At 40.2% G+C, this 115,343-nt stretch carries 109 protein-coding genes (1 of these 109 running past the window's edge); 86 read left to right on the top strand and 23 right to left on the bottom strand.

All coding sequences use genetic code 11. The annotated features are described in order from the left end of the window. The 41 genes from R2S08_RS03235 to R2S08_RS03035 form a co-directional block, all read left to right on the top strand. Positions 1 to 395 carry the 3' portion of a DUF5458 family protein gene (locus R2S08_RS03235; RefSeq protein ID WP_133779352.1) on the top strand. Its footprint begins 997 nt before the window's first position, so only the last 395 of its 1,392 coding nucleotides appear in the window; the start codon falls outside the window, past its left edge; it ends in the stop codon at positions 393 to 395. 141 nt (positions 396 to 536) lie between these two features. Continuing rightward, positions 537 to 1,106: an NAD(P)H-dependent oxidoreductase gene (locus R2S08_RS03230; RefSeq protein ID WP_166644001.1), complete on the top strand. Its 570-nt coding sequence runs from the start codon at positions 537 to 539 to the stop codon at positions 1,104 to 1,106. 142 nt (positions 1,107 to 1,248) lie between these two features. Next, positions 1,249 to 1,644, top strand: a complete 396-nt coding sequence (gene tssD, locus R2S08_RS03225) for a type VI secretion system tube protein TssD (RefSeq protein ID WP_108554926.1) — start codon at positions 1,249 to 1,251, stop codon at positions 1,642 to 1,644. A gap of 42 nt (positions 1,645 to 1,686) precedes the next feature. Continuing rightward, positions 1,687 to 2,082: a type VI secretion system tube protein TssD gene (gene tssD / locus R2S08_RS03220; protein WP_108554921.1), complete on the top strand. Its 396-nt coding sequence runs from the start codon at positions 1,687 to 1,689 to the stop codon at positions 2,080 to 2,082. 84 nt (positions 2,083 to 2,166) lie between these two features. Further along, positions 2,167 to 3,972, top strand: coding sequence for a type VI secretion system Vgr family protein (locus R2S08_RS03215; protein WP_316833844.1), 1,806 nt, complete (start codon positions 2,167 to 2,169; stop codon positions 3,970 to 3,972). 3 nt (positions 3,973 to 3,975) lie between these two features. Then, complete coding sequence (locus R2S08_RS03210; protein WP_316833843.1) at positions 3,976 to 4,866, top strand: hypothetical protein; 891 nt, start codon at positions 3,976 to 3,978, stop codon at positions 4,864 to 4,866. Between the two features lies 1 nt (position 4,867). Continuing rightward, positions 4,868 to 6,229 (top strand): PAAR-like protein, encoded by a 1,362-nt coding sequence (locus tag R2S08_RS03205; protein ID WP_316833842.1) that lies wholly within the window; start codon positions 4,868 to 4,870, stop codon positions 6,227 to 6,229. After that, entirely contained in the window at positions 6,219 to 6,839 is a 621-nt protein-coding gene (locus R2S08_RS03200) for a hypothetical protein (protein ID WP_316833841.1), read from the top strand. The genes R2S08_RS03205 and R2S08_RS03200 overlap by 11 nt, the downstream gene beginning before the upstream one ends. A gap of 7 nt (positions 6,840 to 6,846) precedes the next feature. After that, positions 6,847 to 7,356 carry a hypothetical protein gene (locus tag R2S08_RS03195; RefSeq protein WP_133779358.1) on the top strand — a complete coding sequence of 170 codons (510 nt, stop codon included), beginning with the start codon at positions 6,847 to 6,849 and terminating at the stop codon, positions 7,354 to 7,356. Between the two features lie 14 nt (positions 7,357 to 7,370). Beyond that, positions 7,371 to 7,949, top strand: coding sequence for a hypothetical protein (locus tag R2S08_RS03190; RefSeq protein ID WP_316833840.1), 579 nt, complete (start codon positions 7,371 to 7,373; stop codon positions 7,947 to 7,949). Positions 7,950 to 7,951: 2 nt separating this feature from the next. Continuing rightward, a complete protein-coding gene (locus tag R2S08_RS03185; protein ID WP_316833839.1) occupies positions 7,952 to 8,680 on the top strand; it encodes a hypothetical protein in 729 nt (242 codons plus the stop codon). A gap of 172 nt (positions 8,681 to 8,852) precedes the next feature. Then, the gene (gene tssD / locus R2S08_RS03180; protein ID WP_133779361.1) at positions 8,853 to 9,248 is read left to right on the top strand and encodes a type VI secretion system tube protein TssD; all 396 of its coding nucleotides are present in this window, start codon (positions 8,853 to 8,855) and stop codon (positions 9,246 to 9,248) included. 55 nt (positions 9,249 to 9,303) lie between these two features. Continuing rightward, positions 9,304 to 9,699: a type VI secretion system tube protein TssD gene (gene tssD / locus R2S08_RS03175; protein WP_133779362.1), complete on the top strand. Its 396-nt coding sequence runs from the start codon at positions 9,304 to 9,306 to the stop codon at positions 9,697 to 9,699. 71 nt (positions 9,700 to 9,770) lie between these two features. Beyond that, the gene (locus R2S08_RS03170; protein ID WP_316833838.1) at positions 9,771 to 10,427 is read left to right on the top strand and encodes a hypothetical protein; all 657 of its coding nucleotides are present in this window, start codon (positions 9,771 to 9,773) and stop codon (positions 10,425 to 10,427) included. A 49-nt stretch (positions 10,428 to 10,476) separates the two neighbouring features. Then, the gene (locus R2S08_RS03165; RefSeq protein WP_316833837.1) at positions 10,477 to 10,842 is read left to right on the top strand and encodes a hypothetical protein; all 366 of its coding nucleotides are present in this window, start codon (positions 10,477 to 10,479) and stop codon (positions 10,840 to 10,842) included. 24 nt (positions 10,843 to 10,866) lie between these two features. Next, positions 10,867 to 12,699: a type VI secretion system Vgr family protein gene (locus R2S08_RS03160; protein ID WP_316833836.1), complete on the top strand. Its 1,833-nt coding sequence runs from the start codon at positions 10,867 to 10,869 to the stop codon at positions 12,697 to 12,699. A gap of 11 nt (positions 12,700 to 12,710) precedes the next feature. After that, entirely contained in the window at positions 12,711 to 14,201 is a 1,491-nt protein-coding gene (locus tag R2S08_RS03155) for a DUF2235 domain-containing protein (RefSeq protein WP_316833835.1), read from the top strand. Positions 14,202 to 14,271: 70 nt separating this feature from the next. Next, positions 14,272 to 15,216, top strand: a complete 945-nt coding sequence (locus R2S08_RS03150) for a DUF2931 family protein (RefSeq protein WP_316833834.1) — start codon at positions 14,272 to 14,274, stop codon at positions 15,214 to 15,216. A 2-nt stretch (positions 15,217 to 15,218) separates the two neighbouring features. Further along, positions 15,219 to 16,199 carry a hypothetical protein gene (locus tag R2S08_RS03145; protein WP_316833833.1) on the top strand — a complete coding sequence of 327 codons (981 nt, stop codon included), beginning with the start codon at positions 15,219 to 15,221 and terminating at the stop codon, positions 16,197 to 16,199. A gap of 21 nt (positions 16,200 to 16,220) precedes the next feature. Then, positions 16,221 to 16,697 carry a DUF4280 domain-containing protein gene (locus R2S08_RS03140; RefSeq protein WP_316833832.1) on the top strand — a complete coding sequence of 159 codons (477 nt, stop codon included), beginning with the start codon at positions 16,221 to 16,223 and terminating at the stop codon, positions 16,695 to 16,697. 1 nt (position 16,698) lies between these two features. Further along, the gene (locus R2S08_RS03135; RefSeq protein ID WP_316833831.1) at positions 16,699 to 19,455 is read left to right on the top strand and encodes an OmpA family protein; all 2,757 of its coding nucleotides are present in this window, start codon (positions 16,699 to 16,701) and stop codon (positions 19,453 to 19,455) included. Positions 19,456 to 19,497: 42 nt separating this feature from the next. Beyond that, on the top strand, positions 19,498 to 20,169 hold the full coding sequence (locus R2S08_RS03130) for a hypothetical protein (RefSeq protein ID WP_316833830.1): 672 nt from the start codon (positions 19,498 to 19,500) through the stop codon (positions 20,167 to 20,169). Next, on the top strand, positions 20,169 to 20,795 hold the full coding sequence (locus R2S08_RS03125; RefSeq protein ID WP_316833829.1) for a hypothetical protein: 627 nt from the start codon (positions 20,169 to 20,171) through the stop codon (positions 20,793 to 20,795). The genes R2S08_RS03130 and R2S08_RS03125 overlap by 1 nt, the downstream gene beginning before the upstream one ends. A 3-nt stretch (positions 20,796 to 20,798) precedes the next feature. Continuing rightward, positions 20,799 to 21,572, top strand: coding sequence for a hypothetical protein (locus R2S08_RS03120; RefSeq protein WP_316833828.1), 774 nt, complete (start codon positions 20,799 to 20,801; stop codon positions 21,570 to 21,572). A gap of 57 nt (positions 21,573 to 21,629) precedes the next feature. Next, positions 21,630 to 22,337, top strand: coding sequence for an outer membrane beta-barrel protein (locus R2S08_RS03115; protein WP_133779374.1), 708 nt, complete (start codon positions 21,630 to 21,632; stop codon positions 22,335 to 22,337). Beyond that, positions 22,337 to 23,191, top strand: a complete 855-nt coding sequence (rfbD, locus tag R2S08_RS03110) for a dTDP-4-dehydrorhamnose reductase (protein WP_316833827.1) — start codon at positions 22,337 to 22,339, stop codon at positions 23,189 to 23,191. Before R2S08_RS03115 ends, rfbD begins: the two co-directional genes overlap by 1 nt. Positions 23,192 to 23,293: 102 nt before the next feature. Further along, a complete protein-coding gene (gene gmd / locus R2S08_RS03105; protein ID WP_316833826.1) occupies positions 23,294 to 24,430 on the top strand; it encodes a GDP-mannose 4,6-dehydratase in 1,137 nt (378 codons plus the stop codon). 35 nt (positions 24,431 to 24,465) lie between these two features. Continuing rightward, positions 24,466 to 26,988: an SLBB domain-containing protein gene (locus tag R2S08_RS03100; protein ID WP_316833825.1), complete on the top strand. Its 2,523-nt coding sequence runs from the start codon at positions 24,466 to 24,468 to the stop codon at positions 26,986 to 26,988. A 9-nt stretch (positions 26,989 to 26,997) separates the two neighbouring features. Then, a complete protein-coding gene (locus R2S08_RS03095; protein WP_316833824.1) occupies positions 26,998 to 28,083 on the top strand; it encodes a lipopolysaccharide biosynthesis protein in 1,086 nt (361 codons plus the stop codon). A gap of 24 nt (positions 28,084 to 28,107) precedes the next feature. Next, complete coding sequence (locus tag R2S08_RS03090; RefSeq protein WP_316833823.1) at positions 28,108 to 29,616, top strand: lipid II flippase MurJ; 1,509 nt, start codon at positions 28,108 to 28,110, stop codon at positions 29,614 to 29,616. Beyond that, entirely contained in the window at positions 29,616 to 30,731 is a 1,116-nt protein-coding gene (locus R2S08_RS03085) for a glycosyltransferase (protein ID WP_316833822.1), read from the top strand. Before R2S08_RS03090 ends, R2S08_RS03085 begins: the two co-directional genes overlap by 1 nt. Positions 30,732 to 30,749: 18 nt before the next feature. Continuing rightward, positions 30,750 to 31,634, top strand: a complete 885-nt coding sequence (locus R2S08_RS03080; protein ID WP_316833821.1) for a glycosyltransferase family 2 protein — start codon at positions 30,750 to 30,752, stop codon at positions 31,632 to 31,634. Beyond that, on the top strand, positions 31,631 to 32,752 hold the full coding sequence (gene wecB, locus R2S08_RS03075; RefSeq protein ID WP_316833820.1) for a non-hydrolyzing UDP-N-acetylglucosamine 2-epimerase: 1,122 nt from the start codon (positions 31,631 to 31,633) through the stop codon (positions 32,750 to 32,752). The genes R2S08_RS03080 and wecB overlap by 4 nt, the downstream gene beginning before the upstream one ends. Before the next feature lie 402 nt (positions 32,753 to 33,154). After that, positions 33,155 to 33,805 carry a DapH/DapD/GlmU-related protein gene (locus R2S08_RS03070; RefSeq protein WP_316833819.1) on the top strand — a complete coding sequence of 217 codons (651 nt, stop codon included), beginning with the start codon at positions 33,155 to 33,157 and terminating at the stop codon, positions 33,803 to 33,805. 6 nt (positions 33,806 to 33,811) lie between these two features. Continuing rightward, on the top strand, positions 33,812 to 34,033 hold the full coding sequence (locus tag R2S08_RS03065) for a hypothetical protein (protein ID WP_316833818.1): 222 nt from the start codon (positions 33,812 to 33,814) through the stop codon (positions 34,031 to 34,033). Then, on the top strand, positions 34,023 to 35,132 hold the full coding sequence (locus R2S08_RS03060) for a hypothetical protein (protein WP_316833817.1): 1,110 nt from the start codon (positions 34,023 to 34,025) through the stop codon (positions 35,130 to 35,132). Before R2S08_RS03065 ends, R2S08_RS03060 begins: the two co-directional genes overlap by 11 nt. Then, positions 35,125 to 36,267, top strand: a complete 1,143-nt coding sequence (locus tag R2S08_RS03055) for a hypothetical protein (protein WP_316833816.1) — start codon at positions 35,125 to 35,127, stop codon at positions 36,265 to 36,267. Before R2S08_RS03060 ends, R2S08_RS03055 begins: the two co-directional genes overlap by 8 nt. Before the next feature lie 17 nt (positions 36,268 to 36,284). After that, positions 36,285 to 37,235 carry a glycosyltransferase family 2 protein gene (locus R2S08_RS03050; protein ID WP_316833815.1) on the top strand — a complete coding sequence of 317 codons (951 nt, stop codon included), beginning with the start codon at positions 36,285 to 36,287 and terminating at the stop codon, positions 37,233 to 37,235. 29 nt (positions 37,236 to 37,264) lie between these two features. After that, complete coding sequence (locus R2S08_RS03045; RefSeq protein ID WP_316833814.1) at positions 37,265 to 38,410, top strand: glycosyltransferase; 1,146 nt, start codon at positions 37,265 to 37,267, stop codon at positions 38,408 to 38,410. Positions 38,411 to 38,597: 187 nt separating this feature from the next. Next, positions 38,598 to 39,770: an MraY family glycosyltransferase gene (locus R2S08_RS03040; protein ID WP_316833813.1), complete on the top strand. Its 1,173-nt coding sequence runs from the start codon at positions 38,598 to 38,600 to the stop codon at positions 39,768 to 39,770. Between the two features lie 24 nt (positions 39,771 to 39,794). Next, positions 39,795 to 41,390, top strand: coding sequence for a hypothetical protein (locus R2S08_RS03035; RefSeq protein WP_316833812.1), 1,596 nt, complete (start codon positions 39,795 to 39,797; stop codon positions 41,388 to 41,390). A gap of 60 nt (positions 41,391 to 41,450) precedes the next feature. Here R2S08_RS03035 and R2S08_RS03030 read toward each other — a convergent pair whose 3' ends face one another. Together R2S08_RS03030 and R2S08_RS03025 are read right to left on the bottom strand one after the other, a co-directional pair. Next, positions 41,451 to 42,530, bottom strand: a complete 1,080-nt coding sequence (locus tag R2S08_RS03030) for an acyltransferase (protein WP_316833811.1) — start codon at positions 42,528 to 42,530, stop codon at positions 41,451 to 41,453. Positions 42,531 to 42,540: 10 nt separating this feature from the next. Beyond that, on the bottom strand, positions 42,541 to 43,551 hold the full coding sequence (locus R2S08_RS03025) for an acyltransferase (protein WP_316833810.1): 1,011 nt from the start codon (positions 43,549 to 43,551) through the stop codon (positions 42,541 to 42,543). A gap of 247 nt (positions 43,552 to 43,798) precedes the next feature. Between R2S08_RS03025 and R2S08_RS03020 the strand changes: the two genes are divergently transcribed. From R2S08_RS03020 to R2S08_RS02940, 17 genes are all read left to right on the top strand, one after another. After that, positions 43,799 to 44,581, top strand: a complete 783-nt coding sequence (locus R2S08_RS03020; protein WP_316833809.1) for a polysaccharide biosynthesis/export family protein — start codon at positions 43,799 to 43,801, stop codon at positions 44,579 to 44,581. Between the two features lie 18 nt (positions 44,582 to 44,599). After that, complete coding sequence (locus R2S08_RS03015; protein ID WP_316833808.1) at positions 44,600 to 46,957, top strand: polysaccharide biosynthesis tyrosine autokinase; 2,358 nt, start codon at positions 44,600 to 44,602, stop codon at positions 46,955 to 46,957. After that, positions 46,954 to 48,267, top strand: coding sequence for a polysaccharide biosynthesis protein (locus tag R2S08_RS03010; protein WP_316833807.1), 1,314 nt, complete (start codon positions 46,954 to 46,956; stop codon positions 48,265 to 48,267). The genes R2S08_RS03015 and R2S08_RS03010 overlap by 4 nt, the downstream gene beginning before the upstream one ends. Further along, on the top strand, positions 48,248 to 48,808 hold the full coding sequence (locus R2S08_RS03005) for an acyltransferase (RefSeq protein WP_133779395.1): 561 nt from the start codon (positions 48,248 to 48,250) through the stop codon (positions 48,806 to 48,808). Before R2S08_RS03010 ends, R2S08_RS03005 begins: the two co-directional genes overlap by 20 nt. After that, positions 48,809 to 49,402, top strand: a complete 594-nt coding sequence (locus R2S08_RS03000) for an acyltransferase (RefSeq protein ID WP_208300847.1) — start codon at positions 48,809 to 48,811, stop codon at positions 49,400 to 49,402. It begins immediately after the preceding gene. Next, positions 49,399 to 50,538 (top strand): glycosyltransferase family 4 protein, encoded by a 1,140-nt coding sequence (locus R2S08_RS02995; protein ID WP_166644003.1) that lies wholly within the window; start codon positions 49,399 to 49,401, stop codon positions 50,536 to 50,538. Before R2S08_RS03000 ends, R2S08_RS02995 begins: the two co-directional genes overlap by 4 nt. Beyond that, positions 50,531 to 51,124, top strand: a complete 594-nt coding sequence (locus R2S08_RS02990; RefSeq protein ID WP_133779397.1) for an acyltransferase — start codon at positions 50,531 to 50,533, stop codon at positions 51,122 to 51,124. Before R2S08_RS02995 ends, R2S08_RS02990 begins: the two co-directional genes overlap by 8 nt. A 5-nt stretch (positions 51,125 to 51,129) precedes the next feature. Continuing rightward, complete coding sequence (locus R2S08_RS02985; protein WP_133779398.1) at positions 51,130 to 52,365, top strand: glycosyltransferase family 4 protein; 1,236 nt, start codon at positions 51,130 to 51,132, stop codon at positions 52,363 to 52,365. Next, a complete protein-coding gene (locus tag R2S08_RS02980; protein ID WP_316833806.1) occupies positions 52,355 to 53,665 on the top strand; it encodes a hypothetical protein in 1,311 nt (436 codons plus the stop codon). The genes R2S08_RS02985 and R2S08_RS02980 overlap by 11 nt, the downstream gene beginning before the upstream one ends. Next, entirely contained in the window at positions 53,662 to 54,621 is a 960-nt protein-coding gene (locus R2S08_RS02975; protein ID WP_316833805.1) for a GDP-mannose 4,6-dehydratase, read from the top strand. The genes R2S08_RS02980 and R2S08_RS02975 overlap by 4 nt, the downstream gene beginning before the upstream one ends. Next, positions 54,608 to 55,612 (top strand): glycosyltransferase family 1 protein, encoded by a 1,005-nt coding sequence (locus R2S08_RS02970; protein ID WP_316833804.1) that lies wholly within the window; start codon positions 54,608 to 54,610, stop codon positions 55,610 to 55,612. Before R2S08_RS02975 ends, R2S08_RS02970 begins: the two co-directional genes overlap by 14 nt. Before the next feature lie 12 nt (positions 55,613 to 55,624). Beyond that, positions 55,625 to 56,803: a glycosyltransferase gene (locus R2S08_RS02965; RefSeq protein WP_316833803.1), complete on the top strand. Its 1,179-nt coding sequence runs from the start codon at positions 55,625 to 55,627 to the stop codon at positions 56,801 to 56,803. Continuing rightward, positions 56,790 to 57,356, top strand: coding sequence for a WcaF family extracellular polysaccharide biosynthesis acetyltransferase (locus tag R2S08_RS02960; protein ID WP_133779403.1), 567 nt, complete (start codon positions 56,790 to 56,792; stop codon positions 57,354 to 57,356). Before R2S08_RS02965 ends, R2S08_RS02960 begins: the two co-directional genes overlap by 14 nt. Then, positions 57,353 to 58,561 (top strand): WcaI family glycosyltransferase, encoded by a 1,209-nt coding sequence (locus R2S08_RS02955; protein WP_316833802.1) that lies wholly within the window; start codon positions 57,353 to 57,355, stop codon positions 58,559 to 58,561. Before R2S08_RS02960 ends, R2S08_RS02955 begins: the two co-directional genes overlap by 4 nt. 102 nt (positions 58,562 to 58,663) lie before the next feature. Then, complete coding sequence (locus R2S08_RS02950; protein WP_316833801.1) at positions 58,664 to 60,052, top strand: exopolysaccharide biosynthesis polyprenyl glycosylphosphotransferase; 1,389 nt, start codon at positions 58,664 to 58,666, stop codon at positions 60,050 to 60,052. Between the two features lie 111 nt (positions 60,053 to 60,163). Then, positions 60,164 to 61,096, top strand: coding sequence for a hypothetical protein (locus R2S08_RS02945; protein WP_316833800.1), 933 nt, complete (start codon positions 60,164 to 60,166; stop codon positions 61,094 to 61,096). Positions 61,097 to 61,447: 351 nt separating this feature from the next. Next, complete coding sequence (locus tag R2S08_RS02940) at positions 61,448 to 62,026, top strand: RNA polymerase sigma-70 factor (RefSeq protein WP_316833799.1); 579 nt, start codon at positions 61,448 to 61,450, stop codon at positions 62,024 to 62,026. Here R2S08_RS02940 and R2S08_RS02935 read toward each other — a convergent pair whose 3' ends face one another. From R2S08_RS02935 to R2S08_RS02925, 3 genes are read right to left on the bottom strand one after another with little or no spacing between them, the layout of a single operon-like run. After that, positions 62,027 to 65,347, bottom strand: a complete 3,321-nt coding sequence (locus tag R2S08_RS02935) for a DUF5107 domain-containing protein (RefSeq protein WP_316833798.1) — start codon at positions 65,345 to 65,347, stop codon at positions 62,027 to 62,029. A 51-nt stretch (positions 65,348 to 65,398) separates the two neighbouring features. Beyond that, positions 65,399 to 66,748 (bottom strand): sugar porter family MFS transporter, encoded by a 1,350-nt coding sequence (locus R2S08_RS02930; RefSeq protein ID WP_316833797.1) that lies wholly within the window; start codon positions 66,746 to 66,748, stop codon positions 65,399 to 65,401. Continuing rightward, a complete protein-coding gene (locus R2S08_RS02925; protein WP_316833796.1) occupies positions 66,745 to 67,758 on the bottom strand; it encodes an aldose epimerase family protein in 1,014 nt (337 codons plus the stop codon). Before R2S08_RS02925 ends, R2S08_RS02930 begins: the two co-directional genes overlap by 4 nt. Positions 67,759 to 67,873: 115 nt before the next feature. On the opposite strand from R2S08_RS02925, the gene R2S08_RS02920 reads away from it, so the two are divergent. Then, positions 67,874 to 68,785, top strand: coding sequence for an AraC family transcriptional regulator (locus tag R2S08_RS02920; protein WP_316833795.1), 912 nt, complete (start codon positions 67,874 to 67,876; stop codon positions 68,783 to 68,785). On the opposite strand, the gene R2S08_RS02915 is transcribed toward R2S08_RS02920, so the two are convergent. Then, entirely contained in the window at positions 68,765 to 69,961 is a 1,197-nt protein-coding gene (locus R2S08_RS02915; RefSeq protein ID WP_316833794.1) for an ATP-binding protein, read from the bottom strand. The two genes, R2S08_RS02920 and R2S08_RS02915, sit on opposite strands and share 21 nt — an antisense overlap. A gap of 103 nt (positions 69,962 to 70,064) precedes the next feature. On the opposite strand from R2S08_RS02915, the gene R2S08_RS02910 reads away from it, so the two are divergent. After that, positions 70,065 to 70,904, top strand: coding sequence for a hypothetical protein (locus tag R2S08_RS02910; protein ID WP_316833793.1), 840 nt, complete (start codon positions 70,065 to 70,067; stop codon positions 70,902 to 70,904). 5 nt (positions 70,905 to 70,909) lie between these two features. Here the strand turns inward: R2S08_RS02910 and R2S08_RS02905 are convergent, their stop codons facing one another. Genes R2S08_RS02905 through R2S08_RS02895 form a run of 3 tightly spaced genes read right to left on the bottom strand, consistent with a single transcriptional unit; the run spans position 70,910 to position 71,908 of the window. Next, entirely contained in the window at positions 70,910 to 71,113 is a 204-nt protein-coding gene (locus R2S08_RS02905; RefSeq protein WP_316833792.1) for a hypothetical protein, read from the bottom strand. Further along, the gene (locus tag R2S08_RS02900; protein WP_316833791.1) at positions 71,110 to 71,733 is read right to left on the bottom strand and encodes a hypothetical protein; all 624 of its coding nucleotides are present in this window, start codon (positions 71,731 to 71,733) and stop codon (positions 71,110 to 71,112) included. The genes R2S08_RS02905 and R2S08_RS02900 overlap by 4 nt, the downstream gene beginning before the upstream one ends. 7 nt (positions 71,734 to 71,740) lie before the next feature. Further along, entirely contained in the window at positions 71,741 to 71,908 is a 168-nt protein-coding gene (locus tag R2S08_RS02895) for a hypothetical protein (RefSeq protein ID WP_316833790.1), read from the bottom strand. Between the two features lie 477 nt (positions 71,909 to 72,385). Here R2S08_RS02895 and R2S08_RS02890 point away from each other — a divergent pair, with 477 nt between their 5' ends. After that, positions 72,386 to 73,915, top strand: a complete 1,530-nt coding sequence (locus tag R2S08_RS02890) for an alpha/beta hydrolase-fold protein (protein ID WP_316833789.1) — start codon at positions 72,386 to 72,388, stop codon at positions 73,913 to 73,915. A 45-nt stretch (positions 73,916 to 73,960) separates the two neighbouring features. Here the strand turns inward: R2S08_RS02890 and R2S08_RS02885 are convergent, their stop codons facing one another. The 13 genes from R2S08_RS02885 to R2S08_RS02825 form a co-directional block, all read right to left on the bottom strand. After that, complete coding sequence (locus R2S08_RS02885) at positions 73,961 to 75,595, bottom strand: discoidin domain-containing protein (protein ID WP_316833788.1); 1,635 nt, start codon at positions 75,593 to 75,595, stop codon at positions 73,961 to 73,963. A gap of 10 nt (positions 75,596 to 75,605) precedes the next feature. Further along, positions 75,606 to 76,586 (bottom strand): discoidin domain-containing protein, encoded by a 981-nt coding sequence (locus tag R2S08_RS02880; protein WP_316833787.1) that lies wholly within the window; start codon positions 76,584 to 76,586, stop codon positions 75,606 to 75,608. A 19-nt stretch (positions 76,587 to 76,605) separates the two neighbouring features. Next, positions 76,606 to 78,447 carry a RagB/SusD family nutrient uptake outer membrane protein gene (locus R2S08_RS02875; protein ID WP_316833786.1) on the bottom strand — a complete coding sequence of 614 codons (1,842 nt, stop codon included), beginning with the start codon at positions 78,445 to 78,447 and terminating at the stop codon, positions 76,606 to 76,608. Positions 78,448 to 78,456: 9 nt separating this feature from the next. Beyond that, entirely contained in the window at positions 78,457 to 81,852 is a 3,396-nt protein-coding gene (locus R2S08_RS02870; protein WP_316833785.1) for a TonB-dependent receptor, read from the bottom strand. 64 nt (positions 81,853 to 81,916) lie between these two features. Further along, positions 81,917 to 82,903: a FecR family protein gene (locus tag R2S08_RS02865; protein WP_316833784.1), complete on the bottom strand. Its 987-nt coding sequence runs from the start codon at positions 82,901 to 82,903 to the stop codon at positions 81,917 to 81,919. 103 nt (positions 82,904 to 83,006) lie between these two features. Further along, complete coding sequence (locus tag R2S08_RS02860) at positions 83,007 to 83,558, bottom strand: RNA polymerase sigma-70 factor (RefSeq protein WP_316833783.1); 552 nt, start codon at positions 83,556 to 83,558, stop codon at positions 83,007 to 83,009. Positions 83,559 to 84,050: 492 nt separating this feature from the next. Further along, the gene (locus tag R2S08_RS02855) at positions 84,051 to 84,944 is read right to left on the bottom strand and encodes a zeta toxin family protein (RefSeq protein ID WP_316833782.1); all 894 of its coding nucleotides are present in this window, start codon (positions 84,942 to 84,944) and stop codon (positions 84,051 to 84,053) included. Then, complete coding sequence (locus R2S08_RS02850; protein WP_316833781.1) at positions 84,944 to 85,288, bottom strand: hypothetical protein; 345 nt, start codon at positions 85,286 to 85,288, stop codon at positions 84,944 to 84,946. Before R2S08_RS02850 ends, R2S08_RS02855 begins: the two co-directional genes overlap by 1 nt. Before the next feature lie 97 nt (positions 85,289 to 85,385). Further along, on the bottom strand, positions 85,386 to 85,928 hold the full coding sequence (locus tag R2S08_RS02845; protein WP_316833780.1) for a hypothetical protein: 543 nt from the start codon (positions 85,926 to 85,928) through the stop codon (positions 85,386 to 85,388). A 263-nt stretch (positions 85,929 to 86,191) separates the two neighbouring features. Continuing rightward, complete coding sequence (locus tag R2S08_RS02840) at positions 86,192 to 86,437, bottom strand: hypothetical protein (RefSeq protein ID WP_316833779.1); 246 nt, start codon at positions 86,435 to 86,437, stop codon at positions 86,192 to 86,194. A 130-nt stretch (positions 86,438 to 86,567) separates the two neighbouring features. Further along, entirely contained in the window at positions 86,568 to 86,756 is a 189-nt protein-coding gene (locus R2S08_RS02835; RefSeq protein ID WP_316833778.1) for a hypothetical protein, read from the bottom strand. Between the two features lie 340 nt (positions 86,757 to 87,096). Further along, positions 87,097 to 87,282 carry a hypothetical protein gene (locus R2S08_RS02830; protein WP_316833777.1) on the bottom strand — a complete coding sequence of 62 codons (186 nt, stop codon included), beginning with the start codon at positions 87,280 to 87,282 and terminating at the stop codon, positions 87,097 to 87,099. Positions 87,283 to 87,415: 133 nt separating this feature from the next. After that, positions 87,416 to 88,417: a hypothetical protein gene (locus R2S08_RS02825; protein WP_316833776.1), complete on the bottom strand. Its 1,002-nt coding sequence runs from the start codon at positions 88,415 to 88,417 to the stop codon at positions 87,416 to 87,418. 217 nt (positions 88,418 to 88,634) lie between these two features. Here R2S08_RS02825 and R2S08_RS02820 point away from each other — a divergent pair, with 217 nt between their 5' ends. The 20 genes from R2S08_RS02820 (at position 88,635) to R2S08_RS02725 (ending at position 110,537) form a co-directional block, all read left to right on the top strand. Further along, positions 88,635 to 89,786, top strand: a complete 1,152-nt coding sequence (locus R2S08_RS02820) for a FecR family protein (protein WP_316833775.1) — start codon at positions 88,635 to 88,637, stop codon at positions 89,784 to 89,786. Between the two features lie 292 nt (positions 89,787 to 90,078). Next, complete coding sequence (locus tag R2S08_RS02815) at positions 90,079 to 93,375, top strand: SusC/RagA family TonB-linked outer membrane protein (RefSeq protein ID WP_316833774.1); 3,297 nt, start codon at positions 90,079 to 90,081, stop codon at positions 93,373 to 93,375. 26 nt (positions 93,376 to 93,401) lie between these two features. Further along, positions 93,402 to 94,862: a RagB/SusD family nutrient uptake outer membrane protein gene (locus R2S08_RS02810; RefSeq protein WP_316833773.1), complete on the top strand. Its 1,461-nt coding sequence runs from the start codon at positions 93,402 to 93,404 to the stop codon at positions 94,860 to 94,862. A gap of 459 nt (positions 94,863 to 95,321) precedes the next feature. After that, a complete protein-coding gene (ltrA, locus tag R2S08_RS02805) occupies positions 95,322 to 96,650 on the top strand; it encodes a group II intron reverse transcriptase/maturase (protein WP_316833772.1) in 1,329 nt (442 codons plus the stop codon). 165 nt (positions 96,651 to 96,815) lie between these two features. Next, entirely contained in the window at positions 96,816 to 99,566 is a 2,751-nt protein-coding gene (locus R2S08_RS02800; protein ID WP_316833771.1) for an alpha/beta hydrolase family protein, read from the top strand. 33 nt (positions 99,567 to 99,599) lie between these two features. Next, positions 99,600 to 100,874: a DUF255 domain-containing protein gene (locus R2S08_RS02795; RefSeq protein ID WP_316833770.1), complete on the top strand. Its 1,275-nt coding sequence runs from the start codon at positions 99,600 to 99,602 to the stop codon at positions 100,872 to 100,874. A 6-nt stretch (positions 100,875 to 100,880) separates the two neighbouring features. After that, on the top strand, positions 100,881 to 101,747 hold the full coding sequence (locus R2S08_RS02790; protein WP_316833769.1) for an alpha/beta hydrolase: 867 nt from the start codon (positions 100,881 to 100,883) through the stop codon (positions 101,745 to 101,747). Positions 101,748 to 101,806: 59 nt separating this feature from the next. Next, entirely contained in the window at positions 101,807 to 102,481 is a 675-nt protein-coding gene (locus R2S08_RS02785) for a hypothetical protein (RefSeq protein WP_316833768.1), read from the top strand. A 62-nt stretch (positions 102,482 to 102,543) separates the two neighbouring features. Further along, entirely contained in the window at positions 102,544 to 102,960 is a 417-nt protein-coding gene (locus R2S08_RS02780; protein WP_316833767.1) for a hypothetical protein, read from the top strand. A gap of 331 nt (positions 102,961 to 103,291) precedes the next feature. Then, a complete protein-coding gene (locus R2S08_RS02775) occupies positions 103,292 to 104,356 on the top strand; it encodes a YhcG family protein (RefSeq protein WP_316833766.1) in 1,065 nt (354 codons plus the stop codon). Positions 104,357 to 104,596: 240 nt separating this feature from the next. Then, the gene (locus R2S08_RS02770) at positions 104,597 to 105,004 is read left to right on the top strand and encodes a hypothetical protein (RefSeq protein WP_316833765.1); all 408 of its coding nucleotides are present in this window, start codon (positions 104,597 to 104,599) and stop codon (positions 105,002 to 105,004) included. Between the two features lie 15 nt (positions 105,005 to 105,019). Next, positions 105,020 to 105,409, top strand: coding sequence for a helix-turn-helix domain-containing protein (locus tag R2S08_RS02765; protein ID WP_316833764.1), 390 nt, complete (start codon positions 105,020 to 105,022; stop codon positions 105,407 to 105,409). 195 nt (positions 105,410 to 105,604) lie between these two features. Beyond that, positions 105,605 to 105,907, top strand: coding sequence for a hypothetical protein (locus R2S08_RS02760; RefSeq protein WP_316833763.1), 303 nt, complete (start codon positions 105,605 to 105,607; stop codon positions 105,905 to 105,907). A gap of 48 nt (positions 105,908 to 105,955) precedes the next feature. Continuing rightward, a complete protein-coding gene (locus R2S08_RS02755) occupies positions 105,956 to 106,525 on the top strand; it encodes a hypothetical protein (RefSeq protein ID WP_316833762.1) in 570 nt (189 codons plus the stop codon). Positions 106,526 to 106,828: 303 nt separating this feature from the next. Beyond that, positions 106,829 to 107,158, top strand: a complete 330-nt coding sequence (locus R2S08_RS02750; RefSeq protein ID WP_316833761.1) for a hypothetical protein — start codon at positions 106,829 to 106,831, stop codon at positions 107,156 to 107,158. A 61-nt stretch (positions 107,159 to 107,219) separates the two neighbouring features. After that, positions 107,220 to 107,513: a hypothetical protein gene (locus R2S08_RS02745; RefSeq protein WP_316833760.1), complete on the top strand. Its 294-nt coding sequence runs from the start codon at positions 107,220 to 107,222 to the stop codon at positions 107,511 to 107,513. A 60-nt stretch (positions 107,514 to 107,573) separates the two neighbouring features. Next, on the top strand, positions 107,574 to 108,239 hold the full coding sequence (locus tag R2S08_RS02740; protein ID WP_316833759.1) for an Rpn family recombination-promoting nuclease/putative transposase: 666 nt from the start codon (positions 107,574 to 107,576) through the stop codon (positions 108,237 to 108,239). A 427-nt stretch (positions 108,240 to 108,666) separates the two neighbouring features. Beyond that, positions 108,667 to 109,590: an Rpn family recombination-promoting nuclease/putative transposase gene (locus R2S08_RS02735; RefSeq protein WP_316833758.1), complete on the top strand. Its 924-nt coding sequence runs from the start codon at positions 108,667 to 108,669 to the stop codon at positions 109,588 to 109,590. Between the two features lie 113 nt (positions 109,591 to 109,703). Continuing rightward, positions 109,704 to 109,844: a hypothetical protein gene (locus R2S08_RS02730; RefSeq protein ID WP_316833757.1), complete on the top strand. Its 141-nt coding sequence runs from the start codon at positions 109,704 to 109,706 to the stop codon at positions 109,842 to 109,844. A gap of 468 nt (positions 109,845 to 110,312) precedes the next feature. After that, the gene (locus R2S08_RS02725) at positions 110,313 to 110,537 is read left to right on the top strand and encodes a hypothetical protein (protein WP_316833756.1); all 225 of its coding nucleotides are present in this window, start codon (positions 110,313 to 110,315) and stop codon (positions 110,535 to 110,537) included. Between the two features lie 362 nt (positions 110,538 to 110,899). On the opposite strand, the gene R2S08_RS02720 is transcribed toward R2S08_RS02725, so the two are convergent. Further along, positions 110,900 to 111,058 carry a hypothetical protein gene (locus tag R2S08_RS02720; protein WP_316833755.1) on the bottom strand — a complete coding sequence of 53 codons (159 nt, stop codon included), beginning with the start codon at positions 111,056 to 111,058 and terminating at the stop codon, positions 110,900 to 110,902. A gap of 348 nt (positions 111,059 to 111,406) precedes the next feature. Between R2S08_RS02720 and R2S08_RS02715 the strand changes: the two genes are divergently transcribed. The 5 genes from R2S08_RS02715 to R2S08_RS02695 all read left to right on the top strand — a co-directional run. Then, positions 111,407 to 112,054, top strand: a complete 648-nt coding sequence (locus tag R2S08_RS02715; RefSeq protein WP_316833754.1) for a DUF6266 family protein — start codon at positions 111,407 to 111,409, stop codon at positions 112,052 to 112,054. Positions 112,055 to 112,119: 65 nt separating this feature from the next. Beyond that, positions 112,120 to 112,746 carry a DUF6266 family protein gene (locus R2S08_RS02710; protein WP_316833753.1) on the top strand — a complete coding sequence of 209 codons (627 nt, stop codon included), beginning with the start codon at positions 112,120 to 112,122 and terminating at the stop codon, positions 112,744 to 112,746. Between the two features lie 179 nt (positions 112,747 to 112,925). Further along, a complete protein-coding gene (locus R2S08_RS02705) occupies positions 112,926 to 113,837 on the top strand; it encodes a tail fiber protein (RefSeq protein WP_316833752.1) in 912 nt (303 codons plus the stop codon). Positions 113,838 to 113,891: 54 nt separating this feature from the next. Beyond that, positions 113,892 to 114,578: a hypothetical protein gene (locus tag R2S08_RS02700; RefSeq protein ID WP_316833751.1), complete on the top strand. Its 687-nt coding sequence runs from the start codon at positions 113,892 to 113,894 to the stop codon at positions 114,576 to 114,578. Positions 114,579 to 114,638: 60 nt separating this feature from the next. Beyond that, the coding region (locus tag R2S08_RS02695; RefSeq protein WP_316833750.1) for a hypothetical protein at positions 114,639 to 115,343 on the top strand (705 nt) is incomplete at its 3' end.

Genomic DNA, 115,343 nt, shown 5'->3' with positions numbered 1-115,343 from the left:
AGTACGGAAAAGTCATGGCTTTTTCTGCTAAAACCTTGTTTAACGGAGATAACATTGGTTTGCAAACTTACTCTGTTGTACGTGTATTCGATTATGTGACCAAGGTTTTATTCGACTTCTTAAACAGAAGAGCCTTTGAAAACTGGACCTCTAAAACTGAACAGGACCTTCGCGGGCAGATCGTTAAATTCCTGGACGGTATACAAGGTCCTGAACGTTTAATTGAAAGATTTAAGATTATGCGTTTTGAGCGGGATGAACAGCAAAAAGATAAAATCCACCTGGATATCCATATTACACCATATTTTCCAGCCAAAAGTTTTGTGGTAAAACTGGACGGTCAGAAAGGGGAGGATGAGGAAACCACCTGGAGTACGGAGTACGCACAGCAATAACATAGGTATATTCTATATAAGATATCCGGCCAGATGGACCCCCAGCTGAGCCGGATATTTTTTTATACCTCTTTTACATTTCCTGACTTAACAATTTCTTTATATTTTAGTCCCGCAGATTTTACGCTGTACCGGGAATACATGAAACAAGTACTGATCATTAACGGCGATCCTGAAAAAACGGCTGCAACAAGCCTGCTGATAGATGCCTACAAAAAAGGCGCCCAGGAAGCTGGTGCGCAGATCAAAGAAATTGCGATCATCGATCTGATCTTTAATTCCAATAAACAATTTACCAACCGTGTTACCGAACTGGAACCGGATCTGAAACGGGCATTGGATATGATCGTTTGGGCCAATCATGTTGTTTTATTTTGCCCGGTATATATGTCTTCCATTCCTGCCAGGATCAAAGGCTTTTTTGACCGGCTGTTTATGCCTGATCAGGTATTTCTTTCCAGAAACCAGAACATCAGCAACAATTTTAGTGGAAGATCTGCACGAATTGTGTCTATTTTGGACGAAGAAACTTTTGAGTACTGGAAACAAGACAAAAAGGTAACTTACTTGTCTATAAAAAGAAACGTTTTTGAAAACTGCCGTTTCCACCCCGTTCACACCAATACCATAGGGCACCTTTACTCGCTGGAGAATGATTACAGTAAAAAATGGCTTCGGAAGCTTGAAACTTTTGGATCAAAATTAATGTAGCTTTAAAAGGGCTTTAGGGCCAATTTGAAAAATATTTATTCTATTGTGCTGATTAATAGGAGATAGTGGCAAACTTTTTGTTTAGAAGTTACTGTTAATACAAATTAATAGTAACAGTTTTCTCACCCTAAAACAAAAAGTTATGGCTTTCAAAGCAAGATTAAACTTTTCGGGCAAGGAGTACGATGTGCTCCACTGTGCCTACTCCCTAAACCGTGATGTGGATGCAAAAGGAAGACCCTCTTCCGGCGTGTATGGCGGAACGATCGACATTGAACTCGAATCGACCGAAGACACCTCCGTTGTTGAAGCAATGGTAAACAACCAGTACAAACCTTTATCAGGTACTTTGCTGATTAAAAAATCAGAGGAAGATGCCAAAATGAAGGAAGTACATTTTGAAGATGGATACATCGTTAAGTATTCAGAAGGAATTAACATCGTTGGAGATAATCCGATGACGCTGAAATTCCAGATCTCTGCCCGCAAGTTAAAAACTGGTAATGCCGAGCATACCAATGACTGGCCAAAGGCTTAATTCAAAATTAAAAGGACGTTTAACATTTAAAAGAACATTATCATGGCATTTAAAACCAGAGTTACTCTTGGATCAAAAGAGTATGACGTATTGCAGTGCAGCTATTCATTAAACAGGGACGTAGACGCGAAGGGACGTCCGTCATCAGGTGTATATGGTGGAACCATTCACCTTGAAGTAGAATCTACTGAAGATACTTCAGTGATCGAATCTATGGTGAACAACCAGTACAAAGCCTTTGCCGGAACCATCGTGTTCAAAAAAGGAGAGGAAGATGCAAAGATGAAGGAATTACATTTTGAAGACGCCTACATCATCCAGTACAATGAAGGTATTGCAGTAAATGACAATACCCCAATGACATTGAGCTTCGTGATTTCTGCACGCAAGCTGAAAATTGGTAATGCTGAGCATACCAATGACTGGCCGAAAGCCTAATTGGCAATAGGCCTATGAAAAACAAGTTTGCCGGAAAGCACTACCTGCTTTCCGGCAATTTTTTAACGACTCAATTCCTGAAATATGGTCAATAAACTAAATATAGACATCAGTATAGAGGAGGTGCCTGTTCTGCATTTCAGCCGTTTTACGCTGGATCAGCGTTTCGGCGAGCACCATACTTTTGAGCTGCGGATCAATCATGATCAGGTGGAAGGGACCAACGGGATTACGCTCGCTAAGTCTAAAGACTTTATAGGCAAGAGCCTTACCGCTCAGTTTGGTCTGATCGAGTGTTCCGGAAATATTTTTACCGGGATCATCACCAAAGTGGAAATTGCACAGACCCATGGATTCCAGGGTGACATTGTCATTACCGGCTACAGTCCGGATATTCTTATAGACCGGGGACCAGACCTGGGTTCTTACCTGGGTAAAGACCTGAAAACAATTATCCAGCAGGCCACAAACGATACCCCGCAAAACGACCTGGACTTTCAAATCAAACCAGCCTATACATCGGCTATTGATTACATTATACAATATAGAGAAAGTGATTTTGATTTCATTAAACGCCTTTCGGCCGAATATCATGAGTGGTTTTACTACGACGGCAGTGTGCTCCATTTTGGAAAACCCGATAAAGAAGAACAGATTGCGCTGATCTATGGAAGAGACCTGCACAGTTTACAATATGGAATGCAGATTGCACCTTTAAATTATAAGAAATTTGCCTATCATTCGCAGGAGGATCAACTGCTGAGTGCCCAGCCTGCACCGGCCAGTTCCAGTCTTTCAGATCTGTCCCATGCGATTTCTGCTTCTAATGAAGTTTTTAGCAAAAGGTTCAATCAGCCCCTGAATGTACGTGTCAATTCGCAGAAGGAGATTGATACTTTTGTGAACGATGAGCATAAAGCTTTGGTGTCGGGATTGGTGAGTATCTCTGGTCACGGAGATAATCCTAAGGTTGGTCTGGGTAAGATCGTAGACATCAGCACCAGTATGAGAAACGGTCTCGATTTTCAGGTACAGGACTTCGGTAAGTTTATCGTAACCGCAGTTTACCATGAAATTGATGGCCTCGGACATTATCAAAATACATTTGAAGGGGTAGCTGCAGACAGTGAAAAACTACCTGTAGGGCATGTGAAGAAACCTGAAGCGGATATGCAGCTTGCAGATGTGTTAGACAATGACGATCCTCAGGGTCAGGGCCGGGTAAAGGTGAAGTTTAAATGGGAATGTCAGACCAATGACCCCACCGAATGGCTGCGGGTCATGAGCCCGAATGCAGGAAGTGGAGATACGGGGGCGAATCGGGGCTTCCATGTGATTCCTGAAAAAGGAGATCAGGTTGTTGTAGCGTTTGAAGAGGGAAATATTGCCAGACCCGTCATTCTGGGGAGTGTATTTCATGGAAAAAGCGGAGACAGCAAGGGCTTTAAGAACAGCAATACCAAAGGAATGACCTCGAGAAGAGGAAGTGCATTGACATTTGATGATCTGAACCATGCGCTAAACCTCGGAACCAATAAGGCGAATTATGTTAAAGTGGAAAACGGGCCGGGTTCAATTACTGCGGAGTCAGCCCAAAAAATCGTTATTAAAACAGGAAAGAGTTCAATAACCCTTAATCAGGATGGAATCATAGAAATTATAGGTGAGACGATAACCATTCAGGGAAAATCAGCTATAAATGCAAATTCCGGAGATAAAACGGGTAATGGAGTGAACATAGGAAAGTTTGGGGTGACCAGTTTGGATCTGGAAGGCAAAGACAAATGCGTATCTACGTCGGATAAGATCACAATTTCTTCAGGAACTACAATAGACACAAAGTCTTCAGGTGTACATACGATTACAGGGAGTAATGTAGATATTAATTAGATAATGAGCAGGTTTAAATTTTTTGAAGAGCCACAGGAGGTGGAACAGGTAAGGGAAACCGACAGAATTCAATTGAGACTTCTGCCTTCCCGGAACCAAAGGTTTTCCATACGTTATCATACTCAGTTCTTTGCTATGGGGCAAAAAGTAACAGATGTGCAAACTGAGATCATTTGGATACTCAAAATTATCGATGTCTTTGAAGATGGATACCTGGTGGATATTGAGGTGGAAGATCATGAGGTTTTTAACGCAAATCCGGCTTTTAAGGAGATGATAGAGTTTTCAAAAGCCTTTAACTATCCAACTCAAAAACTGGTTATTAAGCTAAATAAACAAGGAAGCATTGAAAGGGTACTGAACCAGGAAGAGATCGTTGAGCGGTGGGAAGAGATTAAAGGAGATGTTTTGGAACCGCTAAAAAATACAGCCGGAGATCAGGAACTTTTAAAGAATGGAGATCAACAATTTAGCGACTTATTGCCTTCGTTAAAAGAAACCCTTTTATATTCTGTTTTTTTTAGTCCGGTATTGGGAGAAAAACTGGAAAAAAATGAACATTTGGTAGGAGAGGGCTCATTTTCTTCTCAGCTGTTTCAGGGTATCCATGTTCCTTATCAAATTAGAGAAATACTTCAGTCAAAAGATAGTACGGTTTTTCAGTGCAGACATAAGGCTTATATTGAAAAGACGGTTGGTGCAGATTTGACAAAATTATACAATCAATCTTATAAAGAACTTTGTGGACCAAAATTTTCCTATGAAATAGATTATCAGGCTGATTATAGTTTTGAATGGTCTACAGGACTCTTAACGCATTGCGAGGCCATGTTGAAGGAAAAGGCGAATGATGGTCTATATTTTCAAACAGATTTCACTATAAAAAGGATTTAAGATGTCACAATTATATGTTCCCGATAAAGCCTATTTGGTTTGCTCGGATGGGATGAATCCTCAGCAATTGAAAGTAAGCAGCCAAAGCAGTATAAAAATAGCAAAAGGGCGTTTGGCCGCAACAATTAAAGACCGTACGGGGGCAAATTTTGTTTGTGCCAAAATGGTCATAGCTGGTGCAATAATAGGTGTGATCGTCGCCGCAATCATTGCGGCTGCAATTGTACTTAGCGGTGGGACATTAGCTATAGGTCTAGGTGCAATGCTGGCTGCAGGAGCTGTAGGCGGCGCGGCGGTTGGACTGAATACCGCAATGATGCCTTGTATTTGTGCCATATTAACGATGAGCAAAGACTGGACTCCGGTTCATCCCAGAGTGACGTTTGAAGATAAGAAAGCTCTTATTGATAAATCTATAGTGCCATGTTTCCTGGGAGGAACCGTTCAGATTATGTATTCTAAGGAAGCCGCTGATGCTCTTGCCTCTTTAAACCGAAGCAAAACCGTTGCTGGTGTTGCTGCCATCACTTCAATTGCTTTCATTGCAGGTGGTATTGCTTCGGCTGTTGGAAGTGCATTTTTGGCTGTCAAAGGAACCTTTGTTACTTACGGAGCAGTGTCAGGGTTTGTACATGTGTTGGGCGTAACCAGTGTTGGAGGTGCTTCGTATGGATTGAATGCTGGATACGACTGGTCTAAGAAAAAGATCAAAATAGGTGGTACATCTGTAGATGACTATATTACCGGGGAGGCCTATAAAGGAAGTGACCCCGATCATAAAAAACTGGATGATGTTGTAGATCTTGCAACAAATAAAAAAATTGGTGCTCCTACAGATGCGCTTGGCAGTGCCGAAGATATTGCAAAGAGCCAAACCTCAAATTTAAATACAACAACGCAAACCACACAGACGATAGGTACCAATAGGGTCTTTGTTGCAAATTCAGAGGGCGCTGTTTTACCTCCGGGTACAGTTACTGCAAGTCAGACTACTGTGACATCAAGTAATGCAATTCCTGGAGCAAGCGCTGCACGACCTAACGGAACAACCCTATCCTCAAGTCAAAGTTCTGTTTCTATGAGAAGTACCCCCAATACGCTGGAGATTTCCAGAATGAATACCACTACGGAATTTTCTACCCAGTTTAACAACAGGTCTATACTGAAAGGTTCTTTCAAAGCGTTTACCGGAAAATATGGTTTTGGGATCATGAAGGGAATGGGAACCAATATGCTGCTGGATGCGGTCCGGGCAGGTGGAAACTGGTTGATCGCCGATGATCTTAAGGGCTTACAGGATGCTTTAAATAATGCAGAAACTGCGGCCAGACAATCTATAACTGTAATTGAAGATGAAATATAACATTTGCTTTGCCCTTTCCTTGTTGTTGCCTGTTCTATTTTTGGTGTATACCATTGTGCGTACAAAGGATACAGATAAACAACTGATAAAAATGACGGCTACCATGAATGTCTCCAAGAAGATCAGCAGGGGAGCCAGATCTGATGCAGAGTATATCCAGAAATTTGACCAGTTCAAGGCTACTTTAAGCAGAACTTTTTCCGGGCTGGGGAGCATGTTCAAAGAGGATAAGTTAAAGGATATTTATTTGCCTGCACCTGCCAATACGATACCTGATATCTATTGGGAACACCCTAAGCTTAAGCCCGCTGAAGAAAGGAAAGCATCCTTTTATATATTCAGAGCAGATCAGCCGAAAATCAATGGTGCGGTAACAATGCCGTATGTCTATTTGAAGCTAGATGCTGAAAGTCGCTCTGAAATTGGTTATGCCACGGAGCTTTACCTGTATACTCTGGGAGAAAAAATTGGCGGGTTGACTATTTTTTTTACCCTGATTATTAATCTGGTACTTTTTATAGTTGCCTTGCAAAAATATCAGGAAAACAAACTGTACGTAGGGGTGGGCCTGATTATTGTTTTAATTTATATTTTATTGCTGCTTTTTTAGAGGTTATATGAATACACCAATTGCTAATATTAAAATGAGACTGCCGATTCCGGTGGGTACAACACTAGGCATAGGATTTGCCATGCTGGCTGGCTATATCGTTACTCTCGTTCTGGTTTTTATCTTTCAAAACCAGATAGAAACTTTGACCGGGATCAATCCGGCGCATTCTTCCTTAATATCGTTGATGTTAATCTTACTTGCACCCTGGGTCATTATTGCCTGGTTATTGATAAAAAAGAATACCCAGTATGGATTTTTAAACCTTTATGATCGTTATTTAATCATTACAGATGAACATAATTCTTTGATTAAAAAATACAATGCCGAGGATGTCGCATTTGTGAAATTACAGCATCTGGCCTTTCACTTTACGTTTAAAGATGGGTATCGCTTCAATTGTATTAACCTTGCGATGGATAAAGGATATCCGGAACAATTGGCCAGCTTCAATCCATTTTTAAGAGAATTTATCGTTCAGAATCAGGTTCCTGTTCAGCAAGGTAATATCATGTAAAGTCTATTAAAGCCATGAAGAAAACAATATTTTACTTATTCTCTTTAATAATTCTGCTCGCAGTTTCCTGTCATTCTTCAGCTCCTAAAGAAAACACTGCAGTCGGATCAAGGAATCCGGCTACAGATAAAACGACGAGTGATCAGCTGATCGCTTATATTGATACTGTTGCAAATCGTTTTGCCGATGGCCAGCTTAAGGAAGAGAAACTAAAAGCACTAACAGACAGTTTTGCTGTTTACTTTCCAGTGATGCTGGATCAGCAGGGTAAGACTGTTTCAGATACTGTTGTTTCTGTAAAGTTGCACAACCACAATTATTCGAAGCAAAGTGATCGGATCTATATCTCCTTGCCAATAGCCATAGGAAAGCAACTTACTTTTAAATCTTTAACGAACCATTTTGGGCCTCTTGAGCCTGAGCCCCCCTTATTCAGAACGCATAAGAACCCTCCACCGGTAAGTATAGATCTTAAAAAACATTTAGGTAATAAAAAAGCAGGATTATTTCTTCAGGTAAGTGCAGCGCATTTCCCTGAAGAAGCAGAAAATCAGATCGTATACATTGAAATTGTTAAATCGAAAGGAGAATAGGTATGCCATCTTATAAACTGATCAAGATTAACGAATATGATGCCCATGGTGGGCCCTCCAAGGAGGTTTTAGGACATGACGGGCATATGCAGACCTCTACACGCTCCGGAAGGTATGTGATTGGTGCCATTGAAAAACATGTGAGCCATGGAAAATACCAGTTTTGGTCTGGAATAGCCTGGGGTACAGAAATGCGGGTAACCAATGAAATTATAATGGTGAAACATGGAGGGAAGTGGATCAGGTTAAGTGCGGTTAATGACCAATGGGGACGATATAAAGGATTTGAGAAACAGCTAACTGATCTGATAAAAAGATCTTACAATACGTATTATGGGAAATTAATTGTTCCAGATCGTTGGGTGTTTAATGATTTTGGGCATATTTCTGTGAAGTATTATGCCGATAATAACCACAATTGGAAAATGGATGGAAAGGAAGGATTTCTGGGAGATTTTATTCATACCACACCCGGAGATGAGGCCAATACCTATTTAAGTAATCGTGTTATTCTTTCTGAATCGCATGGCTGTATCCATGTTAAGCCGCTCGATATAGATACGATGATTGGAAATGGCTATATTAAAAAGGGAAATAGCATTGAAGTACACAACTACAATGAAAAAAATGTGGCCGGTAACCTGCTTAGAAATATTGCACGGCCAGGATTTGAAGTGCATTTTTATCCTGGAGTATATAAAATCGCTGTTTACCGGGTAACGGCAAAATAGTGCAGGCTAAAATAAGTAGTTGTACTGTTTTCTATAGTGCTGACGATCAGTATTCATTTTGAATACAGTCTTGAGTTCCGCTTCAGGGCTTTCTTTAGAAATAATATACTATTGGCAAAGTTTTTGCCGTTAGGAGTATAGATAAATAATATTTCACCCAAAAACTAAAGTTATGGCTTTCAAAGCAAGATTAGACTTTTCGGGCAAGGAGTACGATGTACTCCATTGTGCGTATTCCCTGAACCGCGATGTAGACGCAAAAGGAAGACCCTCTTCCGGAGTGTATGGCGGTACGATCGACATCGAGATCGAGTCCACTGAAGACACCTCTGTTGTAGAAGCAATGGTTAACAACCAGTACAAGCCTTTAAGCGGTACCCTGCTCATCAAAAAAACAGAAGAAGATGCCAAAATGAAAGAAGTTCATTTTGAAGACGGATACATTGTTAAGTATTCAGAAGGAATCAATATCACCGGAGAAAACCCGATGACAATGAAATTCCAGATCTCTGCCAGAAAGTTAAAACTTGGCAATGCCGAGCATATAAATGACTGGCCAAAAGCGTAACTTTAGGTACGTAACCAATTAACCAACATTATTTAATTTTTAAAAGAATACTATCATGGCTTTCAAAACCAGATTAACTCTTGGGTCCAAAGAATTTGATGTACTACAGTGCAGCTTTTCATTAAACAGAGATGTAGACGCTAAAGGCCGTCCATCATCTGGCGTATACGGCGGAACAATTCATATTGAAGTAGAATCTACTGAAGATACTTCGGTGATCGAATCAATGGTCAACAATCAGTATAAACCATTGTCAGGTAGTATCGTTTTCAAAAAAGGCGAAGAAGATGCGAAAATGAAAGAATTGTCTTTTGAAGATGGTTACATCATCCAGTACAATGAAGGTATTGCTGTAAACGATAATACGCCGATGACTTTAAGTTTTGTGCTTTCTGCACGCAAATTAAAGCTGGGTAATGCCGAGCATACCAACGATTGGCCAAAAGCATAATTGTAAAGGGAGGGCCCCTGGTCATTTAGGGGCTTCTATCTAAAAATTTCCGTTCTTACTAACATCTACCTATGTTAATTTACAGAAAAGAGACCCCTTATTTTGCCATTACGCTCGATCTTGGCAGAAATGAGCTTAAGATATTGCAACGCTGGAAATACAGCTGGGCAATAGCTCCAGGCTCAGGTAGGTGGACTTATGCAGAAACCAAAAATTTTCACCATAAAGTGGACAGACTGATCTGGTCTGTCTGGGGAAGCCGTTTTGAGCTTAAATTAGCTCAGGGTTCCAAAATACCAGTAAATTATAAAGTTGGGCCAGTTAAAACCTATTTTGATGTACAGTGGGTGCTGGACAACAGTGCACACTGGAAAGTTACCGTCACTAAGATTAAACGAGGTGCCTTTCAACAAAGCTATATCCGATGGAACACCAGGGAAATCAGCCTGGATACGGAAGATACAACGAAAACACTTAAATATATCAATGGCCCTGTCAGGTCTTATCAATACGGTCTGACCCATGAATTTGGGCATACGCTGGGGAACGTTGCCTATACACCATCCGGACATGGTGATGAATATGCCTCTGGAAGCCCTTATCTGGCCGATTTTCCCAGCATTATGAATTCAGGGAATGAACTGAGACAACGGCACCTGGATTTTATAAAACAGACCTTAAACAGTATGATTCCGGGCGTAAAATTTGACATCAGCCATGTTCGCTAGATCTATATATTGCCTGTTGGGCCTTGGCCTTACCCTGTTCATCTCTTGTATGAACCAATCCTCTGACGGACAAAGTAAACCACCTGCAACGACAATAAAAAAGGAAAATCAAATGGACAAAACCGAAAAAATAGATACTGCGGCGTTAAAAAAACTGTCTCCGGAACAAGCCGTAGCTAAATTCGGAAAACCCATCAAAAGCGAGGATTTTAATTTGTCCAGCCCTTTGTCTGAATTCAGAATAGAAATTTACAACCATGTGCCCGAAAAAGACCGGTACTCACCCGAAGTAAAAATCCGGGAGTATACATGGGTTTATAATAAAGAAGAAAATATTACAGTCTGGTATCAGCTTAAACAAGATAAATGGCAGTTCCTGCACTTTAATACCTGGCCAAAAGATGCCGAATTTTAAGTTTTAACAGCAAAGCTTCCTACGATGGAAAAGAAAATAAATCTGGAAATACAAATTGACGGTCAGGAGATCACGCATTTCAATTCGCTGAGGATCAGCCAGGCATTTAACCGTCACCACGAGTTTGAACTGATCATTAACCAGGATGTGATTGAGCAGACCCAATCTTTTAAGATTGATCAATCTAAAGCCTGGGTCGGGAAAAGCTTCATTGTCAGTATCGATCATGGAAATATGGATTTTAAAGGGATTGTCTGCGAGGTCAACTTGTCTCAGAGCCACGGCCTCAGGGGAAATCTGATCATCAAGGGTTACTCTCCAACCATCCTTCTGGAAACAGGACCGCATCTGGAATCTTTTAGTGATATGCAATTGGGGGACATTGTAAAGAAAAAGACCTCGTCTCTGGCCTCTAACGATATGGAATATTCCATCGCACCGGCTTACAGCGAAAACCTTAAATATATTACTCAATTTAAAGAAAGCAATTACAGTTTTATCAACCGGCTAAGCGCAGAATACGGAGAGTTTTTTTATTATGACGGAAAAACCCTGCATTTTGGAAAGCCTAATTCACCGAAGACCGTAACGCTGGTACACGGCCAGAACCTGAACTTTATGAATATGGCGGTTCGGATTCTGCCAATGAACTTTTCCTATTATTCCTACAGATCGCAGGCAAATGGGCGATTGGATGCACAGGCACCCGGTTCGGTAAAGGGTTTGAATGATTATGCACAACATGCCCTGGCCCAGTCTTCCTCTGTGTACGATCATGAGATCAATACCACGATTAAACCCAGAGTGGAAAATAAAAGCCAGCTCGATAAACTTGCCGATAAACATAAAGCCGCAATGGCTTCCAACCTTTCAGACATTACCGGAGAGAGCACCAGTACAGCATTAAATATTGGCTGTATTGCCGATGTACAGGTATCCCGTAAGGATGGCTTGTCCTTTAACAAGGATTCATTGAGCAAATTTCTGATCACAGAGATTTCTCACTATATCGATGGTCTTAGCAGATACAACAATGCTTTTAAAGGCGTTCCTGCCGATACGGAAGCGGTTTCCGTGGAACAAGTGCATACCCCTCAGGCAGAGTCGCAAATAGCCACGGTAATTGATAATGCTGATCCATCTCAAACCGGAAGGGTCAGAGTACAAATGTTGTGGCAAAAAGACAATGCAACTACAGACTGGATCAGGGTTTTAACACCCGACGGCGGAAGTAGCGAACCCTTTGCAAAAAACAGGGGCTATGTTTTTATTCCGGAAATAGGAGACCAGGTTGTGGTCGGCTTCAGGTATAATGACCCCGACCGGCCTTTCGTCATGGGTAGTATCTTTCATGGCAGTACAGGTGCGGGCGGACAGGATGCCAACCATATGAAAAGCATTGCGACCCGAAGCGGGCACCTCATCGAATTTAACGACGGGCCGTCAGGACATGGAATCACCATAACAGATATCAATAAAAACCTGATCCATATTGATACCACAGGCAATAACATTACCATTACGGCCAATGAGAACATGACCTTGAATGCCAAGAACATGCAGATCAATGTGGCTGAAAATCTGGATATCCATGTAGGAAAAGACATCAGCACGCTGGCCGGAAATAATATGAATACCCAGGTGAGTGTCAATAACCAGGTCAGCATTGGTGCAGATTATACCCTGAACGCAGCAAATATCACCGAGATCGCTGCGAATGCTTACCAGAGTGAGGCTACCAATATCACAAAAACGGCGACAGGGGAACTCACGTATAACAGTGCCGAAGGGAGCGTGATCAAACATGCTGCAAAAACCATTCACAACAACAGCGGAGAGAAAAGTAATCTGTTTTAAAGGCTAAACTTATGATCAATAAAGGCAACATTATAAAGATCTCCAGCGGAACCCTGAGAGAAAGTGCAGCCCAGGATTATACGGCTTACGCCAATAATATCCATACCAATGCCGCGAAAAAGATTCTGGAGAATTCCAAAGATGGCATTGTTTACGGAGAACCGGAGAAAATGGCCACCAAAGAAGATGTGGTTAATATTGTTGTCGGTTTATTTTTTGATGGAACAGGAAACAACCGTACCAACATAAACAGGAGAGAAAGCAATTCTCCCATTTATACCGCACATGCCAAACCCTCTTTCTGGCAAGACAATACCAGTTATGAGAATGACCGAACAAATGTAGACCACCTGGAAAAGATGTATAAAAAGGAAAGCCTCTATTTTTCCATTTATATTGAAGGAATTGGTACAACAAATGATGATTACGACAGCTTAAAAGATATGGGCACCGGAGAAGGTTCTACCGGTATCCGGGGTAAGGTTAAAAAATGTTGCGAAGAGCTCGTTAAAACCATCAAGGCCAATACCAAGAAAGATGTGGGCACCTTAACCGTAGATGTTTTTGGCTTTAGCCGGGGAGCCGCTGCGGCCAGAAATTTTGTGCATGAAATCACCCTTCCAAGCGAGGACGATAAACCCGCCAGAGGGCATTTTGGGGAACAGGCAGACAAAAGTAAATTAAAAATAGCCTTTGTACGGATCCGCTTTGCGGGATTATATGATACTGTATCCGCTTATGGCGTTAAACACAGTAATGACCTGGTGGAGCTGGACTTAAATGCCATTAACCGAGCATCCAAGATTGTACATCTGACTGCTGCAGATGAAACCCGTGAAAAATTTGAACTGACTTCTGTAACCACTGGTACTGAACTCTCCCTTCCAGGCGTGCATTCGGACATTGGGGGCAGTTACAGGGATAATGTCAATGAAGAGGTTTCTCTTGCCGAAGAAATGTTATCCCCGATCAACAGGGATAAACTGGTGGCCGCAGAGCGGGACCGGCTTATTGAACAGGGATGGTATACGGGCAGCCAGATGAAGATTCAAAATTCCTATAAACTGACGGGCAACAGGGTATTGAGCAATAAATACAGTTTGATCCCCTTGCACCTGATGTTCGAAATGGGTACTGATCCCTGCCAGTTTGTAGAAGATCTGCTCAGTACTGTTTATAAAATACCTGCAGCACCTTTGAGCAATTCCAAATTGCTTTTAACTGATGTATACACCAGGATAAAGAATTACGCCATCCTAAAAACAGCAGCTCCCTTAGTGTTCAACAGCCGGGGGCAACTGCAGTCTTTAAAAAATATGGTTGATGTTGGAGCCTATCCCGTAGATAAATACAATGCACAAGTGCGGGACCACAATATGCTGATGGAACTTAGAAACAGGTATCTCCACTTTTCTTCCAGCTGGGATGGTGTGGGTAAGGAACCTCATATCAATGATAAGGGAGAAAGAGAAAGAGTGGTTTTTAACCCCAGATCAATTTAAGCCCATGAAACAACTACTTACGTTACTTATTATAGTCAGCTCTTTTACTTTAAGCTCTTGCCAGGAAAAAATGAAAAAATACGATTGGATACCAACAGAATGCGCCCCAGCCAATTACCCCGCACAGATTTATAAGGGTTCTCTTCTCTATGGAGAAAAGGGGAGTATTTATATTCCTGATGGCCGGGCAATCAATTATGGATGGGGAGAAAGCGGATCGGTGAATATTGCAGGGGAGCAGATGAAAGAAGTTCCGCATACACTGGAAATCAGTTGGCTTTCCTTTACAGAAAAGAAAAACTATGGCGGGAAATTTGAACTGGATACCAAAAAAATAGATTCTTTATTTGCTGCGGGTTATCCTGATGATTCTGAAGAAGGAGGAAAGGGGAATTACCACAGTGTTAAAGTGGGAATGGCACCTGGAGGTGATTTGGTTGTCTGGCTCGCCGGATCGAGAAGTAAACAAGTCGAAGTGGGCTTTTTTAAAGCTAAACCCATAGAAAACCTGGATTGGAAGAAGATTTACCCCTCTATGGAGGATGGTATCGGAGCCTATATTGATGTAATTGTTAAAAAACTTCCGGATTCGGTAAAAGAACAAATCGCCGCAGGTAAAATTCCTGTTGGTTACTGGGAAAGTTTAAGAAAAAGGTACAACTGGAAACCGGAAATCCAGACAGATGCCAAAATGTTAAGGATAGACCTGGATTATTTTAACAAGGAAAGAGATTTTGTGTTTGGGCAGGCACTTCAACACCTGAGTGTTAAACCAAATGCAGTGATTGAAGAGCTCAGTGTCTATTGGCTGGATGATCGGAACAGAGAGCTGCGTACTGAACTCAAATTTGATGAACAGGAGGCTTTTGCGGTGTTCTCTAAGATCCCTCAAGGTGAGGAAGCCAGTTTGGTTGTGGTATTGGATAGGACGAAAAAAGATGCGACGGTTCATTTGAAGGTCAAAGACAAAGAAACCCCATTTAAACAAGTTAAAGTGCAGAGTTTTTACAAATAGCCATGGAACAGGTAGAGTTTACAGATCATAATGCATTGAAACTGCTGTTAAAACCACCACATTTTAAACGCAGTTATGGTGTGGTGTATACCTATACTTCAGGAAGTAAAGAAGATACGGTAAAATTTGACCTGGATGTAACCTATGTGAAGACAATTATAGACCGTTCCAGAGTCTTTAAACTGGAAAGGACTTCCCCGGTATATGTCAATGATATCGCACCAGATCTGGTGGCAGATCAGCTGGCTTACGAATGCGGAAAAGTATTTTACCCCCTGCAACTGGAAATTGGTTTTGACGGAAGTTATATGGGGGTATTTAACTATCAGGAGATTCTGTCCAGGTGGAAAGATACCCGGAGCAGTGTTGAAGAATATTTTAAAGGAGAAACCACTGAAAAATATCTGCAGCTCATGGAATTAAGTCTTTCTTCGAAGGAAAAAATGGATCTGATTTTTAGAGATGAACTGTTCTGTGCGGTGTTTTTTTCTCCTGTTTACCGGGCTTATGGTGAGAATTTCCTTCTGGAGACCCATTCAACCTTTCCTATTGGCGGACGCTGCGCCCCGGTTAGATTTAAAGGCACTGCAGAGGTGAACCCATTGTTAAATGCAGCCGGCCATATTGAGATTCAGTACACAGGAGAAGCTGATGACGAACGAACAGCTGGAGATTTGAAGGAAGAACAAAGCTTCCCGATAGAGAGATTGATCAACCAGGACGCATCATCAGTAAAGGGAGATTATACCATAAGATTGGTTCTGGAAAAAGAAACCCGGTCTATACGCTCTCTGGTCGGCAGGTGGAGGCTGGAGCTGGGAGAGGTACAAGAAACGGAACTTAAAATATTTGAATGGCTGGAAGAAGAGGGCCAGCAGCAAATGTTGCAGGAGAATGTCCGTAAAGGCATGGTGTTCCTGGATGGAAACCATGAGCCCAAGGAAAAGAAGATTACAAATCCTTTTAAATTTTTATGGGATTAACCCGGTAAAGGAGCAAAAGATATGGCAGAGAAACATTTAGTTGTAGATGGAGCAATGTGTATGTGCAATTATGGTACAAGTCCGGACACTTTAAAAGTGAAGACGCATAAGCGGGAATATGCCAATGACAAAGATGGCAGCACTAAATATATTGCCAGCAATAAAGACATTGGCCAGACTTTCCAGAAAAACTGCTTTGGATCTTGTTCCATGCAAAGAAACAAACCCTGCAATGCAGTGGTTACGGAATGGAAAGGGTTCTACAAGCACACTACGCTAACCAATGGTGGTAAGATCTTGCTGGAGGACAGCAAAGCAACTTGCCCGATAGGTGGGGCAGACTGCATAAAAATTGTGAAACACGGCCAGATTGCAGAACCGGGGAGCCAGAATTTTAAAAGTGCAGAACCTAAGGTGAGCAAGACCTTAAATCCTGCAGTGGATCCCAGAGAATTAACAGAAGAACCGATAAGTATTGAAGGTATAATCTTTGAATAGTATGCCAAAAGGACCGAAAAGAATAGATTTAGTTGCCGGAGAATATTATTATAAAAAGGCTAGCAATGGAAATGTGATCGTTTTAACTCCGAACGTTGCCCATGCTTTCGAGGTTGTAGAATGGTACCCGGGAACCACCGAGGCACAAAAGAACAGTGTAACCTGGCTGTATGAAGATGCAAAGAGGACCAAGATCCTGATGATTTCCAAAACAGGAGCGCCCTCTCTCCGTGCGTTATCTGTTCCAAAAAAACTATGTGGAAATGTGCCCATGTATTATCTGGAAGCCAGTTTAACGGGCACTATCGATCTGAATGTAAAAACCGGTCTGCTGGTGCGGGGTATCTGTGATCCGCTGATTGTAAAGAGTACCTGGAGTAAATCTTATAAGGGAGAAAATTTAGGTAAAACCCCCATCAATTTCGGCGACGATGTGCATTTAAATGTGCAAACAGAAGGATTAAACGGCCATCGTTTAACGATAAAAGTTTATAAAAGACAAGCACCGCTTAAAGATAAGGATGTTGACGTTTTTAGCAATGTGCTGGTAGAAAATGGGGAGATCAACCTTCAGATCAGAAATACCTATAACTGGTATGCAGATTTAAAATATGGACCTGATGTGCAGGAACTGTATGTTAAAATTACCGACAATCAAAGTGGTGTACTGGTCAAAGACAGTTTTAAACAAGAATACCATGGCCGATATCTGCGGTTAAAAAACAAGGTGAGTACTTCCGCCGTTGCCACCCCGCTGAACCTTACCGTTGCAAAAGTTGGCCCGCCTGCCGAAAATCTGAAACAACCGGACCATTGTAAATTTACCAAAATAGAGATTTCAGATATTGGAAACCCTCCAATCCCTATTTTTGATGAAGGGAAGATCAAATTGAAAGGGTCTATAGATTCAGAGTTCTACCTGGATGAAAAGATCAATTATGAGTTTGATTCCTATAAGGTCCGAAATGAAGATAAAAAGAAGCTCGATAAGATCGCGGAAATTCTGATGAAGATCGCTTTTATACCGGTGGAATTAGGCTCTCATACGGATCGGTTTGGTACACCTGAATACAATATGGCCTTATCTGAAAAAAGAGCGAAGGCGGCTGTAGAATACCTGATCTCAAAGAATGTAGATGCCTCCAGGATCACCGCCAAAGGCTATGGTAAAACCCAGTTGCTCAATGCTGATGAAAAACTCAGTAAACAGGACAGTGTGGTGAACAGGCGAACCACCATCAAACTGAAAATCTTTACTCATAATGCCATGAGTATGGAGTATGAAACCATTGGGCCTGGAAAAAGTAAAGCGAGAGATTTGCCCATCAGGATCTACAGCTTCACCACCGATGGTCTCTGTAATTTTCCATCAAGACCCCACCACAGGTATGTGCCTTATGGGGAATTGGTGCCTAAGAAAGAAGCCCAGGCACTTAAACTGGATGGAAATGAAACCATTCATCCAAAAATCTATTCTCCACTGGATGAAAGAACGCATGCTTATGATTACATCTGGCCGATGGCCCGATCCTATAACAGCTTTTTCTATTATATCAATTCCTGCAGGTATTTCAGCAACCAGGACAAGCATAGTTTGGTGGTTAAAACCTATTCAGACATCAAATGGACATTGTCTTTTTTCCTGAACCTGACCAATGACCTGAGTGTAAAATGGCAAAATCTGCCGCCTGCAGAACATAAAGCCATGCAGAAGAAAGCAGGAAAGGAAGGAGCTGAACGAAGGTGGGAGCAAAAGGATGCTTCTTTTGGCTTCAGCTTAACCAGCGACTGGAACAATAGCGGTGGGAAATATTCAGGCCATGATGAATTCAAGAAAGAACATGAGGGTAAATTCAAGAAGCTGTACAGTCTCTTTTCTTCGCTGAATGCGATTGCAGATGGCGTAACCAATATTACCAAAGGATCTATACGCGAAGTTGGGCTAAAAGGTATACCCATAAAATTTGAAGTGAAGCCACCCAATATGTCTTTAAATGCAACCTGGATGCTGGAACGAGCAAAGAAAGACCATGCACCAATTGCTAAAATAGGTACCGGAATCACCATAGATTTTCAAGCGCATCCGCTCATTGGTCTTACCATCACTATAGATCTTCTTGGAGCTATTGTCGCACTTGGTGCGGCTGCAGTTTCCGGAGGTTCAGCATCGAAACCTGCCCTGGAGTTTTACCAAATGCTGAAGAGCAAACTTAAAACCGGGTTAAAACTTGGGAATGATGATGTCGGCTTCAAAGCCAATATGGATGTGTTCATGGACCTGATCATCAAGAATGAGATACAAACTGATGTTGGCTTTCATTTCAACACTGTTTCAGCCGCTAAAGAAGATACCTTTAAAATTGAAGCTACAAATAAGCTGCAGGTGGCCCTAAAAGCAGGGGTCTTCATTAAAGGAGAATTGTCGATGATGGTGGTGAAGATTAATGGTTATTTTGAAGCTAAGGCTGGTGCAATTGCATCTGTTACTTTTGGACATGGAGTGTACTACGATCAGAAGGGGCTCTATTATAAGCCAAAACTGGGCTTTGATGGTATGGATGCAGACTATGTGATCACGGCTAGTGCAGGTTTAGCTATTAAGAAAGGCATTCCGCAAAATGAAATAGTGAAAGATCAGGAAGGAAAATGGGAAATTGCAAAAGGTAAATTTGATGGGATTGTTCCTAAATTTGATGTCATTGAGAGTTTGGAAGCGGTTACCGGGGTGAGCATAGAAGTTCCCTTAATGAGAAGTTAAAATTAATATAATATATAGATGAAAAGGTCAATTGTATTTATAATGGCAGCAATAATTGGGTATTCAGGTGTGGGTTGCGGAACTTCTAATGGCTCGGGGAAGTCTGCAAATGCAGGGACTGCAACAGATTCAGGAAGTTCAAGCAGTTTTGATCTGTCTGCCCTTACCTTTAAACAGCAGATTCAGGATGTGGTTAAACAAGCTGGGTTAAAAATGGAAGATGGAAACTCCAGCGGATGGACCTTGGCAGGCTATAAAATCTTTGAAAGTACAGATCCTAAAATGCTGCAATTCGATGGGGCAAAACTGGCCGGTAAATCTGGTGATTCTGTAAATAAAGTCTTGATCCACTATGCACTTAAAGACAAGACGGTTAAACTGATAGAAATCAAAGTGTTTTCAGAAGCAGAAATTAAAGCTTTAAGAGACGCTCTGGATAAGAAATTAGGAAAAGCACTTTATCCAAATGATGCATACACAACGGTATTCAGCGATCAGATCCGTTATTTTGAGCGTGCCTGGGCAGATCCGAAAAGTACAACAGGTTATTTCTTTACAGATGCCCTGAATAAACAGGGAAAAGAAGAGGCCGGCCTGGCTATTGTAGATTATTCAGATACGATGATGAGCGAACTGGTTTCTCAGAAAGCCTATACCAGCAGTGTAGAACTGGATGTAGACGCGGTGCTCAAACTGATGAAGACTAAAAAATAATGAAAAGGATATTTGGCATATTAACAATAGGTATGATCTTGAATACGGTACAGGCCCAAACCAAAAAGGACCTGGAAAAGATACCTTACCATACGCCTGTAAAAGAATTTGTAAGTGGCAAAGAGGCTTATGCAGTGACCAGGGAAGACTGGACCTCACTACCTGCCCAGGTTACGGAAGATGTACAGGGTTTTAGTTTTGGTCCGGTATCCTTAACCAATGGGGGCGAATCAGGACCAAAGGATATTCCGGCAACAAGAGCGTCCTTTTTGTTCAGCGATGGCAATCATACGCAAGCTGTAGGGCTGGTACTCCAGGTGGCCAAAGCGGCAGAATCTAAAAAACTCCGGACCTATATCACCGGAAAATATGGAAAAGGAAGTTCCTTCGATGCCCCGAATCCACATGGAGTGGACAGGGATAAAGTGAATGGTTATGCTGCGGTATTATATAAGCTTACAAAAACGAATCAGAGTATGATCGTGGTGGATAATTTCCCCTGGAAGGGGGAGAAACATGTATACACCATTGATGTTTATATTGTGGATAATGATGTTAAAGTAACCGATAAAGGAAATAACGATACGGTTGTAGAAATGATTAAAAAGATCAATAAAAGAAATTAAGCGATGACCCAGCCCTATTATATGCTCGATTTTAGCGCCGGATGCTGCATGTTCCAGATCCGGGTAAATGATATTCCAGTGATGACCCTTGATTTGCCAGGGCAAGCTGCGTCTATCGTTCCCATCAATTTCGGAATTTTGCAAAGTGGTAAACAAACCATAACGGCTACCTTGCTGCCGCATTCCGGTCAAACTACTTTAGATCCGGAAGCCTTGCTGGAATTTGATGTCAAGATGTTTGATGTCCAGAATGACTTTGTTTTTAAAGAGCAGCTGTGCAGTTATACATTTGCCAAAGTAAATCCGGAAAAGAAACTTCCTGTAGAGCGCTATAGAACCGAGTTTATCGCTACAGTGCCTTATCAGCTGAAGGGATGGACAAAAGGGGTGCCCTTGAAGGATGTGGAAGATATGGGAGAAAAACTTAAAGCTGCATATTACCGGGTTGCCAACCTGATCAGTAATAAACATTACGATAGATTCAGGGAAGTGATTCATAACCGGGAACATATTATGACCACCTCTATGTACCTGGATGAAGGCGCTGCACAGGCCAGAATTGAAGGTTTGATCGATGATTTTGAATCGGGCTTTGAAGTAGCTCCTATAGCGGAGAATGCTGTTCTCCAGGTTTATGCAGACGGAAGGGCTGCGGCGCTGAAGAAGCTGAATGGCGAGCCGGCACTTTATCTTGTCAATGAAAAAACCAAGGAAGAACTGATGATTGACCTGATGTTTTATGTTCCTGAAGGTGAAACGGAATTTGAGGTGATTTAAAGGGGGAATTTGTATTTAAATCCATACTTTTATGGGGATAAAGAGCCCATTGCATTTATGAAGAGAATACTACTCGCTGCTTGTATTTTGACATTTTCATTCCCGGTATTTTCCCAGCAGAATGCGGATTATGCCTATAGTATCGGAATAAGGGGATTTAATTATATGCAAATGCCCAAGATCCTGAACCAGTCCAACTCAGACAATTACCTGAAATCTTATTTCAACAGTGTGTTGCTTAAGTTTAACGACAACCTGTTTAGCTACCGGATCAACGGAAGTTACTTAAAAAAAGATGACCAGTTCTTCAACAATTGTGAAAATTGTGAGCTGGTTAAAGGACAGATGAAAGATTATGCCTTTAAACTGGGTTTTGAAAAAAACTTCAGTTATACCGCTATTCAGCCTTATTTCGCCTTAGATTTAGGCTATAGGTCAAATAAATTTACAGGAACTTCAATGACGGTTAATCCGGATAAATTGGCTCAGTATGATGCAATTAGCAGTTCTGTGCCTGCAAATAACGTGACGGCAACTAAAGAAGGCTTTACAATTTCGCCGGTTTTAGGAATAAAATTTAATCCTATCAAAGAGATTTCTATCTTTGCCGAAAGCAATCTGGAATTCTTTTATTCCTATGAGCGACAGGAAACAATCACTCAGGATGCATCAAATACGCGCTCTCTCAGCAAATTTCGTAAAGGTGAGTATTTAATTAATCCGGTATCGGTTGGTATCCAAATACATTTGGTGAACAAAAATTAATGGAAAATATTCTAATCATCGGGAGCGGAGGGCAACTGGGACAATGTCTTCAGGAAGTAGTTCAATCCTCTGCACAGACCTTCAACTTCGTGTTCTTAACAGAGCAGGACCTGGACATTACCAATTTGCAACATACACAACAAGTCTTTGAACAATACAAACCTGTCTACTGTATCAATTGTGCAGCATATACAGCAGTAGATCAGGCAGAGGACGACCAGGCATTGGCTTATGAGATCAACGAGCATGCGGTAAAGCGCATTGCAGAAACCTGCGCCCAGCATCAAACGACTTTAATCCACATCTCCACAGATTTTGTATTTGATGGTAGAGTTGGAATTCCTTTAACCGAAGAAGCACAGGCAGGTCCAATTAATATTTATGGACTCTCTAAGCTTAAAGGCGAGCGGGCTTTAACCGAAGCTTTAGACCGTTATTTTATTCTTCGCACCAGCTGGTTATATTCAGAAAAGGCGAATAACTTTTGCAAAACCATGCTTAAACTGGCGCAAGTGAAAGAACATTTGCAGGTGATTTCAGACCAGGTGGGTACACCTACCTATGCCATGGATCTGGCCAGGGTAATTTTGCATATAATACATACTTCCAACACCCAATACGGGATTTATCATTACAGCAACGAGGGCGTGGCTTCCTGGTACGATTTTGCGAAAGCTATTTTTGAGCTTGCAGAGGTCGATATCGAAGTGACACCTGTAAATTCAGATGCTTTTGTAACCAAGGCTAAGAGGCCTCATTATTCTGTAATGGACAAAACGAAGATAAAAAAGGTTTTAGGGATTACAATTCCTTACTGGAGAGACAGTTTGATTCAATGTCTGAATCATTTGTAGCGTCAAAGGGAATGGTTTCGTTTACAGTGGAATACCTGTTGCCTAAAATTCAACAAAAATAAATATTCTTATATTCGCAGATTAAATTTATTATAATTTTCTATGAAAGTTGCTTTAATTACAGGAGTTACTGGTCAGGACGGCGCATATCTTGCAGAGTTCCTATTAAAAAAGGGATACTTTGTACATGGTCTTAAAAGACGTTCTTCCCTTTTTAATACAGACCGTATTGACCACCTGTACCAGGATCAGCATGAAAATGGAGTGAATTTTAAACTGCATTTTGGTGACCTGACCGATTCTACCAATTTAATCCGCATCATTCAGGAAACACAGCCAGATGAAATCTATAACCTGGCGGCGATGAGCCATGTACATGTGAGCTTTGAAATGCCGGAATATACGGCCAATGCCGATGGGATAGGAACTTTAAGGTTGCTGGAAGCGGTAAGGATCTTAGGATTAGAAAAGAAAACAAGGATCTATCAGGCCTCTACTTCAGAGCTGTACGGATTGGTTCAGGCTGTTCCACAAAGTGAAACGACACCTTTCTATCCACGTTCACCTTATGCAGTAGCCAAGATCTATGGGTATTGGATTACGGTAAACTATCGTGAGGCCTATAATATGTTTGCCTGCAATGGAATCTTGTTTAACCATGAGAGCCCGTTAAGGGGAGAAACTTTTGTAACCCGTAAAATTACACGTGCAGCAGCTAAGATCGCTTTAGGTCTGCAAAATTGCCTGTACCTGGGTAATTTGTCTGCTCAGCGCGATTGGGGACATGCAAAAGATTATATTGAAGCCATGTGGCTGATCCTCCAACAAGATAAAGCAGAAGATTACGTTATTGCTACAGGAATTACGACAACCGTCCGGGATTTTGTAAGAATGAGTTTTGCAGAACTAGGCATTGACATAGAATTCTCCGGAAAAGATGAAAATGAAAAAGGAGTGGTGATTGATGTAGACCAGCAAAAAGTGAAAGAATTGGGACTGAATGACATTTACCTGAAACCAGGTACAACGGTTGTCAAAGTAGATCCAAAATATTTTAGACCTACGGAAGTAGATTTATTGCTGGGAGATCCAACCAAATCTAAAACACAATTGGGCTGGTCTCCAAAATACGATCTGCCTGCATTGGTGAAAGATATGGTAGTTTCCGATCTGCACCTAATGAAAAAAGATGAATACTTGAAGGACGGCGGATTTAAGACGCTGAACTATTTTGAATAATATATATTACAAATGCCCGATCTAATCGGATACCTATGAAAAGAACATTTACCCTATTTCTCCTTTTAATAATAAGTTGTTTGGTTTTTACAAGCCGGCTTTCGGCCCAAACGACAACGAATTATACCAATGTCAAAGTAGACGAACTGTCTGATGCGCAGATCCGGCAGATGATGGAAAGAGCAGAATCTGTGGGTTATACCGATGCACAGCTGGAACAAATGGCTGCGGCGCAGGGAATGAAATCGGATGAGATTCTGAAATTACGGGCAAGGGTAGAGAAGATCAGGAAACAAAATCCAGATTCCACAACAGGTGCGGGTTCAAAGAAGAAAACAGATCAGGGAGATGATACCGAAGACAGTCGTCAATATCTGGGTGACAAGAATCAGGGAAAGAAAAAGAAGGACTCTCTTGATCAAGCAAACTTACTGCAAAAGGATTTAATGGGTATTGTTAAGCCTAAAATATTTGGTTCTGAGTTGTTTAAGAATAGCGAAATTACTTTTGAACCGAATTTAAGAATGGCCACGCCCAGAAGTTATGTGATCGGGCCGGATGATGAATTGTTAATTGATTTGACTGGAGATAATGAGGCAAATTACCGTTTAAAGGTTAGCCCTGACGGCACCATTCGTTTACAATATGTTGGTTTGGTTTCTGTAGCAGGTTTGTCTATGGAGCAGGCGAGTTCCAAATTGAGGGGGCTAATGTCTAAAACCTATCCTGCATTGCGTTCCGGACGTTCCAATGTAACGGTTAATTTAGGCAATATCAGAAGTATTAAAGTTGTTTTAACAGGAGAGGTGGTTAAGCCAGGTACCTATACTTTACCTTCTTTAGCCACCGTATTTAATGCATTATATGCTTCGGGTGGCCCGAATGACAATGGATCTTTCCGTAATATCCAGGTAATCCGCAACAACAGGATTGTAAGTACAATTGATGCCTATGACTTCCTGGTGAACGGGATTCAAAAAGGAAATATACGCTTACAAGATCAGGATGTGATCAACATCCCGGTATATAAAACACGTGTAGAAATTATAGGTGAAATTAAAAGATCTGCTTTGTACGAAGTAGTAAAAGGGGAAGCTTTTCAAAATGTACTGGATTTCGCCGGTGGCTTTAACATGCAAGCTTATACTGCCAAGGTTAAAGTTTTCCAGAATACGGCTAAAGAAAGACGTTTAACGGATATAGCTGCTGCAGAGTTCAGCACATACACACCTAAGAATGGAGATAAATATGTGGTAGAAGGTATTCTTGATCGCTTTGAGAACCGCGTGGAAATCATTGGCGCAGTATTTCGTCCGGGTCAGTATGAATTGGATAAAGGGTTAACCTTAAAGGGATTGATTAAAAAGGCGGATGGTTTAACAGAAGATGCCTTTTTGAACAGGGGCTATATCAGTCGCTTAAATCCCGACAATACACAAGCCTTGATCTCTTTTGATGTGGCTAAAATTGTTGCCGGTACAGATGGAGATATTTCTTTGCAAAGGGAAGATAAGATCACCATATCGTCTTTATTTGACTTGAGGGATGAATATAAAGTAAGCATCCAGGGAGAAGTGAGAGCGCCAGGTTCATTTGACTACGCAGAGAATATGAACCTCGAAGATGTGATACAAATGGCCGGAGGCTTTAAAGAAGGGGCTACGCCTAATCGCATTGAAATTTCCAGGCGGATCAAAAATAGCGATGCAACTTCTGCGTCAGCAAGAACTGCAGAGGTGTTTACAGTGAATGTAGATCAGAATCTGAAGTTAGGGGAGAACTTTGTATTGAAGCCATTTGATGTGATCTCTGTTCGTAGTTCAGAGGGTTATCAGGTACAGAAACAAGTAAAATTGGAAGGAGAAGTACTTTATCCAGGTATTTATACCATTACGAATAAGAATGAGAGGATCTCGGATCTAATCAAAAGGGCCGGAGGCTTAACGCCTATTGCTTATGTCGCTGGAGCTTCGTTAAAAAGACCAGGCGCGGAAAAGGTAAATCCTAAAGATAAAAATGCGATCAACGATAAAGAGGAGGAAGATAAGAAGTTTCTAGGGTTGAAACGCGCACAACAGGCTGGAGTTAAGGATACGCTAAAAGCGGAAGTAGAGCAAAAACTAATTCAATCTGACTTAGTAGGGATTGATCTGGAAAAGATTCTTAAAAAACCATTATCCAAGATTGACTTGATTGTGGAAGATGGTGATGTAATTCGTGTTCCTCGGCAGCTGCAAACTGTTAAAGTAACTGGCGAGGTGTTAAATCCAAATAGTATTGTTTATACATCTAGTAGAGGTTTTAAAGATTATGTGAACGGTGCAGGTGGATTCACCAGTAATGCTTTGAAAAGTGGTGCATATATCAAGTATGCAAATGGATCTGTTGAAGGGGCGAAGAAGTTTTTGTTCTTTAACAATTATCCAAGGGTAAAACCCGGTGCTGAGATATTGGTGCCAAAGCGTGCGGAAAGAGAGCGTTTGACAGCGCAGAGTTGGATTGGAATAGGTACGGCTGTAGCTTCATTGGCAGCGATTGTAGTAAGTTTGTTAAGGTAGTTGATTAGTATGGGCTTAGAAAATATGAATAACCAATCCAATCGCTCAGATCAGATTTTTATAAGTGATTTTATAAAGAAAATTAGGATTTGGATGAAATACCTTTTTTTTAAATGGAAAGTGATAGCTCTTTTCGGTCTTTTTGGAGCCGCTTTAGGCTTTACTTATGCTAAATTCAAGAAAACATTTTATATCGCTCAAAGTACTTTCGTCTTGGAGGAAGGTGATAGCCATGGTGGACTTGCACAGTATGCTGGATTGGCATCTATGGCTGGTATCAACGTTGGTGGAGGAGATGGCATTTTTCAAGGTGATAATATTTTTGAATTATATAAATCTCGAACTATGATTGAAAAAACTTTATTAACGGAGATTGTAAATAAGGATAAAAAGGAGTTATTGATAGATACCTATATTAATTTGAATAATATTAGAGATGGTTGGAAGAATGATCCAAAATTAAAAGATATTAAATTTAATGTAAGAAATCCCCTTAATGAAAACCTAACTAGGCTACAAGACAGCTTAATGGGGGTTTTTGTCGGAAGTATCAATAATAATTATCTCACCGTCGCAAAGCTCGATAAGAGGTTAAGCATTATTAAAGTTGAAGTTAAAGCTACAGATGAGTTTTTTGCAAAAAAATTTAATCAAGTGATTGTTAAAAATGTTAACGATTTTTATATTCAAACCAAGACAAAAAAATCTTTAGATAACATACAGGTGTTGAAAGGGAAGACCGATTCAGTTCGATCAGTGATGAATGGCGCTATTTATGGTGCTGCGGAAGTATCAGATGCTACGCCAAATTTAAATCCTACTAGGCAATTACAGCGAGTTGTCCCCATTCAAAGATCGCAATTCACAGCCGAAATGAACAAAGCCATTTTAATAGAACTTACAAGAAATTTAGAGTTAACTAAATTGACATTACTTAATGAAAGGCCGTTAATCCAAATGATTGATGGTCCTGTATTACCTCTTTATAAAGAAAAACTTGGGAAAGTAAGGGGAATCATTTTTGGGGGAATTGCAGGGGCATTTTTTTGTGTTGTTTTGCTTTTATTACGAAAAACCATTGCATCTTTTGTGTAAGTAATTAATTTATAATTTTTCTCATTGAAACGAAAAGCTGTTATTCTTTTTTTACTACGTATTTTAAAAATTGGTCTTGGAATATTAAACCTTTCTCTAGCAGCCAAATTTTTTGGTGTTTCTATAGATCGGGATGTCTGGATACTAGCTTTCAATACAATTGTTATTCTGGATGCAGCACTCTGGGGCCCAATAAATGAAACATTTAGAGCTAAGTTCATTTTTATAAAAGAGCATGAGGGTGAGGAAAAGGCATTGGCGAAAACCAAATCATTATTATTATTTACAACTATCGTTTCTATTCTTGTCGTGTGCTTTGTCATGTGTTTTCCCAACTTGTTAGCAAAGATTATTGCACCTTCTTTTGGTGGAGAAGAACTTCAGCAACTTCTAAGAATGATAGTGTTTGTAGCCCCATGTTTAATCATAAACCAGACTGTCCAAATAGGAATAAGTATTTTAAATGCCTATGGATCTTTTTATATTCCTGAGATTTCAAGTACTATTACGGTAGTATTAAATCTGATTTTAATATTACTACTTGCACCTATAATTGGAATTTATTCTCTACTCGCTTCTTATTATGCAGGCATAATTATATTAGTCGTTTTGATCCTAATACAAATAAAAAAGCTCAAAATAAATTTATTGTCTGATTTTACAAAAATACAATTCAAAGATTTTTATCCATTCGTTCTGTTTGCTTTACCTTTCTTTTTTCCTTATTTCCTTGGCCAATTAAATGCAATTCTTGAAAAAACGATATCGAGCAGTTTGGGAATTGGGGTCGTCTCGATTATTGATTACTCGCGAAAATTTACGGATGTTCTTTTATCAGTAATTTCAAGTGTATTGACGACTATTTTAGTTCCAGCACTTTCTTTGCAGTTTATGAAGAAAGAGCCAAAAAAATTTCTGACTGAATTTCAACAAATTTTTCAAATAGGATTATTAGCGATTACTTTCATAATCTCTATTTTGACTTGTTGTCCTGAAGCATTTGTGAAAATTTTATACGCCAAAGGTAATATTGAAGAACATATTTTAATCCAGATTGGACAAATGGTTCGACTTTATAGTTTAACAGCGTTGTCTATATTTTTATATACTATTTTTGGGATGGCTCTTTTATCATCAGGTAATGGGAAGAAATATGCCTTTTGGGGGATAATGGCTCAACTGATTACCATGATGTTAAATATATTATTAGCTCAAAAGGTTGGTATATATATATTCCCTATCTCTCTTTTTATTTCACATTTGATAATCGGATGTATTATGATGAATATGTTTCCATACAAGAATAAAGCATTTCTTCGTACCACGGCTAAATATATTGGGGTACTAATTTTTACAATTGGCTTAATGTATTGGATTGGTAGATTTCAATTTTTCGGCCTTTCTGCGTTTTATACAATTTTATTCAATACGGCAATTATAACTGTTTTACTTACTCTCCAAATATTTATTTTTTCACTTAATGAAAGATTAGCGTTGACACATATTTTCAAGAAAATTAGAGGGAATAGATAATGATACGATTTTTAACAATTTTTCCTCGATGTGAGAATGCTCAATTGGTGAAGGATGTTGGTATGATTCCATATACTTTAAGCAAAGAATGTAATTATATTTCTACTATTGCAAGTTTTAAAAATGGAGAATATCCTTATTTGTTCTCAGAAATTAAGGGAGTAAATCAAGTTTTTATCCCAAGATTTTTTGGTTATAGCTCCTTAGATGTATTATTATTTATTCTTCTGAATTATAGAAAATATGATGTCTTGCAATTATATCATTATTCCATCGAAAATGTCATATTCGGAACGTTTTTCAAGTTACTTAATGTTTTTCGATCTAATGCGAAGACTTATTTGAAGTTAGATGCTGATGATAGTATTTTTAATATCCGAACAAAGGGCTTTAAGGTGAATTTATTGAAAATGTTCACGTCAAGATTCAATTTAATTACTGCAGAAAGTAAAACTATATGTAAATTCTTAAATGAAGTGAGGTTGTTTAATCGACCTGTTGTTTACCTACCAAATGGCTTCTATAATCGTGGGGTGCGAGAAGATGTTGCCTTTGCGAAAAAAGATAATTTAATTATTACTGTTGGGCGAATAGGTTCATTACAAAAATCAAATGAAGTTTTGTTTTCAGCGTTTAAGGAATTTGCGGAAATGAATAAAGACTGGAACTTATCACTCATTGGACCAATAGAAAAGTCATTTGAGTTATATATCAAATTTTTTTTTGAGGAAAATCCTCAATTGCTTTCCCGTATTGATATTACAGGTCCTATCAATGATAGAGAAGCTCTAAAGTCTAAGTATGATAAGGCAAAAATATTTGTGCTTACTTCTAAATGGGAGGGTTTTCCAATAGTTTTCTTAGAAGCAGTAAGGTCTGGTTGTACTATTTTATCCACTGATTTTAGCTCGGCAAAAGATATCACTGACGATGGTAAATACGGTGGATTATTCAAGATAGACGATTATAAAAAATTATCAAACCTATTGGTTGAATATACTGCAAATACAAAATTTCTGAAGGATAATTGTATTTCAGTTCAAGATTATGCATATAAGTACTTCCATTGGGATGTAATCTGTAAAAAACTAGATTATTTATTGACTAATGATTAAATTAATAATAGGGTAATAATGCAAGTGTCTATAATCATCGTAAATTATAATACAAAAGACTTGATTGAGCAGTGTATTAAATCCATATACAATCATGTTCGCACTGAATTATTTGAGATTATTGTCGTTGATAATTGTTCCGTTGACGGATCTCAGGACTTGATTAAATTGAAGTTTCCAAATGTTATATTGATTCAATCTGAATTGAATCTTGGTTTCGGAAGAGCGAATAATTTAGGTATAAACATTGCAAAAGGCAGATATGTTTTTCTTTTGAATTCAGATACATATTTGATTGATGATGCTATTTCGAGTTTCATGACTTATATGGATAAACATAATGATATAGCCTGTTGTGGTGCTGAATTAATTGATGCTACAGCCAAATCACAAATCTCATTTGGTAATTTCCCTTCTGTTTTTGAAGCATTTTCAGAGTTAGGTTTTTTTCTTCTATATAAAAAATATTTTAAAAGGCATCTTGCAAGTGCTGTTATAAATTATGATATAAAAGAAAAGGATGTTGATTACATCTGTGGTGCAGACATGTTTATAAGAAAATCTGTGTTAGATAAAATCGGAGCTTTTGATCCTGATTTTTTCTTGTATTTTGAAGAAACAGAGCTTTGTTTTAGATTTCATAAAATGGGATATATTTCTAGGTTATTACCTTTTATTAGGATAGTACATTTAGAGGGCGGGTCGCAGAAAACTAATGAAAGTTTCAATTATAATAAAATTCGGATATTTACACGTAGTAGAGCTATTTTTTTTAGGAAATGCTATGGTGATTTTAGAGCCATGACAGTTAAGATTCTGTATGTTCTTCAAAATCTGATATTGTTTCTAGCAAAAGGAAAGGTGGATTATCTTCGTATAGTTAAAATAATAATTAATTCATGATTAAAGTATTAGTAGTATTTGGGACAAGACCTGAGGCAATCAAAATGGCGCCTCTCATCAGAGAGTTTAACAGGTTCCCTGAAGAGTTCGAAACAAGGGTATGTGTAACAGCACAACATCGAGAGATGTTGGATCAGGTGTTATCCTTTTTTGAAATAATACCATTTTATGATCTTGATCTAATGAAGCCAAATCAGAATTTGAACCAACTGACTGCTGATGTATTAATAGGCTTGAGGTCTGTTTTTTTGGATTATTTGCCTGATTATGTATTTGTACACGGTGACACAACAACTTCAATGGCTGCTTCCTTAGCTTCATTTTACTCAGAAGTAAAAGTTTGTCATGTGGAAGCTGGATTGCGAACTTTCAATAAAAGATCACCCTTTCCTGAAGAGATTAATCGTCAAATTACGGGTCGAATTGCAGACATTCATTTCGCTCCAACAGAAATTTCAAAAGCGAATCTAATTAGAGAAGGTATTAAAGATAGTACAATATTTACTGTAGGGAATACAGTAATAGATGCGTTGATGTGGGCTAACGTAAAACTGGAAAATTATGAAGATGACGAAATTAGAGGTCTAAAGGAATTATTAGTTTCAACTAAAAGAGTTATTGTCGTAACCGGGCATAGACGTGAAAATTTTGGTGATGGATTTTTGAATATTTGTAAGGCGCTGAGTTTAATCTCCCAACGTGATGACGTGCAGATTATATATCCCGTTCACTTAAATCCTCAGGTACAAAAACCTATTTATGACATTTTGGGTGATTCTGCAAATATACATTTAATATCTCCGTTGAAGTATCCGGCATTTGTCTGGCTGATGTCTCAAAGTTATATAATCTTGACAGACAGTGGCGGAGTACAAGAAGAAGCTCCGAGTCTGGGGAAACCAGTCCTTGTTATGAGAAATAATACAGAAAGACCTGAAGCTGTAGCGGCTGGAACAGTTGTTTTGGTGGGTACAAATACAGATGTGATTCTTTTAGAGACTGAGACGTTACTAAATGATGAAGACCTTTATAAAAGAAGGGCAACTCTTCATAATCCTTACGGAAATGGGCATTCTGCAGCTCTAATTGTGAGTAAAATAAAGTCCTATGATCGATAAAAAGGAATGGTTTTTCAATCTAAGGCACATTCCTTGGAAACGGAAGAGACACAGGCAACAGTTTCTTACTCAGGAGTTGGATCAGACGTTTAGTGTGGTAATAGGTGTAAGAAATTCTTTTCTAAAAAGAACTAAAGATAGGAGGGAAAAGATTTTAAATCTTTTATCAATTGATATGTCTTATTTTAATATTAGACTAGCGATTGTATGATTTTAGACAAAAAAATAATGAATATGTATCTGCAGGAGAAGTATTTTCTTATAAATACGTTTTGGTTAAAAGCTTAGGTCTCTATGATTTCTAGACAATTTACGAGTGTTGGATCGAATTTTGAATCTTAGGTGTTTTACTAAAGTTAGAAAATGGATTTAGTTATGTATAAATACTTATAAAGTATATTTATGAAAATATTTTTTAGAATTATATTGAGGTTTTTTGGATTTTTTATACGAGGGTTGGGACGCCTTTCACATCTCATATTTAACCCAGATTTATCGAGAAATCTATCATTTGTTTTTAATGTACTTTATAGTGGCCGGATTTCAAGATCATTAAAACTCTCGGGTAAAAATTTACTTATATCTTATCCACTCTATTTACTTGGGGGTAAAAACATTAGTATAGGTGATAACTTTATTAGTTATTCGAGGCTGAGACTTGAAGCTCATACCTCATTTTTAACCCAGATTTTTAATCCAATATTATCAATTGGCAATAATGTGGCTATAAATTATGACTGTCATATTGGATGCATAAACAAGGTTATCATAGGCGATAATGTTCTTATAGCCAGTAAAGTTTTTATCACAGATCATTTTCATGGAAATACGACAAAAGATATTATAGGTACACCACCAAGTCAACGAAAACTTATAAGTAAAGGACCGGTAATTATTGAAAATAATGTGTGGATCGGAGAGAATGTTTCGATTATGCCGAATGTTATCATAGGTGAAAACTCTATTATTGGGGCCAATTCTGTGGTAACTAAATCAGTTCCTAAAAACACCGTAGTTGCAGGCATACCAGCTATAATTATAAAAACAATATAGCTGCTCATGAATATACAAGTTTCCTTTATTATTGCTTTGAAAGCTGAAAAATTAATAAGAAAAAGTATGCAATCGATAATTGATCTCACTATTGTAAATCCCACGAAAGGTCTTGAACTTATTATAGAAAGGGAAAAGTATAATAAGATAAGTGAAGTAAATTATCCATACGATAACGGTTATTGTACGGCTTTAACCATTGGTAAAATAAAATCATATGAACAATAAGAAAGAGGGATTATTCTATTTTATGCACATTCCTTGGACATGGGCAAAACAGAGGCCACAATTCCTAGCTCAGGAATTAAGTCAGACTTTTAGTGTTTTAATAGGTTATAAAAAGCCATTTTCTAAAAAAAATCAATCATCTGAGACTACAGGTTTAAATCTGTTGCCGATTCGTATGTTTCCTTTTAATGCTAAGTCGGCGACTGCAAGGTTTTTAAATAAAATAATAACAAAAAGCAAACTAAGGAGAATTGTATCCTCTTGTAGATACGTTTGGGTTACGAGTCCAGATCTTTATGATTTACTGCCTGACTTGAAAGATGATCAGATATTAATTTATGATTGCATGGATGATATGTTGTCCTTTTCATCCATAAAGGACTTTCCCCGTACTTATAATTATTACAAATCTGCAGAACGACGTCTATTAAGTAGGTCAAATGTGATTATTTGTTCCTCTGAAAATCTCAAAGAAAAGCTTATAAATAGGTATGATTTGAAAATGGATGTTTTGACCATTAATAATGGTATATCAGGGGGCCTATTTATGTCCTCTTCAGCATCTATAAAGAAAACAATTATTAGAAGAGACGATAGAAAGATAAATATAGTATACATAGGTACAATTGCAACGTGGATGGATTGGGAACTTATATTAAAATCTCTAGATGTTAACTCTAATATTCTTTATCATTTTGTTGGTCCTAATGAAAGTAGCATACCTGTGCATGACAAAATACTTGTATATGGTCCGCAAGCTCATAAAGAAATAACTGGTATTATGGAAGACGCAGATATATTATTTATGCCTTTTCAAGTTACGGACTTGATACGTTCGGTCAATCCTGTTAAATTATATGAATATATTTATGCAGGAAAACCGTCTATATCCGTTAGATATGAGGAATCAGAGAAATTTGAAAATTTTGTCTATCTCTATTCAGATTTTGAAGAGTATATGGAGCTTATAAGTTTAATTCAGGATAATTGTTTCAGATCTAAACGAGATTCTGTTGAATCAAGGGAGTTCTGTTATAAAAATACCTGGGCTATTAGGGGACAACAAATCAACGATATGCTAAAAAAACTACATGACTAAGGTGACTGAAAAGCCGAAAATTAACGTACTCCTTAATGTAACTTGTCTAACATTATTAATGTTAGATTCTGGAGGAGGACTTCGTTTGAGGAATATTTCTTTTTTAATTATGTTTTATTTCGCGATGAAAGGGGTACTAGCATATAAATCTGTAAATAAAACTTTTTTAATTATATACATCTTTTTTTTATTGTCATTAGTGCCAGGAATATTAACATCTATTTCGAATTCAATACCGATTCCTCAAATTTTAGTTTGGTTGATGGCTTTTATGTTAATACCATTATTTTATTTCTATGCTAAAGGAAGTGGTCTATCAGAAAGATGCTTTGTATTAGCAGGGGCAATATTCTCGACTGTTGTCGTATTACTTTTTTTTGGCAGGCTGATGGATATCGGCTTCATCGTTGGTATAAATGATTATATATCTAGTCATTCTGATGGGTTCTTTGGAAGTAAAAATTTTTTAAGCGGTGATATCCTTCCTAATGTTTATTTTCAAGGGACGTTAAGTGTAATTATATGTGGGGCATTATCCTTGCGAAGTAAAAATTATTTTGTTTTTTGTACTATTTTGTTGGGCTTAATGCTTGCTCCATCCCGATTCGGTTTCATAGTTTTGTTATTATGGGCTAGTTTTCTGTTTTTTAGAAAGTCTTTGACTAGGTTAATGTTTCTTCCTGTAATTTTTGTGTTAATATTTATGCTTTTACAAAGTTTGCCCTTTGGTAAAGAACTTTTCAGTGTCTTTACAGGAGAAAGCGATGCAATTGATATAAGAAATGGTCATTTTATGTCTGTATATCATGTTTTTGCTAATAATCCGTTATATTTCTTTTTCGGTCAAGGACCTGGTTCTACTTTTTTTTCGACGGGTATTTCTGCTATTGCTGACAATATAGAAATTAGTCAACTAGAGTACATCAGAAAATATGGAGTTATCTCGTTTGTAGTTTTCTGTGTTTTCTATTTTTTGCCATTTTTAAGTCGAACCAATTCTGATATTTTTATTAAAGGAGCATTAGTACTCTATTTTATTGTTTCATTTTCTAACCCGGTTTTATTTTCTATATTCTCTATGCTGTTTCTAGCATTTGTTTATGTAAAGATATTCGATAAACAACAACTAACTTGATAAAAAAAAACACGTATATGGATAGCCATTTAATTTGTGCTGTTATAGTCACTTTCAATCCTGATTTAGATCTTTTTTTACGTCAATTAATGTCACTTGTAAAACAGGTTGACCTTATAATAGTAGTTGATAATGATTCAAAAAATATTGACCAAATTGAATTACTTTTAAATTCTGACAATTTGAAGGACATTCTGAAAAGCTGTCTTTTAAAGAATGCATCAAATGTCGGTTTAGGCAAAGCTCAAAACGACGGAATTAAGTTGGCCATCTCTAAATCTGCTACGCATGTACTCCTTTTTGATCAGGATTCAGTATTGAATGAGGGTTTTGTTGAGGGGTTAATTGCATCTGAAATTGGTCTGAAAAAGGGTGGATTCAAAGTTGCGGCAGTGGGACCCACATATTATAATGAATTAACTGGAGAGATATATCCAATTACTAAATATATCGGACCATTTATTGAACGTATTCAACCTGAAGACGATCCCGTTCAAGCAACCTTTTTAATTGCTTCTGGATGTTTAATTTCAGTTGATATCTTTGACAAGATCGGATATATGAATGAGGATTTATTCATTGATTATATTGATGTGGAATGGTCATTTAGGGCGAAATCTCTGGGCTATGGGGTGTATGCAACTCCGCTAGCGAAGATGAGTCATACAATAGGCGATAATCGTATTTCTATATTCGGGCGTACTATCTCCGTGCACAGCCCACTTCGGCGATATTATTTGTTTAGAAATAGCATTTATATGGTTAAAAATCCAAGTATATCCATTGGTTATAAAATCAGAGAGGTTGTATTTAATACATTTCGCTTTATTGTATTTCTAGTTTTGTCGAACGATAGGGGAATGTATTTTAAATATAGTTTTAGTGGGTTTAAAGATGGCTTTAAAGGAGTCATTGGCAAATGTCCACATAATTTTAATAATAATATTATCGGTGCTAACAAAGGTTAATATGAAAGAACGGGTCTTTAGAAACTAGCATGAAAATATTGTTTATAATTACCGACTATAGCGGTTTCAATAATTTTTTAGCAGAAACTGCTGTAGAACTTTTGAGAAAGGGCCACAGTGTAGATGTAATATGCTCCCCGATAAAGGTGATCGATTATGAGGATAAATATCCTTATGAAAATCTAGGTGTAAAGTTTCATTTTCTTAATTTTCCACGTAGTTTTAATCTTTTGTCGCAGATTAAAGCATGTGTTGCTATTAAAGCAAGCATTGATGGGATTGATCCTAGTGTGATCAGTATTCATTTTACCACTGCTATGTTTACTACATTATTGCTAGGACGTTTAAAAGTAAATACAATTGGGACATTTCATGGGGTTGGATATCCTATTATTGATGGAAAAATCAAAAAAATAATTTTTAAGATTGTTGAACATATTTGTTGCAGACGTCTAGATCAAATTTGGGTACTAAACAAATTTGATTATAATTTGTTATCTGCAACTTATCCTAAACAAATTAATTTGCTTAGTACTAAAGGACTAGGATGTGATATAAACAGATTTAACATTCATAATTTTACAGAATCTTATAAAGCCGATTTTAAACAGCAGCTGGGAATAAAACCTCAAGATTTCGTTTTAGCTTTTACTGGAAGATTTGTCAGTTTTAAAGGTTTCTCACTGGTAGTAAATGCGGTAAGGCATGCTATCGAAAAACTTGAAGAGACAAACTTAAAGCTTTTGTTAATTGGCGGTAAGGATAATTTACATCCAACCGGTCTTAACATTGAACAAGAAGTATGGTGTGACCAGTCGGAAAATGTAATCGATGTCGGATTCACTTCGTCTGTTGAGAAATACCTTGCAATTACTGATATTTTTACTTTTCCAAGTATGCGTGAAGGTATGCCTGTATGTATTATTGAAGCTTTAGCAATGGGCATTCCTGTTATTACGACCGATTCTAGGGGCTGTAACGATTTAATAACAAATGGGATTAATGGTATAGTTTTAAATAGTCCAACTATTGGAGAGCTTGCAGAAGCAATTGTTGAATTAAAAAACAATGCTGCAATGAGAAGTCATTTTAAAACTGCTATTTCAAAGGATAGAGAGAAATTAGATAGAATGTTGTTTGTTAATCAACAATTAAAAATGTTTGAAAATATTTAAATAAATAGTCTTTCTGTAATCGACTGAGAAGGGGTTTTGAGCGAATTCAATTATAGATTTGTCACGCGAATTGTTTAAGAGAAACCCAATAGATTTTTGATTAGCGGTTAGCCAACTGTGGATAACGAGAGGAATATTAGTTAACTTACTTTTTTTTTCTATTTTTGTAGCGTTTTTGGCTCTATTGTTGTTTACAACGATAGGACACATAAAAAAAGAAATTATGCTTCTCACAATCATCTTCCTAACAAGCCTATTGCTTGTCGTATTTGCAATACCACCAATCATAACTTTAGCGGTTAGAAAGCGGCTTTTTGATGCCCCTGCTGAGTCCAGAAAGATCCATAAACGTATCATTCCTAATTTTGGTGGTGTCGCTATATTTACAGCTTTCATTTTTTCCTGTTCATTATTTATTCCAACAGCCTTATTACCGCATGCGCGTTTATTAATGGCGGCGGGATTAATTCTTTTTATGATTGGATTGAAGGATGATATGATTGGACTAAGTCCATTAATTAAGTTCGGAGCACAATTTGCAAATGCTTTAATCATCGCGGTTATAGCTGACTTAAGGATTGAAAATTTGCATGGTATTCTTGGCTTTGATCATTTGAACTATTATGCCAGCGTTGCACTGACGGTGATTGTTATGGTAGGGGTAATCAATGCTTTTAATCTTATTGATGGCATAGATGGTCTGGCGGCTTCCTTAGGGGTAATGGTAAGCTTAACCTATGCCTTTCTGTTTTTTCAGGCAGGAGAAATAGGATGGGCTTATCTTGCAATAGCCTTAACAGGTGCACTGATTGGCTTTTTATTTTATAACATTACACCAGCCAGAATTTTCATGGGAGATTGTGGTTCTTTGGTGTTAGGATTCATCTCAATTGTTTTAAGCATCAAATTTTTGAACTTATCAGATGCTAAAGCAATCTCTTTTGGTGTTGTTCCTATTACAGCAAACCTCGGACTTGTTCTGGCTGTTCTGATAATTCCTGTTTTTGATACACTTCGTGTCTTTACCCTCAGAATGCTCAATAAGAAATCACCCTTTACTGCAGACAGCAACCATTTGCACCATCGTTTGTTGAGTTTGGGTTTAAGTCATGTTCAATCTACATTAATACTTACCGTAACAAATTCACTATTTGTTGTCATGGCTGTTTCTCTTCAGTTTCTGGGTAATGCTCAGCTGGTTGGCCTAATCATTGCAACTGCTCTATGTTCAAACGGACTATTAACCTTGTATATTGGAAAATATAGAAGACCAATTGTCGTTAATACTGTTACCACGGGACCGGCTGTTAAAGAAAAAAGCTTTGGAGAGCAGGTTCTCGAGAAAATATCAGAGAATTAATGCATTTAAACTAGTAATTATTGGATGACCTTTACTAAACTTAGAATCTTATATTGTATCTTATTTGCTACAATATTGAGTACAACAGCCTACGGGCAGTCTGAATTGTTGCCCTTAGGGCAAGACCTGAACAGAAAATTAGGAAAGGAAATTTATTTCAATAATTCCAAAACAAGCCATACCGCGATTTTACCTTATGTCGTTAATGATATTGATAGCGTAAGCGGAGACAGCTTATTGAAAAAAGCCATGCCAGAAGAAAAGGACTGGCAATACAAAAATTGGCTTTTCCGGAAACTCTTTCATCAGCATTTGGTAGAAGTAAAAGACAGAGACTATTCATTCTACCTGGATTACCTTCCTGATCTACAAATTGGAAAACAAAACAGCAAGACGACCTGGTTAAATACCCGAGGTGTTCAAATAGGTGGGAATGTTGGATCAAAATTCTCTTTTACCAGTTATTTCTTCGAAAACCAAGCTAAATTTCCTGGATATTTGACGGATTACATCAATACCAATAGGGTGGTTCCAGGTCAGGGTTACATTAAAAAGTATGGTAGCGGTGGTTTTGATTACGCCTATTCTGGAGGTACGCTTTCCTATACACCAGTGAAGTATGTCAACTTTCAGTTGGGTTATGATAAGAACTTTATTGGAGACGGTTATCGCTCTTTATTACTTTCTGATAATGCATTCAATTATCCTTTCTTAAAGGTAACTGCGACATTGGGTCGTGTGCGTTATATGGTAATGTGGGCACAATTCATCGACTTTTATGATACACCTATGGATGATGAGACGCCATTTCCTAAAAAATATGGTCTTTTCCATTATCTAAGTTATAACGTCACGAATCGTTTGAGTTTAGGTCTGTTCGAAAATATCATGTGGAAACCACGGGGTTTCGAATTCAGTTATGTCAATCCAGTTATGTTCATGAGGCCAACAGAATTTGCTAATGGTTCTCCTGATAAGGCCTTAATGGGGTTAAATGCAAGCTATAAGATTGCGGATCGCTATGTGGCTTATGGCCAGCTCATGATCAATGAATTCACCGCAAAAGAGGTATTCAGTGGTAAAGGCTATTGGGCCAACAAGCAAGGTGGCCAATTAGGGATCAAAGGTTTTGACGTTTTCAATGTAAATCATTTAAACTTACAGGTAGAAATGAATAGGGTAAGACCTTATTCTTACTCTTCCTTAGATCATTTTAAAAATTACGGTCACTATGGCCAGCCTTTGGCTGATCCGCTTGGTGCCAATTTTGCGGAATATATAGGAATTGCAAGTTACCGCTGGAAAAGATTCGATACCCGTTTTCAATTGTCAGCAGCAACTTATGGCTTAGATATTAACGGTATGAACTACGGTAAGGATATTTACAAGGACTACCGGACCCGTGCTTCCGATTACGGTGTTTTTATCGGCAACGGCCTAAAAACAAACCTTATCTACGCAGATGCAAAAATAGGCTATATCCTTAACCCTAAAAACAACCTGCGTCTGGAACTTGGCTATACCTACAGAAAAGAAAGCAACAGCCAGTGGACAGACAAACAGCAAATGATCAATATTGGCTTACGTGCTTCATTCAGGAATTTCTACTATGATATGTAGTCTGTATCAACCACATTAGATAAACGGGATTCAATGGAAACAGAGAATCCCGTTTTCATTTTACACTTTTTTGAACCGGTTTTTCAATTTCAATACCGGCTTTTCAATAAAATAATGCGAACCCAGTCCTACAACTACTGCCACAATAATATTCTGGGGAAAGCGATTGACCCAAAAATCATTTTTTGTGGTCAAAAACAATTGCTGCCATACATATAAGGAATAAGATGCAACACCCAGCTGAGAAATGATCCTGGTGTTAAAGAATTTTGATACTGAAGAAGGAACATACATACTCCAGTACAATAAGATCATGATGCTCAAATTATTTAAGCTGAAGCCTATAGTGAGGTTGTAAGCCGCTTTAAACCTAAGGGTGAGGATTGGTGAGAGTATAAATAAAAAAATCGCCACAGCGGCTATGAGACTGATGTTGTGGAAATACTTCAAGTAACGCTCCCTGAAACCAGGTCCTTCCTCTACCAATGCTGCCAGGCAGCCGATCAAGATGGCATCCCCTCCGGTATGCAGCATGTCTCCTACATAAGGTTTACTAGCCGGAAAACATAGAAAGGTAATTACCCGAAGCAAAGGCATAATCAGCACAATCCCCACTACAATCTTAATCAATGTTGTTCTTTGAAAACGTACAAAAGTAACCGGCCATAGCAGGTAGAACTGTTCTTCCATGGACAGAGACCAGAAATGCCCCAGAAACCAGTTTCCTTTGTCTTCCGGATGTGGGCTAAGAAAAAAATGTTTGTAATTCCATAGGTAAAAGACTGCAACGAGAATGAGCGAGTAATGGGTAAAAATATCAGGAACAAGCGTCCATTTCAAAATAAGTAAGGCAAATATGTAAAGAAAGAAAGTCGGGAAAATCCTAAACATCCTTCTCAGGTAAAAATCTTTTAAATCTACTCTTCCCGTTTTTTCTCTTTCTAAGAGCAGCAATTTTGTGATCAGATAGCCACTCATTACAAAGAACATTTTAACCCCGAGCTGCCCTGTATTGATGATGAAATAAGTTGACATTTGATGATTCTGCTCAAAGCCAGGTATGGTCTCCAGGGCATGCGCAATGATGACCATGATAATGAAGGTTCCCCTAACGCCGTCTAAACTTTGTATTCTTTTCATGGAGCTTTAATTATAGACTTTGGACAGGGAGCGAAACAGCAGCAGGGCCTGCCGCTGTATATTTAATTTTCTGAGAAAGCCTCATAAATGGCCTTTCTATCAAACGCCAGAACACCCATGCACAGGCATAGGACAGGAAAAATGCACCCGCAAACAGCCACCAGACATATTCCCCATTAGTTGTCCGCATCATGAGGTTCATGAATTTAATCCCTAGTGGAAAATGAATTAAATATAAGGAGTAAGAAATCTCTCCCGGATGCTCCAATACAGAATGGAAACTCTTGTTCACATACAAAATGATCGATATAGTAAACAAAGCGGCTATAGCAGCACCTTGTTCGTAGAACAGGAAGCAAAATGCCAACAGAAAAACCAGTAGAGCCTGCTCTAACCAAGGTTTTGAAGACTTGTTGTAAACAAGAAATCCAACAGTACCTATCATGAAAAATACCATAAAGTTAAAGAGACCACAATAATCAACAAGGTGGGTTTGGCTTAAAATGGTCAGTATTGGAATGCCGGCGCCAACTGCAACAAAAGGATACTTTTTTAGCAGGATAAAATATAAACCAATAAACAGATAATACTCAGCCTCTATCCGTAAAGACCAGAAAACGGGATTATCAATAGGCGCATGTAAATAAAAGAGGCTTTGTACTATAGTGCTTAAATTTTCCGGATTGGGTAAATGTCTTGACCTATAAGAAACTTCCGCGATAAACAAGGTGAAGGCCAGGGCGGCAAGATAGGGGGGATGCAAACGTAAAAGACGCTTATATAGAAACCTCGGATAATCCCGAAAAGCATAGCCACTCTTCTCTAAACTATATGGAATGACAAAACCAGATATGACAAAGAAAACCTGCAGGCCATATTTCCCATAATCTTCCATCCATTTAAAAACTCCGGAAAAGTGGGCTCCATTTTCAGCAGCTTTACTAAAATGACAAAAACACACTGCAATTACCGCGATTCCCCGTAAAGCGGCCAGACTTGTAATTTTATTTTTATTAGCCATCAATTTATAGCGTTAATATTCCTAAAAGATGCAATTATGCTTCATTTTCTAACGAAATTAAGCGATGCCACAGGGCTTTTTTTTGTTCACTTTGTTCATTATCAGTATTTAGCGAGTCGAATTGAATAATTAAATGTTGTTGAAATTATATTTACTTAATTCTTTGTCGCAACGGATATTTCTAATTTATCAAAGAAGTTGAAAAATAGTAACACAGGATGTAAATGGATTTAACTCAATACCCTATATGATTAGAAAACTACCTAGAATTTACGCCTTTGGAGGAGTCCTGGTGTTCATCGCACTATGTTTTTCCTGTGGAAGCACCAAAAATGCGATTTACTTCTCCGATCTGGATTCCTCCCGGGTAAAACAAATCCCTGCAACAGAGTTCCATGAACCACTCATCCAGACCGACGATATTCTCAGCATTACCGTACAAACGATAGACCCATCCGCTTCGTTACCCGTTAATCAAACCGGAAATCAACCCTCGGCAAATGCGTCTGCAGTCACTGGTGCAATAAGCGGTTTTCTGGTAGATAAAAATGGTTACGTGGAGTTGCCCATGCTGGGTATGATTAAAGTAGCGGGCCTCAACACAATGGACGCCAAGGAAGCCGTCAGAGCAAAGGCTGTTAAATACTATAAAAACCCCACCATACAACTGCGTTTCGCTAATTTTAAAGTTACGGTACTGGGAGAGGTAGCCAAGCCGGCCTCCTATATTGTCCCGAACGAAAAGGTCAGCATATTAGATGCCATTTCCCTGGCGGGAGATCTTACCATCTACGGCAAAAGACAAAACATCATGCTGATTCGTGATTATGGAACCTGGAAAGACGTGATCCGTCTGGACCTGGGCTCTTCCAGTCTGATGGCCTCCCCTTATTTTTACCTGAAACAAAATGATGTGATCTATGTGGAGCCTAATAAAGCTAAAGTAGCCGCCAATAATGCACCCAAAAATCAGTTCATTACCATCATACTGGCCGTTGCCACCCTCATCGTTACCGCAGTAAGATTATAATTCCTAGAGCAGAACTACATGACCAACCCTAAACAACCTCAAGGAGATTTTTTCAGAGAGAAAAATCAGTTCAACTTTAAACAATTGTTGGCCAGGTTTCTCCAAAACTGGTACTGGTTTGTAATCTCTCTTGGGTTATGCCTTTTTCTGGCATTTCTCTATTTAAGGTACACTGCACCAGTCTATAAAACAACATCTAAAATTCTGATTACTGAAGACAAGGCCCCTAATCCAGGCGATGACGCCATTTCCAAGGCCTTTGGCGCACAGTTTGGAATGGGGAACAGTGCAGATGCGGAAGCTGAAGTCTTAAAAACCAGGCACCTCATGGAGAAAGTAGTCCGTGATTTGAAATCCTACATTACCTATTATCATAAAGGTAAGATCAGAAAGGTGGAACTGTATAAAACCTCACCATTCGTTTTACGGCTTTTTAATTCTCCTGACAGCATTTTCCCTCAGGTATTGGAAGTCAAAATGGAAGGAAATAAAATCGCGGTTAACGGAGAAGACTTTGGCCGGCAGGTAAGCTTCTATCAGCAGTTTCGTATTCCGGGCCTAGGCAAAGTACAGATAGAAAAAGGCACTGAAGAAGCGGTTCCGGGTCAGGAATATACCATACAGGTGGATAGAGTAGGACAAGCCGCTATGGGCTTTATGAAAAGCCTGGATGTCAGTATTCCTATAGTGATGGTCAAGATTTTGGCGCTCGACTTCACCGATCAAACCCCCAAAAAAGCGGAAGATGTGTTGAATAAACTCATCGAAGCATACATTCACGGTACATTGGAAGATAAGAACCGGGTAGCCGACAGTACGATCGCCTTCATTGAAAACCGTTTGCTGTATGTGAGTAAAGAACTCGGCAATATCGAAGGAACCGTTCAAAACTTTAAACAGAAAAATAAACTTGCCGATATTTCAGCACAGTCTACACAGCTCATCAGCTCCACTAAAGAATCTGTTGAAGATCTGGCTAAGGTAGAAACACAGATCAGCATTCTCAATTCCATTGAAAAATACCTCAGTACAGCAGGAACCTCAGAGCGGATCGTACCTAGTGGCGCCTTGCTGGAAGACCCCACTTTTGGCGCCATGGTAGAAAGGTTCAACAGTATTGTGATGGAGAAGGAAAAGAGGAGCCTGAGCCAAACCGAAGACAATCCCTATATGCAGAACCTGAATGCCCAGATTGCAGGAGCAAGAGCAGATATGCTGTCTAGTTTAAGAAGTTTAAGAAAAACCTTACTCATCTCCAGAAGCAGATTGCAGTCGCATTCCAGTATGATTGCCGGACAGGTAAAAAATGTGCCTGCTGTAGAGCGGACTTATCTTGATTTAACACGTCAGCAGCAAATTAAACAGGAGCTGTATGTGTTTTTGCTCAAAAAGAGGGAGGAAACAGCCATTTCCAAAACATCCAATATCTCCAATTGCAGGATCATAGAACCTCCGGTATCTTTTGGCCCGATTAGTCCAATCAGAGTCAATGTACTGGGCTATAGCTTCCTGCTGGGGCTATTTTTACCTGTAGGGCTGATTTTACTGACCGATAAGCTCAATACCCGGATCACTTCCAAAGATCAGATCGCCAGTTTTACCGAAGTACCCATTATTGGTGAAATTGGTCATAATGACCGGAGCAGCCAAACCATTGTTGTTGATCAGGAATCCAGAAGCCCTATTTCAGAACAGTTTCGCACCCTTAGAACCAATTTATCCTTTTTTCTGAAGAATGAGGAAAAAACCATACTCTTAACGTCCAGCATGTCTGGTGAAGGAAAGTCCTTTATCTCCTTGAACCTCGCCACCGTACTGGCCATATCAGGCAAAAAAGTAGTGGTTATTGAAATGGATCTGAGAAAACCCAACCTGACCAATAAGCTGAACCTCAGCCGGGATTTTGGTTTTACCAATTACATTGTCAACAAAGATCTGCAGCCGGAAAACATCATTATGCCAACCGGAACACATCCCAATTTGTATATCGTCAGTTCTGGTCAAATTCCACCAAATCCGGCGGAGATAATCATGAACGACCGTACAGAAGCACTGCTTCGGGAGCTGAAAGAACGTTTTGACTATATTATACTGGATGCACCTCCGGTTGGTCTGGTTACCGACGCACAGTTGTTGAGCAAGTACGCAGACCTTAATCTGTATGTGGTCAGACAAGCTTATACGTATAAAGACCAGCTCAATATTCCCCAGGAAATTTATGCCAGTCAGAAAATGAAAAACATCGCCATTCTGGTCAATGACATTAAATATACCCAGGCTTACGGTTATGGATATGGTTATGGCTATGGATATGGTTATGAAGAAAAGAATACCAAACGGGGTTCCTTCTTAAAATGGTTTAAAAAAGCTAAATGAAGACGATGAGCGGTAAAATACCTGTACATACTTACTATTCCAGACTGCTGGAATGGGGAAGGCTCATTTCTGTTACAGGTTTAGCGCAGTTGCTGGTACAAGCTTTAGGATTGATCAGCGGTATTTTAATTATTCGCCTGCTTCCTACCAAAGAATATGCCCTGTACACCTTAGCCAATACGATGCTGGCTACAGTAACTGTTCTGGCCGACAGTGGAATAGGGGCAGGTACCCTCGCTGCAGGTGGAAAAGTCTGGCAGGATCCAAAGAAGCTGGGGCAGGTCATCATTACCGGTATTCATTTGCGGCAAAGATTTGCGCTCTTAACACTTCTGGTTAGTACACCAATATTGATTTATCTGCTCCTGCACCATGGAGCCTCATGGCTGATGGCACTGGGAATAGCCGTTTCGATGATCCCTGCTTTTTACGCTGCCTTATCCGACACCTTGTTCGAAGTACCTTTAAAACTCAATCAAGACATTAATGCCCTGCAAAAGAACCAGGTTTTTGCAAACTGCACCCGATTTGTTCTCTTGCTCAGTGCACTCCTGTTCTTCCCCTTTACCATCGTTGCTATGCTGGCCGGTGGGGTGACCAGGTTGTGGGCCAATATCAAATTAAAAAAGATAGCACTGAAGTTTACCGATCTTCAGCAGAAAGAAGACCGGGTGGTTCGCAGGGATATTCAGCAAATGCTGAAGAGGACCATTCCCAGCACTATTTATTACTGCGCTTCCAGTCAAATCACCATCTGGCTCATTTCTATTTTTGGCAATACCGAATCTATCGCGCAAGTTGGCGCATTAGAAAGAATTGCCGGGTTACTCGGTATCGTGGCGGTTATGTTTTCTACACTGGTGATACCCCGCTTTGCCCGCTTACCTGAACAGCCTGGCTTGCTGATCATGAGATTTTTCCAGATCCTTTTACTCTTGCTGCTCATCAGTGCAGTAGCTTGTAGCATCGTCTATTTCTTTCCGGGCCCCGTGCTTTATATTCTCGGAAAAAAATATCAGCATCTGGAAATACCCTTGTTATTGGTTACCATATCCGCATGTATTGTTTTAATGTCGGGCATTGCGAACTACCTCTCTGTAGCTAGAGGCTGGGCCATTTCGCCGGTGCTGCACATCTCAGTCAGTATCTCAACCCAGGTATTGCTGATCTGTTTCATGAATCTCAGGCTGTTGACCAACGTTCTGGTTCTTTCTATCATCAGTGCATTGGTCGGTCTGATTTTATACTGTGGTTATTTCCTGTATCGAAGTTTTCAACTTAAATCAGTTTATGGAGCAACGGGAGAATAAATTAGGCTTTAAAGGGTTACTTTCCGAGTTCAGATTATACCTCTGTAATGAATGGATTGCTGGTTTTCCATCTCAGCGGATCAGGAATTTTTATTACCGTAAAGTTATGCACCTGAGCCTGGGGCCTGGTTGCTCTATTTTTATGCATTGCAGTTTTGATTGCGCTAAAAACCTAAGTATCGGCGCCAACTCGGTGATCAATCAGAAGTGCAGGCTCGATAACCGTGGAGGAATCAGCATCGGCGAAAACGTGTCTATTTCACAGGAAGTACTGATTCTTACCGCTGATCATGACACGGAAGCAATTGATTTTAAGGGAAGAGAAAAGCCTGTTCATATCGAGGATTTCGTATGGATCGGAACCCGTGCCATTATACTGCCAGGGGTTACCATAGGTTATGGAGCATTAATAGCAGCAGGTGCTGTAGTCGCCAAAGATGTTGCACCCTATTCAATTATGGGAGGGGTACCTGCAAAATTAATCAAGGCCCGGCGAAAGGACCTCAACTACCAGACAAAATATAAAAGACTGTTTCAATAGATGAAAACTATGGAAGGGAACAAGAGCATCCATCAAGCCTTTTTTGTTTTGAAGTTCAGACTGATTGCTGTCTTTTGCGCCTGGATTAGAAAATCCTGGTATCGCTTGCAGGGCATGCAGATTGGTTCAAAAACGCTGTTGCCCTCTATAAAAGTGAACTGGCCGCATCAGATCGCATTAGGCAAAGCCTGTAAACTGGAAACAGGCATTCATTTTAAATATGATGCGGCGTGGAAACCAGGTCCTTCTGTGCGGATTGGCAATCATGTATTTATCGGATCGGGTTGTGAATTTAATATTACCAGCCACATCAGCATTGGAGACCATTCTTTAATTGCCTCCGGATGCCGGTTTATAGACCACAACCATGGAATTGAACCTGGATTACCGATGAGCGAACAGGATTGCCCGGCAGCGCCGATTTCCATTGGTGAAGATGTTTGGCTGGGCTGTAATGTAGTAGTTTTAAAAGGCGTAAAGATAGGTGATGGTGCGGTGATTGGTGCCGGAGCTGTTGTCACGAAAACGGTAATGCCGATGGAAATATGGGCTGGTGTTCCGGCACATAAAATCGGAGAGAGGAGGAAGCAATGAGGATTGTTTTTGTATGTGGAAGCCTGGAGCCCGGGAAAGATGGCGTGGGAGACTATGTGAGGAAGCTGAGTAAAGAACTGATCAAAAATGGTCACCAAATATGGGCTCTTGCATTAAATGATCCTTTTATAAGTTATACTTTTCAATCTCTGATACCGCTGGGTAATGGTGAACCTCTTGAGCTGAGGCTTCCAGCCGATTTACCTGCAAAAGAAAAAGTAGCCAAAGCGAGTTCCTTTGTTTGCTCCATAGATCCGGATTTTATGAGCCTTCAGTTTGTTCCTTTTTCATTTCATCACAAAGGCTTGCCTTATCAGTTGTCTGGACTCCTGAAGCAATTTGGAAAAGACCGGAAATGGCACATTATGTTTCATGAACTCTGGATCGGAATGGACAGACAAAGCCATATGAAACATCAGCTACTGGGCATGATACAACGGCAGTTGATCAAAGGTCTGCTCAGAAAACTAAACCCCGTCCTGGTACACACCCATTGCTCTGTTTATCTGCACGAATTGAAAAAACTGACGGATATAGCCCAGAGACTTCCACTTTTCTCTAATATTCCTGTCTTAGACCCTTATCGTGTCAGTCAAAAAATGAAACAGGATTATACCCTGTCGGACGAACTTAGTATCGTTCTTTTCGGAGGCATACATTCTGGAACACCCATTAAAGCCTTTGCAGCGGAAGCTGCAGATTATGCAAAACGAAACCAAAAAAACCTAAAACTTATTGTGGCAGGTAGAAATGGTCCGGAATTAGGAGATGTAGTAAAAGACTGGGAACAGGCCGGACTACCTGCAATTATTTTAGGGGAATTGGACAATAACCAGCTTTCGAAATTACTCACGGAGCTTTGCTTCGGATTGTTTACTACGCCCGTTCTGCTTGCAGAAAAAAGCGGCGCTGTTGCAGCAATGATGGCCCACGGAATTCATCTGATTTGTGTTGCCCGGGAATGGCAGCCGTTTGGACCTGTTCAGAAACAAAACCCACTTCACATACCGGTTTACGAAATCGGTAAGCTTGCACAGTTTTTTCAAACACAGCCCGATTTCTCCAAAAATGTTTCGGTCAGATCGGTTTCAGAACAATTTATTGCGAACCTCTCCAACGCTGAATCCTATGGCTAGCTTAAGATATTTATGGAACAAAAGGGCCAGGTTCCCGCTCAGTTCTCCACTGTTTTACCGCGCCTGGGCAAAAAGATTGTTGTTGTTCCCTTCTGTGCTGGGAAGAAACTGGAAGCGGTTTCGTTTGGGCCTAAAGGGTGCAGAGATTCACCCCCTGGCCGAAATTGGCCTGGTAAGAATAGAAGGTCACAAACGCAACCTGAAGGTGGGGAAACTCAGCTTTCTGGGGCGCGTCCATATTGCATTACACGATGAAGTCCAAATTGGCGAGCGGGTCTGCATTAATGACGGCGTGGAGATCCTGACCGCTTCTCATGATTTGAACGATCCAGAATGGAAACATGTAAAAGGCAAAATCACAATAGGAGATTATGTCTGGATCGGGACGGGAGCGATGCTACTGCCAGGGGTAAACATTGGAAAAGGAGCGGTTGTAGGGGCCAGGGCGGTGGTGACCAAAGATGTTGCACCCTATCATGTTGTAACGGGAACTCCTGCTAGTCCGATCCATAAAAAGAGAATAGAAGAGTTGAACTATAACCCCTGCGAATTCCTCGCGGAGAACAGGGCCTGGTTAATTGGTTGAAATTTATGAAGATCCTGATGTCACATCCTACCGGTAACCAATTTGTGAGAGCGCTGCTTCAGACGCTCCAGGAAGATGGCTTGTTGGCTGGATTTTATACCACAGTTGCTTTGCCCACTGAGGCGAGCTGGATACGGAGACTGCCCGGATCATGGAGAACAGAGTTGTCCAGACGTTCCTATAACCTTGAACCAAAGTATATCCATAGCCGCCCTTTCCTGGAGCTTTTGAGGAATGTACTTCCAAAATTCGGGTTGAAACACTTTGTACGACATGAAAAAGGCTTTGCATCTTTAGATCAGGTCTACCAGAACCTGGATAAATCCGTCGCTGCTGCCTTGCCCAAACTGCTTTCGACAGCTAACATACATGCAGTTTATGCTTACGAAGATGCCGCACTCGAAACCTTTAGGGCAGCAAAAGTGCTCGGGGTCACATGTATCTATGACCTGCCTATTGCCTACTGGGAAACCGGAAGGAAATTAATGCAGGAAGAGGCCAGGCGCTTGCCGGCATGGGCAGTAACGCTGGGTGGAGGAATTTATGATTCTGAAACAAAGTTACAACGTAAAAAACAGGAGCTTGAACTGGCCGACGTTGTTGTTGTACCTGGCGATTTCGTTAAACATTCTATTCCTGAATGGGCTGCAGGAAAGAAAATTATCGTGTCGCCCTTTGGATCGCCAAAACCTGTACAATTTCAACGCAGCAAGTCTTTTGACCGGCCTTTAAGGATACTCTTTGCGGGATCTATGGGGCAGCGAAAGGGACTTGCAGATCTTTTTGCTGCCGTGAAGATGTTACCGCCGGGGCAGGTGGAGCTCGTGGTGATGGGGCCACTACAAGCACCACTAAGCTTTTACAGAACCCAGATGACAGATTTTACTTACGAAAGCAGCCGGCCACATGAAGAGGTTTTGAAACTCATGCAAAGCTGCGATGTGTTCTGTCTTCCTTCTATAGTAGAAGGAAGGGCATTGGTGATGCAGGAAGCCATGAGCCAGGGATTGCCATTGCTCATCACGCCCAATACTGGTGGATCAGATCTGGTGCTGGAAGGAAGAACCGGGTTTTGCGTACCCATCCGCAGTCCGGAAGCCATCGCGGAGAAACTACAATGGTATACAGACAATAGAGAACAAACCAGGGAAATGGGGAAACTGGCAGCAGAGCACGCCGCCCTCTACACCTGGGAAAAATATGCAGATCATATCATTAAACAACTGATCGATGAGGTATAACGACGCTTCACACCCAAATAAAGATCCAAACCTCTGGCTAAAACGGGGAATTTGGCTGTACCTGCTGCTGCTCATTTTTGAAGGGGCCCTGCGTAAATGGGTTTTGCCTGGCCTGGCATCACCATTGCTCATCGTCAGGGATCCGCTTGCAGTTCTGCTGCTTTGGATGGCCTGGAACAAAAACCTGATCCCTTCTTCCGTGCTGCTCAAAATTATGGTCATTATAGGTACTCTATCCATTTTAACTGCGCTGATCTTCGGGCACGGTAATCTCTTTGTTGCCCTCTTTGGGGCAAGGACATTCCTGCTGCACTTTCCATTAATCTTTGTCATCGGAAGAACGCTGGATAAAGAGGATGTCATCCGGATCGGTAAATTTTTACTCTGGGTCTCTATCCCCATGGCCTTACTGGTCGCCTTGCAGTTCTATAGCCCGCAATCTGCATTTGTAAACCGAGGTGTGGGCGGCGACAGTTCAGGAGCTGGTTTTAGTGGGGCAATGGGCTATTTGAGACCACCGGGAACCTTTTCTTTTACCAATGGTATTCACCTGTTTTATGGTCTTACCGGAAGTTTTATCCTGTATTTCTGGCTCAACCCAAAAGGTGTAAATAAACTGGCCCTATGTGGTGCCACATTAGCGCTTATCGCGGTGATCCCTTTGTCCATCAGCCGTACTCTGGGCTTTACCATCATTATTGTCGTTTTCTTTGCTTTGGTCACTGTGCTTAGAAAGCCAGAGAATTTCGTTCGGGTGGTACTTGCCGGAATTGGAATTGTTATTATGCTCGTTGTGTTGAGTAATTTTAATTTCTTTCAAACGGCCACCAAAGTACTCACGCAACGGTTTACCAACGCCAGTACCACCGAAGGTGGGCTAAAAGGAACTTTCGGAAACCGCTACTTTGGCTGGATGGCGACAGCGATTGCCACCTCTCTTGATCAACCCTTCTTCGGACATGGAGTAGGCTTGGGAACGAATGTGGGCAGTGCCTTGCTGACCGGAGACCGGAAATTTCTTGTCTCTGAAGAAGAATGGAACAGACAGATCGGTGAACTTGGCGCATTGATGGGCATCGGCGTTATTCTGGTGCGCGTGGCTTTAAGCCTCAAAATGAGCATTCATGCCGTTAGGAATTTGCAGAACGGGCAAATGCTTCCATGGATGCTGCTCAGTTTTGGTTTAACCGTAATCCCTCAGGGACAATGGGCACAACCCACTGCTCTTGGTTTTAGTGTACTTGCAGGGGGACTTATCATAGCCGCTATGCACCATCATACAGAAACAGATCATCTATGAAAACAGCAATTATTACCGGTATCACCGGACAGGACGGCGCTTATTTGGCGGCATTGTTGTGCCAGAAGGACTATAAGGTCGTTGGACTGATCAGAAGTTATCATACCATCAACCGAAAAGGCCTTAAATACCTCGGTATTCAGGATGAGGTGGAACTGGTGGAGTGTGACCTCGCGGATCTTTCGCAGGTGATGGCCACCATTAAAGAATATAAGCCCGACGAGATCTATAATCTGGCCGCGCAAAGTTCCGTTTCCCTGTCTTTCAGGCAACCCATTGGAACCATTCAGTTTAATGTCGTTTCTGTACTGAATATCCTCGAAGCACTAAGAATGCTGGACTCTCCAGCCAAATTTTACCAGGCTTCCAGCAGTGAAGTTTTCGGCGATTCTGAACTGCCCATCAAAGAAACCACCTACATCAATCCCATCAGTCCGTATAGCATTTCAAAAGCCTCTGCACACTGGATCACCAAAAATTACAGGGAATCTTATGGCTTATTTGGCTGCAGTGGATTTTTGTTTAACCATGAATCTTACCTCAGGAGTGAGAATTTCTTTGTCAAGAAGGTCATCTTACAGGCCATTAAGATTAAAAAAGGTCATGCTGAAACCCTGGAAGTGGGTAATATCGATATCAAAAGAGATTTTGGCTGGGCACCTAAATATGTGGAGGCCATGTACCTCATGTTGCAGCAGGATCATCCGGATGATTATCTGATCTGCTCCAACCGTTCGGTAACGCTCAGGTCGGTTATTGAATGCGTGTTTAAGGAGCTGGATGTTTCGATAGATCGCCTGGTCATTGATGAGAAACTATTTAGGCCTACAGAAATAGAAGACATCTATGGCGACAATTCTAAATCAAAAATACAGTTGGGCTGGACCTACGACCTGTCGTTTTACGATGTTTTGAAAACCTTAATACAGGAGGAAATGGCAAATGGAAAGGATTAAAGTCAACTATTTTCAAAGGCGGCCACGCAAGGGGTTTAGCTTTAGCGTGGAATATATTTTTGAAGATATCAGAAAGAGACTTGCAGACCGGATTAATGCCCAGGTATACATCTGCAAATGCTACAATGATGGCTATTATACCAAATTGGTCAATATCGCAGAAGCCGCTTTCAGACAGGGCAGAGACGTTAACCACATTACTGGGGAGGTTCATTTTTTAGACCTGTTAATGAGCAGGAAAAGAGTGGTGCTTACTGTTTTGGATTGCGGTATGATGCCCCGGAAAACCGGCCTGGCCAAAAAAATAGTAAAATGGTTGTACCTCAGTGCACCAGTGAAGAAAGCGGCTGTAGTGACCGCAATTTCAGAAGTGACCAAACAAGAAATTATTACCTATACAGGCTGCAAGCCAGAAAAGATTAAAGTGATTCCCGTAGCGATTGATCCTCTGTATACACCATTTCCCAAGCCCTTTAACCAGGCAAAGCCCGTCATCCTGCATATAGGCACAGGGGCCAATAAAAACCTGCTCCGGCTCATAGAAGCTTTGAAAGGAATTTCCTGCCACCTCACGATCGTAGGAAAACTGAACGAAGAGTACCTGGAGGCATTGCATAGCCACGAGACCGACTACAGCAATGAGTATAACATTTCTAACGAACGTTTACTGGAAAAATACCAGGAATGCGACATCCTGGCCTTTGTATCTACCTTCGAAGGTTTTGGGATGCCCATTGTAGAGGCCAATGCCGTAGAACGTGTCGTGGTCACCAGTTCCATTTCATCGATGCCGGAGGTCGCCGCCGATGCCGCTTGTCTGGTAGATCCTTACCAGGTATCATCGATAAGAGCGGGTATTCTTAAAGTAATTGAAGACGACCGATACAGGGCGTCGCTCCTGGAAAAAGGAAGAAAGAATAAAACCCGTTTTGATCCGGATGAAATTGCCAGTCAGTACTACCACCTATACCATACTGTGAAAAACATTTAAATCATCCTACCTATGTTAGTTTTACACGTTTTACCCACCCTGGATCCAAAAGCTGGAGGCTTAAGTCAAGCCGTCAGAAATATGATCCGATATGCGTCCAGCCCAGACCTGCAACATGAGGTGGTTTGCCTGGACCCTGCTGATGCCAGTTACTTATTTGAGGATAGCTTTAAAATTTATGCCCTGGGAAAAGGAAGGACAGCCTGGAATTACCATGGAGAATTGCGCTCCTGGCTGAACCGAAATTTGAAACGTTATGGCTGCATCCTGGTCCATGGATTATGGCAGTATCAAAGTTTCGCCGTATACAAGTCCTGGAAGAAGACCCGGGCGGCATCGATCCGTTTGTTTGTGATGCCCCATGGTATGCTGGACCCTTATTTTCAACGTGCAAAAGGCCGAAGGTTAAAAGCCCTGAGGAATCTCTTGTTTTGGAAATTTACGGAAAAGCAACTGGTCAACTCGGCCGATGGTGTATTGTTTACCTGCGAAACGGAGAAACAACTGGCCGGAGAAAATTTCCAGCCCTATCTTCCCAAAAAAGAACATGTAATTGGTTTAGGCGTGCAGCAACCACCTGCTTTTACGATGGATATGGGCATGCATTTTTTTAAGATCTGTCCGGAACTTGCAGGAATTCCTTATCTCTTGTTCCTAAGTAGGATTGACCCTAAGAAAGGATTGGATTTGCTCATTACGGCTTATCAGAACCTGTGTTCATCCGGGCAGGATTTACCTTCATTACTGATTGCAGGGCCTGGATTGGATAGCCCTTATGGAAGAGAAATGCAGCAATTGGCAGAGAAAACAACCACTATATATTTTTCCGGGATGTTGGAAGGCCTGGCCAAATGGGGCGCTTTCTATAATTGCGAAGCTTTTGTTCTGCCCAGCCACCAGGAAAATTTTGGTATTGCAGTGGTTGAGGCACTGGCCTGCAGTAAACCAGTGCTCATTTCCAACCAGGTTAACATTTACCAGGAAATAGAAATGGAAGGGGCAGGCCTCATCGGAGCAGACAACCTGGAAGGCCTGATCAAACAACTGGAACAATGGCTGGAAACAGAACCACAAAAGAGAGAAACTATGGGGTTTAATGCGGGCCGCTGCTATGCTAAGCATTATTCTGAAAATAGTGCGGGTAATATATTGAGTCACATTTTAATCGGTCCAGCTTATGAAAGATCTTGAATCCAGGGTGAATTTACATGATTTCGACCCTAGGATCGGCATGACAAGAGGCGCACCCAAACTCAAGGAAATTTGCTGGTACCTGGTCAAGATGGTCTTTTTTTTAAGTGCATTTCCATTTCCGAGCGCATGGAAAGCCGCGTTGCTTCGCTTATTCGGGGCTAAAGTAAACCGCTATGTGGTCATTAAACCCAGGGTAAATATTCATTTTCCATGGAAACTGAGTATCGGTGAGGCGGTTTGGCTGGGAGAGGAAGTTTGTATCTTAAATTTTGAACCCATTAGTATCGGAAATAACGTTTGTATTTCTCAGCGAGCCTTTATTTGTGGAGGCAATCACAATTATAAGATCAGTACCATGGAATATAAAAACGGGCCGGTCACTTTAAAAGATGGATGCTGGATTGGCGCTGGTTGTTTTATTGGACCTGGAATTACCATAGGTGTGGATACAGTAGTTTGTGCAGGAGCAGTGGTGTCACAGAGCCTGGATGATAATGGCATTTATAAGGGTAATCCGGTCGTATTTGTAAAGGAAAGGTGGAACCCATGAAGAAACGTGTACTGGTTATTGGCATCAATTGTCTTCCTGAACTGACTGGAATCGGGCGTTACACGGGAGAAATGTTGGAATGGCTGGGAGATCATGGCTACGAAACGACAATGATCACTGCTTTTCCTTATTATCCGGACTGGAAGGTTGAAAAACCCTACCGGAATTTCTTTTACCGCAAAGAATCCCTAAACCCTCAGCTCAACATTTATCGTTGCCCGCTGTATGTTCCAGCCAAACCTGGTGGTATGAAAAGAATGATTCATGAAGCAACATTTTTCCTAAGTGCTTTTTTTGTTGTTTTTCGCTTGCTTTTCAAAAAGAAATATGATCTGTGCATGGTCGTTGCTCCGCCGTTTCATCTTGGTTTCTTAGGCTTGTTCTATCGTTTTTTTAGAGGCACGCCTGTACATTATCACATTCAGGACCTGCAGATTGATGCAGCAAAAGAACTGAAAATGCTGAAGCCAGATTGGATCTTTTCCATCTTATTTGCTTTGGAAAAGCGAATTTTAAAAAAATCAGATCTGGTCAGTACCATTTCAGAAGGAATGCGTAAGAAGTTGCTCGCGAAAGTTCAGCGGCAGGTGATGCTGTTTCCAAACTGGGTAGATACAACGCTTTATTTTCCGGTTGTGCATTCCGGTTCATTGAAAAGCCGCTGGGGATTTCAGCCGGAAGATCAGTTGGTCCTGTATTCTGGAAGCATCGGCGAAAAACAAGGCCTGGATGCGTTGATCCGGGTAGCCAGAGAATTGCAGTCCTATCCAAAGATCCGCTTGCTCATTTGCGGTACAGGGCCTTATAAAGATCATTTGATACAAGCCGCAGATGACCTTGAAAACGTGTACTTTTTTCCCTTACAGAAAAAAGAGGTCTTCAATGACTTTTTAAACATCGCAACTGTACACCTGGTGCTGCAAAAAAAAGATGCAAGCGATTTAGTGATGCCATCTAAACTGACAACCATTTTGGCTGTTGGAGGGTTGGTGCTGGTTACGGCAAATGCGGACACCTCTTTATATGACGTGATCACCCAGCATAATATTGGTGTAGTCATCCCGCCTGAAGACGAAATTGAATTGAAAAATGCCATTTTAGACTGTTGCAGCAAGGATTACACTGTGGAGAGGAAAAGAGCCAGAGAATTTGCAGCGACAGCATTGAATAAAGATGAGATTTTGCATCAGATATTCAGCAGGTAATGAATAAGAGGTAATTATTCATTTTGTTCATTATCAGTCTTTAAGGCTTGTACGGATTAGTTTTTGCAATCTTTGAGGCACAGTACTAAGAGCACAAATTTTATGCAGACGCGATATATTTACTTGTTACGGTACGTATTAATGGTCACTGACCTGATTATGTTGAATCTGGTTTATCTGGTCGCGTTTAAAATTACCGTATTGTTGGGTAAAACCGTATCTGCAGAATTGTCTCAGCACTATATCGTAGTCTGTAATCTGACCTGGCTCTTTAACACAGCCGTTTTTGGATTGTACAATTTTAACGGAACCCGCAGGCTCGAAGGTATATATCGCGGTACATGGAGAAGTATTGCTTTGCACATGCTTTTGTTTACCGCCTATCTGATGTTGGCCAAGAACATGAATTTTTCTAAAACCTTTTTGGTGGTTTTCTATACCATTCTGGCATTTTCATTCATCCTGAACAGATTTTTGGGAACTGTGATCCAGTATCGTTTTATGGATAAGTTTAAGATGGCAAAGAAAGTAGCCGTAATGGGCTCAAATCTGACTGCGGAGCGCATCGCTGCCTATTTTAAAAAGCAGGAAAATATCCATTTTTATGGTACGGTGTGCGATGACAATCTGATGTATAGTACTGCTGGTTCGGGTGCAGGGGCCATTTCCTCCAGGCTGGCTGAAGTGGCCTGCCTGGGCGTAATGGATATTTATGTTGCGGTCAAACTGGAACGAATGCCAGAAGTTGTTCCCTTGATAGAGGAGGCCGAACGCCAATGTATACGTTTAAAGTTCATACCAGATTTTGAGGCGACCCTGGGTTCACCTTATACCGTAACCAATCTGGGCGGCGAGTTTCCAATGATTACTTTGAGACACGAACCCCTGGAGGAAATGGGCAGCAGGTTTAAGAAGCGCTTATTTGATCTGATGTTCAGTACACTGGTGATCGTTTTTATTTTGAGCTGGTTGTTCCCGTTGCTGGCCATCCTGATTAAATTACAAAGTAAGGGGCCGGTATTGTTTAAACAAAAAAGAACAGGCAGGAATGACGAAACTTTCTGGTGTTATAAATTCAGGAGTATGAAGGTAAATGATACGTCTGATGTATACCAGGCTTCTAAAGAAGATGACCGGATTACACCTTTAGGGAGAATTTTGAGGCGTACAAGTATGGATGAACTGCCGCAGTTTTTTAATGTTTTCATAGGGAATATGAGTGTGGTTGGACCCCGTCCGCATATGCTGAAACATACACAGGAATATAAAGAGATCATTAGCCAGTACATGGTGCGCCAATTTTTAAAACCAGGAATCACCGGACTGGCACAAGTAAACGGGTTCAGAGGAGAAACCAAGGACAGACAGGCGATGGAAAACCGGGTAAAGCTGGATATTTACTACCTGGAGAACTGGACGGCCATGTTTGATGTGAAAGTTGTATTTATGACCATCATTAATTTGATGAAGGGCGAAGATAATGCCTATTAGGATCACTTGTTCAGTTTGTTCAATGTAAAGAACTGAGCCGAGCAGATAACCTAATAAATACTCTGCCCACTATATTTGTTATGAATTGCTTTAAACGCTAAAAGCAAGACTATGAATCAACGTAAAAGACCAGATATAACGAAGCAAATGGAACGCTATCATGAACTGGACATTCAGGGATTGGTAGCTTTATGTGCCGAAGTATGCGAAACTAAATTCGCTTGTCTGAGTTTGCGTCGTGGCGAAGAAGATTATATCAAAGCACAGGTCGGCATCCCTGAAAATGAAGTTTGGCCAAAAGGTGTTAAGTTATTCGCAAGCGTACCCATTATATCAGGCGGAGATTTTATTGTCGGCACTTTAAGTGTAATGGATAACAAGCGCGGAAGAGTGGTTCCTAAACAAATCGAAACCATGGAACTGCTGAGCCGGCAGATCGTCAGAATCCTCGAAATGGAACGGATCAACGAAGTAAAAACACAGCAACGGGCTTTTTTTGAAAGTTCATCAGGTATTCATTTATTGCTCGATACGGCCATCAAGATACTGGATTATAATAAAACCTGTGCAGCCTTTTTTAGGAGCATAAGCGGCATTGAAATCTATCGGGGGGCTTATATGCTGGATTTGCTTAGACCACAAACCCGGGAGCTGTTCTATCTGAGCTGTAAGAAAGCTTTACTTGGAAACAGGGTGAGAATGGAACAGGAAATCGAATACGATGAAGAATCTATTTTCTTAGAAGTCTGTTATGATCCCGTACGGGATTCAGAACAAAGAATTATAGGCTTGCTGATCAATGCCTCTAATATTTCTCAGCACAAGGCACAGGAGCAGGTGATTATACAACAGAATGAATCCTTAAGGGAAATCGCCCACATTCAATCCCATGAGCTCAGAGGGCCCCTGGTGAGCATATTGGGGCTTGTAGAATTACTGAAAGCAGGTGATACGGACCTAAAAGAATGTTTAGGGATGCTGGAGCAAGCAGCCGGAGATCTGGATGAAAAAATCAGGTATGCCATCAAGCTAGCCAAAATCTAGTAAATACACTCTATCTTCTGGTTCTACCTCCATTATACCTCAGAGCAGTATCGTTGTTCAGTAAATTTGCGTTTCTTCATCCTTCGTTCAATAGAAACCCCCTCTTATGGAGCTTTCCTTGAGCATTCTCCGAACAAAGCATGAGGTATATAGAACGATGGTTCATGGAATGCAAAAACCGGATGGAAATCATGACTCATTTTTTTGAGTTTTTTGGCAAAACAAAGTTTTGGTTGTTTTCTGTATATGTTATATATTTACCAATAGGTTAAATGTTTAATTACCTCACATTGAATTATATTATTTAACATTGGAGGATAATTGAGTATCTTTAAATAACCGGCTAACCAAATGACTTCTTACACCACACTTAGCGACAGCGAATTAACTGGACTTTTAAAGCAAGGCGATACCACGGCTTTTGCCCAGATCTTTGCCAAATATAAAGGCCTGCTATTTTCTCACGTTTATAAGAAGATCAGGGATAGGGAAGAAGCCAGGGATATTGTGCAGGATGTATTCGCCGGACTCTGGACCAAAAGAGAACAGATCAATCCAGAAACCAATCTTGGTGGCTATCTTATGATGGCCGTCAGACACAAGGTCCTGGATCTGGTTGGTCATAAAGATGTCCAGTCCAGGTATTTTGTTTCTTTGAGTCGTTTTGCCCAGGATTGGGAAGGCGCCACAGACTACCCGATCAGGGAAAAGCAGTTACAATCTGTTATTGACAAGGAGATTGCAGGCCTGCCGGAGAAAATGAGGGAAGTGTTTCTAATGAGCCGGGTATCCAATCTGAGCCACAAAGAAATTGCGGCCCAGTTGGGGATATCGGAACAGACGGTAAGCACGCAGATCAAAAGAGCCTTGAAACTTTTAAGAAGCAGATTAGGGCTGATGCTTTACCTGGTGCTGTGGTTTAAATTATAATTAAACCAACATCTCCAGATGCGTTTTCGCTCCCTGATGTTCTGCATCCAGTTCCAGTACCTTCGATAAAAAGGCTTTGGCTTCTGCTGGCTTTTCCAGACCTATGTAACCCAAACCTTGCATGAAATAACAATGTGCTTTATTTCTTAAGGATAAGTCATCTTCAAATAGGAGCAGATTAGGTAGGGATACCGCAAAATAGTCTACCTTCACTTCGTCATTACCATGTTCTTCTCCATAGGCAATCAGTTTTTTGAAGATATTTTCGGCCTTATCCTGTTCGCCAAGCTTTCTCCATCCCAGCCCCTGGTAAAAAATCTGATCAGGCTGCTGGTCATTGTAAAACAGGGCTGCAGAGGGTTCATCGAGACCTATCGTTGCTTTTATGAAATAGTTGTTTGCAAGATCGGTTTGTTTCAGTCCCTGATGGGCACAGCTCAGCCAGTAAAAGATGTCGTTTTCCTGCGCACCGAATAATTTTCCTTCGCCAAGGTTAACAGGATAGTGCTGCGCTTGTTCAAGGAAGGTAATTGCCTGTTCGTAGCTTTCGTCTGTAATGGCTTTTTTAGCAAGCTGGACAAGACTATACCTGTACTGTCCGGATACTTTTCCTTCTCCACCTTCCCATGGGTGAAACTGTCTGCCCAGGATTAAAGATAAAGCTCCTTCATAATCGCCAGAGAAATTAAGCGCAGCAATACGCTCCAGGTGGAGGTCATCTCTTTGGTTGGCCACTTCTATATGGGTATTTAAGAACTGTAGACGTGTTTGTGGACTCCTGTTTAATCTTTTGTACAACTGGTCCAGTTCCATTAAAATGCGGGCATCTGATGGGTCAAGGGCAAATGCTTTTTCAAAACACTGCAGGGCCTTTTCAGGATTATTCAATTTGTTGAAATACGCAATGCCGAGGTTTCGTATCACGGTTGGAAATGTATCATCCAGATTCATGGAATGCGTCCAGTTGGTCACGGCTTCCTCATATTGCCTTTTGTCATAAAACAAATTGCCCAGGTAATAGGGGGCTTTGGCATCCGAAGGATGGATGGCCATGGCAAGCTCTAACACTTTAATATCTTCCAGCCTGTTTGGAAAGCAAAGATAAGAATCCGCTTCTGCGGCTTTCCGGAACCAGGTTTGCGCCTCTTCCCGGTTTCCAAGCTCATGGCTAAACCAGCCCAGATAATAATAGACGAGCGGATTGGTGTCCTTTCCTAAAAGCGCATGGATCAAAATAGTGGAAGCTTCTACAAATAAACCCGCTGTGGCGTAATCAATGGCATATGGTAAATAATTTTGAGCCAATCCTCTGGAAAGAGTTAAAAACTCGTTCAAAACTGTGGCAGCATCTGTATCCTGATCTAACTTTTGGTAAATTAAAAGCCTCTCATATAATATACCCAGGTTAAAGGGATCTCTTTTTAAGGCATCTTTACATAGGGAAAGTGCCTGTTCGAAATCGCCGTTTTTGCGGAGGATAGCTGCTTTTAAAACATAAGCCTTGCTGTTGTTGGCATTATGGTCAATGGCCAGTTGAATATGTTCCAGTGCAAGCTCCAGTTCATTTCTGGATAGATCAATCTGGGCCACAGCAAAATACCCGGTATCTTTCCAGGCATTGCTCCAGGTAGACTTATAAAAATATTTATAAGCCTCCTCCAGATTACCCATATACTTTAAACAAAGCCCTAGATTGTAATGGGGCTCACTATCGTATGGATTAGGGTTTCGCTGCGTACTTGTTTCAATTGCCCGTCTAAAATAGGCCTCACTTTTGGCAAATTGCCCCCTTCTTAAATACCACAAACCAAGTGCATTATTGCTGCGGATGTCTTTAGGATCTCTTTCGATTGCTTTTTCATAGTATGGAACAGGACTATAGGTGGCATGACGGTACTGCTCCAAATGTTGTCCGGTTAAGAAAAGCTGCTCATTGCTGTCTATATCTTCTGGAAGAAGTGCCGGCTTTGCGGGTTCAGGTATTTCATTTTTCTTGTTCTTTGCAGGCTCATACCGGAGTAATTCCTTGCCTTGCTTTGAAGTCAGGACGACTAAAAGCTCCTCTTCATTTATAGAAGGGGCGATGGTAATTTCTCTAAGATAAACCGCTTTGGGGTCAAGGTTTGACTGTTCATTGAACAAGTTTGTACCATGATGACTCAGGCTAATGTCTATGTCTTGCAGAACCGAGGTTACATATAATTTAAGCGTTACTTTATCCCCGCTTTTGTCGATGGCCAGGAGAATATCTTTGCTGGCGTTTTTAACCACACCCAATTCCCTGTACGGCATAAAATATTGGGTGAACTGCTTTTGTTCATTTGGCATTAACCAGGTAAAATCAGGCTGATTGTCTGTAAACATACCCGTCATTAACTCTATGTACGGGCCATCTTCATCGGTCAGGTTCCTGTCCCAGGCTTGGCCGAAGTCACTGTGGCCCCATGTCCATTGTTTTTTGCCTGGTGAAACATGATGATTGGCCACATGCAGCAATCCGGCCTGGCTGTCGTGTTCGTATCCACCAACAAAATCATATTCAGAATTTATCGCCATGTAAGAGGTTGGCACGGGAATGTTCTTATACCTGGAAATGTCTGTACCTGGTGCATAATCTACTTTATAGTATGTACCCGTAGCGATTGGAAAGGTAGACACATCACGCTTGCCGTGATCAAAAACTGCGTTTACATCTGGTGGAAAAACCGATTGATAATCATCGTTTACTTTTACTGCAGGATTTGCCCACCATAGAAAAGTTTGCGGCAGATTTGACCTGTTGAATAACTTTGCCTTGATTTCGATATAAGCTTTATCGGGATACAGGGTGAAGCCGGCCATACCTTTGGTATGAAACATTTGCTCCAGTTCATTTACCCAAACGGTCTTGCTGCCGTCGGCATTTTCTTCGATTTTATAGTCTATCGGATCAAATGTACTTGGCCGGTGGTGCTGCGGCCAGTTGAATTCTATGCCTCCTGAAATCCAGGGGCCTGTTAAACCCACCAATGCTGGTTTGATGACCTGGTTGTAATAGATAAAATGTCTTTGTTTGATCTTATCGTAGGCCATTTGTATCCGTCCGCCAAGTTCAGGTAAGATCATAATTTTAAGATACTCGTTCTCTAAGAACAAGCCTGTATACTCCTTATCCGATTTTTCGTCAAAAATCTTTTCAATAACCGGATTTGGATACACCGCACCACTGCTGCCCTGATAAATCCGTTTCTCAAAAAACATAGGGTTTTTCTCCGGTTTGCCAATGCCGTAAGTGGGTATGGTTACCTTTTCTTCCCAAACGTTTACATATAATTGTTCCATTCCTTGTGTACTTATTTGTGTAAGAATTGTTCTGTGTTGATGTTTTTGCCTTTAATGTCTGATCAGGTTGTCTTCAAGTTCTTCCAGGGTTTGGCCTTTGGTTTCCTTTACCCTTTTTTTGATGAACAGGAAGCCCAGGAAACAAATGACTGCATACAAATAGAAGGGACCATAGGCGCCTAGTTTTTCGGCCAGTATTGGAAAAGTAAATACCAGGATGAAATATGCCCCCCAGAGCGAAACAATGGCTACCGATGAAGCTACACCACGAATTTTATTGGGAAAGATCTCAGAGATTAATACCCAGGTTACTGGCGCCAGGGAAATGGCATACATACTGATGGCCAGCAATACGAAAATGGAGACCATTCCGGCAGGGTAATGATTTTGAAGAAGAAAGGCCAGTATAATATAGACCACAGACAAACCCAGCGAGCCAAAAAGCATCAAAGGCCTGCGGCCAAGTTTATCGACCTGCCACATGGCCAATAGGGTAAACAGGAGGTTAACCGCACCAATGGCAATGGTTTCAAAAAGCTGACGGTTTAAATCAGCGCCTACAGATTCGAATATCGTAGAGGTATAATTGAAGACCACATTGATTCCGCAGAATTGTTGAAATATGGCGAGAATAACCCCGACCACTACGGCCGGACGTACACTTTTCTCAAACACGTCTTTGTAATTTTGTTTTTTAGGACTGCCTTCCAGTGATTTATGAATGGCAGTTAAGGTGGTTTCTACAAAAGAGGTCGAACCAATTTTATTTAGAACCTGTTTGGCCTTTTCCTGCTGGCCATCTTTCAATAACCATCTTGGGCTTTCAGGCAACCAGATTACACCCACAAGAAAAATGGTAGAAGGAATAGCCCCGAGACCGAACATCCATCTCCAGGCATCAGGCCCGGTATCGGCCAGGGAATAATTGACCATATTGGTTACTAATATTCCAATCACTACCGTTAACTGATTGATCGCGACATTTCTTCCTCTAACTTTTGCAGGAGAAACTTCTGCGATGTACATAGGACATAACATGGAGGCCATGCCCACTCCAATCCCCGCGATAAACCTCATTACGATAAAGAAGGATAAGCCAAAGGACAAGGCAATTCCAACAGAGGATACTGCAAATATCACTGCGGCAAGCATCAAACCCGGCCTTCTTCCATATTTGTCGGCAAGTTTACCCGCGATCAGGCAACCCACAATACAACCAAGGGCAAGAGAACCTGTCAGAAATCCTTCCCATAAGGAATCGAGCATAAATTGGGGCCGCAAAAAGGGGAGGGCGCCAGAGATTACTGCAAAATCAAATCCGAACAGATATCCACCAAGTGCAGATATGAAGGAGATGCCAATAATATACCGGCTGTTAAATGTGATGGATTTTTCGCTCATATGGGTTGGTCTTGGGTGTCAAATTTGAGATGAATATATTGTTTATACTGTTCTCCTGGTTGAAGTATGGTGGAGGGAAAATGTTGATGGTTGGGGCTATCCGGGGAAAACTGGCATTCCAGGCACAAGCCATCAAAAGGTTTATAGGAATGTTCCAGGTAATCACCGGTATAGAGCATGAGCCCCGGATAGGAAGTACTTATTTCCATCCGGCGGCCAGAACCAGCATGTGATAATACCGCTACTGTACTGTCTTGTCTGGAATGGTCAAACACATAAAAGGTATTGAAACCCCTCAACTTGGCATCAACCAGGCAATCTCCAACCGTTTGGCCATTGAAGGTTACAGGACCTGAGGGAATGATCTGACCCGTTGGAATATAATCTGCTGTACTTTCTAAAACGGCCTTCGAGGCAATTTTTAACTGGTGGTCAAATATTCCGGATGCTTCATTGTTTAAATTGAAATACGCATGATTGGTGAAATTGACAAAGGTCTTTTGATCTGTTTCTGCAGTATAATGAATCTGGATCTGGTTGTCTTCAGAAAAAGAGTAAGCCACACCGAAGTTCAAATTGCCAGGATAACCGCCCTCGCCATCCGGACTGGTTAAATGCAAATGAAGTTCATCATTCTGGATACTAAAATCGAATACCCTGCAGTGGAATCCGTGTGCCCCGCTGTGGTTTGTATTTTCGCCATCATTCTTTTCCAGATTAAAGACCTTTCCATCGATATCAAAACGCGCATTTGCAATGCGGTTGGCAAAGCGTCCTATCGTAGAACCGATGTAAGAATGATCTTCCAGATAAGCCTCGAAACTGTCAAAACCCAAAATGACGTTCCCAAGCTTGCCGGAAGCATCGGGAACTACAATGGAAACCAGTGTGGCCCCATAATTAGTAATTTCAACGAAGGCGCCATTTGGGTTCTGTATTTTAAAAAGAAAAACATCCTTTCCGATATGGTTTCCCCAGTGTTTATACGTGATTTTATTGTTGACCATCATTTCTGTTCATGCCTGGATACTTGGTTAATGTAAACCTATCTCAAAACCAGCTCAAAAAAAATAGCCGTTTTTATGAAGATGATGGATTTTATTCTGATTCTTATAAGTTTGTGTTATGAAAGCAAATGATTTTAGGAAAAGGGAGGGATTTAATGGTCAGAAGCTTATTGTGCTTCCCAAAAAGATTATCAATGACTTTTTAAACAATGATGCCATTACCAGGCAACTGCACATTACAGATATCGGCTATTATCCAAAAGCCCGGTTTCACTATGCGGAGCGCAATGCAGGTATAGGGCAACACATCCTTATTTATTGCCTGGAAGGTTATGGCTGGGTGGAAATAAATAAAAAAAGAATAGAAATAGGACCATCTGAATTTGTAGTGATCCCTAAAAACTCTTCTCACAGGTACGGGGCAAGCGAGCATAAACCATGGACAATTTATTGGATTCACTTCAAAGGTGAGCTGGCAGCATATATCGTTGAACTCATTTTAAAAAATGTAGCTAATTTTCAGCCCAAACTGGCTTATAACGAAGAGCGGATTGCGTTGTTTGATGATATTTATCATACGCTTGAAATGGGATACAGCAGTGATGCCTTGCGTTATGTCAGTATGACTTTTTCCCATTTTTTATCTTCTTTGATGTACGAAAGGAAATTCATTAGCCCCGATCATAAAGCTGAAGAGGATATTGTGGAGTGCAGTGTGGGGTTTATGAAAGAGAGGATCCAGACTTCTGTTACGCTATCTGAGCTTGCAGAGTTTTCGAGACTATCGGTTTCTCATTTTTCTTCGATATTTAAGACTAAAACGGGTTACTCGCCCATAGAGTATTTTAATCATTTAAAGATCCAGCATGCCTGTCAGTATTTGTCATTTACAGATATGTCTGTGAAACAAGTAGCCATCACGCTGGGCATTCATGATCCTTATTATTTTACCAGAATGTTTACCCGCTTGATGGGGGTGTCGCCGACGGCTTACAGGAAGAAACAAGACTTAGTACAAGAAACCAAATAACCATAGAGGAATTTTATTTCCCCAGCCATACTCCAGATCATCGGAAACCACAAATGCACTTTCGTGACCTTTTATTTGCTCACTTGATTTGTTCTTTCCCCCAATTTCAAAAAGATACTTGTCATTTACTAAAAAATCACCATCTTTTGGATAAGTGACAATTGCTCCGGAATTTTCAACCTGAGAGAGGAAAAATGTTTCCCTTACATTGCCGATATCAGGTTTTCCTTCCGCCAGAGCAGCAATCAGGCTGGTATTATGTAAGAAGATTTTTTCTGGTTTATTCATTAGGCTTATGCCGTGGGAAGATGCACGGAGGTTGTGGATGAGCTGTGACTGTTCTAAAATATGTAACATTTCTAACAGCCTGCTTCTTGAAGTATCTACTTGTTCGGCCAGTTTAGAGATATTCGGTTTAAAGGGAACAGAGGTAGAAATGATATAAAGTAGTTTTTTGAGTTTGGCTAAGGTGGATACCTCTATTGCTTTTGCTTCAGGCAAGTCATAATCTATGATTACATTGATTAACTGATTAATTCTCATGAAATAGTCATTCTCACCCTCGATAAAGAAAGGATATGCTCCATAAGAAAAGTACTCCTTAATATATTTTAATGGAGATTTAAGTTCCTTTTGTATTTGACCTGCAATTGCGCTGTGGCCATCAATAATGGCTTCAAGACTATATAAAGGTAAGTCCATCGCGTATTTCAACGAAAGAAACTCTCTGAATGAAAGCTCTGGTAAATGATAATGGAGCATTCGTCGGCTTAGATCTGCCCTGGATTGTTGCAAGGCAAGAATTGAAGATCCGGACACAACTAATTTCATTTCGGGTAAAAAATCATAAATATTTTTTACGGCAGTTTGCCAATCTTCATATTTATGTACCTCGTCTAGAAACAGATATCGCCCGCCGAGTTCGTAAAATTTTTCTGCGACTTCTACCAGGTTATTTTTTCTGAAGTATAAGTCATCCAGAGATACGTATAAAGTTTGATCTAGAGGTAAATTCATCTTTATATGTTGAAGCATCATTGTAGATTTACCTGTGCCCCGGGCTCCTTCTATGCAAATTCCTCTTGCATCCCAATTAATCTTATAGCTTAAACCTCTTCTAAATGGAGTAGAATGGTTATTAATCAGACGTCTAAATTTGTTTATTAATGATTCCATCGTATCGTCAAAGGTACAAAAATATAAACAAAGTGTTTCTTCTGTGATACGTTTTTGTTTGATGATATGATTTCATAAATTAGGGATAATTTAATTAACGCTTATGAACCTGATCGCAACAAATAAAATAGCCAGTTATATAGAAAAACACCCTGAAGCCCGGATACCCTTGTTAGCCTGGCTCAAAGAATTTCCATACCAGCAAGGGAGAAGGGACTCTCTTGACCATGAGGGAAAGCCCCTTAGTGGGAGCGGAAATGGTTGGTTTGGAATTGGAACTGGAGCGTATTCGGGTAAATGTATTCTAAATTATGATACAATAACGGAAATAATTACATGGGTAGGAAATGAAGCGGAACTTAAAATAGAGACGGATCGTGAGATCAAGGAGAGCTTAAAAAAATATCCGAATGCTGTAACCAGAACTGCTTCTACCACGGTGACGGTAACTGCGCCTTCGCCAGCGCCCTACACGGATCCGGAAATGGAATCATTTACCTTTACGACTATAGAAGGCGGAATTTCAACAGTGAGGGAAAAAAAACGAGATCCTGTTGCTATTTATGCGGTGCCTGCATTGTCTGAAGGAGAAGGTTTTCAGAGCGAAGAAGAGTATGAAGAAGCATTGTCGAGGGCATTAGAGATTTTTGTAGCAGAACCCGATACGCCTGAATTTGAGGAGTTGTTGACTTTACTTCCGTTGATCAGGGAATTTGAAAATCATAAACTGAAGTTTCCTGTGCTCCATAATTTTGAAATCGTTAAAGATAGATTGGAAATGTATACGATGAAACCTACAGATTTACCTGCTATAGATGGGGGTGAAGAGCAGATGAACCTGTTTCTTTCTGGTCAACTGGAACTATCTGACGAAATTGTTGCCCAGATGTTTAAAGTTCTTTTTATCCGGATTCCGATTGGTGATAAGAGGTTTTCCTTATGAAGTAACTATATAGAGCTATTAGAATCTTCTTTCTTTATAGGCTCGGTACGAACTTCTAATAAATCTTTTGGTAAACCCACCCGGTTTAAAGTTTCGAAAGCTCCTTCAGCCTTTTTTACAAAGTAAGGGTCATTGCCACGGTCTTTAACCTCGGAGCTAACCTGTCCTTTATAATTTCCTAAATAGATTTTAGCTGCTTTGTTTTTCATTGATTGAAGTAGAATCGTTCGGATGATGTTTTCCACTTAAACTCTTTCCTTGGTAAAAAGAATCCCTTGATACAATTTGGATTTCTGACGCATATTTGGATATGATTTTTATCTTTAAATCCTGCTCCAGGGTAAAGTTCATTGCCTTCGACAAAGACACCTCTAGCAGAATCAAATGCAGCTAACTTATTCATTGTTCTCATGCAGTGTAAGTTTTCAATAACTGCGCAGTCTAGGTTTCTAATTAGTAAATCTTTGGTCCTTGTAGCGGAAAGATTAACAGGAAGTGTCATATCTGCTGCTTTCGCAGATAAACTTAGGTTTTTATAGGATGATTTAACCCATTCTAGATATTCTTTCGCGAGTAAATCCAGACAATACTGGAGGTCAATAACCGCACCTAATACGGCTGGCTTTTCATAGCGTTTTTTGCCTGGGGGATTTTCTGCGAAGTCAAGGGCTCTTTCGAAATTATTTTCCCAAAAATAGAAACCTTTTCCAAGCCAATCATGAGTGTTTTCACTAGGTTTCATTGATGCTTTTCCTGAAATGATATCATTCCTTACCGATTCTTCACAGCCGTGAAAACCAATAACCAAACCTGGCCTTAATGAATACATGTTTTAGTTATTCTGCGGAAAAGTCCCTTTGACTTAATTTTGATTTCTTTGCTACAAGAAGTTTATAAATGCCTAATTGCATTAATAATGCTTTTGCTGCTTCTTTAGAAGATGTAATCTCTTTACGCTGTTTTGCAAGCGCATCGGTCATAGCTTTATTCTCCTTTGATCTCATATTCAAACAAATTTACATAAATAAAATTAGCTTACTCTAGTAAGCATTTATTACAAAGTTATATCTTTGGTTTTGTATAATCAAAAGAAATAAATAAAAAATCATAGGAAATATTTTATTGTTTTAGTTTTTATTGTGCGCTGATTAATGGATGTTTGAAGCCCTATTATCAGTTCCTGTTTACTTTGTGATGAGATTTTAATCAGATAGTATTACTTTATGATGAAATTTTAATCAAAAAGTAACCCTGAACTGGTTCGTTATGAATTGGAAATGTTTTGGTTTTATTTGAGAGTGGGCTAAAGGGCTTTAATCAACAACCGAGCTTTTCTCGGTTGTTACTTTAATAACTTAGTGAATATATAGCGTGTAACATACCGGGGTAATGCTGCGTCATATGGGCGGGTATAGATTTAGTTAATGCTTGTTTATAGTCAGAACTGTTTTATATTCAGAACTTATTTAAATCCTGGTCAAATGAAGAAAGGTTTCCGTTTTTTTGTCGCTTTTTGCCTTATTACGCTTTGTTTCGTTTCTGTTGCTCATGCGCAGGATACTGTGCTAAATGCGGGCCCCAAGGGTAAGCTGGATTCTTTGCATTCGACTATACTGAATCAGGAGCGGATGATACAGGTGTTTTTGCCTGCGGATTATAAGCCAGGTAGTGCGGATAAGTATGATGTTCTGTATGTGCTGGACGGGGGCAACTGGAATACCGGTTTGGTCAAAAACGTGCAGAAGTTTGTGGAAGGTGAGGGTTTTATGCCGTCAACGATTATTGTGAGTGTGATGGGGATAGACCGGAACAAGGAACTAACGCCTACGCATATGGACAGCTGGAAAGGCTCTGGAGACGGGGATAAGTTCTTGGGCTTTATCAAAAATGAGCTGATTCCTTATGTGAATAAAAATTATCCTTCCAATGGGGATAATACGCTTTGGGGTCATTCTCTGAGCGCGATGTTTGTGGTTTATACGCTGTTAAACGAACCCGATCTTTTTAAATCTTATATCGCGGTTGATCCCAGCATGTGGTGGGACAATTCTTATGTCGCTAAAATGGCGGTGAACAAACTGCCTGCGTTGTCCGATCAGAACAGGACGCTTTTTATCGCTGGACGGCAAGATGCGCTTAGAGATATGAGAATCGATACGCTGGAAACGATTTTGAAAAAGGCAGCACCTGCAAGCCTTAAATGGAAACTGAATGTATATACGGATGAAACCCATAGTTCTGTGCGGATGAAAAGCAGCTATGATGGTTTGAGGTTTACTTATCAGGGGCTGACCAATAATATCCAGATCCATCCGATGAGTGGTATTGTGCTGAAAAATAAACCCTTTCCTATTATATTTTTAGGCGATACGAACCAGGTGCATTATACGATTGACGGAACGGTTCCTACCTTGTCCTCGCCAAAATCTCATTTTGAAATTAAGGTAACCGGACCTGCAGCAGTGACCTATAAGTCCTTTGGCAACAGGAGCCGGTATGATCAGCTCACTAAAGGCATTTTTACGACAGAAAAGATGCGTGCAGCCAGTCCCAATCCGGGTAATTTGCAACAAGGAGGTTTTAACTATGCGTATTATGAAGGCAATTGGGAGAAGATGCCTGATCTGAAAAACTTAAAACCGGTAAAAACAGGAATTACAGATAAAAATTTTGATCCTGAAAAGTTGCCTCGTAAAAACAATTATGCCTTAGTTATTGATGGGGTGTTCGAAAGTAAGGAAGAAGGCTATTACCTGTTTTTCTTCGCGGCAGACACGGGTTCAAAGCTTTATATCGATCATAAGCTGATGCTTACCTGGGATGAAGGTTCTACCCGGAAGGGTTACTCTTGTATATTGCCGATGTCAAAGGGATTTTATCCATTCCGGATAGAATATTTTCATAAAAACCCGGATTCTAAGTTGAACTGTACTTATATGGCGCCAAGCGCGATGACGACGAAGAATGTGGTCCAGATTCCGGTTGAACAACAGTACGGAAAAAAGCCTTAAGTATAAAGTGGCCCCAAAATTAGCTGAATTCTGGGGCCACTGCAATTAGAAGGCGCCTAGTTCTGCAAGGGATGCAAATTGCAATCCATCATAGGCAGACTTAGCAATGATTTTAAAATAACGTACGGTTTTAGTGCTTGTGAAGTTAAAGTATTGAGGACCATTGGAGTTTGCGGCAACAAAATTACCTTCGGAGGTAAAAGTTGTTCCATTGGTGCTCGTCAGGATTTCAAAGTCTTTAACCGCTCTCTGTAAACCGCTTCTTTGCGTTAAACTGATTCCTTGTAAAGTCTTTTGAGCCGCCATGTCAATAACGATTTCATGAGGGTAGGAGGCCGCTGTTCCAGACCAGCGGGAGTGCCAGTAGGTAGATGGATTGTCATCAATTACGGCATTCGCCCTGCCATTGATTGGTCCTTCGCCCGAGGTTTCCTCCGAGCTGAATGAAGCAACCAACCAACCCAATTTGCTCAATTCATTTCTGCTGGAAAAGCTGAGCACCGGAATATTATTGACAAATGCATAGTCATAGGAACTCTGGCTGATTGTTCCATTTTCATGAACCAGGCGGACCCTTAATTCATAGGGATTGCCATCTTTGTACTTAAATTCACTCACGGGCATTTCTACATAAAAGCTGTCTGTTCCTATGGTCTTAGACTCCCAGGTTACCGCATTGTAATCGTGGTTTACGCCTCTTCCTTCGTTGTTTACGTCAGGATCATTATAGTACAAAATGCTGTTCACTTTGGTATCCGTTTTAAAACGCCCTGAAAGCACAATGGCCTGTTTAGAAGAAGAATATTGGGCGTGTATCTTCGTTATGCCAGCGCTTACAGTTCCATAATAGGTTTTACTGTCGTTATTAAAAATCTGATTTGCATTTAAAGTGGCTGCATCAGCTGCGGTTAAAAAAGTAGGAGACTTACCTAAGGTTCCATTTCCAGCCCACATGAGTGCCATCCCTTTATTTGGATCGTTATTTTCAGAAACCTTCTGGCAATTGTGCGGCAAATTCAATCCATGTCCAAGTTCGTGCACCATTCCACCAAACCAAACGCTAAAGCGATTTCCCAGAGCGTCTGTTTTACCCAAATTGGCAACGTCCATTTCTTCATAATCCAGTGCGTAACACCAGGTGCCCGTACCAAAAAAGGGACCACCACTTGGGTTGCCATCAGATTTAATCAGGTAACGGGGCAAAATAATTAAGAAGTGGTCGCTGGTTTTATCCTCCGGATGCGCAGAAAAATAACTATTGACTTCGCTCTTCACATTATTCGCACCTGTATCGTAAGAGTAATCCGCTTTGCCTTTGGTACCATAAATCGTAATGATTTTGACGTTTGTTCTGTTGGCATCCACATACATTCCAAAAGTTTTGTTGGAATAACCATTCAAGTTCATTTGATTTTTATACCAGTCCTGGGTCCAGATCATCAATGCACTTAAGCGGCTTTGATAATTGGCAACCGGGCTTACATCATTTGGTACAAAATACACGAGGTTCAGGTTCCTGGCTTTATCCGATGTAAATGTACCGGGCGTTGGCCCTGAAACTGAGGGACCCGTGGCCGTGCTTTCGGCCTTAACTGCATTGGGAGCAGACTGAACAATTTCCTTCTTACAAGCGGAAACCGCCAGACTGCTCATCAATAATAAACTAACAATTTTCTTCATAGGTATTTGCTTAGTATTTATAGACGTTCACTTCGGCCAGGTGGGTAGATTTTGCAGCAGCGGTTTTTGCCTCCAGCATGGTAATTCTGATGTACCTGTAGGATGCCGGGCTGATCGGATAGCGCTGAAATGTTTTTACAACAGGGTCCATGGTCAGATTCTTTCCTAAAGATACCCAATTGCTGTTATCGGTGCTGCCCTCCAGATCAAACCGGATAAAACCATTGCTGTTGTTTTGTCTCGGTGCAAGATCAATCCGGGTAACAAAATTCTCCTTTTTCATGTCAATGATCAGCCAATGTGGATAAGGAGGTTCAGAACCCGACCACATGGAATGCCAGTAAGTGCTGATGTCGCCATCAACTGCCGCTCCGGCCCTGCCATTTACCGCACCTTCACCTGTTAACTCCTCCGTATCGGCGGTAGCCGTCCAGCCGGTTTTTGAAGCCAGGGTTTCAGTAAGTTTGGGTGCCACAATTAAAACTGTTTTTACTGTTGGATTAATGGCATAACCAGAAGCATTTTTGATGCTGATGGGCAGCAGATAATCTTTAGCGGAATCAAATTTTCTGGAGAAATATTTTAAGGTTACAAAATTAGAAGACACGTCTCCTTGAGGGATACTTACATTTAAATTGTCCAGCGTGTAAGCATCGGCGGGGAATTTTTCGTATAAAGCCAATCCGTTGTTTTGCCGGATCACATTCAAACTGTCAAAAGCACGGTTGTCTACTTCAAAAGTTACATTTATAGCGTTGGCGGGTAAGCCTAAGGCACCGTATTGTGCGTTAAATTTAAATGTTCTGGCATCATCTGAGTAAGGGAAGATGTTCAAATTCTGCAAACCTGTATTTGCTCTGGCAACAAAAATCGCTGCATTTAATTTTGAATCTGTTTCTTCTGAATAGGAAGTCTTCTTTTTACAAGCCGAGAAGGCTAAAAGGAATGCCGGCCAAATTAAAAAGCTGTTCTTTATATTTTTAATATACATGGAGTTTTATATTAAAGGGTTAGTATCCAGGAAATTGAACGAGTTGTTTGTTTCTGTCCATCTCGTTCTGTCCGTAAGGAAGGAAATAGAATTTACGCTGCCATGCGGCTCTGGTAAAGGCGACAGTACGCACATGGAAATTTGGATCGGATAAACTGGTACCTGCATCCATATTCATCCCATAAAAAGCCCCGCCTTGATTTGATCCGGGTTGATTTGGGATCTTCCAGCGGCGAACGTCATAAAATCTGTGTGAGCCTTCGTAACACAATTCTATCCTTCTTTCTAACCTGATTTGCGTACGTAGATCCGATTGTCCTAGATCGCTGGTTAGGGCAGGTAAACCGGCCCTGCTCCGCACTAAATTCAAGTATTTCAATACATCCGGATGTCCAGGATCACTCTCATTTAAGGCCTCGGCATAGTTTAAGTACAATTCTGCCAGCCTGATCAACATTGCCGGTCTTGAAACTGTAACCGAAGGGCTCATGCTAAAAGTTGGATGGATGTTTTTTCTGGCGGTGTAACCTGTTTTCGGCCAGTCGCGGGGTGCACCAGCTTTGCCCGATGTTCCTGAATTAAAGAACTCCACTCTGGCATTATTCGCGCCGGTTTTTGCTATCCCTGGGTTTACGGCTCCATTAAAAGTCACATCGGCATAAAAACGGGGCTCGCGGTTGGTGTACATCGTATTGGTACCTGCTACATAATAATCGGTGGCTGAAGAAGTGTAGGTGTTTTCTTTATACGCTGCGCTCGAATTGATATTTGATCCATCGGCCATGCGGAAATCATCCACCAGGCTTTGTACAACACCAAGTCCGTTATAAGCAGTTCCCTGGGTAGAGCGTGGGCTTGCTGAAGATTCCCAGGAGCCTGAGATGGCAGTAGAAGATCTCAGCCATATACCTTCTGCTTTCCAGCCATTCCAGAATAAATCTCTGCAGGATAAGAATGCGGCTTTAAAGGCATTGGCATCAGTGGCTTTGTACAAGGATTTTCCATTGGCTTCGGCTAGATCAATAGCTGCTTTGGAGGCATCGGCTGCATTTTTCCATCTTGCCGCATTGTACGTTTGATTGAAGAGTTGTTTGCCATCCAGGTTTCTAAAGTCGGATAGTTCTGTATTTCCGTTAAATAAAGGACTGGCATGGTACAATAAGATCTGGGATCTTACCGCACCTACAATGATCTTATTGATGCGGCCTGCTTTGGTCACGTCCAGATCGGTCGTACTTCCGGTGATGTAATTGTTGAGCGGTAAATTACTCTCTGCTTCCGTAATCTGAGCCAAAACAAAAGCTACGCATTCGTCCCAGGAGCTTCTTGGAATTTGAAAATTATCACCGGGAGTGGCTGATTTTAGAGGTGAAATGACCACAGGGCCTACTTGTTTCATAAGCAACCAGTAATAATAGGCTCTTAAAAACTGTGCTTCGCCTTTATATTGTTTGATCAGGTCAGTACCATTTACCAATGCTTTTATCTCTTCATTGTGGTCCACGTTTTCTAAGAAAATGGTGCAAAGCCTTATTTTTTCATAATACGCATTTTGACCGGAAGGATTCGCGTCCGCATTGATCGCACCACTGTTTAAAGCGGGGTTGGTCCAGTTGCTGGCATCCATTTCATCACAGGTAATTGCGCTGGTATAATTATAAGGCATATCCCAGGGATCCGGAATGGATGCATATAAACCGGTTAACCATTTTTCTGTTTGTGCCCTGTTTTGAAATACCCCGTCAACGGTAACCAGGTTATCAGGAACTGAATCAAAGAACCCTTTTTTACAACTGGTTGGAAGCAGGAGCACCAGGCATAATGCAGTCAGTACCGTTAGTTTTATCTTAATCGTTTTCATGGTTTCTTACTATTGAAAATTAACACGTAGACCTAAATTGTAAGTGGTGATGTTCGGATAGGTAGCACCCCGGCCATCGCCAAGTTCCGGATCCCAGAACTTCCACTTCGAAAATGTAAGCAGATTGGTTCCGTTCGTGAAAATCCTGATTTTCTTAATGGCTGCTTTCTTCATCCATTCTCCTTTGAGCGTATAACCAAGCTCCGCACTTTTCAAACGAAGATAATCGGCTCTCTGGATCCACCAGGTGCTGGTATAGTAATTTGTAGTGGCATCCTGATTGGTTGATAAACGTGGATAAAAAGGTCGTGGATTTGGATTGTCGGGTGTCCATCTGTCCAGTATCTGAGTATACATGTTGCCATAGCTGGAGCCTTGAGAGAATGGAGTGGTACCAAAACCACTTGCATAATTGAAATCAACTAAGGCTGCTCCCTGGAAAAATAAGGCAATATCGAATCCCTTAAAACCGCCGCCAAAGTTTAATCCGTAAATAATGCGTGGTGTAGCGCCATAACCAATAGCGGTTTGGTCATTACTGTTGATGATGCCGTCGCCATTTAAGTCTTTATAGCGGATGTCTCCCACTCTGACATCGCCAGATTGTACCGCGGCGTTATCAATCTCTTCCTGACTTTTGAATAAACCCATGGCGATATATCCAAATCTTTGGCTGATGGGCTGTCCGATACGGTTTAGATAATCGTATCTCCAGGGCGGCTGACCATCATAAAGCGCAAGGTTTTTATTGTAATTAAAGGTTCCTCTAAAACTGAAAAAGCTCTCGTTTCTAAAGTTCTTGGTATAATTCAAGGTCAGATCGATCCCCTTGTTGTTCGTTTTACCGATGTTGTTATAAGGGATATTGCCAAGGGTAAAACCGGAGTTATAAGGGATAACATAATTCGGCAGCAATATGCCTTCACGTCTTTCTTTGAACAGCTCTACGATTAATTGCAGGTCGTTCTTTAAAAAGTTCAATTCTATACCCAGGTTGTTGCGGTAAGAACTTTCCCATTTAACATCTCCGCCGATACGCGATTCGTTATAGCCAGTTCCGTTTTGTATGGAGCCTGGTTCGCCAAAAGAATAGGATCCTGAAGAACCTAAGGTGGTGAGGTAAAGGAATCTGAAATTGGCATTGTTCACTGCCGCATTTCCGGATGCACCGTAACTGTAGCGGAGTTTAAAATAAGAAACCACATCTTTAAGCGGCTCAAACCATTTCTCATTAGATACAATCCAGCCTGCACCTATGGCCGGGAAAAAACCATATCTTCTGCTGGGAATAAAGGCATCGGAACCCGAATAAGAGGCACTTACCTCGGCAAAGTATCTGTCTTTATAGCCATAACTTACCCGGCCGTTAAAATTTCGCTGACGGTAAGGAATGGCGGCTTTATATCCGTAATTTTCAACATTTGCTGTGGCATCGGTATAATTTGACTGGTTAAATAATAACAATCCGCCAATATCGTGATCGCCAAATTTATTAGAGTAGTTTAAGGAACTTTCTGTATAAAACCTTTTATCGCCATATCGGGATGTGCCGAAAGCCAGATCGTTTGTGCCTGGTGTGGTAATTTGAGTAATTAAATTTCCGTTGGCATCGCGTCCGGTTGCCCAATAGGTTTGCAATACGCGGGCACGGGTATAATTGATGTAATTGTTTAAATCAAAAGCAAACATGGTGGAAAAGTTTAAGCCTTTTACGATCATGCTTAAATCTTGCGTAGCTTTTATGTTGGAACGGATCGTACTGGTCGAGTTATTGGTGATACCCGATTGGGTAAGTGCCATGTAAGGACTAAATAAAGTACCCGCCAGCTGCGGCCATTGTCCGTTGGAATAACGCGCAGGTATCACGTGTGGAGCTGATGCGGTTGCGAGCGCAAAAATTTCGTCAGTGCCGTAATTGGGCTGGTTCCTGGTGCCTACATAGCCGTTAATTCCCAAAGCCAGTTTGGTGGTTTTGGTTACATTGACATCCACATTACTGGTAAAATTGAACCTGTCGTAGGATAATTTGGCATCGTAGCTCTGGATATCATCTGTTTTAAATAAACCGGTTTCTCCAAAATACCCTACAGAAATGTAATAGGTAGAACTCTCGGAACCGCCGTTCACGTTTAGTGTTGCCCGTTTATTCTGTCCATATTTATTAAATAAGACATCGTACCAGTTTACATTAGGGTATAAATCCGGATCGACTCCACTTGCTGTTTTATCGATCTGTGTCTGGGTGTACAAAGGGGTTCTACCACGCATGGTTAAGCCTTCATTATACAGCTGCATAAAATTGGGCCCATCAATGAATTTAGGCAGGTCTGTAAATTTATTGATGGCCTGGTTCAGTTCAGCGTTAATTTGAGGTTTACCGGATTTACCCTTTTTCGTGTTGATGATGATGACACCATTGGCACCACGGGTACCGTAAATGGCTGTGGAGGCCGCGTCTTTTAAGATCGTAAAACTTTCCACATCTTCCGGATCGATGTTGTTGATGCTCCTGTCTGGTACACCGTCTACCACTAAAAGTGGGGCTTGTGGGCTGGAAGCAAATGTTCCAATACCCCGGATAAAAATAGATGTTGCATCGGCTCCCGGAGCGCCACTTCTGGTATAGGCCACCACACCTGCCATACGGCCGGCAATGGCGGAGGAAAGATCCCGGACAGGAAGTTTTAATTCCTCAGGCTTTATGGTGACCTGCGCACCAACGAGGCTGGTTTTCTTCTGTTTTCCATAGGCAACAATCGCAATTTCCTGTAAACTTCCATCTTCAGGTTCTAAGGTAATATTGATGTCAACCTTGTTTCTTACGGGAACGGATTGTTTTTTGTAACCAATAAAAGAAAATTCTAAATTGTCGGTCGGTTCTACATCAATAGAATATTTACCATTATCGTTGGTTGAAGTTGTTTTGCTGGTACCGGCCACGTGTACCGATACGCCCGGTATTGGTTTTGAAAGCTCATCTTTCACCGTACCGGAAACTTTATAGAATCTTTTTTCTTTTTCCTGAACAGGTTTTACCGTTTCTTTTTTTGAAATCATAAATTGATTTGCAGAAACTTTTTTGAATTCGTAATTCGATTTTGATAAAAAGTTCCTGATGGCCGTTTCGATCTGGTCTTTTGGCGTGTTCAATAGGGCTGCATCGATCTGCAGGCTGTTTACTTCAGGCTGGTTACTCACCACATTCATCTGATATTTATTGAACAGCACCTCTACTGCATCTTTAAAGTTTAAACGTGCAGGGTGATTTTTTTTCGCCGGGGCAGTCTGGTGCGCATAGTTGCCGTCTGCCAATGCCGGCATTTTCTGGAATGTAGTACCTGCATAGCTATTGTTTAGCCATAGGGATACCATTCCTATTACTAAGAGTAAAGGTCTTATCTTCATTTAGTTGGTTTTGGTTGGATTTTTTTTGTTTGTCGGAAAGCGTTTTTTTAATTCATGCGTTTCATCATAGGCGGTTTGGTTTTATCGTAATGGTATTTTGCTGTTTGATAATAGAAGCCGATAACATTGGTTTGAGCAGTTCCAGGAATTCCTGCTCTGTTTTGGCCATTACTCTACCCGACAGTCGGATGTTTTTAAATTGTTCTGGCTGGTCAATTTTTACGGTAACGTTATAGGTGAGCTCCAGTAATTCCCGTATTTCTTCAATGCTGGTATCGTTAAATTCATAGTTTCCGGTCATCCAGCCTTTATAGAGGCTGGCGTTCACTTTTGAAGAGATTAACTGTTTATTTTTAAACAAAGCCTTGTTGCCCGGATGTAAGGTGGTTACCTGATTTTTACTTTCCACCCTGACTACGCCCGTGTTGACCACAACACCTTCTTCCTCTCCGTGTTGCTGTACATTAAAGGAGGTTCCTAATACGCTGATGCTCAATGCGGCAGTTTTAATGGTAAAAGCTTTCCTGTTTCCATGGGTATCCAATTGCTTGGCAACCTCAAAAAAGCCATCGCCCTTTAAATCGATGATCCGGCTTACCTGTTCAAAATTTGAAGGGTAATGAATGGAACTCCCAGGCTTTAACCAGACCTGTGAATGATCGGGCAGGAGCACCTTTTTCATGGCCTCATTCTTCGCCACCTGAACGGTGATCCATGTTGAGTTATTATGCCTGGAATACAACAGGGCTGCACCGGCCAGGAGTATTACTGCAGCGGCATACCTCCATAGTTTTGGAAATTTTATCCCTTTTTTATCTGTTTTTTCTTCTCTGTTGTATTTTTCGGTGATGCTTGCCCATACTTGTGGATCGGCCGATACCTGACTTTCGTTTTTTGAGAGGGCTTCTACAGCATCTTTGATTTTAAAATACAGGATTTTATTTTCCGGGCTCTGATCTATCCATTGCAGAAATTCAGCCGTTTCTTCCTCACTGGCCTTTCCTTCAATGTATTTTAGTATGAGTGTGTATATTGCTTCGTCCTGCTTCATTTTTGTGTTTTATACCAGGAAGACGACGAGCTTTTAAAAACTACGTACTGATCAGAGAAATTTTTTTTTAATCACCTGGAAAGGTGCAGAACGATATTGTTTTTTACAGGAGGAAGTTGAAAAGCATGCTGACGTTACGCAGGGCAAGCTTTAACTGCTTCATCCCTTTGTACACATGGGTTTCTACTGTTCGTGGAGAGATGTTAAACTCTTCTGAGATTTGAATGGTTTTTTTACCGTAAATGAATTTTGAGATAAGAATTTCACGGCATTTATCTGGCAGGCTGTCCAGTGCTTTAAATAAGGCAGCTTCATCTTCATTCAATAGTAAACTCTGATGGTTTGAGGGATCGTAATAGCTCAACTCCTCTAAATTGAGGCGGAGGATCTGATCTACATATTTTCCGTGGACATTTTGAGACTTTACGTAATCGAGGTATTTGTTCTTGATGGCTTTATAAACGTAATGTTCGAGCTTTCCGGCAATGGTGAGGGTGCCGCATTTTTTTAGCAACTGAAGGAATACGTCTTGTACTAAATCTTTGGCCTGCTCTTGAGAAACAAACTTTGTTGCATAGTGAACCAATTTGGCGTAGTGTGCGATAAAAAGATCGTGCACATCTGTTTCGGTTAGATGTTTGGTATCCATCATCATTTGGTTTTAGGTTAGCCCGATTGAAAACTAAACTAGCCACTGAATCCAAAAATAAAATGAAAAGATTAAGCACAAACGTTTGAGTTGGTGTTATGGAGTGAGGCTGAAATTGGATTTTTGTTAGCTAAAAGAAGAATTTTTGTGGTTTAAGGGGAATGCAGGATGTGGATGTTGGGCGTTTTGGGGTTTTTGGTTTGGGTTTGTTGCTGGAATTTGGTTGGTTTTTGATTTTGGGTTGGAAATGGGGGACGGAATTGGGGGTTTTTAAGGAAAAATAAGGATGTTCGGGTTGTTCAGACAAACGTTTGCGTTAAATCTTTTAGCTGGATATTGAGTGCGAGGGGGGGGGTGAAAATATGTTTTCAGATCTCTCTGGACCTTCCGCGAAGAGCTTCAGGCCCTGAGGTTCGATCTTGAAAACATATTTTCTTGGGTGCAGACCGGATTTCGTGGTTAAAGAATTTTGAAAAGCCTAGATACCTTAAGGCTCTCCTAGGAGAGTTCAGGAGCAAGTAAGTCTTCAACTTTTTCGAGATCAAATACTTCAAAGATTTCTTTTAGTTCATCGTTGCCTGCGCCACGCCAGATCATTTGCTTTATAAGTTGTAATATATCACTGGTAAAAAAGCGGAGATCATTTTCCGACCAATGTTTTCCGCGCTCATCCATATAATCCTGTAATGGATTTTCTCCATTTTTACTAAGCATTCTTAAACCAACACTCGTGCCTTTCAGTTTTTTTCTACCTGCGCGGGCATAAATATAGATGTTATCATAAGCTTTAGCTGTAAATACACGTTCGAGCGTATCCATAATGGCATTATACCTGAGATCATGTTGATGTTTACTTACCAATCTGCCGTAACCACTTTGAGCGCGCATGGCTTCATAACGTAGTCGTGTACCTAGAAAGCTAAGATTATGATGAACGGACAATAGCATCACAGAAACAGTATATCCTATATTTTTCATACTATGAATGGTATCATTCATCCGATCACCTGAAGAAAAAGTAGTCTCCAGAATGTAGTTAAAGTCATTATCTTCACAGTGTTTTCTAAGCCTGTCATTCCAGACTAATGAATAATCTGCTGTAATATCAGGATAATATTTCTCGTGCTTTGACTTGATCTCTTGATACAGTGGATGCTGATCTCTGTAATCATCAGCATTGCATGTTACAGTATTAATTCCTAAAACATCTTGAGCTTGGGTGATAAGCTCGCCCTTACCTGAACCTGGTTGGCCACCAAGTATGATTACATGCGGATCTTTTACTGACGTAATACCTAAAGTATTATTGTGAATTATTCGTTCCGAAATTTCATTGACCTTTTCAGGTGCTAAAAGATACTGTTGTTTGAGTTTTTTAAGCTCTTGATCCATTAGAAAAGAAAGTTGCTATAGTTCGCAATGATCTTTAGCATACGTTCTTTGGATTTGAAATTCTTTGAATCCCGGCTTAATTTAGAAGCTTGCAGCGAAATTTCTTCTAATTCCTTAATTCTGTTTAGATCCGGATTTGGTTTATGTAATTCCTCAAGCTGTTCCTTGATACTTCCATTGACCACCTGACTCAATACATGACGACTAGTTTCCGTTAGTTTATACCAATCTAATGCAGAACCGCTAAAGGTAATTGGGTTTTCTCCCATGTTGGTTTTGCTGCTTTTATTCTCTTCGCGAATTGTCGTGCCATCTGAGTTTGGTGTCTCTAAATCGGGTGCCATATTATTGCAGTATTCATGCAAATATACAAAATTTCTATTTCTATAACTTATCATAGTGGTTTGCTCTTCTAAGATTGTTTCTATTTGATGGTATGTGTTAATATATCTCTATAACTAATCCACCTCCCAGTGGACTATTCTGATAGGTTTTTCGAATGGCATTCTGGAAAAAATACAAATGCTGATCGAATTCTTCATAGCTGATTTTTCCTTCATTACTTAATGAAATTGTGCTATAAATAAATGTTACCCTTTCCGATTCTATTTTGAGATCATAACGGTAATCAATACCGCTGCTAAATGCTGGGTTGCCGTTTTCTTCAAGATATTTGTTGAGCTGCGACTTTGTTGGTTTAGAATCTAACAATGACAGTGCTTCCTTACAATCTTCATTTGAGGTATATTCTATTCCATACATATCGCTATAGTATTGCTCTAAAAAAGGCTTTAAATTCTTTTCTAAGATTTCTGGTTTTAATGTCCAAATGTATTTTCCATCAGTTTTTTTGAAGTTGAATGAGGATGGGTTATCTACCAATTCATGTACAAATTTTTCCAGTGATGTTTCGTCCTGGATTCTTACATCTTCAACCCAGGCAAAGAATTCAGTAATTATTTCTGTGTTTATAAATATTCCCATTGTTTAATGATTTTGTTGTTAGTTAATGTTGTAAAGGTATGTTTAATAATTAAAGGTTTCAATATTTATTCAAAAATTAATATTTGATATTTTTATGATAATTTTGAAGGGTTTGCCAAAATTTTGACGGAGAGAATGAAAGGCATAGGGGGTATGCCGTGAGGGGAAGATGATTTATTGGTATAGGGCAAATAATAAAAAGGCCAAATCATACAATTTGGCCTTTTTATTATGTAACGCTTACTGCGAAAGCGTATATATTTTTAATTGATACTCTTTTCTAATTGGCGACGGATTTTCCTTACGAAGGAAATTGGGGCATCTACGGCTTTAGCTGCCTGTTCATTTGAAAATCCAAAGGTGGCGATTAAGTTGGTTACAAAATGTTCTTTTACTTGCGATTTCCCAATCTCGATTCCTTTTGCTTTTCCAATCTCGATTCCTTCGATTTTGCCAATTGTTTTGCCTTCTTCGATATTCAGCATTTTTTCTGTTTCTATAATTCCCATAGTGATTTATGTTGGGAAAATATGTTTTCAGATCTCTCTGGACCTTCCGCGAAGAGCTTCAGGCCCTAAGGTTCGATCTTGAAAACATATTTTCTTGGGTGCAGACCGGATTTCGTGTATTTGGTTGAGGTTATAAGGCTTCAATTTCTTTGATGGTAAGTTTAACGGCTTTAGAAATGAATTCTATAGTCAAACCTATATTTTTGAGTTCACGGGCTATTTCTTTTTTTTCTTCAAGGGCTTTTGCCTGTGCTTTTTGTTTTCCTTTTTTGTAAAGGAAATCTTTTTCTTCTTTAAAAAATGTGCTTACTGATTGCATAGCTTGTTGAAATTGTTGTTTAATAATGGCATGTTTCGTCTTTGATTCTTAAATCCAACCCCGGACAAAAAAATCATTAATTATTTCTGTGTTGATAGATGTTTCCATTGTTTAATGATTTTGTTGTTAGTTATTTCTGTAAAGGTATGTTTAATAATTAAAGGTGTTGATGTTTGTTTAAAAATTAATATTTGATATTTTTATGATAATATTGGAGGGTTTGCCAAAATTTTGATGGAGAGAATGAAAGGCATAGAGGTTATGGTTACATAATAAAAAGGCCAAATCATATGATTCGGCCTTTTTTATTATGCAACGCTTACAGGGGAAGCATATATTTTTAATTGCTGCTTTCTTTTAACTGGCTGCGGATTTTTTTTACGAAAGTAAGCGAAACTTCTGCAAAATCTGCTGCTTGTTTATCTGTAAAGTCTAATTTTGAGATTAGTTTTTTTACAAAATTTTCGTTGCCAATCTCGATTCCTTGTTCGATATTCAGCATTTTTTCTGTTTCTATAATTCCCATAGTGATTTTATGTGGGGAAAATATGTTTTCAGATCTCTCTGAACCTTCCGCGAAGAGCTTCAGGTCCTGATGTTCGATCTTGAAAACATATTTTCTTGGGTGCAGACCGGATTTCGTGGTTAAAGGAAGGCTTTTAATTGATGCCCTTTTCTAGCTGTCTGCGGATTTTCCTTACAAAGGAAAGAGGAGCATCTGCAACTTTAGCAGCTTGGGCATCTGATAGGCCTAATTGGAGAATTAGGTTTGTTACTACCTTTTCTTGTTTTGCGAGTTGACCAATTTCAATTCCCTCTTCAATATTCAGCATTTTTTCTGTTTCTATAATTCCCATGGTGATTTGCTCTCCTGTTAGGTTTTTTAAACGTTCTTCAAATTTAAGATTTAATTCTTTGTTTTCAATGTGTAACATGTTTTCTAAGAAAAGCAAGAATCTGGTGATGCTTTGTTGTGTATAGTTTCCATTGTCGGTTAATTTTTCTATAATTTTTATTTTGGTATTGTGTAATTCTAATTCACCTAGTTGTTTTCTGAAGAGTTCTTTTTGTGCTACTAAGACAACCAACGCAAAAGGATTGTCGAACTGCAGGAGCTCTTCTTCTGTATGCTGGAAGATTTGGTAGGTATTGTGCTTGAAAGAAAGTTCCGTTCCCAGCATTTTATAGTAATATTTGTCTGGCTGTAGTTGGTCTGGTTTTCCAGTAAATATGGTATGAGATACAATAGGAAGGTTATAGCGGTCAGTTAATCTGTACCAGTACGTTAGTACTCTTTGAGGGAATTTAGCGTTGGTTTCGGTTTGTATTTCTACATGGAGGAGGAAAAGTTCGTGCATCCCGTTACACAAATGTATTCTAGCTAGCATGTCTGCGTTGCGGGTGCCTCCTCTTTTCTTGCGGTCTGGGGAGATCTCCAGGAGTTCTTTGTCCATGAAGCTGATGGGCTTTTCCAGGTCGAAAATTTGATCGGCGTCTTTGTATAGAAAGCGCAGCATGTCGGAGAAATAATCTTCGAATGCACTTTTGAAAAAGATGTCGTTCTTTTTTTTGAGTGGCTTGTTTTCTGTTTTTTGCGGGCCTGTTTTTGGGGCTGCAATGTTCAATGCTGGTTTACTATTTTGTTTTTCTGCTCGTCTCATCTATGCTAATGTAGATGTAGTATTTTTAAATAAAAAATTTTAACCTGAAAAATCATTATATTTAATTTAAAGAAATAGTGGTTGGTGATATTGTATTGAATGAAGTGGTTTGGTTCCTGGTTCGAAAAAAAATAAAAAATATTTTCAATCCTTGTACCCCTTTGGCCTGAGTTGTTCTTTATGGTATTAATTGGGGGAGATAAAACCTCGTTATGTTATGACAAAAGAAGAAGCTAAAGCATTGATCTTAAAATATAATTCGGGCTTGTGTTCGGATGGGGAGCGGGAGTTGGTGGAGGATTGGTATAGCCAGTTTGCTATTGATGAGGCTTCTGGCTTGTCTGTGACTGATTTTGATCAGATTGGTGTGGAAATGTGGGCTGGGTTACCGGATGAGGTTAAAGGAAATGCTGGAATGGGCAGATCTGTTAAGTTATGGCCTCGGATTGCTGCGGCTGCGGCTGTTCTTTTAGTTGTGGGATTGGGTGTTTTCTTTTACATTAACTCCAGCCGCCACGTCATCCTGAATTCATTTCAGGATCTCGGACTCGTTGGTCACGACCTTAACCCAGGTTCTAACAAAGCTTACCTGATTTTATCCAATGGTAAACGCGTATCCTTAACTGATGCGGCGAACGGTGCCATTGCTAAAGAAGCTGGTGTAGAAATTACAAAAACTGCGGATGGGAAAGTGGTTTATGCTCCACGTCATCCTGAATTTAGTTCAGGATCCCGGACTAGCTATTCGAATGCTCTTAACACAATCGAAACTCCGAAAGGAGGTCAGTATCAGGTCCGACTCCCTGACGGATCTAAAGTATGGCTCAATGCCGCCTCTAAATTGATTTATCCGGTTTCCTTTATTGGGCGTGGGCAACGGGAGGTTACTTTAAGCGGCGAAGCCTACTTCGAGATTGCTAAGGACAAAAGCCATCCTTTTCATGTTAAAACTCTTAAACAGGATGTGGAAGTGTTGGGAACTCACTTTAACATCAATAGTTATGCGGATGAACCGAATATTAAAACAACGCTACTTGAGGGTAGTGTAAAAGTGAACGACGCGATTCTCAAACCCGGCCAGCAGTCTATCCTTGCCGGAGGCAAGATTAAAGTTGTTCCTGCGGATCTTGAGGAGACTGTTGCCTGGAAAAATGGCTTGTTCCGTTTTGAAAACGCGGATCTACCTACTGTAATGCGGCAAATTGCGCGGTGGTACGATGTGGACATCGTATATCCTGCTCAGATACCTGCAGGAACCTTTACGGGAGAGGTTTACCGCAATATGACCGCTTCTAAAGTGCTGGATGGTTTAGGCTTTACAGGCGTAAAGTTTAAAATAGAAGGCAAAAAGATCATTATTACCCATTAGAACCAACCTATGTTATCAACTATATACTAACCGACAAAACCAACCAAAATGAACAGAAGAACTAAACATCCGGGTTAATTAACCAGGGTCAATTTTAAACAAAGAAGCCGGTAAAGTGTGCGACCACGATAACCGGCATAGGTTTAAGCTGACCCATTCCCAGCCAAAGGCAGGGATAAACAAAATTGCGATTCGTTTATGTGTTAACTAAAACCCAAGTAAAGGTATGGATAAATATACTTTTAACCTAGGTATGCCCTTTAAGTGGCTACCTCCTAAAATTCTATTGATTATGAAATTAATCATAGTACTCATGATCAGTTTCCTTATGCAGGTGAGTGCAGCAGGATACGGTCAGAAGATTAATATAGATAAAAACAATACTTCATTGAAAGAAGTATTGGAAAACATAAAGAAGCAGACTGGTTATGTCTTTTTTTCTAAGGATTATGACCTGAAACAAGCGAAGATCAGCGTCAAATTAAAAGATGCGGATATAGATGAAGCATTGGAAACTTGTTTAAAAGGCTTGCCGCTTTCGTATAAGATTGTGGATAAGACGGTTTTTGTGCAACTGAAAGAAAAAACCTTTCTGGAGAGGGTGGTTGCCGCCCTTAATAGCATTGACGCTTCTGGCAGGGTGGTGGATTCGGAGAATCGTCCGCTTCCTGGCGCGAGCGTGAAGGTGAAAGCGACAGGTAAGGCCGTGAGTACGGATGAGAAGGGAAGGTTTTTTTTAAGAGGGGTGGAAGAGGGCGCTGTGCTGGTAATTTCTTTCATTGGATACTTGCCAAAGGAAGTACTTGCCAGTGCGAATCTTGGAAATATCGTACTGGAGCAGAGCTTGTCAAAATTGGATGAGATTCAGGTGATAGCATACGGAACGACTACACAGAGGCTAAGTACAGGAAATGTGACGACGATAAAGGCAGATGTGATAGAAAAGCAGCCGGTGAATAACCCGCTGCTTGCTTTGCAGGGCAGGGTGCCCGGATTGTTTATAGAGCAGGCAACTGGTTTTGCCGGGACTGGGGTGAAGGTTAGGATACAGGGACAGAATAGTCGGAATAATGGGAATGATCCTTTGTATGTGATTGATGGAATTCCTTTCACTTCGCAATTGTTGTCTTTGGGTAACGGAATATTACCTGTACAGGGAATGTCAGGTGCCAGCACTTTCGGAAGTCCACTAAGTTTCATAAATCCATCTGACATTGAAAGTATAGATGTATTAAAAGATGCGGATGCAACGGCAATTTATGGTTCTCGTGCGGCAAATGGGGCAATATTGATTACTACTAAAAAAGGAAAAGCAGGTGATACGAGAGTAAATCTGAACCTTCAATCTGGGTGGGCGAAGGTGCCGAGAAAGCTTGATTTGATGAATTCACAACAATACCTTGAAATGAGGAAAGAAGCTTTACGAAATGATGGCATCGCCGCCCCTGATCCAGGACCGTATGCGGACAGCGACGTAAATGGCAATTGGGATACTTCCCGTTATACAGACTGGCAAAAGGAATTGATTGGAAGAACTGCGACCTATCAGGACTTGAACGCTTCTGTATCCGGAGGAAACGACCGAACTAATTTTTTTGTAGGTGCAGGTCATCATCGGGAAACCACGGTTTTTCCAGGTCATTATACGGATAACAAAACATCTGTGCGTTTTAGCATCAATAATACTTCCGCAAATCATAAATTTAAAATTCAGTTTTCGGGGAGTTATTTGTTTGATAACAATCAATTGCCAGATTACGATTTAACCTCAGATGCAATGAAATTGCCGCCTGTCGCACCAGCTCTTTATAAAGCTGATGGTAGTATCAATTGGGCACCTGATGCATCGGCAAACACAACTTTTAGTAGTAATCCAATAGGGTATATGTTCGATAGTTTTCTAAATAAAACATCGAATTTGATGAGCAACATGACTTTGAGTTATCAGATTTTACCTGGTTTGGAAATTAAGAGTGTATTTGGATATAATAAACTAAATACTAATATAACTAATAAGATTCTTCTTCAATCTCGGATTCCTGAATTGGCTCCTTACAGTTCAAGGGGAACTTTTTTTATAAATAACGATATTAGTTCCTGGTCTATCGAACCACAATTAACTTATACTCAAAATATAAGTAATGGGAAGCTAGATGTACTTTTGGGTACTACAATTTCCAAGAATAACAGTTTAGGATCAGGAATTGTAGCATCTGGCTTTAGTAATGATCTGGTGATGGATGATATACTTTCTGCGACAAGTATTAGTGCAATGTCTTCAATTAATTCTGTTTATAAGTACAATGCCATATTTGGTCGGATCAATTATAATTGGGAGGATAAGTACGTCATAAATTTAACAGGTAGAAGAGACGGAAGTTCGCGTTTTGGGCCTGAAAGTCAATTTCATAATTTTGCTGCCATTGGTGGTGCCTGGATCTTTTCTAATGAATCGCTAATTAAAGATCATTTTAGTGTTTTAAGTTTTGGAAAGCTAAAGGCGAGTTATGGAATAACTGGTAATGATCAGATTGGGGATTATCGGTTTCTGAGTTTATATGATCCTCTTCAACAGGAGATACCTTATCAGGGGGTTGTCGCTTATAAACCGAACCGTTTAACCAATCCATATCTGGAATGGGAGGAAACACGGAAATTACAATTTGGATTGGACTTAGGATTTTTGAAAGACAGAATACTGTTAAATGCGAATTACTATATCAACCATTCCTCGAATCAACTAAGTGCTTATGCTCTTCCAATAACTACAGGTTTTTTTTCTATAGATCAAAATAAATTAGATAAGGTTAGAAATTCAGGATGGGATTTTACCATAACGAGTACGAATCTACAAACTAAAGATTTCAAATGGTCAACCAGTATAAATTGGTCAACAACTAAATCAAGGCTAAATTACTCTCCAGATCAAAGATTTTCATCAACTAAAATAGTTGGGGAGCCGGTGAGTGCAATCTACGTCTATCATTTTTTAGGTGTGGACCCTACAACTGGAATTTATCAATTTGGAGATCATAATGGAAATCCAACATCTACGCCTGACCCAGCTTTAGATGCGACCGTTTTACTTGATCTTGCGCCTAAGTTTTACGGTGGGGTTCAGAATTCATTTTCATATAAAGGTTTTCAGTTAGATTTTTTATTCTCTTTTGTCAAACAGATTGGCCAAAATTCTGCATTTGGAGTTGGATCCCCAGGTCAAGGCCAAGGTTATTCTTATGGAAATCAATTGGCATCTCTGTTGGATAGGTGGAAGAAACCTGGAGATATATCCGCCATACAGAGATTTACAACCAATAGAGCTGACGTAACCCAAGCACTTGAAATATTGAATGAAAGTGATGCAGCGTGGACTGAGGCTTCTTATATACGTTTGAAGAATGTTTCTCTTTCCTGGAAATTGCCTGAAAACTGGGATAAGCGTGCACATTTACAAAATTGTAGCTTATTTGTACAAGGCCAAAATCTATGGACTTTCACAAAATATAAAGGACTGGATCCCGAAACAAAAAGCTCGGCAACACTTCCTCCTTTGAGAGTAGTTACCATCGGTCTAAAAGTTACCTTATAAATGTTTTCCAATCTAAAAATAAAGATATGATTTGTAAAAGAATATTCATTTGGACTTTAATATTTGCCAGTTTTCTACTTAGCAATTGTAAGAAACTGGTAGAAATAGATGGCCCAGCTACTAGTGTCAGCTCAAAGAATGTTTACAATAATGACGCCACAGCTGTCGGAGCAATTACTTCCTTATATGTAAATTTAAGTAAGGGCAGCCCGTTAGATCCGCAAGAACTTAGCGGTCTATCTGGTATTGCTGGCTTATCAGCAGATGAGCTTGATTATTATTCAGGAGCAGGATACTCGACTTTGGCTGTTTATTATCAAAATTCCCTTAATTCACAAAATATATATAGCGGTTTTTGGGGCACTACTTATCAAAGACTCTACGTTGTAAATGCAGCCTTGGAAGGACTCGAATCCTCTACTGGACTCACTACTATTGTAAAGCAATATTTAACGGGAGAGGCTCATTTTATGCGTGCCTTCTATTATTTCTACCTGGTGAATTTGTATGGTGATGTACCATTGGTAACGAGTACAGATTATACGATCAATGCGGTGATTAAAAGATCAGCAAAAGCAGATGTTTACAATCAAATTGTAACAGATTTGAAAGCAGCGCAAAACCTTTTAAGCGACAGTTACTTAAGTGGTGATGGAAAAACATCTTATCCAATCGGTTCGGAAGAACGCGTGAGACCGAATAAATGGGCAGCAACGGCTCTTTTGGCCAGAACTTATTTGTTTATGGAGCAATGGACAAATGCAGATATACAGGCTTCTGTGGTTTTAGCAAATACTTCAGAGTTTCAATTAGAATCGCTTGATAAAGTGTTTTTGAAGAACAACAGAGAGGCTATTTGGCAATTACAACCTACTCAACTCGGTTTTAATACACAAGAAGCGCAGTGGTTTGCGATACAACCGGAAGGGCCGTCAGGTTATAGCCCAGTTTATTTGAGCAGCGAATTACTTAAAGATTTTGAAAAAGGTGACCGGCGGAAAGTTAACTGGATAGGTAGCGTAAATGCAAATGGTACAACCTATTATTATCCATATAAATACAAGGTAAAAAGGTCATCTTTAACAGATGTTCCTGTTACAGAGTATAGTACGGTAATGCGTTTGGCTGAATTGTATTTGATCCGTGCGGAATCCAGAGCACAGTTAGGTAATCGAACCGATGCGATTTCTGATGTTGATCAGATCAGGAACAGGGCTGGGTTGCCTTTGGTTAAGGATATCAATCCGAATATCTCTCAAGAAGATTTAATCAACCTAATTCTAAAAGAAAAACGAGTAGAGTTATTTATAGAATGGGGACACCGCTGGTTAGATCTAAAACGAACAAATAAGATAGATGAGGTAATGTCTAAAGTTACGCCGAAGAAAAGTAACGGAGGCGTATGGAAAAGTTACCAGCAGTACTATCCAATTAACACTTACGAATTACAAAGCAATCCAAATTTAGCACAAACTATAGGCTATTGAGTGGCACGAATGCTAGTTGTGAAACAAGCAATGCTGTTTTAAAGATGAGGGCAGGCCCCTCGGCTCGGCATACAGGTGCCGAAGCCAAACCACCACTAAGTTGCTGTGGTAAAGAACCACGGTGGCGAGCGTTAGTGGAAAAGGCATCGTAAGAGTTGCCAGGTAAGTGTTAAGAAGACGAGCGCAAGCGAACCGATCGAAGAGGTGTCGAAAGGATTGGACGATGTCAGAACCGGGAACCAGTAGCTACCCGGGATAAGTAAGGAAGTTACCTGTTTACTGGCCTTATGGCATCCGGCATATAGACGGCGTGATCTAAACACAGGCTTTAATGCGGAACGTGCGAACCTGTCGTAGCGATGCTAAGGGAAAACCTCAAGCCGGAGAGCCAGCAAGAGGGAAAGTACCGATGCGCTTCACGGGGGCGGAACTCTTCGTAGTACTATTGAAGGCTCTGTAATGGAGGTGGAGGGAAGGGGGAGTATTATTCAAGTTTTAGAAAACATAGAAGGAAACTGCCTAACAGCAGGAGGTACAGAAATGAAGAAAACAAAACCATTTACAATTGGAAAACTAGAAGTAATGAATGCTTACAACAAGGTGAAAGCGAACAAAGGAAGCGGAGGCGTGGATCAGATGAGTTTACAAGACTTTGAGCTAGACAAAGCAAACCATCTGTATAAGCTGTGGAACCAGATGAGTTCTGGCAGTTACATGCCCTGTGCGGTGAAGTTGGTTGAAATCCCGAAGAAAGGTGGCGGTAAAAGGCCACTGGGCATTCCTACTATAGTAGACCGAGTGGGTCAGACCGTAGTAAAAGACCTGCTGGAAAAAGATATGGAGAAGATCTTCCATGAAGACAGTTACGGTTACCGTCCAAACAAATCAGCCCATCAGGCAATCGAGCAAGCCCGTAAGCGTTGCTGGAAATTTGACTGGGTGATAGACATGGATATCCGTGGCTACTTTGACAACATTCCGCATGAGTTGCTGATGAAAGCCGTAAGGAAGCACACCGACACCAAATGGGTGCTGCTCTACATCGAGAGATGGTTAGTTGCACCGTTGCAATTGGAGGATGGAACCATAGTGGCAAGAACGAAAGGCGTTCCGCAAGGATCGGTAATCGGGCCATTATTGGCTAACCTTTACTTGCACTACGTCATGGATGTGTGGCTAAGCAGGAACCATCCTGACTGCCCGTTTGAGCGTTACGCAGATGACAGTGTGATCCATTGCGCAAGTAGGCCAAAGGCTGAAAGAGTACTGCAATTATTAGCAGAAAGAATGCAGGAATGTGGTTTGGAAATGCATTCTGAGAAAACGAAGATCGTGTACTGCAAGGACAGCAACAGAAGAAGGAAGTTTGAACCCTACGGTGAGTTCGACTTTCTTGGCCATACATTCAGGCCAAGACAAGCTCAACACAGTGGTCGTAAGGAGACTTTCAGCAACTGGCTGCCAGCAGTGAGCAGGAAATCGAAACAGTCTATGACTGAGAAGATGAAAAGCTGGACGATCCTTCGGGCATCAGATGCACAGATTGAGGATATAGCGAAAGCAATCAATCCTGTTTTGAGAGGCTGGATCAATTACTACGGTAAGTTTTACCGAACAGAATTAAAGGACTTTATGCAGAGCGTAAATCGAATGATTGCCCGCTGGGCACGTCGCAAGTACAAGAAGCTCCGAACGAGCTTGCTAAAAGCCATCATGTGGCTAAAGGGAATATCAGTTAGACAACCAGCCTTATTTCCGCATTGGGAGTTCGGCTCAAAACCTTTTTAAGAAATGGGAAATAACAGAGAAATCCAAGTCCAACCTTCGCACGCGGGATGCTTGACACGAAGTCAATGGTTGGATAATAAGAGCCGTATGATGGGAGACCATCACGTACGGATCTATGAGAATCTCAGGCTGAAATGCCTGGGTTTACTTAACAATTAAATAATAATGAGACTTTTTTTAACAATGATTTTGTTTTTCTGTGTAAACAGTCTGTTTGCGCAGAAACCAGTGATGGATTCTACAGCTTATAAAACTTGGCCTTCCTTAGGAGGACCAATAATTAGTAAAAATGGACAGTATGTATTTTACAATATTAACAATATACCAGTAGGAAGTAGAACTTTCGTGGTCCAATCTACAGATGGGAAATGGAAAAAGGAATTTAAAGGAGGATTGATCGAGAACTCAGGGATTCTTAGTGATAAATATTTCTTATTTAATACTAAGAAAGATAGTATGGGGATGCTTACGCTCGGAACTGATCAAATTCAATATATTCCAAATACCTTATGGTACAATCTTAAGGAGAGTAAAGGAGCGGAATATCTGTTTTATCCCTCTAGACTTAATTCAAAGGACTTAGTTTTAAAGAATTTGAAAACTAATAAAGAAAGAATATTTGCTAATGTGGATAGCTGGAGTTTTGATAAAGATGTACTGGTTTTATTCAAATCAATTAATGGGAATGATCAGAAGCAATCTGTAAATATTGCAGATATAGCTAACGGTAAGGTCTGTAAAATATGGGAGGGGAATAAACCCGAAAATCTAATTCTTGATGTAAAGCATCAGCAGCTGGCTTTTAAAACTGGAGATTCGGTCTGGTATTACAAGATGGGTTCCTCTCAGGCAGTTTGTATTATCGGGAAAAATCCAAAGAATATAGAGGAAGGACTAGACTTAGGATATCTTAGTTCTTTTAGCAAAGATGGGGAACGTATATTCGCTTCGTTAACGAAAAAGGGGAATTCAAAGCCACAGTCAAAAAAAGTTGTTGAATTATGGAGCTATACAGATACAGTCCTGCAAAGTGAACAGAAAACGGAAGTCGGTGATCAGACCTACCTCGCCGTCATTAATATTGCAGATCGAAATATGATACGATTGCAACACCAAACATTTGCAGGCCTTCAGTTTCCAACATCTGAAGGTGTGAGCGATACAATAGCTTTAATACAAAATCCTATTATAGGTGATCGTTGGAGTATGACTTATAAATGGACCTGGGATTTGGTTTCAGTAAAGAATGGCAACAGAAAAAAATTAAATTTTTTAGACAATTTAAAACCATTCTTAGTTCAACTCTCACCATGTGGAAAATATATCATCTTCTTTGATACAACCAAACAGAATTATTTTAGCTATGAGATTTCTACTAAAACAGTTCGAAATTTGACGAAAGGTCTTAATGTATCATGGATTGGTATTGATCATAATGATAGAGATGATTCAAAAGGCGCCCGAGGAATAACTTCCCTTATTTGGCTAGAAAACGATGAATCTGTATTCATTTATGATCGATATGATATCTGGAAAATAGATCCGTTAGATAAACAAAAAGCTGTTAATCTAACTAATGGGTACGGTCAAAAGAATAATGTCATTTTTAATTATGCATTTGACTTATTTAAAGGAAATATACTCAATAAGAATGAAAAACTATATCTAACTGCTTTTAACAACGAGAATAAAAGCAATGGCTTTTTCGTGAAACAATTGGATAAAGCAGGAGATCCTGAACTTTTACATATGGGAGCCTATTTGTATCAAACAAATATTGTTGGTTACGTTCCGGACGATTCTGATTTCTCGCCAATTAAGGCAATGAAATCAAATATGTATGTTGTTCGAAGAATGAGTACAACTGATGCTCCAAATTATTTCAGCACTAAAGACTTTAAAACTTTTACTAGGTTGAGTGATTTGCAGCCGCAGAGAAAATACAATTGGTATACTACAGAATTGCATACTTGGAAATCATTGGATGGAAGAACTTTAAAGGGTATACTATATAAGCCAGAGAATTTTGACCCAAACAAAAAATATCCTATTATCTTTCATTATTATGAACGTAAATCAGATGGATTGAATGCATTTATCACCCCTACGTTATTATGTAATGGTTGCAATATTGATATACCAACTTATGTAAGTAATGGATACTTGGTGTTTACTCCAGATATCTATTATAAAGTAGGTGATGCTATGCAAGGTACCTATGATGCAGTAATTTCTGCAGCTAATTATGTTTCAACCTTGTCATTTGTTAATGCAAAAAAAATGGGAATTCAGGGCTGTAGTTTTGGAGGATTACAAACCAATTACCTGGTAACGCATACGAATTTATTTGCTGCTGCTGAAAGTTCTTCTGGGCTTGCTGATTTGGTAAGTAATTATGGAAGTCTTGGTGATCGTGGTATATATAATTGGCAAGATTTTCACGAAAACGGCCAACTTAGGATGGGAGGAAGTCTTTGGGAAAGACCAGAAGTCTACATCAAAAACTCACCAATTTTTCAGGCAGATAAAGTGACCACCCCTTTTTTAATTATGCACACTAAAATAGATGATGGATGTCCTTTTATCAATGAAATAGAGCTTTTTATGGGATTGAGGCGATTGGGTAAGAAGACGTGGATGTTAGTTTATCCTAAAGGAAATCACGGGCTTTCGGACAAAGATGAAGTAAAGGACCTTAGTACCCGAATGATGCAGTTCTTTGATCATTATCTGAAAGATAAACCCGCACCATTTTGGATGTTGGATGGAATTCGGCCATCGAAAGAAGGTATTAATGATAGCTTCAAACTTGATGATACAGGCAGGACTCCTGGGTCGGGGTTATTGTCTCCAATAGAGCAAAAGAAAGTAGATTCATTAATGACCAGAAAACCTGTTACGATCACACTGAAATAAATAATAAGTAAGAAAAATTAAAAGAACACACGAATGAAAACAATACTATTGAGTTTGGCTTTTTTAAGCCTTACCAGCCTGGCTTTTGCCCAGGAAAATGGAATCAGGTTTGAACATAACCTCAGCTGGGCGGAGGTCAAAGCGAAAGCCAAGGCAGAAAAGAAATACATTTTTATGGATGTCTTTGCCACCTGGTGTGTCGTTTGTAAACGGATGGATAAAGAGGTGTATACTACGGAGAAGGTTGGAACATTTATGAATGATAAATTCATCTCAGTCAAAGTGCAGGCAAATCCATCAAATGATGATTCTGAGGATATAAAAAAATGGTATAAAGATGCAGAAGAAATTGTGCGGGTGTATAAAGTTGGTCTGTATCCAAGTTTCCTTTATTTTTCTCCGGAAGGAAAATTGGTGAATAGTGACGGTGGGTTTAAGTCTCCAGAGGAATTTCTCTCCAGTGCCACTTCAGCTATTGATTCTTCCCGGAATTTTGCAAATAAAGTGGATAATTTTAATCGGCACCAAATGGATTATGCAATGATGCCTGAATTTGCAAAAAGAGCAAATGATTTAAACCGGGCGGAGCTCGCTCAAAAAGTTGCTAATGAATATATCAATGGGTATTTGTTTAAACTAAAAGGTCAGGAACTATATACCAAAGAAAACCTAAGCTTTATCGGAGATTTCCTGGGTGATGAGAACAGTAAAGGTTTTAAGCTTTTCATGAAAGAACCTGAAAAAGTAAATGCTGTACTTGGAGATTATGCTGCCCAATCAAAGGTAAGAAGGGCGATATACAATGCATATATTCCAAAAGGGGATGTAAATGCTAAAAAGAATTTTGATTGGAGATCCTTGGAAAAAACTATGGCAGCCAAATTTGGTACGGTGGGTCAGGAGGAAGTGTATTTGAATGCAATGTTCACCTATTATGATGAAAAAGATAAAGCCAATTTTGGGAAATATTATGTGCTTTATTACGAAAAAGCATTAAAACACCCTGTATATGACGTCAATAATATTACGTGGCGATTGTTTGAGCAGGTGGAGGATCAAAAAGTCTTAAAATTTGCTTGTGATGTGGTCATGAAATATGCGATAGAGAAATGGTATCAGAACGATCCTACTTGTTGGGATACCTATGCCAATCTATTGTATAAAGCTGGACAAACCACTTTAGCAATTGAATGGGAAGAGAAGGCTTCAAAAATGAAAATTGGAATGCCTGATGAGAAAGTATATACAGAGACTTTAGATAAAATGAGGAAGGGTTTGCCCACCTGGCCTACGCCGGCAAATAACTAATAATTTATGAAACACAAAATATTAATATCAATGCTCTTTTTAATGGTCGGGTCTACTGCGGGGGCACAAGAGGTGCTGCCGCTTTACCCCGACAGTATTCCAAATTCAACGGTAAAATTGACCAAAGAAGAGCAGCCAACATTGGAAGCCTATCTACCCATAAAAGAAAAAGCCACTGGAACAGCAGTGATCATTTTCCCGGGAGGTGCTTATGCTTTCCTCGCCTATGAGGAAGAGGGAACTACAATTGCCAAAGCCTTTGCCGAAAAAGGAATTGCTGCTTTTGTAGTTAAATACCGACTGCCAAAGAACGAGACTATGTGGGACAAAAGCTTTGGACCATTAATGGATGCGCAGCAAGCCATTAAAACTGTAAGGGCAAAAGCTACTGAATGGAATCTCGATCCAAAGAAGATTGGTGTAGTTGGTTACAGTGCAGGAGGTCATTTGGCTTCAACATTAGGCACACACTTTTCTAAAAGCTATATCCCAAACAATGAAAACATCAGCCTCCGGCCAGACTTTATGATTCTGGTTTATCCGGTAATCAGTATGGAAGATAAGCTGACCCATGTGGGATCTAAGATTTCACTGCTGGGTATGGAGCCATCAAAGGAAAAGGTGGACCTGTTTTCAAATGAGTTGCAGGTAACCAAAGATACGCCACCAACGTATTTGACGCATTGTGGAGATGATCAGACAGTGGACGTGAACAACAGCATTGTGTTTTATCAGGCTTTGCAGAAGAACAAGGTGGATGCGGAATTGCATTTGTTCCCAAAAGGGGATCACGGGTTTACGCAGAGGCTGCCAGTGAGTGAGTGGATGGAACCGATGTTGGGATTTTTGAAAAGGGAGGGGTTTTATAAATAAGCTATTCCGGGATCCTGAAATGAATTCAGGATGACGACCGAACTATAAAAATGAATATTATGAAATTAAAACTTATTACAGTATGCTTTGTCTTGTGTACAATCATACTCGGTTCCTGCAAAAAACAGGATGTTAAAATTACGCCTTTGGCAAGTTTACTGGTTACCAATGCGGTAAGTGGTGGTGGGAATTTAGTGTTAGGCACCAATGCTGCTCCGGTAAACAACAATGCTTTTCAGGCTTATGGAATGCTTACTGCAAGCAAAGAAATTAGGCTAGTTGACACTGCTGGAGGTATTAATAAAGTCTATTACAACCAAACCAAGGATTTTGTAAATGGCGGAGTGTATTCTTTGTTTTTAGGGGGTACTCCAGATGCTGTTGATGGGATCTTTATGAAAGAAGAGAATATTCCTTCTCATACAGCTGATGTTTTTGGTGCCAGGGTGATTAATCTCGTGACTGGCGGTGTTCCGATTAGTGTGAATGTGCAAGGCAGTGCTAACGGTTCTTTTGTAAGCAGTCTTGTTTATAAAGCGATCTCGACATTCAAGGATGTTTCTTCAGTAGCTGCTGAAGGGGATAAGGTTTTTGAATTTAGAAATGCGGCTACGGGTGATCTGATTACTTCGTTTACGGTACCTGGTTATGATATGCCTAGGTTCCGGAATATTACGCTAGTGTTTGCTGGTGCCGTAGGTGCGGAGACTGTCATTCGAGCAAATAACTATTGATACGTCCTAACCACATCTACCTATGAAAAAAACATCAATCTCCTAATTTAACCTCTATTAAGATGTCAAGACAAGGAATAAGACCCTGTATAAACCTATATGTTCAGCTTCTGGATATCCTGGCAGATAGCTCCATTGATATTCCAGCATCTATGCGTATCAGAGCTGAAAAAGCCTATCAAAGCTTATCGACTTTTCTATTTGATCTGATCTTATCTCAGAAAGGAGATCTGGAGCATAAAAGGTCGGTTATTAAAAAGTTTATTTTTTTATTACTATCCAGAAGCTCCGGAATCCTTAAGCAATATGGTATAGATCCATGCCATCCGGGCCCGACTTTGGATCTACGTCAATCCATCTTAATGGAAATCAGGGCTGATTTACTCCGCATCTTTCACCTCATTATTTACCAAGGGCTGGAAGATATCTTCCTGGAACTGAATCTGGTGTACCGTAGAATTTTAAAACGCAGTTTATGAAAGAGAATTTTATCCCCGAAGAACTGGTCAAAGCTTTCCTGGATCATGTGGAGAAAGCGCAAGTGGGTTAGCGAGTGGGAAAGGTAAGGAGTTATACAGGCTAGGCTCCATACAACTCTCGCCCCTCCGGGGAGAGATGCTCACAGGGCAGAGAGGGGAATAATAACCGCTTATTCCAGCGGAATATAAAGGATGTTGTTCTTTGAAAAGATATTGTTTGTGAAAGGAAGGTTTGTACACGTAAGATTCTTATAGTTAATATAATTATATAAAGGATAATTTTATTCCTTAATAATATATTATTTAACTTTATGGTTTAAAATTTAAATATATGGAAGAACAATTTGTTGCTGTTGTACAGTTTATTAAGGAATCTAGAAATAATGCGATTAAGTCTGTTAATACGGAATTAATCAATTTGTATTGGAATGTTGGAGGATATATTAATCAACAACTTTCGAAAAGCAACTGGGGAGAAAAAACGGTTGACGAGCTGGCTAGGTTTATTGGGGAAAATCATCCAGAATTGAAAGGATTTAATCGTAGGGGGCTTTATAGAATGAAACAATTTTATGAAACCTACATTGATCAGCCATTTGTATCCCCACTGGAGACGGAAAGTCAAAATGTTAAGAGTCAGTTAGATGCAATTGTGTCATCACCGATGACACAATTGGGGATAAATGATATTCGAAGCAGTATCCTAGTCAAGATTAGCTGGACCCACCATTTAGTTCTGATGTCGAGAGTTAAATCTAAAGAGGAAAGGGAGTTTTATTTAAGATTGTGTATTAAGGAAAATTATTCCGTTAAACAGTTAGAACGACAAATAAATGCTGGCTTGTTTGAACGTACAATGATTGGAAATACAAAACTCTCAACACCGTTGAGAGAAATTCCTGAAATCTCCAATAGTCTTAAAGACAGTTATATTTTTGAGTTTTTGAATCTTCCGAAAACGCATAGTGAGAGCGATCTGCAAAAAGGATTAGTAGGGCAGATGAAAAACTTTATTCTTGAACTTGGCAAAGACTTTTTGTTTATGGGGGAAGAGTATAGAGTACAGGTAGGAAACAGCGACTTCTACCTCGACCTACTCTTTTATCACAGAGGGTTACAGTGCCTGGTTAATTTTGAACTCAAAAATGATAAGTTTAAACCTGAGTATCTTGGCAAGCTTAATTTTTATCTGGAAGCTTTGGATCAGGATGTTAAAAAACCGCATGAAAATCCTAGCATCGGTATTTTGGTGTGTAATGATAAAGATAGTGAGGTTGTAAAGTATGCAATGAACAGGAGTTTATCGCCCACCATGGTTGCTGAATACAAAACCCAATTACCGGATAAAAAATTATTGCAGGACAAATTGCAGGAACTTATTGAAGGTAATGATTAGCTGATTTTACGTTTGAATTCAAATCTTATGGCGTGGTGCCTATTACCTGTTGCCGCTTTGATATCACAGTGTGTGATATCAAAGTGCTAAGTATTGGTAGTTTCTTTTTATACGCTTTCTTTCACAAATAATATTTACTGTTTTAATTGTTGTCACCCTGCGTTGTGTTTCGTGGGGTGATGCTTCGCGTATCTATAAATCATCATTATTGTCAATTGCCTTAATTTAACATCTCTACCTATGACTAAGTACCTTCAAAAAACCGGGCCTGAACTTTTCTTTGCTTTGCTGGAGGAAATAGGGAATACGCGTAAACCTATCGAGCCTTTGTTCTCGGAACGGTTGACGCATGCGCATTATACCTTAACCTCGGACATCTTTGATATTATTGCTAATAACAATCAAAAGCAAACTGCTAAACATTTGATTTTGGTTAGGAAGCTGCTGGTTAAACTCCGGCAGGTCAAGGGGGTGGATTTGCTGGTTCGTTTTGATCCTGAACTGACGGAGATTGGTGGTGCTGCGGGGAGAGGTGAACCGGATGCTTTTCGGTTGAAACTGGTTCATCTGGTGTTGGCTGAGCTGGACAGAGTGATTGATTTTATTATTGAGTATAAGCCGATACCACGGGTGCCGAAGAGGATTTGATTAAAAGTTATAGTGATGTTGCAGGAAACGAATACTTATACAAGAGGATTTAGTTTGGTAGACTCAGACTACTGGCCTCCGGCCTTTAAGCGATTAAAGGTATTGCAGTCTTTGATTGAACTGGATTTCAGATACAACCGGGATATTTCTGTGTATGCGGTTAAGATGGATACCAGTATCCATGCTTTGAACAGGTTTGCAAAGGCTTATTTGGGGAGGTCTGTGTATGAGTTGCTGCAGGACAGGATTTACCGGGAGGCTTTGTATTTGCTGCAGTGTACGAAGCATTCGGTTAAGGAGATTTCGGAGTTGCTGGGGTTTAGCGATTTGCCTTATTTCAGTAGGTGGTTTAAGCAGAGAAATGGGCAAACCGCTAAACAATACAGGAAGGGGTGTAAGACTTGAATTACAGGGTGCAAAAGGGGGTGAAAATATGTTTTCTGATCGCGCTGAACCTTCTAGGTTCTGAGGCTTGATCATGAAATCATATTTTCTTGGGTGCAGAGGTGGTTTTCAAGGGAGGTTAACTTCCTTTTTTTACCAGTTCCTCAATCAAAATATTGACAATAATTATTATAAATCTAACCAAATGTAAATTTTATGATCAAAACTAGTGACCTGGTCCAGTACTTCTGGATCCATTCTAACCTTATCACCAGTAAAGAAGGTGTTGAAGCTGCGCTTCATGGGGATCAACTTATTGAGGTGAGTGTGATGCTCCGCAACCATGAGGAGAATGAGGTGCGGCTTCAGCTAAGAAGTGCTTTTACTTCGCCATTAAGGTTTATTGAAGCCTTTAACTTGCAGTATCCTGAAGACATCAAAAAGATCAGCATTGAAAACCTGATGTTGCTGTATAAAAACGGGAAGGCGGAACTCAGTGTAACGGAGTATCCTTTATAATATTCCAATGAAATTAAATCATTTATTAACTCTCAAAATAACGCTCTTATGGCTATTGAAGAATTGATGGAAAAGCTACATGGCATGTTTCCAATTACGGTTCCCTTTAGAACTGAACTTAAAGAAGTAATGTATACTGAAAATGCTGACAAGCTGGAAGTTTTACTTAAAGCGGGCACTGGGGTATGGTTGGCCTGGTATCTGGAGGAAGGGCTTGTTGAAGGTAAAGTGGAAAGAAATGGAATCAAGATGGTGGAACGTTTTTATAAATCAGGAGAGATATTTACGGATATGGATGGCTTTTTTGAAGGGAAGAAAGCGCTTTTAGAATTCACCACCATTACGACTTGCAAATTATGGGTGCTGACGCGGGCTCATTATATTGAACTGGAGAAATATAAGGAAACGCACAGGCTTAAAGATGCGATGATGCTTTTGGAAAAGCGAATTGATGCGGAACGGGCTTATATGATGACTTTACAGGTTAAGGAGAGGTTTGCTTATTTTGCAAAGCTTTATCCTTTTCTGGAGCTGCCTAATAAGCTTTGTGCTTCTTTTTTAAATATGTATGAGTCTAATTACAGCAAGTACAAAGCGGACTACCTTCGAAATCTATGAAATTCGAATTTATGATATCATAAGTGTTTATTGTTCTGATATTCAGAACTTAGGGTTATTGATTGATGACTTAAAAAAACTCTTATATATGAAAACGCATCTCGGTTACCTTTTTACATTTCGAATTAAAGCAAACACTCTTGCTTTTCTTGGCCTGGTTAGCCCTGGCTTGGGTGTTGTCGGTTAATACCTGCGGGTGCCAGTGGTTCTGGTACCTGCTTGTTTCTTTTTGAATATTCGCCGCGTCCGGAAGCGAGGATAGAATATATAATCATCCATTTTTTTACCTTAAAATTCATTAACATGAAAAAATCGTTTAAAGCGGCTTTAATGGTCGTGCTGTGTGCTGGCGGGTTGACCGCGGCTTTTGCTTTTAACAAAGCAGCGTCTGTTCAAAAGGCGGGTTTAATTGCTTACACGTACAATTTGGGTACGTCTACTGGTGCGAGGAATGCGTCGAACTGGACGCTGGCTACGGGTTCTACGCCGAGTTGTGGTACTGCGGGTTCGGTTCCGTGCAAGGTGATTTTTGATAGTTCTGTGTATCCTACGTTGCAGGATTACATTAATGACCAACATTTTAGCAGTGATGCTGAGGTGGCTTATGGGCCTGGGGTTGTGAGTAAGCAATAACCTTTTTTTGAAAAATATGTTTTCTGATCTCGCTGAACCTTGCAGGTTCTGAGGCTTGATCATGAAAACATATTTTTCTTGGGTGCAGACCGGTATAGTGTTTAATTGTATGTATGGCGATGTATTGCCTGTTTTGCAGGAAATTTTATTGACTTTGGTGGAGATTAGACTGGCTATTCGGGAGTTTGAGGGGCCTGCTGTTCAGGTGGATGAATGGTTGACGGCGCAGCAGGCTATGGAGTTTCTTTTTATTGAGGAGAGGACTTTTTATAGGAGGAAGAGGGAGGGGAAGTGGGTGGTTAGGAGGGTAGGGAAGAGGTGGGTTTATTTGAAGTCTTCGCTTTGTGAAAAATAGGTTTTATGATCTAGCTGAACCTTCCAGGTTCTGAGGCTTGATCATTAAATCCTATTTTTCTTGGGCGCAGACTGGAGGGGGTGGAGACTTCTCTATTATTCAGCGAACCTGATCCGGGAACAGGGGAAATCTGTGGCGCCGGACTGGAATTACCGTTTACCGGAGGTGTATGTTGTGGCTTTGATGGATTTTAGTTTTGATCATACGCATCAGGATCAATATTTGCATGATGTTCGTTTGATGGATGTAATGACTCATACAGTATTCTATGATAAGCTCCGGTATATTTTTGTGGAGTTGCCTAAGTTTAAAAAATCGGTGGATGAATTGAAAACTAATGAGGATGGATGGTTGTACTCTTTAAGGAATATGGAAATATTAGATGAAATTCCAGTACCTTTGCGTAAGAAAAAGGTTTTTAGAGAGTTATACCAATTGGCAGAGGTCATTAATTTAAGTCCGGAAGATATGAATGCGTACCAGGAAAGTTTAAAGATTAAGCGTGATAACTATAGTGCTCTTGAGTCTGCGGAGTTGAGGGGGGAGCAGCGTGGGCAGAAGCAGGGTGAGCAACGTGGTATTGAAATTGGTGCGGAACTGGAACGTGCTAAGGCGGAGCAGGAAAAAAGGGAAATGGCTCTTGAACTTAAAAAGGAGGGCTTGTCTATTGATCTTATCGCCAGAACTACTAAACTTTCTGTCGAGGAAATCCAGACACTTATATAGAATTAAGATTTGCATTGATATTTGAATAAGCTGGAGGAGAAATTCTTTCGGCTTTTTTTGTGAAGAATAGGTTTTCTGATGTCGCTGAATCTTGCAGATTCTGAGGTTCCATCATGAAATCCTATTCTTCTTGGGCGCAGACTGGAGGGGGTGGTGACCGGCGAGGGTGGTGATTGGGTAAGGAGCAGAGTTGGGGTGTTGTTTGGGTGTCGATTTTGGGTTCAGAATTTGGTGTTGTTTTTCAATTTATTTAACTGATTTTCAAATGTTTAAAATGAATAAATTTGTTTTGGAATTGGGGTTTTTATGGTTGGAACTGCATACTTTAGCTGCAACTAATTTTTTATAAAACGACTTTTTATTTGCCTGTTTATGGTGTTAAATTTTTGCATTGTATGGGGAGTAAATGGAAGGTATAAGCGACAGAATGCCGACGAAAACTAATCTTGTAAAACAAGTAAAACCGATAGCGCTATCTAATAGCAGGTATATTAATGTAAAGACAGATTTTTCATTTAAGTATATTTTTGGGAGTGAGTCCAGAAAGAAGTTATTGATTGATTTTTTGAATGCTGTTTTTAAGGGCAGAAAGGTGATCCGTGATTTGACTTTTAATAACCCGAGTCATAAAGGGATGCGTAAAGAGAACAGGAAAACTGTTTTTGATGTGTATTGTACCGATAATAAGGGGGGTAAATTTATTGTGGAGATCCAACAGGCAAGCCAGCGCTTTTTTAAGGATCGTATTCTCTATTATTCAGCGAACCTGATCCGGGAACAGGGGAAATCTGTGGCACCAAACTGGAATTACCGTTTACCGGAGGTGTATGTTGTGGCTTTGATGGATTTTAGTTTTGATCATACGCATCGGGATCAGTATTTGCATGATGTTCGTTTGATGGATGTAATGACTCATACAGTGTTCTATGATAAGCTTCGGTATATTTTTGTGGAGTTGCCTAAGTTTAAAAAATCGGTGGATGAATTGAAAACGGATGAGGATGGCTGGTTGTACTCTTTAAGGAATATGGAAATATTAGATGAAATTCCAGTACCTTTGCGTAAGAAAAAGGTTTTTAGAGAGTTATACCAATTGGCAGAGGTCATTAATTTAAGCCCGGAAGATATGAATGCGTACCAGGAGAGTTTAAAGATTAAGCGTGATAACTATAGTGCTCTTGAGTCTGCGGAGTTGAGGGGGGAGCAGCGTGGGCAGAAGCAGGGTATGGAAATCGGTGCGGAGCAGGAAAAAAGGGAAATGGCTGTTAAGTTAAAAACAAAAGGTATGCATGTTCAGGAGATTGCTGAATTAACCAATCTTTCTATAGCTGAAATTCAAGCTTTAGTATAGGATTAAGTTCAATATTGATATTTAAATAAGCCGGGGGAGAAATTCTTTCGGCTTTTTTTGTGAAAAATAGGTTTTCTGATCTAGCTGAACCTTCCAGGTTCTGAGGCTTGATCATGAAATCCTATTTTTCTTGGGCGCAGACTGGAGGGGGTGGTGACCGGGGAGGGTGGAGAATGGAGGGGGTGGTGAGTTGGGGTGTTATTTGGGTGTCGATTTTGGGTTCAGAATTTGGTATTGTTTTTCAATTTATTTAACTGATTTTCAAATGTTTAAAGTTGATAAATTTGTTTTGGAAACGTGGTTTTTATGGTTGAAACTGCATACTTTAGCTGCAACTAATTTTTTATAAAACGACTTTTTTCTGTACTTGTTTATGGTGTTACGTATTGGCATTGTATGGGGAGTAAATGGAAGGTTTAAGCGACAGAATGCCGAAGAAAACTAATCTTGTAAAACAAGTAAAACCGATAGCGCTATCTAATAGCAGGTATATTAATGTAAAGACGGATTTTTCATCAGAATATAATTTGATTTTTAAAGGCTATGAAGCTATCATGAGCATATTCATTGTTTTTTGAGTGTTTGCTCATGATGGTTTCATTTAAGTATATTTTTGGGAGTGAGTCCAGAAAGAAGTTATTGATTGATTTTCTGAATGGAAGAAAAAGGTTTTTAGAGAGTTATACCAATTGGCAGAGGTCATTAATTTAAGTCCGGAAGATATGAACGCATACCAGGAAAGTTTAAAGATTAAGCGTGATAACTACAGTGCTCTGGAGTCTGCGGAATTAAGGGGGGAGCAGCGTGGGCAGAAGCAGGGTATTGAAATCGGTGCGGAGCAAGAGAAAAGGGAAATGGCTCGTGAACTTAAAAAGGAGGGCTTGTCTATTGATCTTATTGCCAGAACTACTAAGCTTTCTGTCGAGGAAATCCAAACACTTATATAAAATTAAGGTCAAGATTAATATTTAAATAAGCCGGGAGAGAAATTCTTCTGGCTTTTTTTGTGAAAAATAGGTTTTCTGATGTCGCTGAATCTTGCAGATTCTGAGGCTCCATCATGAAATCCTATTTTTCTTGGGCGCAGACTGGAGGGGGTGGGGACCGGTGAGGGTGCGTGATTTTATGCATTATCTCCGTCATTTCGACGATAGGAGAAATCTACGGGTGTATTATAATAGAGGAAAGGAAATTCTTTCATCATATAAATGTATTGACGACCAGTCTAAGCTCTCGCTCTATGGTTATATAGGGGTAGAATGAATCTTTAGTCTTTGTTGAATGAAATCTATAAAATCAGGTTCGAAAATCATAGTTTCCTTTGGTGTATTACTTTTTCAATTTTTTTTGGGAAAGCGCCATCAACCCATGTAAAGTAGTTTTTTCTTAAGCGAAGGACTTCAGATAATCTTTCTGCGACGGGCTTCCCTAACCAAAATAAAACATCCAGATTGTCCTCGTCTTCCATTTTTACCTGGTTAACAACTAGTGCTATTTTTCTCTGATTTCTCATTTTGTTAAGTTAGTTGCTATGTTTTGTATAGCAGTTTCTTTATACAAAAATACTGAAAAAGCAGCATTTATCTATAGATTATGTAAGTGAATTTTCCTTCTATGTATGTCAAACACTGACAAAATCTATGTCAAAGGCTGTCATTCACTGACAAAGTGATTTGTGCTATAGGTGGTTTAATTTGAGGTAGTTATGTTTGTTTTGGTAATTGAAAAGGCGGTATCTGTGCACGGGTACTGCGGGTCCTGCAGGCTATGGAATTACTTAATGAACAGATTATTTAACATTTAAATTTTAAAGAAAATGGGAACATTTATTAAAGGGGTCCATGGTGGATTCTCGGGTCGTATAGGTAATGTGATTGGTGCTGCATGGCGTGGTGTGGATTATATGCGAAGTTTACCTCGTAAGTCTAATAAGCCTGCTACGGAGGCTCAGTTGAAACAGCGTTTGATCATCCGGCTGGTGATGGGTTTTTTAAGGCCGATCAGTGGTTTGATCCGGATTGGTTATCAGAGTTATAAGAGTGGTAAGACGCCGTTAAATGCGGCTACGGTTGCTTTGATTGATAAGGCGGTTACGGGTGTTTATCCGAATTTGAATATTGATTTTCCGCACGTGATGTTCAGTAAGGGGCATTTGTTGAAGCCGATGCTGACTGGTATGGAGTCTGTGGCTACGGCGAAGATCAAATTTGATTGGTTGAACAATACGCCTTTGTATGGGACGAGTACTGCGGCTACTGACCGGGCTACTTTGCTGGTGTATAATCCGGTAAAGGAGGAGTTTGTTACGGCTGAGGATGTTGAGGTGAGGACTGGCTTGACTTTCACTTTGACTGTGCCTGCGAACTGGATTGGTGATGATGTGCATGGGTGGATGAGTTTTGTGAGTACCAGCCGCAGGGAGGTTTCGGATAGTGTGTATGCCGGGGTAACGGCGGTGTTGTAATTGGTTTCGTCATCCTGCCCCGGGGCGGGATGACGATTTTTGTTCATGGTTTAATTGGGGAAATTATGGCGGTATTTGAAAAGGGTATCCATGGGATATTCAGGGGTAGAATTGGTCAAATCATAGGTTTAAAGGTTAATGGGAAACAATATGCGCGGAGTTTGCCTACGCCGTCGAAGAATCCGCCTACTGTGGGGCAGCTGAACCAGCGGTTGAAGTTTAAGTTGTTGATGGAGTGGCTACGGCCGTTAAAGTCGGTTATTGATGTGGGTTATTTGAGGGGGAGTGGTCATGCTTCGCCACTTAACCGGGCAATGTCTTATCATTTAAAGGAGGCGGTTATTGGTGTGGCGCCGGATTATATGATTGATTTTTCGAAGGTGATTTTGAGCAGGGGGAGGTTATTGCCTTCTGTAGCTATGGAGATGAGTTTGGTGGGGAATTGTTTGTTGGTTACCTGGGCTGATTTTCATTGGTCTATGTATTGTGATTTGTATGACCGGGCGTGTTTTGTGGTGTATAATGTGGATAGGAAGGAGGTGTTGATGTTTCCGGATGTGGCTGAACGGAGGGAGGGGAAGGTGAGTTTGTGTTTGACGGAGGGGTTTGCGCGAGGGGGGGTGCATGTTTGGATGCAGTATGTTGGGAGGGGGGGATTGGTGAGTACGACTGTTTATTTGGGTTTGTTGTGAAAAATATGATTTCTGATCTCGCTGGATCTTACAGATCCTGAGGCTTGATCATGAAATCATATTTTTCTTGGGTGCAGACCGGGGATGGTGCATAATTTTTAAAAAAGTTATCCACATTTTCTTTAGTGCAGTCCCACTGCACTGAGTTTCTTTTACTTAGCGCCAAATCAAATGGCGTTATGAAAAAGATCTTATTTTATCTGCTCTTCTTTTTTACAGGAATTGCAACCTATGCCCAAAACACACCTGTTTTTAATGGCAAACAATTAATTAACGTAACTACAGTATCTGCATGGGATGTTGCACAAAGACCACCTGGTTGGTATCGGATTGCTACTTTAGCAGGGGCTAGCTCCAGGGCAAATGCTACGTTTGAACTTCGTGACAATTCTCAACATTCTACGTTGAGATTCGAGGCCGGAATAAGTTTTAACCAGGCCATCGGTTCCTCGCTTACCGTAACCAGTCACAGCTATTACAATGTCCCAGCATTTTTAAAAGTCAGATTTGTTACTTCTACAGTTTATTCTGATTCTTATCTGGAGGTCTATGTAAAGCCTCTTAATAACAATAATAATCCATTTTATGCATATGTAATTAATCCACTTTCCTATTCCGATTGGCAATTGGTTAACTGGACACCCGGAGAAATACCCTCAGGGTATACTGCCGTTGAGTTTGATGTCGATAAGTTGTTTTCGGTAGGTAATATGCCAAATAACAACATTCTAGCCGTTAACCGCAACGGATATGTTGGAATAGGTACGGATACGCCAAAAGAAAAGCTTTCTGTAAACGGCAAGATCAGGGCACAGGAACTCAAGATAGAAACAGCCAATTGGCCAGATTATGTCTTTGAGAAAGACTATGAACTTCCAACTCTGGAAGAAACAGAAACCCAGATCAAGTTAAATGGCCACTTACCAGGAATTCCCTCTGCAGCAGAGGTAAAGGCAGAAGGTATCGAAGTGGGGGGCATGAACGCCAAACTACTCAAGAAGATTGAAGAACTGACTTTGTATCTAATTGAACTCAAGAAAGAGAATAGCCAACTAAGTAAGAGAGTAACTCAAATAGAACAGAAAAAATAGGATCCGATTAAGATCCTTTAATACAGAATCAAGTTTAAACTAAACTTTAATAAAATGAGAAATATCACGATCATCTTTTTACTAATCATTGCTGGAACAATAAAAAGCTACAGCCAATCTACTTACATAACTGTGCCCGATACCCGTGCAGTTAATGATTCCGTTAGCACATTCAAAAGGAAAGTTACCTATGAATTTAAGACGAGAACAGCGGTAGGGGTGCCTGGAGCAGGTGATTACTCAGGAATGCTAACCATGGCGCCGTGGATTGATAATACTGGGGGAAAGGTACACCAAATGAATTTTAACGATGGAGGTATATTCTATAGGACGGGTACATATCTTCCAAATCAATGGGACACATGGAGAAAGTTCATTGTAGAAGATGCCAACGGAAATGTTAGCATAGGAACTACAGATCCCAAGGGCTATAAACTTGCCGTTGCGGGAAATATGATAGCAGAATCCATGAAGGTTAAACTACAAGGAACCTGGCCGGATTATGTCTTTAAGAAAGACTATGAACTCCCAACACTGGAGCAAACAGAAAAACATATCAAAGAGAAAGGTCATTTACCCGGAATTCCCTCCGAAGCCGAGGTAAAAGCTGAAGGAATTGAAGTCGGGGATATGAACGCCAAACTGCTCAGAAAAATTGAAGAGTTGACTTTATATCTGATTGAACAACAAAAGCAAATCCAAGAACTGAAGAAAACAATTAAATGCATTTCTATAAAGTAAACCTTAAACTTCAAATAGTAATGTCAATAGTCACGAGATATACACTTAAAGCAACACTCTATGAAAGTTAAAAACATTATTACCATTATCTTTTTGATATGGTTTTTCAGCGGAATAGATCTGGTCAATGGTCAAACCAGCTATAATAATCTTCCAGTCTTAATACCACCAGCACCTAATGCCGCAGAACTGGGTAAATATGGTAATTTGGATATCGGTTTGCAAACAGGTTCATTGAACTTTGAAATACCATTATATAGTATTGAAGGAAATAAATGGACAATGCCAATAAATCTGCAATATACAACATCTGGGATAAAAGTTGACCAAATCGCATCCCGGGCAGGGTTGGGTTGGGCATTTAATGCTGGAGGTGTAATTACGAGGAATGTTAACGGACAACCCGACAGACCTGGAAATAGATCCACCTTACCTGCTGACTGGAACTCATTTAACCAAAGTTTTTTAGACTATTTGCATAATGCAACCGGTGCAAGTCCTTATAATACCGAGCCTGACGAATTCATGTATAATTTTAATGGATATGCCGGTAAATTTATTTTGGATAGCGTCGATCAAATTGTTTCAATACCTCACAACAATCTGAAGATAAATTATCTATACCAAAATTCTGAATCTTCCACTATTACCATCACTACCCCTGACGGTGCGGTTTATTATTTTAATGCTATTGAATTAACCTCTTCAAATTCAACTTGCTATGGATCTTCTTCTGGTCCTTACGCCTCTCGTTTACCAACATCA

This window comes from Pedobacter nutrimenti, assembly GCF_032678445.1.
GTDB classification, from domain to species: Bacteria; Bacteroidota; Bacteroidia; order Sphingobacteriales; family Sphingobacteriaceae; genus Pedobacter; species Pedobacter nutrimenti_A.
The sequence above is the reverse complement of the archived record's forward strand: the minus strand, read 5'-3'. Positions and strand labels throughout refer to the sequence as shown.

Excerpts from the sequence above, each read along its gene's own strand:
- R2S08_RS03230 (WP_166644001.1), top strand. The coding sequence starts at position 537 with ATGAAACAAGTACTGATCATTAACGGCGATCCTGAAAAAACGGCTGCA.
- tssD (WP_108554926.1), top strand. The coding sequence starts at position 1,249 with ATGGCTTTCAAAGCAAGATTAAACTTTTCGGGCAAGGAGTACGATGTG.
- tssD (WP_108554921.1), top strand. The coding sequence starts at position 1,687 with ATGGCATTTAAAACCAGAGTTACTCTTGGATCAAAAGAGTATGACGTA.
- R2S08_RS03215 (WP_316833844.1), top strand. The coding sequence starts at position 2,167 with ATGGTCAATAAACTAAATATAGACATCAGTATAGAGGAGGTGCCTGTT.
- R2S08_RS03210 (WP_316833843.1), top strand. The coding sequence starts at position 3,976 with ATGAGCAGGTTTAAATTTTTTGAAGAGCCACAGGAGGTGGAACAGGTA.
- R2S08_RS03205 (WP_316833842.1), top strand. The coding sequence starts at position 4,868 with ATGTCACAATTATATGTTCCCGATAAAGCCTATTTGGTTTGCTCGGAT.
- R2S08_RS03200 (WP_316833841.1), top strand. The coding sequence starts at position 6,219 with ATGAAATATAACATTTGCTTTGCCCTTTCCTTGTTGTTGCCTGTTCTA.
- R2S08_RS03195 (WP_133779358.1), top strand. The coding sequence starts at position 6,847 with ATGAATACACCAATTGCTAATATTAAAATGAGACTGCCGATTCCGGTG.
- R2S08_RS03190 (WP_316833840.1), top strand. The coding sequence starts at position 7,371 with ATGAAGAAAACAATATTTTACTTATTCTCTTTAATAATTCTGCTCGCA.
- R2S08_RS03185 (WP_316833839.1), top strand. The coding sequence starts at position 7,952 with ATGCCATCTTATAAACTGATCAAGATTAACGAATATGATGCCCATGGT.
- tssD (WP_133779361.1), top strand. The coding sequence starts at position 8,853 with ATGGCTTTCAAAGCAAGATTAGACTTTTCGGGCAAGGAGTACGATGTA.
- tssD (WP_133779362.1), top strand. The coding sequence starts at position 9,304 with ATGGCTTTCAAAACCAGATTAACTCTTGGGTCCAAAGAATTTGATGTA.
- R2S08_RS03170 (WP_316833838.1), top strand. The coding sequence starts at position 9,771 with ATGTTAATTTACAGAAAAGAGACCCCTTATTTTGCCATTACGCTCGAT.
- R2S08_RS03165 (WP_316833837.1), top strand. The coding sequence starts at position 10,477 with ATGAACCAATCCTCTGACGGACAAAGTAAACCACCTGCAACGACAATA.
- R2S08_RS03160 (WP_316833836.1), top strand. The coding sequence starts at position 10,867 with ATGGAAAAGAAAATAAATCTGGAAATACAAATTGACGGTCAGGAGATC.
- R2S08_RS03155 (WP_316833835.1), top strand. The coding sequence starts at position 12,711 with ATGATCAATAAAGGCAACATTATAAAGATCTCCAGCGGAACCCTGAGA.
- R2S08_RS03150 (WP_316833834.1), top strand. The coding sequence starts at position 14,272 with ATGAAAAAATACGATTGGATACCAACAGAATGCGCCCCAGCCAATTAC.
- R2S08_RS03145 (WP_316833833.1), top strand. The coding sequence starts at position 15,219 with ATGGAACAGGTAGAGTTTACAGATCATAATGCATTGAAACTGCTGTTA.
- R2S08_RS03140 (WP_316833832.1), top strand. The coding sequence starts at position 16,221 with ATGGCAGAGAAACATTTAGTTGTAGATGGAGCAATGTGTATGTGCAAT.
- R2S08_RS03135 (WP_316833831.1), top strand. The coding sequence starts at position 16,699 with ATGCCAAAAGGACCGAAAAGAATAGATTTAGTTGCCGGAGAATATTAT.
- R2S08_RS03130 (WP_316833830.1), top strand. The coding sequence starts at position 19,498 with ATGGCAGCAATAATTGGGTATTCAGGTGTGGGTTGCGGAACTTCTAAT.
- R2S08_RS03125 (WP_316833829.1), top strand. The coding sequence starts at position 20,169 with ATGAAAAGGATATTTGGCATATTAACAATAGGTATGATCTTGAATACG.
- R2S08_RS03120 (WP_316833828.1), top strand. The coding sequence starts at position 20,799 with ATGACCCAGCCCTATTATATGCTCGATTTTAGCGCCGGATGCTGCATG.
- R2S08_RS03115 (WP_133779374.1), top strand. The coding sequence starts at position 21,630 with ATGAAGAGAATACTACTCGCTGCTTGTATTTTGACATTTTCATTCCCG.
- rfbD (WP_316833827.1), top strand. The coding sequence starts at position 22,337 with ATGGAAAATATTCTAATCATCGGGAGCGGAGGGCAACTGGGACAATGT.
- gmd (WP_316833826.1), top strand. The coding sequence starts at position 23,294 with ATGAAAGTTGCTTTAATTACAGGAGTTACTGGTCAGGACGGCGCATAT.
- R2S08_RS03100 (WP_316833825.1), top strand. The coding sequence starts at position 24,466 with ATGAAAAGAACATTTACCCTATTTCTCCTTTTAATAATAAGTTGTTTG.
- R2S08_RS03095 (WP_316833824.1), top strand. The coding sequence starts at position 26,998 with ATGGGCTTAGAAAATATGAATAACCAATCCAATCGCTCAGATCAGATT.
- R2S08_RS03085 (WP_316833822.1), top strand. The coding sequence starts at position 29,616 with ATGATACGATTTTTAACAATTTTTCCTCGATGTGAGAATGCTCAATTG.
- R2S08_RS03080 (WP_316833821.1), top strand. The coding sequence starts at position 30,750 with ATGCAAGTGTCTATAATCATCGTAAATTATAATACAAAAGACTTGATT.
- wecB (WP_316833820.1), top strand. The coding sequence starts at position 31,631 with ATGATTAAAGTATTAGTAGTATTTGGGACAAGACCTGAGGCAATCAAA.
- R2S08_RS03070 (WP_316833819.1), top strand. The coding sequence starts at position 33,155 with ATGAAAATATTTTTTAGAATTATATTGAGGTTTTTTGGATTTTTTATA.
- R2S08_RS03065 (WP_316833818.1), top strand. The coding sequence starts at position 33,812 with ATGAATATACAAGTTTCCTTTATTATTGCTTTGAAAGCTGAAAAATTA.
- R2S08_RS03060 (WP_316833817.1), top strand. The coding sequence starts at position 34,023 with ATGAACAATAAGAAAGAGGGATTATTCTATTTTATGCACATTCCTTGG.
- R2S08_RS03055 (WP_316833816.1), top strand. The coding sequence starts at position 35,125 with ATGACTAAGGTGACTGAAAAGCCGAAAATTAACGTACTCCTTAATGTA.
- R2S08_RS03050 (WP_316833815.1), top strand. The coding sequence starts at position 36,285 with ATGGATAGCCATTTAATTTGTGCTGTTATAGTCACTTTCAATCCTGAT.
- R2S08_RS03045 (WP_316833814.1), top strand. The coding sequence starts at position 37,265 with ATGAAAATATTGTTTATAATTACCGACTATAGCGGTTTCAATAATTTT.
- R2S08_RS03035 (WP_316833812.1), top strand. The coding sequence starts at position 39,795 with ATGACCTTTACTAAACTTAGAATCTTATATTGTATCTTATTTGCTACA.
- R2S08_RS03030 (WP_316833811.1), bottom strand. The coding sequence starts at position 42,530 with ATGAAAAGAATACAAAGTTTAGACGGCGTTAGGGGAACCTTCATTATC.
- R2S08_RS03025 (WP_316833810.1), bottom strand. The coding sequence starts at position 43,551 with ATGGCTAATAAAAATAAAATTACAAGTCTGGCCGCTTTACGGGGAATC.
- R2S08_RS03020 (WP_316833809.1), top strand. The coding sequence starts at position 43,799 with ATGATTAGAAAACTACCTAGAATTTACGCCTTTGGAGGAGTCCTGGTG.
- R2S08_RS03015 (WP_316833808.1), top strand. The coding sequence starts at position 44,600 with ATGACCAACCCTAAACAACCTCAAGGAGATTTTTTCAGAGAGAAAAAT.
- R2S08_RS03010 (WP_316833807.1), top strand. The coding sequence starts at position 46,954 with ATGAAGACGATGAGCGGTAAAATACCTGTACATACTTACTATTCCAGA.
- R2S08_RS03005 (WP_133779395.1), top strand. The coding sequence starts at position 48,248 with ATGGAGCAACGGGAGAATAAATTAGGCTTTAAAGGGTTACTTTCCGAG.
- R2S08_RS03000 (WP_208300847.1), top strand. The coding sequence starts at position 48,809 with ATGAAAACTATGGAAGGGAACAAGAGCATCCATCAAGCCTTTTTTGTT.
- R2S08_RS02995 (WP_166644003.1), top strand. The coding sequence starts at position 49,399 with ATGAGGATTGTTTTTGTATGTGGAAGCCTGGAGCCCGGGAAAGATGGC.
- R2S08_RS02990 (WP_133779397.1), top strand. The coding sequence starts at position 50,531 with ATGGCTAGCTTAAGATATTTATGGAACAAAAGGGCCAGGTTCCCGCTC.
- R2S08_RS02985 (WP_133779398.1), top strand. The coding sequence starts at position 51,130 with ATGAAGATCCTGATGTCACATCCTACCGGTAACCAATTTGTGAGAGCG.
- R2S08_RS02980 (WP_316833806.1), top strand. The coding sequence starts at position 52,355 with ATGAGGTATAACGACGCTTCACACCCAAATAAAGATCCAAACCTCTGG.
- R2S08_RS02975 (WP_316833805.1), top strand. The coding sequence starts at position 53,662 with ATGAAAACAGCAATTATTACCGGTATCACCGGACAGGACGGCGCTTAT.
- R2S08_RS02970 (WP_316833804.1), top strand. The coding sequence starts at position 54,608 with ATGGAAAGGATTAAAGTCAACTATTTTCAAAGGCGGCCACGCAAGGGG.
- R2S08_RS02965 (WP_316833803.1), top strand. The coding sequence starts at position 55,625 with ATGTTAGTTTTACACGTTTTACCCACCCTGGATCCAAAAGCTGGAGGC.
- R2S08_RS02960 (WP_133779403.1), top strand. The coding sequence starts at position 56,790 with ATGAAAGATCTTGAATCCAGGGTGAATTTACATGATTTCGACCCTAGG.
- R2S08_RS02955 (WP_316833802.1), top strand. The coding sequence starts at position 57,353 with ATGAAGAAACGTGTACTGGTTATTGGCATCAATTGTCTTCCTGAACTG.
- R2S08_RS02950 (WP_316833801.1), top strand. The coding sequence starts at position 58,664 with ATGCAGACGCGATATATTTACTTGTTACGGTACGTATTAATGGTCACT.
- R2S08_RS02945 (WP_316833800.1), top strand. The coding sequence starts at position 60,164 with ATGAATCAACGTAAAAGACCAGATATAACGAAGCAAATGGAACGCTAT.
- R2S08_RS02940 (WP_316833799.1), top strand. The coding sequence starts at position 61,448 with ATGACTTCTTACACCACACTTAGCGACAGCGAATTAACTGGACTTTTA.
- R2S08_RS02935 (WP_316833798.1), bottom strand. The coding sequence starts at position 65,347 with ATGGAACAATTATATGTAAACGTTTGGGAAGAAAAGGTAACCATACCC.
- R2S08_RS02930 (WP_316833797.1), bottom strand. The coding sequence starts at position 66,748 with ATGAGCGAAAAATCCATCACATTTAACAGCCGGTATATTATTGGCATC.
- R2S08_RS02925 (WP_316833796.1), bottom strand. The coding sequence starts at position 67,758 with ATGATGGTCAACAATAAAATCACGTATAAACACTGGGGAAACCATATC.
- R2S08_RS02920 (WP_316833795.1), top strand. The coding sequence starts at position 67,874 with ATGAAAGCAAATGATTTTAGGAAAAGGGAGGGATTTAATGGTCAGAAG.
- R2S08_RS02915 (WP_316833794.1), bottom strand. The coding sequence starts at position 69,961 with ATGGAATCATTAATAAACAAATTTAGACGTCTGATTAATAACCATTCT.
- R2S08_RS02910 (WP_316833793.1), top strand. The coding sequence starts at position 70,065 with ATGAACCTGATCGCAACAAATAAAATAGCCAGTTATATAGAAAAACAC.
- R2S08_RS02905 (WP_316833792.1), bottom strand. The coding sequence starts at position 71,113 with ATGAAAAACAAAGCAGCTAAAATCTATTTAGGAAATTATAAAGGACAG.
- R2S08_RS02900 (WP_316833791.1), bottom strand. The coding sequence starts at position 71,733 with ATGTATTCATTAAGGCCAGGTTTGGTTATTGGTTTTCACGGCTGTGAA.
- R2S08_RS02895 (WP_316833790.1), bottom strand. The coding sequence starts at position 71,908 with ATGAGATCAAAGGAGAATAAAGCTATGACCGATGCGCTTGCAAAACAG.
- R2S08_RS02890 (WP_316833789.1), top strand. The coding sequence starts at position 72,386 with ATGAAGAAAGGTTTCCGTTTTTTTGTCGCTTTTTGCCTTATTACGCTT.
- R2S08_RS02885 (WP_316833788.1), bottom strand. The coding sequence starts at position 75,595 with ATGAAGAAAATTGTTAGTTTATTATTGATGAGCAGTCTGGCGGTTTCC.
- R2S08_RS02880 (WP_316833787.1), bottom strand. The coding sequence starts at position 76,586 with ATGTATATTAAAAATATAAAGAACAGCTTTTTAATTTGGCCGGCATTC.
- R2S08_RS02875 (WP_316833786.1), bottom strand. The coding sequence starts at position 78,447 with ATGAAAACGATTAAGATAAAACTAACGGTACTGACTGCATTATGCCTG.
- R2S08_RS02870 (WP_316833785.1), bottom strand. The coding sequence starts at position 81,852 with ATGAAGATAAGACCTTTACTCTTAGTAATAGGAATGGTATCCCTATGG.
- R2S08_RS02865 (WP_316833784.1), bottom strand. The coding sequence starts at position 82,903 with ATGAAGCAGGACGAAGCAATATACACACTCATACTAAAATACATTGAA.
- R2S08_RS02860 (WP_316833783.1), bottom strand. The coding sequence starts at position 83,558 with ATGATGATGGATACCAAACATCTAACCGAAACAGATGTGCACGATCTT.
- R2S08_RS02855 (WP_316833782.1), bottom strand. The coding sequence starts at position 84,944 with ATGGATCAAGAGCTTAAAAAACTCAAACAACAGTATCTTTTAGCACCT.
- R2S08_RS02850 (WP_316833781.1), bottom strand. The coding sequence starts at position 85,288 with ATGGCACCCGATTTAGAGACACCAAACTCAGATGGCACGACAATTCGC.
- R2S08_RS02845 (WP_316833780.1), bottom strand. The coding sequence starts at position 85,928 with ATGGGAATATTTATAAACACAGAAATAATTACTGAATTCTTTGCCTGG.
- R2S08_RS02840 (WP_316833779.1), bottom strand. The coding sequence starts at position 86,437 with ATGGGAATTATAGAAACAGAAAAAATGCTGAATATCGAAGAAGGCAAA.
- R2S08_RS02835 (WP_316833778.1), bottom strand. The coding sequence starts at position 86,756 with ATGCAATCAGTAAGCACATTTTTTAAAGAAGAAAAAGATTTCCTTTAC.
- R2S08_RS02830 (WP_316833777.1), bottom strand. The coding sequence starts at position 87,282 with ATGGGAATTATAGAAACAGAAAAAATGCTGAATATCGAACAAGGAATC.
- R2S08_RS02825 (WP_316833776.1), bottom strand. The coding sequence starts at position 88,417 with ATGAGACGAGCAGAAAAACAAAATAGTAAACCAGCATTGAACATTGCA.
- R2S08_RS02820 (WP_316833775.1), top strand. The coding sequence starts at position 88,635 with ATGACAAAAGAAGAAGCTAAAGCATTGATCTTAAAATATAATTCGGGC.
- R2S08_RS02815 (WP_316833774.1), top strand. The coding sequence starts at position 90,079 with ATGAAATTAATCATAGTACTCATGATCAGTTTCCTTATGCAGGTGAGT.
- R2S08_RS02810 (WP_316833773.1), top strand. The coding sequence starts at position 93,402 with ATGATTTGTAAAAGAATATTCATTTGGACTTTAATATTTGCCAGTTTT.
- ltrA (WP_316833772.1), top strand. The coding sequence starts at position 95,322 with ATGGAGGTGGAGGGAAGGGGGAGTATTATTCAAGTTTTAGAAAACATA.
- R2S08_RS02800 (WP_316833771.1), top strand. The coding sequence starts at position 96,816 with ATGAGACTTTTTTTAACAATGATTTTGTTTTTCTGTGTAAACAGTCTG.
- R2S08_RS02795 (WP_316833770.1), top strand. The coding sequence starts at position 99,600 with ATGAAAACAATACTATTGAGTTTGGCTTTTTTAAGCCTTACCAGCCTG.
- R2S08_RS02790 (WP_316833769.1), top strand. The coding sequence starts at position 100,881 with ATGAAACACAAAATATTAATATCAATGCTCTTTTTAATGGTCGGGTCT.
- R2S08_RS02785 (WP_316833768.1), top strand. The coding sequence starts at position 101,807 with ATGAAATTAAAACTTATTACAGTATGCTTTGTCTTGTGTACAATCATA.
- R2S08_RS02780 (WP_316833767.1), top strand. The coding sequence starts at position 102,544 with ATGTCAAGACAAGGAATAAGACCCTGTATAAACCTATATGTTCAGCTT.
- R2S08_RS02775 (WP_316833766.1), top strand. The coding sequence starts at position 103,292 with ATGGAAGAACAATTTGTTGCTGTTGTACAGTTTATTAAGGAATCTAGA.
- R2S08_RS02770 (WP_316833765.1), top strand. The coding sequence starts at position 104,597 with ATGACTAAGTACCTTCAAAAAACCGGGCCTGAACTTTTCTTTGCTTTG.
- R2S08_RS02765 (WP_316833764.1), top strand. The coding sequence starts at position 105,020 with ATGTTGCAGGAAACGAATACTTATACAAGAGGATTTAGTTTGGTAGAC.
- R2S08_RS02760 (WP_316833763.1), top strand. The coding sequence starts at position 105,605 with ATGATCAAAACTAGTGACCTGGTCCAGTACTTCTGGATCCATTCTAAC.
- R2S08_RS02755 (WP_316833762.1), top strand. The coding sequence starts at position 105,956 with ATGGCTATTGAAGAATTGATGGAAAAGCTACATGGCATGTTTCCAATT.
- R2S08_RS02750 (WP_316833761.1), top strand. The coding sequence starts at position 106,829 with ATGAAAAAATCGTTTAAAGCGGCTTTAATGGTCGTGCTGTGTGCTGGC.
- R2S08_RS02745 (WP_316833760.1), top strand. The coding sequence starts at position 107,220 with ATGAAAACATATTTTTCTTGGGTGCAGACCGGTATAGTGTTTAATTGT.
- R2S08_RS02735 (WP_316833758.1), top strand. The coding sequence starts at position 108,667 with ATGCCGACGAAAACTAATCTTGTAAAACAAGTAAAACCGATAGCGCTA.
- R2S08_RS02730 (WP_316833757.1), top strand. The coding sequence starts at position 109,704 with ATGAAATCCTATTTTTCTTGGGCGCAGACTGGAGGGGGTGGTGACCGG.
- R2S08_RS02725 (WP_316833756.1), top strand. The coding sequence starts at position 110,313 with ATGAACGCATACCAGGAAAGTTTAAAGATTAAGCGTGATAACTACAGT.
- R2S08_RS02720 (WP_316833755.1), bottom strand. The coding sequence starts at position 111,058 with ATGGAAGACGAGGACAATCTGGATGTTTTATTTTGGTTAGGGAAGCCC.
- R2S08_RS02715 (WP_316833754.1), top strand. The coding sequence starts at position 111,407 with ATGGGAACATTTATTAAAGGGGTCCATGGTGGATTCTCGGGTCGTATA.
- R2S08_RS02710 (WP_316833753.1), top strand. The coding sequence starts at position 112,120 with ATGGCGGTATTTGAAAAGGGTATCCATGGGATATTCAGGGGTAGAATT.
- R2S08_RS02705 (WP_316833752.1), top strand. The coding sequence starts at position 112,926 with ATGAAAAAGATCTTATTTTATCTGCTCTTCTTTTTTACAGGAATTGCA.
- R2S08_RS02700 (WP_316833751.1), top strand. The coding sequence starts at position 113,892 with ATGAGAAATATCACGATCATCTTTTTACTAATCATTGCTGGAACAATA.